The sequence below is a fragment of the Enterococcus sp. AZ095a genome (genome assembly GCF_050546735.1).
Lineage (GTDB): Bacteria > Bacillota > Bacilli > Lactobacillales > Enterococcaceae > Enterococcus_D > Enterococcus_D entomosocium.
In genome coordinates this window covers 518,157-633,499 of record NZ_CP172953.1, presented here as the reverse complement: position 1 = coordinate 633,499, position 115,343 = coordinate 518,157, and the positions used below count along the sequence as shown (strand labels likewise).

The 115,343-nt window shown below is 39.9% G+C and carries 100 protein-coding genes and 1 pseudogene (2 of these 101 cut by a window edge); 25 read left to right on the top strand and 76 right to left on the bottom strand.

Going from position 1 to position 115,343, the window contains the following annotated elements; translation table 11 throughout:
- From IGJ26_RS02935 to IGJ26_RS02900, 8 genes are all read right to left on the bottom strand, one after another.
- Positions 1 to 703, bottom strand: partial view of a helix-turn-helix domain-containing protein gene (locus IGJ26_RS02935; protein ID WP_194199920.1) — the 5' end (the start) only. 716 nt of this gene lie to the left of the window's left edge; the window shows 703 of its 1,419 coding nt (coding positions 1–703); the start codon lies at positions 701 to 703; its stop codon lies off the left edge, out of view.
- 81 nt (positions 704 to 784) lie between these two features.
- Entirely contained in the window at positions 785 to 3,805 is a 3,021-nt protein-coding gene (locus IGJ26_RS02930) for a WxL domain-containing protein (protein WP_194199919.1), read from the bottom strand.
- Position 3,806: 1 nt separating this feature from the next.
- Positions 3,807 to 4,871, bottom strand: a complete 1,065-nt coding sequence (locus IGJ26_RS02925; protein ID WP_194199918.1) for a DUF916 and DUF3324 domain-containing protein — start codon at positions 4,869 to 4,871, stop codon at positions 3,807 to 3,809.
- A 92-nt stretch (positions 4,872 to 4,963) separates the two neighbouring features.
- On the bottom strand, positions 4,964 to 5,887 hold the full coding sequence (locus tag IGJ26_RS02920) for a WxL domain-containing protein (protein WP_194199917.1): 924 nt from the start codon (positions 5,885 to 5,887) through the stop codon (positions 4,964 to 4,966).
- Between the two features lie 23 nt (positions 5,888 to 5,910).
- Positions 5,911 to 6,735, bottom strand: coding sequence for a WxL domain-containing protein (locus IGJ26_RS02915; RefSeq protein ID WP_194199916.1), 825 nt, complete (start codon positions 6,733 to 6,735; stop codon positions 5,911 to 5,913).
- A 12-nt stretch (positions 6,736 to 6,747) separates the two neighbouring features.
- Complete coding sequence (locus tag IGJ26_RS02910) at positions 6,748 to 7,116, bottom strand: LPXTG cell wall anchor domain-containing protein (RefSeq protein WP_008378002.1); 369 nt, start codon at positions 7,114 to 7,116, stop codon at positions 6,748 to 6,750.
- A 1,191-nt stretch (positions 7,117 to 8,307) separates the two neighbouring features.
- Positions 8,308 to 8,523, bottom strand: coding sequence for a hypothetical protein (locus tag IGJ26_RS02905; protein ID WP_228085392.1), 216 nt, complete (start codon positions 8,521 to 8,523; stop codon positions 8,308 to 8,310).
- A gap of 379 nt (positions 8,524 to 8,902) precedes the next feature.
- Positions 8,903 to 9,298 (bottom strand): DUF7006 family protein, encoded by a 396-nt coding sequence (locus IGJ26_RS02900; RefSeq protein WP_008377999.1) that lies wholly within the window; start codon positions 9,296 to 9,298, stop codon positions 8,903 to 8,905.
- Between the two features lie 487 nt (positions 9,299 to 9,785).
- Between IGJ26_RS02900 and IGJ26_RS02895 the strand changes: the two genes are divergently transcribed.
- Complete coding sequence (locus IGJ26_RS02895) at positions 9,786 to 11,273, top strand: helix-turn-helix domain-containing protein (protein ID WP_194199915.1); 1,488 nt, start codon at positions 9,786 to 9,788, stop codon at positions 11,271 to 11,273.
- 116 nt (positions 11,274 to 11,389) lie between these two features.
- Here IGJ26_RS02895 and IGJ26_RS02890 read toward each other — a convergent pair whose 3' ends face one another.
- The 13 genes from IGJ26_RS02890 to IGJ26_RS02830 all read right to left on the bottom strand — a co-directional run bounded on the left by IGJ26_RS02890 (position 11,390) and on the right by IGJ26_RS02830 (position 26,365).
- Positions 11,390 to 11,752, bottom strand: a complete 363-nt coding sequence (locus IGJ26_RS02890; protein WP_194199914.1) for a DUF7006 family protein — start codon at positions 11,750 to 11,752, stop codon at positions 11,390 to 11,392.
- A gap of 53 nt (positions 11,753 to 11,805) precedes the next feature.
- Entirely contained in the window at positions 11,806 to 13,266 is a 1,461-nt protein-coding gene (locus tag IGJ26_RS02885) for a helix-turn-helix domain-containing protein (protein ID WP_151196446.1), read from the bottom strand.
- A gap of 14 nt (positions 13,267 to 13,280) precedes the next feature.
- Complete coding sequence (gene wecB, locus IGJ26_RS02880) at positions 13,281 to 14,378, bottom strand: non-hydrolyzing UDP-N-acetylglucosamine 2-epimerase (RefSeq protein ID WP_194199913.1); 1,098 nt, start codon at positions 14,376 to 14,378, stop codon at positions 13,281 to 13,283.
- Between the two features lie 32 nt (positions 14,379 to 14,410).
- Positions 14,411 to 15,442 (bottom strand): glycosyltransferase family 4 protein, encoded by a 1,032-nt coding sequence (locus IGJ26_RS02875; RefSeq protein WP_194199912.1) that lies wholly within the window; start codon positions 15,440 to 15,442, stop codon positions 14,411 to 14,413.
- On the bottom strand, positions 15,439 to 16,854 hold the full coding sequence (locus IGJ26_RS02870) for an oligosaccharide flippase family protein (RefSeq protein ID WP_194199911.1): 1,416 nt from the start codon (positions 16,852 to 16,854) through the stop codon (positions 15,439 to 15,441). The genes IGJ26_RS02875 and IGJ26_RS02870 overlap by 4 nt, the downstream gene beginning before the upstream one ends.
- 8 nt (positions 16,855 to 16,862) lie before the next feature.
- On the bottom strand, positions 16,863 to 18,116 hold the full coding sequence (locus IGJ26_RS02865) for an O-antigen ligase family protein (RefSeq protein WP_429947383.1): 1,254 nt from the start codon (positions 18,114 to 18,116) through the stop codon (positions 16,863 to 16,865).
- A complete protein-coding gene (locus IGJ26_RS02860; protein ID WP_008377984.1) occupies positions 18,113 to 18,859 on the bottom strand; it encodes a WecB/TagA/CpsF family glycosyltransferase in 747 nt (248 codons plus the stop codon). Before IGJ26_RS02860 ends, IGJ26_RS02865 begins: the two co-directional genes overlap by 4 nt.
- Entirely contained in the window at positions 18,859 to 19,506 is a 648-nt protein-coding gene (locus IGJ26_RS02855; RefSeq protein ID WP_008377982.1) for a sugar transferase, read from the bottom strand. Before IGJ26_RS02855 ends, IGJ26_RS02860 begins: the two co-directional genes overlap by 1 nt.
- Before the next feature lie 13 nt (positions 19,507 to 19,519).
- The gene (locus IGJ26_RS02850; RefSeq protein WP_008377979.1) at positions 19,520 to 20,161 is read right to left on the bottom strand and encodes a CpsD/CapB family tyrosine-protein kinase; all 642 of its coding nucleotides are present in this window, start codon (positions 20,159 to 20,161) and stop codon (positions 19,520 to 19,522) included.
- On the bottom strand, positions 20,161 to 20,895 hold the full coding sequence (locus IGJ26_RS02845) for a YveK family protein (protein ID WP_061053764.1): 735 nt from the start codon (positions 20,893 to 20,895) through the stop codon (positions 20,161 to 20,163). The genes IGJ26_RS02850 and IGJ26_RS02845 overlap by 1 nt, the downstream gene beginning before the upstream one ends.
- Before the next feature lie 40 nt (positions 20,896 to 20,935).
- A complete protein-coding gene (locus IGJ26_RS02840; protein ID WP_061053763.1) occupies positions 20,936 to 22,189 on the bottom strand; it encodes a nucleotide sugar dehydrogenase in 1,254 nt (417 codons plus the stop codon).
- Positions 22,186 to 22,680, bottom strand: coding sequence for a hypothetical protein (locus IGJ26_RS02835; RefSeq protein ID WP_194199909.1), 495 nt, complete (start codon positions 22,678 to 22,680; stop codon positions 22,186 to 22,188). The genes IGJ26_RS02840 and IGJ26_RS02835 overlap by 4 nt, the downstream gene beginning before the upstream one ends.
- A 76-nt stretch (positions 22,681 to 22,756) precedes the next feature.
- On the bottom strand, positions 22,757 to 26,365 hold the full coding sequence (locus IGJ26_RS02830; protein ID WP_194199908.1) for an immunoglobulin-like domain-containing protein: 3,609 nt from the start codon (positions 26,363 to 26,365) through the stop codon (positions 22,757 to 22,759).
- Between the two features lie 661 nt (positions 26,366 to 27,026).
- On the opposite strand from IGJ26_RS02830, the gene IGJ26_RS02825 reads away from it, so the two are divergent.
- Entirely contained in the window at positions 27,027 to 27,230 is a 204-nt protein-coding gene (locus tag IGJ26_RS02825; protein ID WP_005232004.1) for a hypothetical protein, read from the top strand.
- Positions 27,231 to 27,426: 196 nt separating this feature from the next.
- Here the strand turns inward: IGJ26_RS02825 and IGJ26_RS02820 are convergent, their stop codons facing one another.
- Positions 27,427 to 28,917, bottom strand: a complete 1,491-nt coding sequence (locus IGJ26_RS02820) for a helix-turn-helix domain-containing protein (protein WP_194199907.1) — start codon at positions 28,915 to 28,917, stop codon at positions 27,427 to 27,429.
- A 180-nt stretch (positions 28,918 to 29,097) separates the two neighbouring features.
- On the opposite strand from IGJ26_RS02820, the gene IGJ26_RS02815 reads away from it, so the two are divergent.
- The gene (locus tag IGJ26_RS02815) at positions 29,098 to 29,673 is read left to right on the top strand and encodes a recombinase family protein (RefSeq protein WP_005232006.1); all 576 of its coding nucleotides are present in this window, start codon (positions 29,098 to 29,100) and stop codon (positions 29,671 to 29,673) included.
- A 226-nt stretch (positions 29,674 to 29,899) separates the two neighbouring features.
- Here IGJ26_RS02815 and IGJ26_RS02810 read toward each other — a convergent pair whose 3' ends face one another.
- Positions 29,900 to 31,297, bottom strand: a complete 1,398-nt coding sequence (locus tag IGJ26_RS02810) for a PTS mannitol transporter subunit IICB (protein WP_061053760.1) — start codon at positions 31,295 to 31,297, stop codon at positions 29,900 to 29,902.
- 17 nt (positions 31,298 to 31,314) lie between these two features.
- Entirely contained in the window at positions 31,315 to 32,940 is a 1,626-nt protein-coding gene (locus IGJ26_RS02805) for a glycoside hydrolase family 43 protein (protein WP_225869345.1), read from the bottom strand.
- Positions 32,941 to 33,062: 122 nt separating this feature from the next.
- Between IGJ26_RS02805 and IGJ26_RS02800 the strand changes: the two genes are divergently transcribed.
- Positions 33,063 to 33,953: an AraC family transcriptional regulator gene (locus tag IGJ26_RS02800; RefSeq protein WP_005232009.1), complete on the top strand. Its 891-nt coding sequence runs from the start codon at positions 33,063 to 33,065 to the stop codon at positions 33,951 to 33,953.
- Positions 33,954 to 34,210: 257 nt separating this feature from the next.
- On the opposite strand, the gene IGJ26_RS02795 is transcribed toward IGJ26_RS02800, so the two are convergent.
- Positions 34,211 to 37,312: a bacterial Ig-like domain-containing protein gene (locus IGJ26_RS02795; RefSeq protein ID WP_430599851.1), complete on the bottom strand. Its 3,102-nt coding sequence runs from the start codon at positions 37,310 to 37,312 to the stop codon at positions 34,211 to 34,213.
- A 297-nt stretch (positions 37,313 to 37,609) separates the two neighbouring features.
- Between IGJ26_RS02795 and IGJ26_RS02790 the strand changes: the two genes are divergently transcribed.
- The 3 genes from IGJ26_RS02790 (at position 37,610) to IGJ26_RS02780 (ending at position 41,096) form a co-directional block, all read left to right on the top strand.
- Positions 37,610 to 39,115, top strand: a complete 1,506-nt coding sequence (locus IGJ26_RS02790; protein WP_430599850.1) for a helix-turn-helix domain-containing protein — start codon at positions 37,610 to 37,612, stop codon at positions 39,113 to 39,115.
- 458 nt (positions 39,116 to 39,573) lie between these two features.
- Positions 39,574 to 40,440 carry a LysR family transcriptional regulator gene (locus IGJ26_RS02785; RefSeq protein WP_016611302.1) on the top strand — a complete coding sequence of 289 codons (867 nt, stop codon included), beginning with the start codon at positions 39,574 to 39,576 and terminating at the stop codon, positions 40,438 to 40,440.
- A 503-nt stretch (positions 40,441 to 40,943) separates the two neighbouring features.
- The gene (locus IGJ26_RS02780; protein WP_008377957.1) at positions 40,944 to 41,096 is read left to right on the top strand and encodes a hypothetical protein; all 153 of its coding nucleotides are present in this window, start codon (positions 40,944 to 40,946) and stop codon (positions 41,094 to 41,096) included.
- A 51-nt stretch (positions 41,097 to 41,147) separates the two neighbouring features.
- Here the strand turns inward: IGJ26_RS02780 and IGJ26_RS02775 are convergent, their stop codons facing one another.
- The 4 genes from IGJ26_RS02775 to IGJ26_RS02760 form a co-directional block, all read right to left on the bottom strand.
- The gene (locus IGJ26_RS02775; protein ID WP_005232014.1) at positions 41,148 to 41,681 is read right to left on the bottom strand and encodes an IbrB-like domain-containing protein; all 534 of its coding nucleotides are present in this window, start codon (positions 41,679 to 41,681) and stop codon (positions 41,148 to 41,150) included.
- The gene (locus tag IGJ26_RS02770) at positions 41,608 to 42,099 is read right to left on the bottom strand and encodes a hypothetical protein (RefSeq protein WP_050790962.1); all 492 of its coding nucleotides are present in this window, start codon (positions 42,097 to 42,099) and stop codon (positions 41,608 to 41,610) included. The genes IGJ26_RS02775 and IGJ26_RS02770 overlap by 74 nt, the downstream gene beginning before the upstream one ends.
- 36 nt (positions 42,100 to 42,135) lie before the next feature.
- Positions 42,136 to 43,443, bottom strand: a complete 1,308-nt coding sequence (locus IGJ26_RS02765; protein WP_008377955.1) for a DUF3440 domain-containing protein — start codon at positions 43,441 to 43,443, stop codon at positions 42,136 to 42,138.
- Between the two features lie 231 nt (positions 43,444 to 43,674).
- Positions 43,675 to 44,199, bottom strand: coding sequence for a hypothetical protein (locus IGJ26_RS02760; RefSeq protein ID WP_005232018.1), 525 nt, complete (start codon positions 44,197 to 44,199; stop codon positions 43,675 to 43,677).
- Positions 44,200 to 45,154: 955 nt separating this feature from the next.
- Between IGJ26_RS02760 and IGJ26_RS02755 the strand changes: the two genes are divergently transcribed.
- Positions 45,155 to 45,343 carry a hypothetical protein gene (locus IGJ26_RS02755; protein WP_005227564.1) on the top strand — a complete coding sequence of 63 codons (189 nt, stop codon included), beginning with the start codon at positions 45,155 to 45,157 and terminating at the stop codon, positions 45,341 to 45,343.
- A 414-nt stretch (positions 45,344 to 45,757) separates the two neighbouring features.
- Here IGJ26_RS02755 and IGJ26_RS02750 read toward each other — a convergent pair whose 3' ends face one another.
- The 5 genes from IGJ26_RS02750 to IGJ26_RS02730 all read right to left on the bottom strand — a co-directional run bounded on the left by IGJ26_RS02750 (position 45,758) and on the right by IGJ26_RS02730 (position 51,608).
- The gene (locus IGJ26_RS02750) at positions 45,758 to 46,684 is read right to left on the bottom strand and encodes a LacI family DNA-binding transcriptional regulator (protein ID WP_430599849.1); all 927 of its coding nucleotides are present in this window, start codon (positions 46,682 to 46,684) and stop codon (positions 45,758 to 45,760) included.
- 231 nt (positions 46,685 to 46,915) lie between these two features.
- Entirely contained in the window at positions 46,916 to 49,279 is a 2,364-nt protein-coding gene (locus IGJ26_RS02745) for an HAD-IC family P-type ATPase (protein ID WP_086372616.1), read from the bottom strand.
- Positions 49,280 to 49,645: 366 nt separating this feature from the next.
- On the bottom strand, positions 49,646 to 50,377 hold the full coding sequence (locus IGJ26_RS02740) for a class I SAM-dependent methyltransferase (RefSeq protein ID WP_218193224.1): 732 nt from the start codon (positions 50,375 to 50,377) through the stop codon (positions 49,646 to 49,648).
- A 274-nt stretch (positions 50,378 to 50,651) separates the two neighbouring features.
- Positions 50,652 to 51,164, bottom strand: coding sequence for a ClbS/DfsB family four-helix bundle protein (locus IGJ26_RS02735; protein WP_218193225.1), 513 nt, complete (start codon positions 51,162 to 51,164; stop codon positions 50,652 to 50,654).
- A 27-nt stretch (positions 51,165 to 51,191) separates the two neighbouring features.
- Complete coding sequence (locus tag IGJ26_RS02730; RefSeq protein WP_005232024.1) at positions 51,192 to 51,608, bottom strand: effector binding domain-containing protein; 417 nt, start codon at positions 51,606 to 51,608, stop codon at positions 51,192 to 51,194.
- Positions 51,609 to 51,701: 93 nt separating this feature from the next.
- On the opposite strand from IGJ26_RS02730, the gene IGJ26_RS02725 reads away from it, so the two are divergent.
- The 3 genes from IGJ26_RS02725 (at position 51,702) to IGJ26_RS02715 (ending at position 53,729) form a co-directional block, all read left to right on the top strand.
- Positions 51,702 to 52,610 (top strand): helix-turn-helix transcriptional regulator, encoded by a 909-nt coding sequence (locus IGJ26_RS02725; protein WP_034871895.1) that lies wholly within the window; start codon positions 51,702 to 51,704, stop codon positions 52,608 to 52,610.
- Positions 52,600 to 53,169 carry a hypothetical protein gene (locus IGJ26_RS02720; protein WP_016611318.1) on the top strand — a complete coding sequence of 190 codons (570 nt, stop codon included), beginning with the start codon at positions 52,600 to 52,602 and terminating at the stop codon, positions 53,167 to 53,169. The genes IGJ26_RS02725 and IGJ26_RS02720 overlap by 11 nt, the downstream gene beginning before the upstream one ends.
- Before the next feature lie 98 nt (positions 53,170 to 53,267).
- Positions 53,268 to 53,729: a GNAT family N-acetyltransferase gene (locus IGJ26_RS02715; protein ID WP_008377933.1), complete on the top strand. Its 462-nt coding sequence runs from the start codon at positions 53,268 to 53,270 to the stop codon at positions 53,727 to 53,729.
- A 114-nt stretch (positions 53,730 to 53,843) separates the two neighbouring features.
- On the opposite strand, the gene IGJ26_RS02710 is transcribed toward IGJ26_RS02715, so the two are convergent.
- The 4 genes from IGJ26_RS02710 to IGJ26_RS02695 form a co-directional block, all read right to left on the bottom strand.
- The gene (locus IGJ26_RS02710) at positions 53,844 to 54,689 is read right to left on the bottom strand and encodes a class I SAM-dependent methyltransferase (protein ID WP_016611319.1); all 846 of its coding nucleotides are present in this window, start codon (positions 54,687 to 54,689) and stop codon (positions 53,844 to 53,846) included.
- A 388-nt stretch (positions 54,690 to 55,077) separates the two neighbouring features.
- On the bottom strand, positions 55,078 to 55,911 hold the full coding sequence (locus IGJ26_RS02705) for a MerR family transcriptional regulator (protein WP_016611320.1): 834 nt from the start codon (positions 55,909 to 55,911) through the stop codon (positions 55,078 to 55,080).
- 21 nt (positions 55,912 to 55,932) lie between these two features.
- Positions 55,933 to 56,673 carry an ABC transporter permease gene (locus tag IGJ26_RS02700; RefSeq protein ID WP_016611321.1) on the bottom strand — a complete coding sequence of 247 codons (741 nt, stop codon included), beginning with the start codon at positions 56,671 to 56,673 and terminating at the stop codon, positions 55,933 to 55,935.
- A gap of 1 nt (position 56,674) precedes the next feature.
- On the bottom strand, positions 56,675 to 57,388 hold the full coding sequence (locus tag IGJ26_RS02695) for an ABC transporter ATP-binding protein (protein ID WP_034871898.1): 714 nt from the start codon (positions 57,386 to 57,388) through the stop codon (positions 56,675 to 56,677).
- 242 nt (positions 57,389 to 57,630) lie between these two features.
- Here IGJ26_RS02695 and IGJ26_RS02690 point away from each other — a divergent pair, with 242 nt between their 5' ends.
- Together IGJ26_RS02690 and IGJ26_RS02685 are read left to right on the top strand one after the other, a co-directional pair.
- Positions 57,631 to 58,131 (top strand): PH domain-containing protein, encoded by a 501-nt coding sequence (locus tag IGJ26_RS02690; protein WP_430599848.1) that lies wholly within the window; start codon positions 57,631 to 57,633, stop codon positions 58,129 to 58,131.
- Positions 58,121 to 59,590 carry a PH domain-containing protein gene (locus tag IGJ26_RS02685; RefSeq protein WP_016611324.1) on the top strand — a complete coding sequence of 490 codons (1,470 nt, stop codon included), beginning with the start codon at positions 58,121 to 58,123 and terminating at the stop codon, positions 59,588 to 59,590. Before IGJ26_RS02690 ends, IGJ26_RS02685 begins: the two co-directional genes overlap by 11 nt.
- A gap of 112 nt (positions 59,591 to 59,702) precedes the next feature.
- Here the strand turns inward: IGJ26_RS02685 and IGJ26_RS02680 are convergent, their stop codons facing one another.
- The 8 genes from IGJ26_RS02680 to IGJ26_RS02645 all read right to left on the bottom strand — a co-directional run bounded on the left by IGJ26_RS02680 (position 59,703) and on the right by IGJ26_RS02645 (position 68,941).
- Positions 59,703 to 60,665 (bottom strand): transketolase family protein, encoded by a 963-nt coding sequence (locus tag IGJ26_RS02680; RefSeq protein ID WP_016611325.1) that lies wholly within the window; start codon positions 60,663 to 60,665, stop codon positions 59,703 to 59,705.
- A 3-nt stretch (positions 60,666 to 60,668) separates the two neighbouring features.
- Positions 60,669 to 61,526, bottom strand: coding sequence for a transketolase (locus IGJ26_RS02675; protein WP_008377922.1), 858 nt, complete (start codon positions 61,524 to 61,526; stop codon positions 60,669 to 60,671).
- A 22-nt stretch (positions 61,527 to 61,548) separates the two neighbouring features.
- On the bottom strand, positions 61,549 to 62,913 hold the full coding sequence (locus IGJ26_RS02670) for a PTS ascorbate transporter subunit IIC (protein WP_008377920.1): 1,365 nt from the start codon (positions 62,911 to 62,913) through the stop codon (positions 61,549 to 61,551).
- A gap of 16 nt (positions 62,914 to 62,929) precedes the next feature.
- Entirely contained in the window at positions 62,930 to 63,211 is a 282-nt protein-coding gene (locus IGJ26_RS02665) for a PTS sugar transporter subunit IIB (RefSeq protein WP_005227537.1), read from the bottom strand.
- On the bottom strand, positions 63,208 to 65,247 hold the full coding sequence (locus IGJ26_RS02660; protein ID WP_016611326.1) for a BglG family transcription antiterminator: 2,040 nt from the start codon (positions 65,245 to 65,247) through the stop codon (positions 63,208 to 63,210). Before IGJ26_RS02660 ends, IGJ26_RS02665 begins: the two co-directional genes overlap by 4 nt.
- Before the next feature lie 363 nt (positions 65,248 to 65,610).
- On the bottom strand, positions 65,611 to 66,873 hold the full coding sequence (locus IGJ26_RS02655; RefSeq protein ID WP_016611331.1) for a PTS sugar transporter subunit IIC: 1,263 nt from the start codon (positions 66,871 to 66,873) through the stop codon (positions 65,611 to 65,613).
- 14 nt (positions 66,874 to 66,887) lie between these two features.
- Positions 66,888 to 67,613, bottom strand: a complete 726-nt coding sequence (locus tag IGJ26_RS02650) for a glucosamine-6-phosphate deaminase (RefSeq protein WP_034871903.1) — start codon at positions 67,611 to 67,613, stop codon at positions 66,888 to 66,890.
- Between the two features lie 2 nt (positions 67,614 to 67,615).
- Positions 67,616 to 68,941, bottom strand: a complete 1,326-nt coding sequence (locus IGJ26_RS02645) for a 6-phospho-beta-glucosidase (RefSeq protein ID WP_430599845.1) — start codon at positions 68,939 to 68,941, stop codon at positions 67,616 to 67,618.
- A gap of 145 nt (positions 68,942 to 69,086) precedes the next feature.
- On the opposite strand from IGJ26_RS02645, the gene IGJ26_RS02640 reads away from it, so the two are divergent.
- The gene (locus tag IGJ26_RS02640) at positions 69,087 to 69,839 is read left to right on the top strand and encodes a MurR/RpiR family transcriptional regulator (protein WP_016611334.1); all 753 of its coding nucleotides are present in this window, start codon (positions 69,087 to 69,089) and stop codon (positions 69,837 to 69,839) included.
- Between the two features lie 205 nt (positions 69,840 to 70,044).
- Here the strand turns inward: IGJ26_RS02640 and IGJ26_RS02635 are convergent, their stop codons facing one another.
- Positions 70,045 to 71,373 carry a PTS sugar transporter subunit IIC gene (locus IGJ26_RS02635; protein ID WP_430599844.1) on the bottom strand — a complete coding sequence of 443 codons (1,329 nt, stop codon included), beginning with the start codon at positions 71,371 to 71,373 and terminating at the stop codon, positions 70,045 to 70,047.
- Positions 71,374 to 71,518: 145 nt separating this feature from the next.
- Positions 71,519 to 72,232, bottom strand: a complete 714-nt coding sequence (locus IGJ26_RS02630; RefSeq protein ID WP_016611336.1) for a GntR family transcriptional regulator — start codon at positions 72,230 to 72,232, stop codon at positions 71,519 to 71,521.
- A 167-nt stretch (positions 72,233 to 72,399) separates the two neighbouring features.
- Here IGJ26_RS02630 and IGJ26_RS02625 point away from each other — a divergent pair, with 167 nt between their 5' ends.
- Positions 72,400 to 73,824, top strand: coding sequence for a glycoside hydrolase family 1 protein (locus IGJ26_RS02625; RefSeq protein WP_430599843.1), 1,425 nt, complete (start codon positions 72,400 to 72,402; stop codon positions 73,822 to 73,824).
- Between the two features lie 518 nt (positions 73,825 to 74,342).
- Here IGJ26_RS02625 and IGJ26_RS02620 read toward each other — a convergent pair.
- Positions 74,343 to 74,447 (bottom strand): putative holin-like toxin, encoded by a 105-nt coding sequence (locus tag IGJ26_RS02620; protein WP_017144486.1) that lies wholly within the window; start codon positions 74,445 to 74,447, stop codon positions 74,343 to 74,345.
- A 368-nt stretch (positions 74,448 to 74,815) separates the two neighbouring features.
- On the opposite strand from IGJ26_RS02620, the gene IGJ26_RS02615 reads away from it, so the two are divergent.
- Entirely contained in the window at positions 74,816 to 75,649 is an 834-nt protein-coding gene (locus IGJ26_RS02615; RefSeq protein WP_074934353.1) for a helix-turn-helix domain-containing protein, read from the top strand.
- Positions 75,642 to 76,061 carry a DUF2000 domain-containing protein gene (locus IGJ26_RS02610; RefSeq protein WP_005232083.1) on the top strand — a complete coding sequence of 140 codons (420 nt, stop codon included), beginning with the start codon at positions 75,642 to 75,644 and terminating at the stop codon, positions 76,059 to 76,061. Before IGJ26_RS02615 ends, IGJ26_RS02610 begins: the two co-directional genes overlap by 8 nt.
- Positions 76,062 to 76,254: 193 nt before the next feature.
- Here the strand turns inward: IGJ26_RS02610 and IGJ26_RS02605 are convergent, their stop codons facing one another.
- From IGJ26_RS02605 to IGJ26_RS02595, 3 genes are all read right to left on the bottom strand, one after another.
- Complete coding sequence (locus tag IGJ26_RS02605; protein ID WP_086299091.1) at positions 76,255 to 76,797, bottom strand: DUF3267 domain-containing protein; 543 nt, start codon at positions 76,795 to 76,797, stop codon at positions 76,255 to 76,257.
- A gap of 58 nt (positions 76,798 to 76,855) precedes the next feature.
- Entirely contained in the window at positions 76,856 to 77,173 is a 318-nt protein-coding gene (locus tag IGJ26_RS02600; protein WP_005232089.1) for a hypothetical protein, read from the bottom strand.
- 459 nt (positions 77,174 to 77,632) lie between these two features.
- Complete coding sequence (locus IGJ26_RS02595) at positions 77,633 to 78,757, bottom strand: GGDEF domain-containing protein (protein ID WP_223273077.1); 1,125 nt, start codon at positions 78,755 to 78,757, stop codon at positions 77,633 to 77,635.
- A 136-nt stretch (positions 78,758 to 78,893) separates the two neighbouring features.
- On the opposite strand from IGJ26_RS02595, the gene IGJ26_RS02590 reads away from it, so the two are divergent.
- Positions 78,894 to 79,637 (top strand): EAL domain-containing protein, encoded by a 744-nt coding sequence (locus tag IGJ26_RS02590; protein ID WP_005232094.1) that lies wholly within the window; start codon positions 78,894 to 78,896, stop codon positions 79,635 to 79,637.
- 373 nt (positions 79,638 to 80,010) lie between these two features.
- On the opposite strand, the gene IGJ26_RS02585 is transcribed toward IGJ26_RS02590, so the two are convergent.
- The 17 genes from IGJ26_RS02585 to IGJ26_RS02505 all read right to left on the bottom strand — a co-directional run bounded on the left by IGJ26_RS02585 (position 80,011) and on the right by IGJ26_RS02505 (position 100,241).
- The gene (locus tag IGJ26_RS02585) at positions 80,011 to 80,358 is read right to left on the bottom strand and encodes a DUF7006 family protein (protein WP_016611346.1); all 348 of its coding nucleotides are present in this window, start codon (positions 80,356 to 80,358) and stop codon (positions 80,011 to 80,013) included.
- A 125-nt stretch (positions 80,359 to 80,483) separates the two neighbouring features.
- Positions 80,484 to 80,879, bottom strand: a complete 396-nt coding sequence (locus IGJ26_RS02580; protein WP_430599842.1) for a hypothetical protein — start codon at positions 80,877 to 80,879, stop codon at positions 80,484 to 80,486.
- A 173-nt stretch (positions 80,880 to 81,052) separates the two neighbouring features.
- Positions 81,053 to 81,382: an LPXTG cell wall anchor domain-containing protein gene (locus IGJ26_RS02575; RefSeq protein WP_086332999.1), complete on the bottom strand. Its 330-nt coding sequence runs from the start codon at positions 81,380 to 81,382 to the stop codon at positions 81,053 to 81,055.
- Between the two features lie 34 nt (positions 81,383 to 81,416).
- On the bottom strand, positions 81,417 to 81,980 hold the full coding sequence (locus tag IGJ26_RS02570) for a hypothetical protein (protein WP_008377887.1): 564 nt from the start codon (positions 81,978 to 81,980) through the stop codon (positions 81,417 to 81,419).
- A 25-nt stretch (positions 81,981 to 82,005) separates the two neighbouring features.
- Positions 82,006 to 82,524: a hypothetical protein gene (locus tag IGJ26_RS02565; RefSeq protein WP_034871937.1), complete on the bottom strand. Its 519-nt coding sequence runs from the start codon at positions 82,522 to 82,524 to the stop codon at positions 82,006 to 82,008.
- Between the two features lie 40 nt (positions 82,525 to 82,564).
- Positions 82,565 to 87,142 carry a hypothetical protein gene (locus tag IGJ26_RS02560; protein WP_430599841.1) on the bottom strand — a complete coding sequence of 1,526 codons (4,578 nt, stop codon included), beginning with the start codon at positions 87,140 to 87,142 and terminating at the stop codon, positions 82,565 to 82,567.
- A gap of 373 nt (positions 87,143 to 87,515) precedes the next feature.
- A complete protein-coding gene (locus tag IGJ26_RS02555) occupies positions 87,516 to 88,991 on the bottom strand; it encodes a helix-turn-helix domain-containing protein (RefSeq protein WP_016620737.1) in 1,476 nt (491 codons plus the stop codon).
- A gap of 235 nt (positions 88,992 to 89,226) precedes the next feature.
- Positions 89,227 to 91,464: an ATP-binding cassette domain-containing protein gene (locus IGJ26_RS02550; protein ID WP_016612450.1), complete on the bottom strand. Its 2,238-nt coding sequence runs from the start codon at positions 91,462 to 91,464 to the stop codon at positions 89,227 to 89,229.
- 361 nt (positions 91,465 to 91,825) lie between these two features.
- Positions 91,826 to 92,407 carry a GNAT family N-acetyltransferase gene (locus IGJ26_RS02545; protein ID WP_061053737.1) on the bottom strand — a complete coding sequence of 194 codons (582 nt, stop codon included), beginning with the start codon at positions 92,405 to 92,407 and terminating at the stop codon, positions 91,826 to 91,828.
- Positions 92,408 to 92,572: 165 nt separating this feature from the next.
- Positions 92,573 to 93,049 (bottom strand): SAM-dependent methyltransferase, encoded by a 477-nt coding sequence (locus IGJ26_RS02540; protein ID WP_430599840.1) that lies wholly within the window; start codon positions 93,047 to 93,049, stop codon positions 92,573 to 92,575.
- Between the two features lie 86 nt (positions 93,050 to 93,135).
- Positions 93,136 to 93,954 (bottom strand): MerR family transcriptional regulator, encoded by an 819-nt coding sequence (locus IGJ26_RS02535; protein WP_430599839.1) that lies wholly within the window; start codon positions 93,952 to 93,954, stop codon positions 93,136 to 93,138.
- Positions 93,955 to 94,132: 178 nt separating this feature from the next.
- Positions 94,133 to 95,032 (bottom strand): haloacid dehalogenase-like hydrolase, encoded by a 900-nt coding sequence (locus IGJ26_RS02530; RefSeq protein WP_411415742.1) that lies wholly within the window; start codon positions 95,030 to 95,032, stop codon positions 94,133 to 94,135.
- 1 nt (position 95,033) lies between these two features.
- Positions 95,034 to 96,080 (bottom strand): PTS sugar transporter subunit IIC, encoded by a 1,047-nt coding sequence (locus IGJ26_RS02525; RefSeq protein WP_430599838.1) that lies wholly within the window; start codon positions 96,078 to 96,080, stop codon positions 95,034 to 95,036.
- Positions 96,081 to 96,107: 27 nt separating this feature from the next.
- Complete coding sequence (locus tag IGJ26_RS02520; protein ID WP_430599837.1) at positions 96,108 to 96,314, bottom strand: hypothetical protein; 207 nt, start codon at positions 96,312 to 96,314, stop codon at positions 96,108 to 96,110.
- Between the two features lie 707 nt (positions 96,315 to 97,021).
- Complete coding sequence (locus IGJ26_RS02515) at positions 97,022 to 97,765, bottom strand: hypothetical protein (protein WP_008377866.1); 744 nt, start codon at positions 97,763 to 97,765, stop codon at positions 97,022 to 97,024.
- A 483-nt stretch (positions 97,766 to 98,248) separates the two neighbouring features.
- The gene (locus tag IGJ26_RS02510; RefSeq protein ID WP_395997713.1) at positions 98,249 to 98,584 is read right to left on the bottom strand and encodes a nucleotide pyrophosphohydrolase; all 336 of its coding nucleotides are present in this window, start codon (positions 98,582 to 98,584) and stop codon (positions 98,249 to 98,251) included.
- Positions 98,547 to 100,241 (bottom strand): DUF2075 domain-containing protein, encoded by a 1,695-nt coding sequence (locus tag IGJ26_RS02505; protein WP_430599836.1) that lies wholly within the window; start codon positions 100,239 to 100,241, stop codon positions 98,547 to 98,549. The genes IGJ26_RS02510 and IGJ26_RS02505 overlap by 38 nt, the downstream gene beginning before the upstream one ends.
- Positions 100,242 to 101,132: 891 nt before the next feature.
- On the opposite strand from IGJ26_RS02505, the gene IGJ26_RS02500 reads away from it, so the two are divergent.
- From IGJ26_RS02500 to IGJ26_RS02470, 7 genes and pseudogenes are all read left to right on the top strand, one after another.
- Entirely contained in the window at positions 101,133 to 101,441 is a 309-nt protein-coding gene (locus tag IGJ26_RS02500) for a hypothetical protein (protein ID WP_128432470.1), read from the top strand.
- A 711-nt stretch (positions 101,442 to 102,152) separates the two neighbouring features.
- Complete coding sequence (locus tag IGJ26_RS02495; protein WP_128432472.1) at positions 102,153 to 102,731, top strand: hypothetical protein; 579 nt, start codon at positions 102,153 to 102,155, stop codon at positions 102,729 to 102,731.
- Between the two features lie 274 nt (positions 102,732 to 103,005).
- Entirely contained in the window at positions 103,006 to 103,506 is a 501-nt protein-coding gene (locus IGJ26_RS02490; protein WP_430599835.1) for an antirestriction protein ArdA, read from the top strand.
- A gap of 120 nt (positions 103,507 to 103,626) precedes the next feature.
- Entirely contained in the window at positions 103,627 to 104,253 is a 627-nt protein-coding gene (locus tag IGJ26_RS02485) for a hypothetical protein (RefSeq protein WP_375856886.1), read from the top strand.
- A gap of 117 nt (positions 104,254 to 104,370) precedes the next feature.
- The gene (locus IGJ26_RS02480; RefSeq protein ID WP_430599834.1) at positions 104,371 to 104,763 is read left to right on the top strand and encodes a conjugal transfer protein; all 393 of its coding nucleotides are present in this window, start codon (positions 104,371 to 104,373) and stop codon (positions 104,761 to 104,763) included.
- A pseudogene (locus IGJ26_RS02475) lies at positions 104,747 to 105,787 on the top strand (ATP-binding protein); the annotation flags it as partial. The gene IGJ26_RS02480 and the pseudogene IGJ26_RS02475, both read left to right, overlap by 17 nt.
- Positions 105,771 to 106,133 (top strand): conjugal transfer protein, encoded by a 363-nt coding sequence (locus IGJ26_RS02470; protein WP_430600004.1) that lies wholly within the window; start codon positions 105,771 to 105,773, stop codon positions 106,131 to 106,133. The pseudogene IGJ26_RS02475 and the gene IGJ26_RS02470, both read left to right, overlap by 17 nt.
- A gap of 177 nt (positions 106,134 to 106,310) precedes the next feature.
- On the opposite strand, the gene IGJ26_RS02465 is transcribed toward IGJ26_RS02470, so the two are convergent.
- From IGJ26_RS02465 to sufB, 7 genes are all read right to left on the bottom strand, one after another.
- Positions 106,311 to 107,513 carry a DUF4238 domain-containing protein gene (locus IGJ26_RS02465; protein ID WP_430599833.1) on the bottom strand — a complete coding sequence of 401 codons (1,203 nt, stop codon included), beginning with the start codon at positions 107,511 to 107,513 and terminating at the stop codon, positions 106,311 to 106,313.
- Between the two features lie 56 nt (positions 107,514 to 107,569).
- The gene (locus IGJ26_RS02460; protein WP_430599832.1) at positions 107,570 to 111,358 is read right to left on the bottom strand and encodes a hypothetical protein; all 3,789 of its coding nucleotides are present in this window, start codon (positions 111,356 to 111,358) and stop codon (positions 107,570 to 107,572) included.
- 26 nt (positions 111,359 to 111,384) lie between these two features.
- Positions 111,385 to 112,152, bottom strand: a complete 768-nt coding sequence (locus IGJ26_RS02455) for a hypothetical protein (RefSeq protein WP_430599831.1) — start codon at positions 112,150 to 112,152, stop codon at positions 111,385 to 111,387.
- Positions 112,153 to 112,222: 70 nt separating this feature from the next.
- Positions 112,223 to 112,948 carry a hypothetical protein gene (locus tag IGJ26_RS02450; protein WP_430599830.1) on the bottom strand — a complete coding sequence of 242 codons (726 nt, stop codon included), beginning with the start codon at positions 112,946 to 112,948 and terminating at the stop codon, positions 112,223 to 112,225.
- A 49-nt stretch (positions 112,949 to 112,997) separates the two neighbouring features.
- On the bottom strand, positions 112,998 to 114,485 hold the full coding sequence (locus tag IGJ26_RS02445) for a MucBP domain-containing protein (protein WP_430599829.1): 1,488 nt from the start codon (positions 114,483 to 114,485) through the stop codon (positions 112,998 to 113,000).
- 99 nt (positions 114,486 to 114,584) lie between these two features.
- A complete protein-coding gene (locus IGJ26_RS02440; RefSeq protein WP_375856893.1) occupies positions 114,585 to 114,812 on the bottom strand; it encodes an LPXTG cell wall anchor domain-containing protein in 228 nt (75 codons plus the stop codon).
- A gap of 278 nt (positions 114,813 to 115,090) precedes the next feature.
- Positions 115,091 to 115,343, bottom strand: the 3' portion of a protein-coding gene (sufB, locus tag IGJ26_RS02435; RefSeq protein ID WP_005232103.1) for a Fe-S cluster assembly protein SufB. It continues 1,139 nt past the right edge of the window; only the last 253 of its 1,392 coding nucleotides appear in the window; its start codon lies off the right edge, out of view; its stop codon occupies positions 115,091 to 115,093.

The following is a 115,343-nucleotide window of genomic DNA, read 5'->3' as shown; positions in this document are numbered from 1 at the left end:
CAAAGCCCGTTTTTTCTAGAAACAACCGACAAAAGTCAGCCATTTCCCAATTTTCCTCCAAGCGCCCACCTTGTTGCGCCCGTAAAAGAAAGACCTTCGTCCACTGCAACGAAACCACTGGATCGATCGGCAAGGACGGACGATACCGCAGTGTCAACGTTTCAGCCAGCTGCTCAAAGATTTGGTAGGGCTGTTCCTCTTCTTCAAAATAAAAGGCTTTATAGAAATACCGTATGTTTCCTTCTGCCCCTTCTAGGCACCACTGCTTTTTATTCAAAGTCAGCTCATAAGCAGCGAACAAGGTCTGAAGCTGACGGCATTGTTTCAAAAAAGTTTGATTGCCTAACCCGGTGATCGCAGCCAGTTTTTCCGGTATCACCGTTTCTTGCTGACACAAGAAATGCAGAAACAACAGATTTGGGTCATCCGCCAACAATGCTCGCTTTTTTTTCTGATACTCTGCCAGTTCTTGGATCACCAATTCATAGCCATTGCTGGCAGATGCGAGGATCGTCGAAGCCCCAAAGAGTTGGCGCAGTTCCTCAATGTCTGAAATAATCGTCCGCCGAGAAGCGCCGCAAGCATGTGCCAGCTGTTGCCCACTTAAAGGACCGCAACATTCCAACTGCCGCAAAATCGTCAATTGCCGCTTGCACGTCATTGAAAATAAACTGTTCATCAATAAAGACGGCTTGTTTCTCATCGTTTCACCTCCCCACACATTCGAAAGAAGAGAAGCTGCAGGCGACTTCCAGCAGCTTCTGCTTCCTTCTTATTCAAACTTTTATGACTCAGGTCTCGGAACAAAGCTTAATTCCCAATAAATCGTGCCGCGATAAGCAGTTGCTTGGGGGTTGGCACCAAGCGGGACTTCCAGTTCCACACTGTTTTCCATTGTTTCACTTGAGCCATAATGTTGGATCCACGTCCCTCCACCATGATTCTCTTGAGCCGAAGCCAAGGTTTTACTTTGACCTGCAATAAGTTCAATGGCTTCTTGATAGTCTGGCGTCTCCGACTCATTCGAACCAGTGGTTACCATATGGATATTTGACAAATAAACGCTTGCCCCTCTTAGTCGTTGCCTTTCATCATGCGTACCCACAAAACCCTCTTCAGATAAGCGAGCACTCAGTGTCCAACCAGTAGTAGCGACCCTCCGATCCGATACTTGGATATAATTGGGACGGTCCCCTTCATGCACATCCTCATAAACTTCCCACAACGCCTGCGGCTTTGCTGGATATCGAGTGGTACTTGAAAGAATTGGTACTTCTCCAAAATCGAATTGAGAAATAAAGTCGATGCTGACAAATCCCTGGTTTTCTGGCAAAACAGGAGGATTCACAGGATCGACCGTTTCATCCGGGCGAAAAGGATCCCGCGGGTCCACAATGTCGATTTTCTCTACAATCACCGAATCCTTTCCCCATCTCCCATTCAAAAACGCCTCGGCTGTCACTAGCTCTTCGTGACGAAAATGTTGGAAGTTTGGAAATTCGGATAAATCAAACTGAAAGTTTCCCTCTTCATCAGCTTGGACGTGAAAGAATTCTCTGCGTCCATCTGGATCCGTTACAGTACCAAGGGAAGGATTTGGTTCGGGCATAAATGCTTCCCGCTCAAAACGAATATAGCTATTGGGATTTGCTCTTCCAGAGATGATCCGAGAATTTGATAAGGTCGGATCTTCCGTTAATGGATTCAACTCTATTTCAACTTCAGAAACTTGCTCGAAAAGCAATCGTTGGCTATGAGTCGAAAAATGACTACGTACCCCTTGTTCCACTGTTGGATCCAAAGTTACGACACTGTTGATTGTTGGATTGATCCAAGTAAAGTTGGTACTCATATGAATCAAAGGCATCCACTCATGGGTAGGCTGCACCTCATCAAACTCACCGTATTGCCATTGTTTGATTCCTTGAAATTCGATTTCCAGTTCATTGGTTCCATTTAAGTTGATCAAACTTCCGTTATTAAAAGAAAGCGGCGCCGTTCGTTCTAAATTGACCTTTCGGGCCTCATTGAACGTCAACTTCGAAAGATTTCCAAAAAAGATCAAATTTTGAGAATCATTGCGACTGTCCGAACGAATATCTAAAATAGCATCTTTACCAACAGTGATACTGTTTTGAGGTTCCCAGAAGCCAACAACATGTGCCGATAAGTTGGGTTGATTTTCCGCATCAATTTTTAACATGCTACGTTCCTTTAGATTGATATGGGTGTTGCCTCCTTGAAATGAAAGAATATTCCAATTCCATCCATTCGTGTGGCTTCGATTCTCTAAGGATTGGATATGCACTTTGCTGTCTTCCAAGAGATCGATGGTATGGTTTCCATGAAGTGTGGAAATCGCAGAGGCGTTGATCTGAGTGTCAAGTTTTAATTCTGCTCCCTTGCCAACAGTCAGATTCCCACCACCATTTCCAAAATAGACATTCACACCATCGGCTTCCCCTCTACTCCCCTCAAAGTTTGCTTTCATGGAAACTTTGGCATTCTCTCCAATAATCAGTTCTGGATGATTAAAACCATGATAAAATAAATTTCCTGAACTGATGGTCGACAATTCTACTTCTGCATTAGGACTGATCCAAAGTCGATGGACTTCAAAATTTGCTTGATTCCAAGCATTGATCTGCCAATTTTCATTAAAAGTCGAACGGTAGCTTCGTGCTTGATGTGAGGTAACCTTTCCTGAAAGCACTGCGGTTGTACCCGGGGAATGTAAAAGCTGATTCCCAATGTTTTCAACATTATGGTACCGCATGGTGGATATGGCTTGATTGTTAGCACCCAAAGTAGTAACGTTCATAGGTCCGTAAAAATTCCCATGATAAAGGGTAATATTTTGATACGAAATATCCCAAGGAGATTCTGGTACCATCGTACTATCCAAGAAGCCAACAGCAACCGCACGAAAATCAATTTGGTATTTTCCTTGTCCATCAATAATAAGAGTTCTTGAGATTTCCGGTTGGCTGATATAGACATAAGATTCTCCACTCGTAATATTAATTGTACTTCCTGATACGCCTGAAGCTATACCTTCAATCGGATTATCACTAGATTCAAAGCTGTCGATCAACTTTATATGATTCACCTCTGGGTCCATGACAGCTTCTAAAAATTCTAGCCAAGAGCCTACTTCTTGTTCTCTTCGCCTATCTTCCAAAAGATCAAGATTGCCTTCATCCACCTCGATGTCATCAAAAAATGAACCATCTGATTTGACAGGATCCGCTGCTAAGTTAGTGCCACTCAGGTGGTCGTCCGTATCCATAGGGGATGTCTCCCCCTCTTCTCCGGATTTTCTTGCTTCCACGTTCAAGGTAAGCACTGCCTCTGCGACCGTTATTTCATAGGTACCTACGGATTCTATCGTCAGTGGTAGACTAAACGACGTCAACGGCACTTCGGAGTTCAGACGCCATTGCTCGGGATCCTCAGTTTGGGTGATCACTATTTCTTCCATTAAAAATGTTTCTTCTATGATCGTGGCTGCAGGCAGCTGGATGTCGATGCTTGTTAGTGGGCGGTTTGTTAAAAACATGATCGGAAACACTTCTCCAACATAGGCTTGCTGGATTTCTTCCAGAAAAGAAACCACCAACTCCTCTTGATCCTCTAAAGATTCTTCAAAAGAAGATCCAGTGAACACCTCGCCTAACGTACCTTCTCTTCCTTGCCATGCATGTAGTGGTTCAAAAAAGAACACACGAATAGACGGAAAAAACAAGTAAACACTAAATAGTCCTACCATAAGTGATAGTACTATCTTTAGTGTTTTCTTTTTCATTTTACTGATCCCCACCTTCCTTTGTCTTTTTTTTCTTGTTAATGATTAAAACAACAACGATGATCAATAACAAAACAAGTGCGGCGATTCCGCCAATCAGCCACCAATTGGTTTCTGGTTCCAATGTCACGTCTTCCTCATTTAAACGTCTCGCATCAGCAGCCGCAATCGTGAAGGGCTCTTCCCAATGCCATTCCTCTCCTTGTGAACGGGCCGTCAGAGTCAGGACATAGTCTCCCGGACGGAAACGCTCGCCATTTAGCGGGATCGGAAAATCCATCTGCGAATTTGGTGCCATCTGCATACTTGTGCGCTGTGTTTCATACAAGACGGTGTCGCTACCGCTGGCACGAATCTCGGCATCAATTTCTATGTGGTTGACGAAAGTCGGTGTATAATTTTGAATCTTGGCACTGATCACGTTCCGATAATTGACTTGACTGGCAAAAACGTCCAGCAATTCAAGTCCCGGATCCGTTGACGAGCGGTTATTGCTTACGACGACTCCTAAAATAAAGGCAAACTCATTACGAATCCCGATGCCTTCTGTTTCCGACTCTGCTGCCCCAGCATCGCGGACCTCTTCTACTCGGATCGCCCCTGCCAGTATCCCATCAAATTCTTCCTCAGGCATCGTCAGAGGCAGTGTAAGGATCCGTTCTTCTTGGGCTTCTAAGGTGATGACCCCTGGTGCTTCAATCAATTCGGCAATCGAGGCAGGCAATGTCGGGTCAGGAGCTTCGGCATCACGACCGTATTCTACTACTCCGTTGACGTTGGTGAAGGCAGTATGAGCCGATACTTCGACATCGATGGTTTCTTCCGATGTATTTTGGATGCGTAACTGCAATTCCTCTTGTTCCCCTGCGCCTAAATTCAGATCAAAATAACCGCTAGCACCGCCTTCGATCTGACTGTCAGGGAATATCGGGGTTACAAAAAAATTCAACTCTGATTCAATGTCATCATTTGCTCGTACTGGTGTCGGCCAAGCAATCAATGAGCATAGCACGATCATTGCAGTCAAAAGCCGCAGCCAGCGTTGGTTTGTTGGTTGTTCAATCACTGTTGTTTCTCCTTCCAAAAAAGGCAGGAATAACGGTCTACTCCTGCCAGTTGTTTCACATTATTGTTGCGTTGCTTTGAAGATTAATCGTTTTAGTTTGGCACTGTTTCGCCATTGGCATCCATCGCACTTGTTAAATGCCAAGTTAGTGTTGCCGTATATTCAGCAGCTTGTGGTGTAGCCGTTCCCGGGATATGCAGGCGAATAGCATGATTCAAAACTGGATCTGTTTCTGACTCGTGAGCAGCATTTAATTCTTCTTGATCCCCCCAGTAAATTGACGATACACCTTGCCCTTGTCCATCGGTAGCAGACATCACTGTAACGTTGGTCGAGTTTGCATGGATAATCAAACTCTCGTTTCCTAATTCGTTTGGTGTGGTAAAGGCATTAGGAAGTAACTGCAGTAAATAATCCCTATCCTCATGGTCATCAGGTAGTGCCTGCAGCTCTTCCTCAGTGTACTCATTGTGAACAATGGTTGGTTCAAGGAGTTCTAAATAAGCACCTCTCAAGTTTTCCCCACTTGATGTAGTAAACTCTGTTAAATCAAGATTCAGTTCCCACTGTGAATCAATCAATCCGCGAGTATCAACGATTTGTGCAAAGGATACAAATGGTACTCTTACCTCTTCGTCATTATCTCTTGAGATTTCCTCCTCATCATCACCGGTGACAAGCTTTTCTTGTTCAGCGATTATTGGATAAGATACATTAGCAGTTGAAATTCTTTGTACGCCAAAATCAAATTTTTTCGGTACATGGGCAATCGTTAACGGTCCGGTTGGTGGATCTGGATCAACGATTGTTACTGGTGGATACGGTACAGGAGGAACGACCTCTACGCTCTCCCCATCACCAGCTCGGAACTCAATATTGTTTTCTGTATTCTGACGACGTCTTTCTCCACTCGGCTCTTGGTTCGGTGTGGGTTCATCATTTGCTACTGCTTGTACACCGCCTGCGAAGATTGTAGAGGTCAGTGTTGCGACTGTTGCTAAGCGAATCCATTTCATTTTTATTCCTTCTTTCTTTTCTTTTAGTTTGTTTCATCGGCTTGCGCCGTTGGAACTGTTTCTCCTGATTGCGAGGTAGTGGTCGTCAATTGCCACGTCAAAGTCGCCACATACAAGGCTGCATCTTTAGCAGTCGCTCCCGGGACGAACAATTGGATCGCCTCATTGCGAACCACCGGCGCCTGGGCTTGGACCTGCGCATTCAATTCATCTTGATAGCCCCAAACGACGGATGATGTGCCTGCTCCTTTGCCGGCATCAGCAGTCAGAACAGCTTGTGCTGAACCATTGGCATCCAAATGCAAGCCTGCTTCATGTGCGGCCGGTGCGTTTTCTTGGTTGTGGCTATTGTAGTCAACTTCTCGTGAGGCAAAGATGATTTGTGCCCCTCGCAGTTCGTTGTGTTGCGTCCCTGATTCAAACGCACTTAGTGCTACAGTCAAACGCCAGCCAGCATTTGACCCACGGGTATCTTGTACTTGGGCGAAGGAAACATACGGTACTTGGTTTTCTTCCCCTTGGGTATCCGCTAATTGTTGCTTTTCTGCCACCATCGAATAGACGGCATCTCGGTTGGAGATTTCTTGGGTACCAAAATCCAAAGTCGGCGCATAAGCGATCGTCAATGGTCCTGTTTGTCCATCTGGTCCGATCGGCGGTATCTCCACATCGGGGCCATCGGGGCCTGGATCAGGCGGTAACACTTCCGTCGGGTCTCGATCATTGGGCACAAAACTGACTTGCCCATCGGTTTCAGCGACTCTTACTTCAGCGGCGGTCCCTTGGATCCCGCCAGTCAAAAGGGTTGCGGCAAGTACGGTGCTCGTTGCAAATCGCAAAAATCTCATAAGATCATTCCCTTATTCTCTATTACTCAACTTTTCTTGTGTTCTTGAGGTTGTTCGTTCTTTTTGGTACCTGCGTGTCTTCTTCACTGTTGAATAGCCAGCGATCAATAGCAGCAATGATCCGAGTGCCGTGGCACTGGAACTTTTTCGGGTATTTGTCTGCGGCAAACGTCCCCCATCCCCGCCAGGTTGTGTCGGTCCGGTCGGTGGTGAAGGTTCTGGTTTGTCTGGTTCATAGACACCCGTGAACTGGACTGAGCCTTCTGTATCGACGGAACGCTCTTCTTGTGCCGAAACTAAAATCGTCGAAGCACTGATCACTTGAAAAAAAGCAGCGAAGATCATCAGTTTGACCCAAAAATTCCCCCTCGCTCTTTTCATTCTCCCTCCCCCTTTTTGACATCATCAAGCCTAAAAACCACCCTTTTTTAGACACCTTTACTTAGACGGTAACCTTGAACAAAGTCGATTGGTCTTTGTTTCAGTTGGCTTCCAAAAACGCTGGGTTTTATCCTCGATATACTTCATTATAGCTATCTTTGTGATGCGGGAAAAATCAATAAATTCACTGGCTGATGAAATCTATGCCTAAATAAAAAAACAAACCCCCGTTTTAAATAAATTATTCAACATAGGATATGGCTAAAGTGAGAAATCCTTAACATATACCAAAGTGCTTGTTACCATAGAAAAATCATATATCAATCTCCAAAGCACCTGCAGTTCTCCATTCTATAAAAGCCACAATAAAATAACGGTAAAAAAAGGAGGGGGACTATCCTTATTAAGAACGTTCCTCTCTTTTCATCTGATCCCCCAAGCTACGTTTGTCGGGTATTCTTTCTTTTATGTTGTTTTTCTTAGAATCACTAAACTGATAAGAACATGAAGCATGCCTGTCAGTGGTCATCTCCTGCTCGTTTGGTATTTCTCTACGGAAAACAGTTGGGTGGTTCCTCGACGATTGGCGGATCATCAGCTATGGTTCTTCTTTCGGAGCGCCACCTTTCCCATTCATTTTCACTTATCCAGCCCTTTCCCGATACTCTGTTGTTGCCAATACAGATGTAGCCAAACCAACGCATACTCCAATAGCTATTGCAGCGCTAAAAACTTTGGCGTCTCTGTCCATTGCTTTATCTTCTCTATCTAATATCCTTCGGTACTCCCTTGAAATGCCGCTTGGCTAAATCAGCCATTCCTCCATGAAGCATTTTATTGACTCTCTCGTATGTAGTTCTTCGGCCATCCATTTTTTGATTACTATTTACAGAACGAATCGATTCTTCCAGCCTCCCCCTTAAGAATTTTTCATTTCCTTGAAAAAAGCTCTCCACGGGACATTTGAAAACAGGCCTATTTGTTAGCACAAAAAAACAGCAAACGATCCCTTCTTGGTTTCACCAAAAGAAGCAAACGTTTGCTGCAGATTTGTTTATGTTAAGTAAGAGCCCGCGAAAGGCTCGTCTCGGTCGTACTATTTATGTATACTTTTGCTTACAAACAAGCGATTTCTTCCTATGAAAAAACGCTTCTTTGCTGATCATTGCTGTTTAATTCTTGATCATTCTCCTAAAGATTGCTTCTCTTTCCTTGTTCTGCCACGCTGGACCCAAAAATACATAACCAGCAGAAAGAAATAGCCAAGCAAAAGAATGGTTTGCCCCAATTGAAGCCAGCTGCGAAGGATCGCAGATATGCTGGGAAGAAATCATACATGCCGTATTGTGCCACCGATATGCCTACCGACAAGGAGGCAAAAATAATAAAAAGTTTCATTCCGTTCATGTCCTACCTTCAAGCGCTTTTTGCTTTTTTTCACGTCTTACACAGTAATTATTTTAATGAAGAGAAAAAAACATTCGCCTTTGTCGTTGACTTTAGCGGTCAATCTGTTGTTTCTTAAAAACAACTCTTACTCAAGCAAGGAAGACCAACCAATTGCCTTCCCCACTGCGTTGTTTGAGTAGTCCATCTGCTCTCTGTCATTCTCAAGGGTACGTTCCACCTGAAAATCATCCTTTTAGCCCCACTACTACTCTCCATTTATTTCTCCAAAAAACTATCTATAAAACTTCCCCAATAGTCTATTGAACATCATCGTTTCCCATTTATCTCAATTTTTTTCCTAACTCTCAGGTCTACTCGACGTATTAGACATAAAACTTCAGGACTCCGCTAAGTGTTCACTCAAATAAATCAAGCCCATTTTGGGTTTTTGCGTTAACTTTGCCCCCGTGATCTCACGGTAAAAATACTTATGGTCATTTTCTATCATTTCAATGACTTCTTCCTCACTCATCCCAAGGTCATCTAGCAATCCCTCTTTGCGATTGTTGCTGATTTCCATCAATATTTGCAATTGTGCATCAATCGCCAATAAGTGGCCCCACTGAACAAACAGGTTTTCTTCCTTGCTATGAAAAATCGTTAAAAACTCTTTTGCTAACCGATGATAAAAGGCATTTATTTTAGGAAAAAAGCGTAACACCCCTTGTTTTTCTAGCTCTGTTTGAAAATGCGCCAAATATTCTTCTGCTCCCGCTATCTTTTCTGCCAGCATATTAGCCTCCTCGTAATCTATCTGCATGTTCGTTTCCAGTTTACACTTTCTGGTAACCGTAGATGTTCTTCAACCAATCAATGTCTTCTATTTTCTTTCTCTCTCATTCGTGGATACCCCTCAAGTACACTGCATTTCTAGGTATTGATGGCACATTCACTCATTTGCTAGTTACATTTACTGTTTATTTTCTCCCTTTTGATCCAACCAACAGTTCACAGGTTTCCTCTTGAGAAAAAACAAATACTCCTAAGCATCGGACTATGGTCTCACTATAGCGTCAAATATCCTTAAAAAAAAATAGCAATTTTCACCTGTCGGTGAAAAAACCTACATTGTATCAATTAGTTTCAAACGTTTACATCCACCAGAATAATAAAAATGGGATATTTAGTCAAATATAATAAAATTAAACATAAAAATTGAAGTTTTTTAACCAATTGTTTATAATGTGTTTAATTCTTTTTTAAATTCAACGGGGGCAACTATGAAAAATTTTCAGCTAAAATTTATCAAAAATCGTTCTTTAATCCGACGATTGCAATTATTAAATGAATTTGAGAAGAATCCATCTGCAACATTGGGCGATTTATCAGAAGTAACAAAAAGCAGTACCCGTACGATCATTGCGGATATTGCCATGATTCGCGACTATTTTAATGACGCGATCGAAATCTATTCCTCTAAGTTTGGGTATTTATTTGAAGAACTTGATCCCGAGGGGTATATCAAACAAAAACAAAATTTAGTTAAAGACGAGCCATTTTTTATGATTTTGGAGAGTATTTTTTTTGATGAATTACAATCTGCTCTGGATTGGAGCTTGACCCTTAATCTTTCGGAACAAGCATTGCTCAGTTACTTAAAAAAAATGAACGAATTATTAAAGCCCTTCAAACTTCGTCTATCAACAAACCCTGTCACATTGATAGGTTCCGAAATCGATATTCGCCGCTTTTTTTGTCTGTTTTATTATGAGTCAGATATCAATGTCAATACGATCTTCCCATCGCTGGATGTCCAAGATGCTGTCATTGAGATCACCAATCTTTTGCATTCAAAAAAGCAACCGGCTTCTACTTTTTCTTACTTTTCCTATATTCTCTACATTACACTGGAACGCAGCAAGAAAGGGTTACAAGTCGAACTTTCACCTGAACTAAAGGACATCTTTTATGCTTATCATTCATTGATTGCTCCAGATACGTTAAGAGAGATCCTTTATTCCTATTTTCATTACCATCTGCCAGAGGACGAAATCATTTATTTGTTACTTTGTCTCATCTGTCGCCGAAAAATCAATCATCCTTCGATCGAAGAATTTTGCCGAAAGTATAATCGCTGGCCTGAGATCCAACAAGTGACAAAAGATTTCTATGCCCTAAATCAAGGCAATTCCTATGATGAACAAAAAGATTTACACTGGTTAGAATCATTTTTTACGATTGTGAAAATACGCGATATGCTCTCGCCCATCATGAATGTCAATATTGACGATCTTACGCAATTCGTCAAAGAGAAGTTTTCCCACGAATATAAGAGAAACTATGCATTTTTGGCAAAACACAAGCTAGTCAAAAAGCTGTATTCATCCTCCTATCTTGACGATTTCTGTGCCAGCTTAACGATTCATATGGAAGCGATCAAAGAAGAAAATTGGGGATCACAACGGACGATCGCCGTGATTTTTGAAGGAAATGAATATGTTTGTGAATATGCCGAAAGTATCGTGCGAAAATATTTGGGTCGCTTCCATACATTGTATTATCCTAATGCCAGTGAACTCTCCCCTACCTATTTAAAAGAAAAGCAAATTGATCTATTAGTCACCAATTATTCGGAGTATACGACAGAATACTTACTGGAAGTAGAATGCGTTCTTCTAAAATCGTTTCCAGATGCGACAGATTGGAATCGATTACTTAATCAAATCAATCCACGGATCTTGCGTCTGGTTGTATTGGACAATGCGTAGGTCAGCTATCTTATGGAATCATCACGGTCACAAAGCATTTCGAAGTGTTATTTTATAAAAACCATTCTTACCCAACGAGTGGTTGACACTCTGATTTATCTCAGCGATCACAGTGTTCATTTCTCGCTGAGATAAATCAAGCCATGGGGCGCTTTCTGGTTTGTGCCGATCCCTGCCATTTGTCGGTAATAGACATTTTTGTCCTTTTTGATCATTTCGACGATCTCTTCTTCTGCTAATTCGATTTCTTTAAAAAAGTCGTGTCGGAAAAAATCTAAAAACATTTGCAGTTGGGCATCGATTTCTAGCAAATCCGCCATTTGTTGTAGCACATTATCGTACTCGGTATAGCAAATTTCTTTGAATCGTGTTTGCAACTCTGTACATACTTGTTTGATTAGGGGAAATTCCTGCAAGTAACAAAGTTCGTTGTAATTTTTTAAATAGGCTTCTGGTGTCATATGTCCTTTTTTCATCATGATTGCATCATTCCTATCTTTCATCTGAGAATTATTTTGCACCTGGACCATTGTTAAAGTTTAAAGTCGATCAATGACATGAGTCTGCGCCAATCGGTTGAGTTCGGGATTTTATTGAACAATAAATACACGCCAGAACAAGAAAAATTCGACATATGCTCATTATAATTTGTGACGACGATATCAAATTGGTTCGCCTCAAAATAGCCGGGATTGATATCTAATACATTCGGAAAAAAGAGTTTCTGATAACTGCCTAGATACTTACGAGCAGTGACCTGAATTCGTTGCGAGATAAATTGATTCCCTTCTAACAGGAACGCAATTTTTTTAGGCTTCCCCCAGTACAATTCTTTCACGCAGTCCATATGAATGGTAAACACTGCGCTGATATCTACGATCATGTCTAAAGACAGACACTTCAGTTGTTTGAATTGTTTTTGTAAGAACGCTGTGTTTTGTGCCATTTCCTCTGGAAAATGTTTTTTTACAAATGAGATCAAATCGGGAATCACTTTGTTCAAGACCGGTGAAAGTTTATTTTTTAGTAAGATCGTCGCAAAAAACGACTGGATCAAAACCGTACTATATTCCAGCGCATACGGCGGTACGCCTGCCTCCTTTAGATAACGTTGGGTTAGTTGCAGGATCTGCGAGTCTTTGCCTAACTTGTTGCAAAAGTCCCTTTCCATATCAATATCAAACACCGTTCGTTTTCCCATCGATAACGCATAAAAGTAGATGATTTCTTTTTCGGCGATCGTCGTTTGCAAATGGTTCGATAGCATCGTCTTTAATTTTTTCAGCTCAAGATAATACTCTTTACGAAACTGCTTGACGATGGTTGGATCGATCGTGACGTAATGGCCATGAGAGGTTCGCTCTAAAATGATATAAAGCATGTAACTGATTTCCTCAAAGGCAAGATTAGAGAAATTGCTATCGAATTCTTCTTTTTTCAAGTTTAAACCGATCTCATGAATGATCAACGGCGGAAATACGGTATGCGGCGTACTATCGGATTCATAATAAAAGTTCAGAAAAAAATGGCGAATATTGACTTCCTCACCAATAAGATCAACGGTGGTTTTGTTTAATGTCAGTTGGTACTGTGCTAAAATTGGGTCGATCTTTCGAAAATACCGCATCAACGTGGCAGGGGAAATAAACAAAATGTCTGACCACTCATTGATGGTCAATATTTCCCCTAAAAAAATGCTCTCAAAGATGCGAAACAACGGCTCGTTACTGATCAAATTCCGTTTTTTTTCTAAGTAGCTTTCTGTGTCGATGACTTGTAGCTGATAGCCACTATTTGACGTTTCCATTTCGATAGCATCTTCGAAATACTCTTTAATGTTTTGTAAATCTTCAATGATGGTTCGGCTAGAGCTTTTGATCACTTTTGACAACCCACGGATCGGTGTATGAGAAGCGTGCTCCATATGTTCTAGCAAATGTAGCCACCTTAGCGTCGTTTTACTAATGACAAAAGATGATTGGAATTGTCTCATAGATTCGCCTTCCTCTACTCGAAATAACTTTTTAATTCAGCCACGATTCGCTCACTGGCTTGTCCATCTCCATAGGGATTTTTGGCTTGCGCCATCTGTTTGTATGCTGCCTCATCAGACAATAAATGAACGATTTCTGAATACACATGCTCCTCATGGGTACCAATCAGTTTTAAAGTCCCTGCTGCCACCCCTTCTGGGCGTTCCGTCGTTTCACGTACGATCAAGACAGGAATCCCCAAGGAGGGTGCTTCTTCTTGAATCCCTCCTGAATCGGTCAAAACAAGGTAGCTGCCTGCCAGTAACTGATAGAATGCAGGGGCATCCAATGGTTCGATCAGCTCAATATTTTGCTGCCCTTCTAAATAGCGCTTGGCTAGTGTACGGACACGAGGGTTTTTATGCATCGGAAAGACCATCGTCAGTGCGGGATAAGCAACAGCGATCCGTTTTAGTGCACGAAACACTTGTTCCATGGGTTGCCCAATGTTTTCTCGCCGGTGCATTGTAACTAAAAGGATTTTTTTTTCACTAATTGGTTTTCGGTCTTTTTTTTGTGCCAAGGTGTGGTACAAAGCATCAATAGACGTATTGCCAGTAACGACGATGCGGTCTTGTGGATGATTTTCTTTTAGCAGATTTGCCTGACTTTGATCTGTAGGGGCAAAGAGAAAATCTGCTAGTTGATCAATCAACCGGCGATTCATTTCTTCTGGAAACGGATCATTCTTGTTACCTGTTCGTAGCCCAGCCTCCACATGACCAATCAAGATCTGCTGATAAAAAGCGGCCAGCGCAGCTGCCACTGCCGTCGTCGTATCGCCATGGACCAACACTACGTCTGGTTCTTCTGATTGAAAAATACCTTCGAGTCCTTCTAAAATACGACTGGTGATACTAGACAAGGTTTGATTTTCTCGCATGATAGCCAAGTCGTAATCAGGGGTCAGCTCAAACGCCGCTAATGTTTGCTCAAGCATTTCTCGATGCTGCCCTGTCACGACGATCTTTGATAGGAAGCGTGGATCATTTGCTAGTTTTTTTATGACCGGTGCCATCTTGATGGCTTCTGGTCGTGTACCAAAAATAGATAATACCTTTATTTTTTGCATCGTACTTCTCCTTTTTTTCAGCAATTTGAGCATTAATCAAGTTGCTTTTTGTAAATCTTCTGCCAGCGCTTCATATACGACGTTAAGGCATACTGTTGCTCAATCGTTGCTCTGGCTTGTTGGCTGCTTTTGATTCGTTCTTCCTCGTTAGCTAACAGACCGCTCAACGTCTCGATCATTGCTTGAATATCACCGGCAGCTACTAGGTAGCCGTTTTCACCCGATTGGATCAACTCTGGGATTCCCCCAACCTTCGTCGTTACATTGGGGATACCTGCCGCCATGGTTTCTAAGATCGCCATCGGCAAGCCTTCGTGATAAGAAGGGAGAAAATGGATGGCTGCCTTACGAAAAACAGCTGGTAACGCATCGGTTGCTACCCACTCATTTAAGAACACATTGGTGAGAGCCTCTTCTTGGAGCTGTTGGGCAACCTGTTGATTTTCTTGATCGCCAAATAACATAAAGCGAATCTCGGGAAAGGAAACAGCCATTGCTTTTGCAACTGCCAACAGATCAAAACTGCCTTTTCTTTGCCCGATCCTGCCAAGAGTGATGATCCATTTTGCGGTGGGGTCATAAAAGGATTCCTCCGACACCGCTACGGCATTTGGCAAGACCTCGATTGAGGTATCGGTAATCGTTTGGTAAAATGCTGACCAGCTACTACTTAGCACTACGAGCTGATCCACCCGAGCTAAGGTAAAACGGACCCACCACTTTGCCCACGAAGGACTGTTTTGATAAAACTGGTCAAATTGCGAAGCATGCATATGAAAAATCGTCTTGCAATGTTTTGGTGCTAGCAACAACAGCAAACTCTTGCGATAGAAACTGCCCTTTTGCGCAACGTGGAAATGAAGGATCTGGCACCTTTCTTTTTTGATGTGCCGACGAAACGTAAGAAACGCTTTGAGCTGCGTCCAATATTTTCCTTTTTCCGACCAAGTCTTATGGACGACGAAACGCACGTCCTCTGGCGCTTTTGCTTTTTGGAAATTATGAATGACCGTTGCGATCCCCCCTTTTGCTGCTGGATCTGGACCGATAAGTAAGATATTCATGCTTTGTTGATTTTCCTTTCTTGTACAAATCTAGTTACCTGCTTTAGTTCCTTGCGATAAAGAACAACGACGAAGAGCATCAGCAGCAAAACGAGGCTCTTTTCCAGCCAAAGAATGCGATTGAATGCCGTAAACAGCGCAAAGCAATACAGCACGATCGAAAGGCTGACTTGCCGTTTGACTGAAAATCCCTGCCAATACCTCATTGAAAAATATGTACGGGCAAAAAAGAAGACCAAGTACCCTAATGCCGTAGCACAAGCCGCTCCTGTGGCGCCAATTGTCGGTACGAGTAGGAGATGACCAAGGGATGCGGCTAAGACCGCCAGCAAAGAGGCAGCAATATTCAAATGACTTTTCTTATAAAAAACGATCCCGAGATTGGTCGTTTCACTGATCGTCATCATCAAGGGATAAAAACATAACAAGGGAAACAAGTACTGGGCCTCTAAGTAGTCTTGCGACAATAAGATGACGATCGTTTCTTTGAAAAAGACCATCAGTAAAAAGAAAATCGACAAGACGAACATGATAAAGTGACTGACTCGTTCGTAATAAATCAATGGTTTGCCTTTTTTGAACCATTCATAGGAGGTGGGAATCCAAAAATTGGCAAAACTAACTTGTAGAATCATCAAGGCACTTGCCACTTTGAATGCAGCCGTGTAGATACCCAAAGCGGCAAAATCAGCAAAATAGCGCAGCATCATTTTGTCGATAATCATTAACAGGCTATAGAGGAACGTTCCCACCACCGTCGGCAAGCCAAAACGACTCAGCTTTTTGATCAGGTTGCGATCGATTTGGCGAATGAGCGGCACAAAAAGCGCCAGGTTTGCCAGAATCAACAGACAATCACCGATAATCTGACCGAAGAGCATGCCATAGACCACCGTAATAAACGTCGGCGGACCAAAAAAGAGAAACAGCAACGTGATGAACAAGACCATGAATTTCACCAAAATACTGTAAACGGAGAACTGGATCGCTTTGTTTTGCATTCGAACCGTTAACAAAAGAAACCGTTCAAAAATCAGCAGTCCCGACGAAAGAGCAAATAAATAAATCGCACGGGTGTACTGTGGAGACTCAAATAAAAGCTGCGAGAAATCTGCTGCAAAAACCACTAGGATCAGCTGAAAGAAAAATGAACCGAGCAACGGGACGAGCATCGCTTGTTGCAATAACTCGCGTTTGTTTTCGTGGTCATGGTATTCCCTCGTAAAGGCTTGGTCGAAGCCGAGATAGATCACGTATATCAAAAAGGTCTGTGCAAGGAAAAACATACTGGTCTTCCCATATTCTTCGGGTGTCAAAAAGCTGGTCGTTACGGGCAAAAGCACCAAGTTTAAGACCGCCGAACCTAACGAACCGAGGGAGAAAAAGCCCAGCCTCAAAAGTAATTTTTTCAATCAGTTGTTCACTCTTTCTCTGTTAAAATAATGCCTCCACAAATCAATCCTAAAAAGGTGGAAGACAATGCCGAATACAAAACATGCCCGGCAAAAAAACTATAAAAAAGCACCACGATCAAGGCAAAACTATAAACCGATCGTTTTCGTGGCTGAAAGGCCAAATAGACAAAATAGGCGAGCATTAGCAGCAATAACGCTATTCCCAGTAGGCCTTGCCCGAAAAGGGTGTCGAAGAAGTCCATTTCAATTAAGCCAAGACGACCAAAGTGTGCCAAACGGTATTCAAAGCCTTGGCCAAAGATCATGGTAAAGTGTCGGGCCTCATCATTTAAGAAGGCGTTCATCCCACCAATCAAAAAATCACTTCTTGAACTAGAAAGTAACCGGATCAAGTCCCCGTCGAAAAGATGATAAAAATACACTATGCGAAGATAGGTTCCTTCGACGGCTTGGATCAGCAATGGTAGTCCTTGAATAAGCAGCCAAGCAATCGTAATAAAACTCATAAACCAGATAAACAATTGTTGCAGAAATGCTTTACGTTCAATGCCTAGCACCAATCGGATTAAAAGATAGAACAACACACCGACACCATAAAACACGCCGGTTTTCGTACCGACCAAGACCAAACAGACGAAATTTCCAGCGAATAAACTAGCCAAAAACAGTGAAAACTTATGGGTCTGTTCTTTGATCGAAACAATTAGTGCCTGGACTGTAAAGGTGATTGAAACAATAAAGGCAAAGCTCGTATCATTATTGGCAAAGAAATAGCCTTTATACCCAGCATCAGAATTGTCATAAGTTTGGTAGCCTAGCCCTAAAAAATAAGGAATCAGTAGCCCCAAGGTGAAGCAGACACTGATAACAATAAACAAGCTGTCGTAGTGCAGTTTGGAGAAGTCGTTTTTTCGTTGATAGACATAATAAGGAATCAGTACCCATAAGAGGTATTTGATATACACCGATAGATCCTCGATCACCCACTGCCAGCTGTACCCTAGAAAAAGTGCTTGTAACAGAAAAATCGTAAGCGTCACAGCGATAAACCCATACGTTAAATATGTATAGTAGCTATGGGGAATCTTTTCTGTCACGATCATAATCACTAAGAACAAAAAGAACAGCAAACGGTAGAACACGCCAATGGGAAAAGGAATGCCCAGACTTAGAAATAAGCCGTTTAAGACGTCGATTATCGGAAAAATGGCCACAATCCCCAGGAAGAAGCGGTGATGGCTTTGCTGTTTTGATTTCATGCGTTTCTTCTTTTTTCTCCCCACACATACTGTAAAAAGCGTAAATTTCCTATGATATAGCGATCAAACATCCTGACTGGCTCTTGCGCAAAGCGATAAAACCATTCCAAACCTGCCCGCTGCATCCACAAAGGCGCTCGTTTGGTTTTGCCTGCGACGATATCAAAGCTGCCGCCAACGCCCATCGCAAATGGCACTTGCAACACTTCGCTGAATGTATCGAGCCAAATCTCTTTTTGCGGGCTAGAAAAAGCGACAAACAGCAAGTCTGGTTGCGTCCGTGCAATCTCTTTTGCCACGTCCAATGATTCGACTTCGGAAAAATAGCCATGGTGAAAACCCGCTATGTTCAGGTCGGGATAGAGCTGTTGGTCATGTTTGACGACGGCTTCTACGACTTCGGCAGTTGCTCCTAAATAATAAGGACGCCAGCCTTTTTCTGCTGCCAATTTGACCAGCTCGCGAAAAAGATCGATGCCTGTTACCCTTTCTGGTACCGGGCACCCTAAATATTTCGCTGCCCAGACAATCGACTGCCCATCAGCCGTGATCAAAGCTGCCCGATTGACGATCGATCGCAACGAGGGATCTTTTCGCATCAAGTTTATTTTTCCCGCGTTAATTGAAACATGCTGTGCGGGCATCCCCTGTTCGATCATTGCCTCGATCTTAGTAATGGTTTCCTGAAAGTTTAAGGAATCGAGATTGCTGCCTAAAAGTGATACACGTACTTGTTGCTCCATTAGAATGCTCCTTTGGGTAAGAAAACAACGCCAATCGTTTTCATAATTATTTTCAAGTCCAATAACCAGCTCAGGTTATTGATGTAATAGAGATCCAATGCGACCATCTCTTGAAAGCTCAATTCGTTTCGTCCACTGACTTGCCACAACCCTGTGCACCCGGGTGTGACACACAATCGTTGCTTGTCTTTTTCTGAATAACTGACGACTTCTCTTTCTAAAGGAGGACGGGGGCCGACCAGTGCCATCTCCCCTTTCAAGACATTGATCAATTGGGGCAGTTCATCAAGACTCGTTTTTCTTAAAAAACGGCCTAAGCGCGTCACTCGCGGATCTTTCTTCAGCTTGAACATGGCCCCTTCAATTTCGTTTTTATCAAGGTATCGCCCTAATAATTGATCGGCATCAGGCACCATCGTTCGAAATTTGTACATCACAAACGTGGCCTCATTTTTGCCAACACGAACTTGCTTAAAAATAATCGGTGCCTGCCAGTTAGAAAATTTGATCCCTATACAAATCAGCAGTAACAGCGGGCTAAGGACGACTAATAAGCCCAAGCTAAAGATAGTTTCTATCGTGCGTTTCCAACGTAAATAGCTAGTCGCTTGAACCCTTGACTGCTTGTCTAAAGCGGGTCTTTCCACAAAGTTCCCCTCCTTAATAATAGTAATTTTCACCCGTGTCCGTGCCATTCGCCACGACACCTAAGATGTTTGCGTTAACTAGGCGTAGCTTTTTGACGGCATTTTTTGCGGATTGTTTGTTCGTTTTATCCGCATGAACGACTAAAAGTACACCGTCGACTTTCTTGGCTAGGATCAAGGCATCCGAAACGACATTGACTGGTGGCGTATCAATAATGACCACATCGTATAGTTGTTTGACCTCTTGCAAGGCTGCGGTCATTTTCGAAGAAGCGAGCAGATCATTAGGGTTTGACATAATGGCTCCACTAGTGATGATTGAAAATTCGCAATCTTCTAAAATCACTTGTTGGACACAGCTTTCGATCGAGATGTCCCGTCGGATATAGTTGGACAAGCCCACGTGCATTTCTTGTGAAAACAAATAATGTTGGGTGGGTTTACGCAGATCCGCATCGATCAATAAGGTTCGGTTCCCTTTTTGGGCATAGGCGACCGCCAAATTTGCCGAGACCGTGGATTTTCCCGTACCGCTTTCTCCTGAAGTAATCAAAATCGTTTGAGCATCTTGTTGTTGGCATAAATAGTCGACATTTTCGCGAATCAACTTGACTTGTTCGCTGATGATGGAATAATTTTCCTTCATGCTACGCATCACACACGCTTCCTTCCTCTAAAGCTTCTCGACTGGATGGTTTTAAACGAAGCAACTCGTTTTTCTTTGCTTATCTCTCCGATGACCTTTACCCCTAAGACCTCTTCGATTTCCGTATTCGAAGCAAAACTGCGCTCAAAAACCAACAGGAGGAACACATACGTAAAAGCGAAAAGAAGACTTAAAAAAGTGGTCAAACTGTACAACAAAAACTTGTTTGGACGAGCAGGCGTTTCTTGTGGCAAAACGGTTCCTTCTGCTAAGATCGTGACATTATCAATGTTCATGATTTTAGGGATCTCTTCACTAAAAACGCTGGCGGTCGTATTGGCGATTTCGGCTGCGATCTTCGGACTTTGATGGTAAGCGTTGATTTCGATGATCTGCGAGTTGGTGGCATTGGTAACACTCAAAATCTCCGACAATTCAGACACATCGTAGCTTCCCTCTAGCGCCTCACTGACTTCATTTAAGATGCGAGGACTCATGATGATGGTGCTATAGGTACTGACGAGTTGAAGGTCTGCCTGAATCGTCTGGTTTTCCAGACGATTGCCAGCTATCGTTTCTGACTGACTAATCAGCAACTGTGCACTTTTTTGATAAATGGGTTCAGCAAACAGGGTTAGATAAAGCAACATCGCTAGTAAGGGAATACTAATGATCATGAGGATCCAGCCTATTCGTTGCTGAAGGACTTGCTTCAATTTTTTCATATTTATTTCTTTATTCATTGGTTTTCCCTTTCAATAACAGAAATAGCAATCAAACCATTTACTGGGCGCTTGGTAATGACCCAAGAGAATAGGCAGCCTCGAACCTCGTTTTACCTGTCACAATATTTTTCGTGTCAAAAACGATTTTTTGTTTCATCGCTTGAATGGCTGCCGGCGCTATGTCTTTAAAGGCATCATGGTCACAGAGGATCAATGCCAGATCACTGTCTGTTAGTGCTGCTTCAATTTGTGCAACATCAGAAGTGGCGACATAAGGATCATAGGTAGTGACTTGCAGAGCTTTCTTTTGTTTCAATCTTTTGGCGATCTCAACAGCCGGACTTTCTCTGGCATCGTCAATGTTGCCCTTATACGCCAACCCTAGGACCGCGATTTTGTTTCCACCATGAATCGCTAAGATCTCTTCGACTTTTTTTATAATGAATTCAGGCATCTCTGTATTGATCATCCGCCCCAATTGAATTAACTTCGCGTCATCAGGTGCTGCCGCGACAACAAAATACGGATCGACTGCTAAGCAATGACCGCCGACACCAGGTCCCGGTTGATGGATATTGACCCGTGGATGCTGATTGGCTAACTCAATCACTTGGAGTGCATCAATGTTTAGGCGATCCCCAATTTGGACCAATTCATTGGCTAGTGCAATGTTCAAGTCGCGATAGGTGTTTTCCATCAATTTCGATAGCTCAGCGATACTTGCAGAAGTCTCCAGCACGTTTCCTTTGACGAAGGTCTGATAAATGCGTTTGCCTTGTTGGGTGCAAGCGCTCGTCATGCCACCAATGATTCGATTGTTCATCACCAGCTCTTCAAAGATTTTCCCTGGCAAAACTCGCTCTGGGCAATGCAACAAATAGAGATCTTCTCCAATGGTATAACTTGCTTTTTCAAAAAAGGGTCCAACGATGTCTTCCATCGTGCGGGGTTGAATGGTCGATTCAACAATGACTGTGTTGCCTTTTTCAAGATAGGGTAAGATAGCAGCCATCGCCGCTTTCACGTAGGACAAGTCGCAACTACCAAATTGATCGGCGATATTTGGCGTTGGTACGGCAATAATAAAGACATCCGCTTTTTCTGGTACCAACTGTGCATTGAATGTCTTTTTCGCTAAAGCTTGTGCTAGATAGCGATCAATGTCGGGTTCTTCGATTGGTGCCTGACCTGCTTGAAGTGATTGAACGACTGTTTCTGACACATCAACCCCAACGACTTCAATCCCATGGTTTGCAAAAGTAAGTGCTGTGGGCAGCCCGATATACCCCAATCCAATAACGTTTACCTTCATTCGCTCTTAACATCCCATTCTGCTAATTGTTCTTCACCGGGTTTATAAATCAGTTTTTTCGCCACTTGTCCTTCTTCTAAAGCAAAGGAAACTTGTCCAGTGATGGTTTCACCTACAGCGATCTCATTGCCAAACATCGCCATGGTATGATCAAGTTCAAGAAATTCTCCCTCTTCAGTTTCTAAAAGAAAATCAATCGAACCTAATCCAGCGGCAACTGACCCCATATTTTCTGCTGTGATGGTAAATGTATGTAATACTTGTTCCCCATCTTCTGTTTTCTTTTGATTGATTTCTTGTTTGTCGATGATGATCTTTAATCCACCAATGATCGATTGCGGCTCGGCATTGCTTTGATCCGTGATTTGTTCGATTGGTTCGCTGCCTTGGGTAGTATCCGTCTTTGCTTGGTCATCCGCCGAGCAAGCCGCTAAAAAACTCCCCATGAGGGCAAGGCTAAAGAGGCTAACGATTTTTTTCTTCATGTTCATTTGCTTTCTCTCTTTCTATCAATGAAGAGCCCCTTGCAACAGGCAAGGTCCAAGGGGCTCTCGTAGTTTCTGTTTCTTATTCTGTGATTGAAACGGTTGCTTGTGCAATCTCTCGTGTACTTAAGTCAGCAAAGCGATGCAATGCATAGATCGTCATCTGGCTGTCTTTTGTCACACTGTTGGCTTGTTCTTGGTTCAAGTAGGCGGTAAAGGTACCATCCGCAAAACCGCTCACCCACAGGATCATGCCATCAATTTCAAGTCGAGCAAAGTTGATGTCATCGCCTGTATAGGTCCCCGTAATGGTTCTGTCTCCCAGCTTGTATGGATTTGGCGTAATCGTTCCAGTAAATTCTTTATCGATAGTGACTACACTGCGATCCAATTCGGTGTCTACCGGACGGCCACTAACAACCTCCCGATGGTAAGCAACCAATTCAACTGTTTCCGCATCGCGAATCAAGTCGCGGGTCGTTTGATTGACAAAGTAAGTAAACGTCTGGTTTGCGGTGTTAAAGGTGCCTCCCCATGAAATTGAACGTCCATCAACGATCAAGTTGGCGAAATTCACATCGCCTGTAAAGGTTCCGGTAATTTCACTCTCTGTCACTTTGAAGGCTGCTGGTTGAATCGTGCCTGCTGCTTTGACGATTTCTACCGGCTGCAACACCAGCTTATGATCAATCGTTTGTCCATCGACTGTTTCACGATGGTAGGTTTGCAATTCTACTTTCGTTGCCGTTCTGATCTGGTCTCTAAATTGTGCGTGAACAAAGAATTCAAAGCGGCCAGTTTCTTTATTGAATGTGCCACCCCAGTTCCCTACAGACTGTCCATCAATCACTAAGTTGGCAAAATTGATATCTCCCGTAAAGGTTCCCGTAATCATGGTATCGGTGTAACTGTATTGATCCGGTGTGATCGTCCCTTGAAGTTGATCAATCACTGTTACTTCTTTGGTTTCTAGCACTTCGATTGCTTCCGTGTTACCGTTAATTTGGCGGTTCAACGCTTGGATCTCAACTTTATCGCCCGCTTTGATTCCAAGATTCGCTACATAAAACGAGAAGGTGCCATCGGCATTGAAGGTACCACCCCATGCATTAGAAGGCGTGCCATTGATCACTAAACGTGCAAAATTGACATCACCCGTAAAGGTCCCTGTAATCATTGTTTCGCCAACACGATATTGATCCGGTGTGATCGAACCAGCCAAATCTCTAGTTAATTCAACGGTTGTCCGATCAAGTACTTTGCCATATTGATCCAAGGCTTCGATTTCTACGACATCATCTACGGATTGGATGCGATTGCCGATAAAGAATTCAAACGAACCATCAGCAAAATTCCCACCACGAACGGATGATCCATTTACATACACACGGGCAGATACAACATCACCGGTATACGACCCTCTCAGGAACTGATCGGCCGAAGAAACATTGTAGCTTGCTGGTGTAATCGTGCCTTCGGTGTTTGCTGGATCAGTGACAACGATCGTTGAAGCAATATTTGATTGCAATCCATCGATGCTTGCTTGAGCAGTAATAATTGTTCCCGCTGCTTGCGGATCAATCTCTACTTCAAAATTGCCATCACTGTCAACAGTGGCATTTTTCGTTTCAGAATCGCCTATAGTAATTTCCACATGTGCATCTGGTTCGGCTGTTCCGCTAACGGTAGTGGATGTGGTTGTCACCTCATTCAATGTTGTTTCGGCGATCGTTGCTCGATCAACCATGGTTTCTGCAATATTTGATGAAATGCCATTTAAGGTTGCTTGGGCGGTAACTACCGTACCAGCTTGTTGTTTCTCAATCGTCAATGCATAGATGCCATCACTACCCACTCGTCCATTCGCAATGATCGTGTCACCGGCTTTGATCGTAATCTCAGCATTCGGCTCAGCCGTTCCCGTCACACTTGTGGAGTCAGTATTTAGCTCGGAAATCGTTGTTTCGGCAATCGTTTCTTTTTCACTATCCTCTACAACTGTTTCTGCAACCGATTGAATACCATTGGACGTTGCGGTAACAGTCACTTTTGTTCCAACTGCTAATGGTGCGTTCGGAATCGCAAATTGATAAGTTCCATCACTTGCAACGCGTCCCGTTAAACTTCCTTGTCCTTCAATAGTGACTGCTAAATCGGCATTTGGCTCAGCTCGCCCCGTAATGTGCGTTGAGCTTGTGGTTAAGTCGTCAATGGTCGTTTGTTGAATCGTTGCGGTATCCACAAAGTCACCAAAAGCGATTTTTCCGATTTGAGAACTATTGAATGTTGCGTTGAAGATTGAGTCATTGGATTCAATCCGCGAAGTAACTTGTTTGTTCGTATAAGTATTTAGTGAGAAAGAACCTTGTCTAAACTCTGGATAATTAAAGCTGGGCTCTCCTGAAAAATCAGCTGATCTTCTCCAAGTTTGCATTCCTGTCGATGAGTGGATCGTGTAGTTCGTTGTTCCTGGATAGGACCCAATTGCGGTTCCATTCGTATGATTGTTTTGGATTCGAACATTTGATCCTTCGTGGAAAGTGCTTGATTGTCCAACGTTTACCGTTGAATACGTGCTTCTTCCCACGACATCCAGTGTTCCCCCAGATAATACGGTCAAAGCACCTCGCAACCCCAATGCTTCTTGTGTTTTTTGCGTATTTGGCGCACTTGTGATCTTAAACGTTGCATTCGAATTAACTACTACGCTTGAGGCACTTCCTTCGATCAAGACTGCTTTTGCTGTATTTGAAGGATTGTTTTGAGTAACGTCTAATAAACTGCCTTCACCTAAATCAATTCGACCACCACTTGCAAGATAAATCGCACGAGCTGTTCCATTGTTATTTGCAACTACAGAAGCACCACTGCCGATATTCATTCGGACATTCGAAGTAGCCCAAATCAAGGAACCTGCATTTAATCGGTTTTCGCCAAAGAAATTAGCTGAAGAATTGCTAGCGGCTAAATAGAGTAAGCGCCCCGTTGCATGACTATTTTCATGAGTAACGTTTGTGAAGGAAACACTGGACGTTCTATTTTGATAGATCGTATTTGTTGCATGAGCCACGATTCTCACATTTCTGATACTTAATCCTTGATTTACCGTATTTCCATACAACCGAACATTATTCCCGAAGGTTAACGTATGACCATTACCTTCAATCGTTTTGGTCGTCCCTGTCCATGTCACACTACTGGTCATCGTGATGTTATTGGCTAAGCTGATTTGTGTAACCGTCGCATTGGCTAACGCTGTCCGTAATTCAGCATCAGATGTTACTTGGACACTTGCCCTTGTTGAACGGGTTTCAGCAGCGTCTTCTGATGATTCGTTAGAATTACTTTCTGAGGTTTCTTCATTTGGTGCATCCGCTTGTTCATCATTTTCTGCGACTTCATTATTTTCTGAAGAGTTCTCAGTAGAAACTTCTGTTTGAGCTTCTTCACTTTCAGTAGGAGAACCCTCTGTTTCCTGAACTGCTTGCTCATTGGTTGCTGTATGGTCATTTTCTGTGCTTTGAGTTGCTTCACTATCTGATAATAAATTTGGAGCTTCTATTCTCTCTTGTGTCACTCCTGAAGAATTATCAGTTTTTTCTGTCGCCATCGCATTTATTGGCAACGCCGATAAAGTTAAATGACTAATCAACAATAAACCTGTGACTTTTTTACTAAATTTGTTATTCATAAGTAACTCCTTTTTCTCTATTCTTTCTCTTGTACTTTAAAGATTCATTTCACGTTTTTATCAGTCACCCTTTCTTACTCCCTCGAAAAAAATCAGTTATAGCTCTTATCGGAACAACCTATTCGATACAAACTCTCTAAAAACCTAAATTAGAGCTATAAAATAATGCTTTTTTGACGAAATTTTATCGTTTTTAACGAGATTAAATTTACCATGGTTGATCATCAATCGATAAATCAAGATTTGCAAACCTGTATGAATAAATTGATTTTCATTTTCTTTTTAAATAAGGCATTTTAAAAGTTTGTGCAAAAAAAAGTGTTATAAAAAAAAGACGATTCCTTATCATTTAAAAAGGATCGTCCATTTTTGTTATTACCTGTAACCACTTGACTCAATACGATGGATACAAGGTTTCTGCCTACTAATTCTTAGTATTATCACAAACATTTTTAACAACAGTTCCTTTCAACAGAACGCTTCTTTTCTTCAAAAAAGGTCCCAAAAAAAGCAAAATAAAAGAAATTGTATGTAATTTTACACATCTTCTAAAAAAATTCATTTTTCTTTGGTATACTAAACATAGATCTGCATATCATTAGATTTACGTTGCCCGTTAGTGAAGTTTCAGGCAACGTTTCTTTATGGGGGATAGATAAAAATGGAAGAGAAAAAGATTTTTGAGAAGCGGTGGTTATTAGCTACCAGTGAACAACGAGAGAAATACCATGCCTTGATTGCCTCTTACCCTTCGATCGAATGGACATTCAAAGAAAAAAGCTACCTTTTATGGCTTTGTCAGTTAGATAGTGATACGTTCAAAACCTTTGAAGCAATTTTTGATAAACTAGTAAATGCCAACTAACTGTTTCAACGTAGGCTGTTCTTTCACCAAAATAACCCAATCTTTTGGTATTCAGGAACAGTGGGCCTATTTTCAGATAACTCCCTTTTTTATTAGATGAACGAATAAAAGCCGCAACCGTCGATCGCAACGGTTGCGGCTTTTCTCTTTGATTTATCCACACATGTCCTCGTCATGCTCTTTTTCAACACGTATATTAGGCTGTGGGAGCGTTTAACGCTTGCCCTAACTGAGGATCGATTTTTTCAATCACTCTTTGCCAATCTTGATAATCGGGGATTGCTTTGAGCAAAAGATAATCTGTCGATAAGATGAACTCTGATAAATATTCGCTATAATTTGTAACCACAAGATCAATGGCATTTCCCTTCAAATAATCGGTCGTCAATTCATTGATTTTTGGAAAAAATACCAGATGATCATTGCCGACATAACGCAAAAAGCGCGCACGAATCGTGTGACAGGCATAGAGATCGCCTTCTATTATCAATGCGATCCGTCTGACTTTTTGAGCATAGAGCTCCCTGATTGCTTCACTGTAAAGGGTCAGTGCCGCACAAATATCTACCAGATACTCCTGCTTGATCCCAAGAATCGCTTGGTGCTGCTTCATAAATGCCAGATTCCTTTGATAAGCGGCAGAACGATGCTTCTGCGCTTCATTTTTTACTTCTGTTAGCAAGTGATTTAAAACGGGCGCCAGTTGCTCATTGATTTTCTTTGACAGGAAAAAGGCGTGGATCATCGTCTTGACCCGTTGGGGCTCTTGAAAGGAAATGCCCCATTCTTGAACGAAGCGCTGACTCAGTTCTTCGAGTTCAGGATACAGTCCAAACGATGCAACGAATTGCTGCTCTTTTTCAGGCTCGGTCAAAGTCCGTTTCATCACGGTCACTAAATAAAGCCACATAATTTCTTGTTGCGGCAGTCTTACTCGGTATAGCGCTTCGATTTTAGGTGCTAAGTCATTCATTACGGCAAATGCCTCATGGGTTTCGATGATTTTTGCCAACGATTGAGGAATCTGAACCGTCTCTCCCAATTGGTAACGCTTGATCGCAATATACAAGCTATAATAAAAATCACTCGGAGAAACGCCTGTATTCACCAGCTCTGCGGGAATTTCTGAGAAGACATCACTGACTAGTGCAATCAGTTCTTTGGGGGGCAAGAGCGTATGAGGGGTGACATCTGATTCATAATAAAAATCTTTAAAGAACTTGCGAATATTGGCTTCGGAGCCACTCAAATTAACCGGTTGCAAGATCCACTCCACATGATACTTTCGCAACGTCACAGAAGCAGTATTCAAATAACGACGCATCGTACTTTCTGATACATACAAGCGCTGCGCCCACTCTTCAACCGAACAGAATTCACCGTGGAAAATGGCTTCCACGATTTGATACATTCCTTCTTCTGCAACAAGCTCCTTTTTTTGGGACAAGTATTTTTTCGGATTCGTTTCCCTAAAATGATAGCCATTGGCTACAAGCGAAAATTCGGCTGCCTCTTGTAGATAGGTTTTCAATTCTTTGATATCCGAGCTGATCGTCCGTTGGGTCACATCAAGTTTGTTTGCTAAACTTGCGATGGAACAAGTCCGTTCTCGCTCAAAAGTATTTAACATTTGAAGCCAGCGAACGGTCGTCTTATTTAGCATAAAATTTAACTGCAATTCTCTCATTTTCCCCTCCGTGTTTCTTCCTCACCGACTAGTGTCTTTACTATAGTACAATATTTAGGTGCATAAAAAAACCTTCCTATTTCCCAAATTCACATTAAGAAGCTTCTTGAATGTGTACTTAAGTGAACAAACAAGGTATTCTCTATGTAGACTTATTTTTGTGCAACTGGAGGAATTCGTATGACAAATATGGTTTATGGGTACGCACGTGTCTCCACAAGACAACAGGATCTCTCGCGTCAGTTAGATTTACTTGACCGGTATGAGTGCAATAAAATTTATACGGAAAAGATCAGTGGTGTTCGTGCGAATCGTCCTGAATTAAATAAATTAAAAAAACGAGTGAAAGAAAACGATAAAATCATCATTGAAAGTTTCTCGCGACTAGGAAGAAGTACCAAAGATCTCATTGATCTTGTCTACTTTTTTGAAAAAAAAGGAGTAAAGCTTATCAGTATTAAAGAAAATTTTGATACGCAAACCCCACAAGGGAAATTGATGATGACTGTTTTCCAAGCCTTTAGCCAATTCGAACGAGACATCATCGTCGAACGGACCAAAGAAGGCTTAGAATCCGCTCGTGCTAGAGGAAATATCGGTGGTCGCCCACGAATCGATCCTGGACTGATTCAACACGCATTGAACCTTTATCAAAAAGAAGGAAAAGCTGTTGTGGATATCTGTGCCCAAACAGGGTTAAAACGATCAACTTTTTATCGTTATCTTAGTCTGGAAAAAGAGGAGATCGTTTCTTGAACGAATAGGTTCTTCTAGATTTTTAGTTCAAATCAGGGTAGATCAGGAAAATTATGTAAATACGAGTAGCAAAAAATCACAGGAAGAGAACTATCTCCTAACTCTTCCTGTAATTTTTTCGATTATTTATTGTTCTTTCCTTTATTTGGAATGAAAATTGTTAAATGATCGTACTCTTTATCGTTATGATCATAGGCTTTCACATTAGTTAGTCCAAAGGTGATGATTATCTCAAATCAGCGAGAATCTCATCGTATCGCTCACTATTCAAAAACTCATCTACTGACTGAAAATGCGCAGACGGTGCAGCTTTTTTTGCTCTTTCTTGAAGCTCTTTTTGAGTAATCACTAATGACGTTTCATCTGCTGATAAATCACGAATAGCAACATTTGTAACCTCAATATCATAACCGAGTTCTTGAACTTTTTTTCTAACGATCGTTGCCCCCATTGCAGAAGAGCCCATTCCTGCATCACAAGCGAATATGATTTTTTTGATTGAAAAATCTTTGCTAATTTTCCCTTTTTGCTTCATTTCCTTGGTCTTTTCTTCTGCTAGGAGAAATTCTTCATTGTTCTTATCCGACGTTCGATTTGTTAATTTATGAACAACGGAAGCACCAATAAATGTGACCGCAGTTGCAACAGTGATTGCCAATAAAATACCAAAATGGCTCCCCCGAGGAGTCACAGCCATGAAGGCAAAGATAGAGCCGGGCGAAGCTGGGGAAATCATTCCTGCTCCCGTAATCATTAGTGTTGCAACGCCACTCATTCCTCCTAATATAGCTGGAATCAGCAATAATGGATTCATCAGTACATAAGGAAAGAAAATTTCTGCTATTCCTCCAAAAAAATGGATAACGATGGCCCCAGGAGCGGTTTTCTTAGCTGTTCCTTTTCCAAAAACCATATATGATAACAAAATACCTAGCCCAACACCTGGATTATCAATTGCAAACATCATGGAACGACCATTTTCAGCTACTTGCTCTAAACCGATTGGTGCAAAAACACCAAAGTTAATGGCATTGTTCAAAAACAAGACTTTTGCTGGCTCCATAAAGATGCTTACTAAGGGCAAAAGATGGTTTTCAACGAGTACATTGACTGCATCAGTCATCATATAGTTCAATGTATTGAATATTGGACCTACTAATACATAGCCAATAACTGTCAAAATAGCAGCATAAATGCCCCCACTAAAGTTTTTAACAAGCATTTCAAACCCAGTTTTTACCTTTTCTTCATAAAGGGAATCGATTTTTTTCATCCCCCAGGCAGCACTCGGTCCTACTATCATTGCGCCTAAAAACATCGTAACATCAGCACCTACGATCAACCCCATAGTCACCATTGAGGCTACTACTGCCCCTCGAGTACCATACACTTGTTTCCCACCTGTATATGCTACTAGCAATGGTAGCAAATAGTTTAGCGTAGGTGGCACGATTTCATTAAATTTTTCATTAGGAAGCCAACCCGTGGGAATAAATAATGCCGCTAATAGTCCCCAAGCTATAAAAGCTAATATGTTCGGCATGATCATACCGCTTAAAAATGAGCCCATTTTTTGAAGTTTTACCCGGATCCCAGCACTTGACACCATATTTGTCCTATTCATCTTCTTCTCCTCTATCCTTAATTTTTAGTGACTTCGTCTTCCTCTATATCTTGATAACTAAAATATTCAAAAGCAGCTTCTTGCCTCATCCCTGTTAAATCATTGCAGTGAACGCCTACAAAAGCACCCGTAAACGCACTTCCTGTAGGTCCCAAGAATGGTTTTGTAATGTAATCATCTGAAAGTTTGTAAGTATCAAAAATGAAAGAAAGTTCTTTCCAATTCTTCCCATCCAATGAATAAAAAAACTGATAAAAACGAGCATTGACCTTAACTCTCAGATACACATTCCCTTCTTCAGTGAGAACGATCGGATCTCTCAAGGGCCAACTAAGTTTTGCTCCTTCACATTTTAAAATTGTCAAAACTTTCCCTAATTGCTCGTTAGCCGTAACCTGTAGCGAGGTCCAATTCTTACTGTTGTAGTAACAGACCAAACCAGCACTTTGTTGAAAATACGAAGGGGAAAAATCAACCGCCGTTTCAGCTATAAAATTTACAGATTCAAATCTACGGGCAAGTAAGGATTGTTCGAAAACTGAATACAAGGATTCCTGTCCGTATAAAATCAATCCTTTCTTTGTTATCTGCCCCATTTTTTGGCTAAACGGAATTCTTAGGGTTTGAAACTCAGAAGGAATCCCCGAAGCGAAATAATTCTTTTTAGGTTTGCTGGACCAAGGGCACTCTGGTAAGTTTGGTTTGGGTACATACTTTTGCGCAACTTTTCCACCAGTCACGATCGGCCAATCGTCTGGTGTCCATTCAATTTTTGCTAATGCCGATTCACGCCCTAAGGTACAAAATCCTCTTTCTTCAAATAAGCCTTTTCCTTTTCGTTTAATTGGACGGCTTGCTAAGTATGCGATATACCATTCCTCACTATCCGTTTTAATTAATGACGCATGTCCCGTTTTTTGCAAATCATTTTCGGGAGAATACCAAGCGGTCAGGATAGGATTATCAGGGTGTACTTCATACGGTCCATACAATGATTTCGAGCGGGCCACAGTAACTGAATGCCCCCACTGGGATCCTCCCTCCGCTGTGAAAAGATAATAATAACCATTGATAAAATAAATATGTGGCCCCTCTGTTTTCTCTAAATGGGTTCCTTTAAAAATAATTTCTGGTTTTCCTACCACTTGTTCTTTCCCCTCATCAAATTCCTGAATAGCGATTCCGTAATTCCAAGGATGATCATTTCTAAAATCATAGATCATATTCAATAGATACTTTTTCCCGTCATCATCGTGGAAAAGCGACGGATCAAAACCACTCGCATTTAGAAAGATTGGTTCACTCCATGGACCTTCTATATCATCAGCGGTTACTAAATAGTTGCGGACATCTTTAAAGGCACGATGTTCACGCATAATTGAATACACCAACCAAAATTTTCCGTCTTCGTATGTCAAACAAGGAGCCCAGACGCCACCACTATCTGGAACACCAACCATATCCAGCTGACTTATTCTATTTAACGGACGAACAAGTAAACGCCAGTTCTTTAAATCTTTCGACTCGTATATCTGTACACCGGGAAACCACTCGAATGTCGATGTGGCAATATAATAAGTATCCCCCCTTTTACAAATTGATGGATCTGGGTTAAAGCCTTTTAATATTGGATTTTGAATCATAAAATCATCCCCTTTTTTTGAAACCACTTTCATTCAGTTCCTATCTAAAGTATACTTTTATTAATAAATTTAGAAATGGTTTTTACCACGTTAAACTTACCAAAAACCACGGAGATCAAACTATGAAAAAGAGCTTATATAATCATCTAGCGTTTCTACCGAATTTAGATACTAGTGTCCGTTTCTTTTCTGCACATACACAAAAAGTTCCTTATGGCTGGACTAGCTACTTAGACTCTCATAATGCTTTTGAAATCCTACTTATTTTATCTGGGAAGCAGAAAACCACGATCAACCAAAAGGAGTATTTATTGGATGCAGGAGATATCTTGATTATCCCTCCGGGTATGCTCCACTTAAATGCCTGTTACTCAGAAAATGGCTTACGCTACTTTACCGCACATTTCGATATCGATGAACCCGTTTTACGCTATGTACTAATGAAGAATATTCCCTTGATCTTCGAAAAAAACACAGCTGAGAACACTACACTCCAAGTAATCATCAATGAATGGATTGATCTCTATGATAAAGCACCTAGTTTTTCACTTTCTGATAAAATCTTAACCATTCAAATTTTAACAAAACTGATTTTTGAACTTATAAGATTCACTGAACTGGATCCTAAAAAAAATGCCAACATTCAAACGCTTAGTATCGCTAGAAGTATTGCAGAAGTTATCAATCACAATTTTCATCACTTTTTTGAAAGAAAAAATACTGAAAAGATCGATATCTTGATTAAAAAAATTTATGCTGAAGCGAATGTGTCTCCAAGTTATGGTCTTGAAGCTTTTAAAAAAATTTACGGTATTTCACCAAAAAATTATTTGGACTCACTTAAATTAAAAGAAGCCAAACGACTGTTAACTATCCCTGATATTACGATAGAAAGTATCTCGGAAAGACTTGGCTATTCGCACCCCGCACACTTTAGTCGACAATTCAAAAATTGGGTAGGCGTTTCACCAAACAGCTATCGCAAAACGAATATTGCCAATTTTGTATCCTGAATCATTTGTTACTAACAAATAAGGAATAGCGTAACAGCACCTTTATCTGCTGTCACTCTATTCCTTTAATATGCTTTACTATCGAAGTTGTCATTCCTCTAAACTATCTACCCAAATGCGTGTTGAAAATACTTTTCAACAATTCCTTTATTAGAAAACTATCATAGCAGATAAATGAACAAGTTAAAATTCAGTAGCCATTTGGATTACACTTTTATCTAGTTCTAATTTAGCAAGTTGTTTTGTTGATCCAACTGCTATTTTTTCTGTGATTTTTTTCGATAAAAAAGGATCACCCCACCGATTAAGAATACAATCCCGGTAACGCTTAGGAAGACACTACTTATTTCTCCTGTTTTCGGCAGTTGCTTAGCTGTTGAGTACTTTCTTTCTTTCAGTGGTGGTTTGCGGCCGGTAGCTGAGAATTCATTTGATTGTTCTGATGGATCATTTTCATTTTTTCCCACACCCGCTGTTTCTGATTCCCCGGTCTCAGGTCCCAACTGTATTGGCTCTTCAGTCGCTGAATTAGATTCTTCCGTCTCAGGTATTTCTGTCTCAGGACACTCCTCTTCTGGAAGATCCGTTTCTGGTGCTTCGGTTGGTGGTGTTTCGTTAGGCGCTTGGCTGACTTTTGCTTGTACAGTAATGACAGCACGGGCGGTCACTGCTCCGTAATGGTAGGAAACCATGTATTGACCAATTTTATCGGTGTTCACTTTGCCCTGAACTTCTACTTCTGAGTACGCTACTTCTTCGCCATCACGATCAGTGGCAGAATCAAAGTTTGTTTCTGGCTGCCATTCATCACCTTGATCCATCGTTGAATCGTGAACGTTCAGGGACGTTTGATCCGCCTTGACGGTAATAAGGGCTTTGCTTTCTATTCCGTGATAGCTGTAAGTGACCTCGTACTTGCCAGCTTTCGTTGTATCGACTGTTCCCGTGGCAGTGATATCCTCAAAAGCAACAGGTTTACCATCCCGATCTGTTGCGCTATCGAAGTTGTCTTTGGCTGTCCAGTTTTCCCCTGTGTACAACTCGCTATCGTGGACTTTGACTGTAGTTTGATCGGCTTTGACGGTGATAAGGGCTTTACTTTCTACGCCGTGATAGCCGTAAATGACTTCATATTTGCCTGCTTGCGTTGTATCTGCTTTGCCTGTAACGATGACTTCCCCAAAATCAACAGGTTTACCATCCCGATCCGTTGCGCTGTCAAAGTTGTCTTTGGCTGTCCAGTTATCCCCTGTGTACAACTCGCTATCGTGGACTTTGACTGTAGTTTGATCGGCTTTGACGGTGATAAGGGCTTTACTTTCTACGCCGTGATAGCTGTAAATGACTTCATATTTGCCTGCTTGCGTTGTATCTGCTTTTCCTGTAACGGTGATATCTTCAAAATCAACAGGTTTACCATCCCGATCTGTTGCGCTATCGAAGTTGTCTTTGGCTGTCCAGTTTTCCCCTGTGTACAACTCGCTATCGTGGGCTTTGACTGTAGTTTGATCGGCTTTGACGGTGATAAGGGCTTTGCTTTCTAAGTCATGATAGCTGTATATAACTTCATACTCGCCTACTTTCGTTGTATCGACAATCCCCGCGACAGTGATATCCCCAAAATCAACAGATGAACCGTCTCTATCTGTTGCATTATCGAAATTATCCTTAGCTGTCCAGTTATCCCCTGTGTACAACTCACTATCGTGGACTTTGACTGCCGTTTGGTTGACTTTGACGGTGATAGTGGCTTTGCTTTCTACGCCGTGATAGCTGTAAGTGACCTCGTACTTGCCTGCTTGCGTTGTATCGACAGTCCCCGTGACAGTGATATCCCCAAAATCAACAGATGAACCATCTCTATCTGTTGCACTATCGAAATTATCCTTAGCTTTCCAGTTGTCCCCTGTGTACAACTCGCTGTCATGGGCAGTCACCTTGGTTTGGTCGGCTTTGACGGTGATCACAGCTTTTGATGCTACTCCATCATAACGATAAACTACCTCATAGGACCCCGTTTTTTTAGTATCTACGCTTCCTTCAACGTTCACATCCGCAAACGAAACTGGGTTGTTATCCCGATCTACGGCTTGATCAAAGTTATCTTCTGCGGCCCAGTCATCGCCGACGTATATCGAAGAATCATGAACCTTAATCGCAGTGAATCGTGGTTTTACGAGTATCGTTGCTTCTTTACTAACATGATTCAATTGATAACTGATTTTATACGTAGCGGCTTTGTTAGTATCTACTTGTCCGGAAACACGACCACCCTCAGCAATAAATTCCTCATAAGTCAAAGTTTTGCCTTCTTTTGAAATAGCTTGCTCAAAATTATCCGCCGCTGTCCATGAATCCTGTTCATAAATCGTGGTATCTTTCACGGTCAGATCGGTATAGTCAGTCGGTGCTTTTTGATAGACGTACGTCACCGTTACTTCGCCACGAGGAAGAACACCTTTTGCATTCGTTGGCAGTTGACTGGTATCAAGGATGTACCCCGGAATTTGTGGAATAAACGCACTTGTAGAGACATCATAAGGCTCATTGGTACTATCATTGATCGTTTGGGAAGGATAGATCTCCATACCAGTCTCATCCACATATTTAATGGTCAGATGGCTATTTGTAAAGCGAATATTATATGTTGCTGTAAACAAAAGGTTACCGTTAGCGTCGGTATATTCTAAAACCGCTGTTAAACCGTAATAGTTGATCGTAAAACCTGTGAAGCTTGTCCAAGATATATTTAATTGATTGGTACCAGTCACTTCACTTGTATACCATAGTCCCACCAGCATGTATACCTTATCCGTTTTGTAGACATAAAAATCTTCTGTCAGCTGCGGGTCTTGGTATAGTGTTTGGTGTGCGTATTTTTCCGGGATTGGCAAATCCAAAACCAGTGCTTTATACTTGATCGGATCATATTCTACAGTCAGATCGTAGTTGAAACTCTCGATACTCTTCGTTGATTCTGCAGCGAGAGGTTGACTATCCGTAGATTCTACATTGGTTTCAGCAGATGGGGCAGTAACTGAAATTTGAGTTTTTTCTGCAGCATCAGCTGCGTTAGATTGATTTGTTTCTGAGTTTGAAGTGGTGGTCACCACTTCACTTTCGGTTGTTTCAGAAGATATGACGTCAGCATTTCCTTCTTGGGTATCTGTCTTTTCTCCTGTGTTCATGCTTCCTGTTGAATCTGCCAGCAAGGGAACCGATGAGTCTATGAATGGTGTTTGCTGCTCTGTTTGTTGTGTTTCTGTTGCCTGAGCGATCGGCCATGTGCTTGGAAAGGTTGTCCCTAAAATCAGCATCCCTATTAAACCGCTCTTAATTATAACTACGCGTTTTTTCATTTTTACTTTTTCTCCTTTTTCTTTTTCCAAACTTTATTCACACTTACTTCCGTTCCAATCTGTCCAAATTTTGGTTGACTGCAACTGGCAGGGGTGTTTTCTATAAAATAACTCCCTTAAATGACTGTCCTTCGCAAAAATATGTGGGCGCCGCATCTTTAACATGAATTCCTTCAATTTTCAAGGGATAAGACTTCTTGAATGGCCCAGAGTATTATATAATTTACTTAAAACGAATGGTTTTTATATTCGATCGCTGATCGCTCCCACAGGGTCTTGAAAGAGGTGGTGACATCAATGTTAGAAAATTTATCCATCAACTTACATCGAGATAAGGCATTTTCTCGTCAAGTAAAAATTCTGCAAGTGCTAAATGCAGCACCCGCAGGGTATCACCCGCAAGAGTTGGCGACATTATTGGGACTTTCCTTGCCTACAGTCTCTAAAGAATTAAGTATTTTAAGCGACAGTTTGCCGAAAGATCTGGTCAAGATCAAACTTTCTGGATCCAACATCGTTTCGATTGAGTATGCACCAAATGCTTCAATCAATTCTGCCATTCAGCTTTTGGGCATGGAAACGTTGGAGTTTAAAATCATGTCTAGTATCATTGATAATAAAAAATACTCTATTCACCGAGCAACGATCGAATTTGGCTATTCCCGCAGTCATCTGTTGCGAACGATCAGTTATATGAACAAATCTTTACAAACCTATTCTGTGACCATCGCAACGAATCATCTTGATTTTATCGGTACCGAAGCCGATATTCGCTTTTGTCTGTTTGTCTTTTTCTCCGCTTATGGCGATAGCACGATCTTAGATAAAGACAGCCCTGCAGATGCGCGTCTTCTGGTCCAAAAAGCAAAAGAAGCCAACAAAAAAGATTTGCATTACAGTCATTATCGACTTGCCCTATGGCTAAGTATTGCCAAGCGTAGGTGGCGCTATTCTTACTTTTTGACATTGCCACCGTCTTTAGAACGCAATCTATTAGAGAAAGAACGCTTCGCTGTTTTCTCAAAAATATTAAACGAGTATTATTTGAAAAAATACCGGATCATCCACTTGCCGCAACAAGAACTCCTTTGGATCTTCCTCAATGCTCTCCACTGCATTTCGTATAGTACGATGGATATTAATGGGGAAAGCGAAGCGGATTACATTTTTCATCATACAGAGAAACCAGAAATTCTCGCAGAAGTTGCTGCCTTTTTAAAGAAACCTGGAATAGCTATCCTTCCTGCAGCATCACACAAAATCATCGCATATCTCGTAAATCTCCGCTTGTTAACGATGATTTCTGCGAATTACGAATTTGCCGATCCCCAGATCAAAACCTTTGTTGAAGCGACATTCAAGACGGACTACCTTGCTTGGAATAAATGGTTGAAACAGTTTAATGAACAAAGTCGTTTCTTTTCGTTTACTCACTTAGAGCATGTCGCAGTTACGTTGACCTTGTTAAGCGAACTTTCTTCTAGCAATCAGTTGAAAAAACATCTCAAAGTGGCCTTTGCTTTTCAAGGTGGTGCTGGATTAGATGCCTTTTTAGCCGCATCAACAGAGCTATTCAAAAATGACCATACAGAAATCAGTTATTTTTTTGAAGTGGCTCCTGATGAACAAGAATTGATCCATCGAGAAATTGATTTGATCGTTAGCAATTTTGACTTGCATCTGAAAAGTAACCCCAAATTTCAGCAACTACGAATTTCCAATGTTCCTACCCTTTCGGACTGGACGATCATCCACAAAACGATTGAACAGCTGATTCAGCCAAGAATCACACCGATTCATTGACCTAAGGCAACTGTCGGCCTTCTTGAAGGAAGCGCCGTCAGTTTTTTCATTGCATGGTTTGCTATTTTAGTCCTTTCCTAAGTATCCATTTTTCTTTTCTCTTAGCGTGTCTATTTTTTTCACATCCGAAAAAAATCAGACCTTTTTTCAAGATTCCTCTCCTAACAAACGCTTTTCTTTTCAAGCGCAGCGTAAAAATTCATTGTCTTGTTTTCGTGTGCTGCTCGTAATCCCTGAAAAGTTGGGATGTTTGGTGTATTTTTTATGATAGAAATTTTAGCAGCTACTCTTAGCCCCAAATGTGAAAAGCGTTATTTTAAAAGCAAAGAAACATACGATCAAAACAGACTGCATGTTTTAAATAACTTTTGTATCTATTTTTTTTATTTACTAGAAAAAAAAGAAATCTTCTCCCCGCTCCTTTTTTGTATAATAGGTAAAAAGAGAGGGGGACCAATGTGGATTTTATCAAAGAGCTGCACTCCTTTAAAACGATCGTTGAAGAAGGTACGTTTACGAAAGCTGCTGCTAAATTAAACTATGCCCAATCGACGGTTACGAACCATATCAAAAAGTTAGAAGAAGAGTTAGAAGTAGCGTTATTTTTGGAAGGAAAAAGCAATGTACTCACGTTGGAAGGTGAATTGTTGAAACAGGCGGTTCCTGGTCTGATCGCTCAGTGGGAGGAGGTCAAAGAACAGTTGCTCAATGCTTCGAACACAGTCGAATATTCTTTACGGATGGGCATCGTCCCCCCTTATGACATGTTGATTTTACCGGAGCTTCTCCATGTATTTTCCCACCAATACCCAAAAATAAAATTCGAGATCATGGTGGGATCCACGCTGGCATTAGCCGATGCATTAAAAGAAAATCGTATTGATTTTGCGTTATGCTCACTTCCTCACGAAGATTCCTTTGTCTATGAAGAACTTTTCCAAGAAGAAATCTGCTGCATCACTTCGATCACGAACCCATTGATCATTAAGGAATTAGCCGACCTTACAGGAATCCATCTATACAGTTCCGGCGGTGACTGTCCTGCACTTAGAAATATCGAGGGCTACCTTGACCAGTGTGTACCTTCGCTCCAATGGGAATATGTCAGCAGCAGCACGACGATTCCTTATTTGATTGAACAAACAGGCTTCTGCGGTCTAGTCCCGCGTTCGATCATTGATCAAACATGCGCTCAAGTAAAAATTTTATCACTGCCTTTACCGAATCTCCGCATGACGATTGGCTTACTGTCAAAGCAACCATTGACACTTTTCCCGAATATTACAAAAAAGTTTGTCTTTGAGTTAAAAATGCGCTTACTGTAATTGTTATAAAACCAGTTTGATCACGATCGATTTTTATGCAGTTATTCTTCAAAAAAAAAATGATAGTATTTATTCTAGCAGCAAAGAAGCAGCGTGAAAACAAATAGCCGCACAACCTCTTTCTGTTCTACAGACGTTGTGCAGCATAGCTTTTCATTTCGCTTATTATTATTCAATCAGATGATTACCTCTTGTTTCGCCACTCACTTTTTGTTATCATTTTACTTTTTTTATGCAAACTGGTACGATTATTCATGCTATCCGCAGGAGATAAAAAAGCCACTGTTGTTCTTTACATTTCAGAATTTTTTACCGATTATAAAAAATAGAAACGTTCTTTCATCCTTTCCAATGTATACTCTACTTTGGAAAAGAACAATCACCAAAAAAGGCTGGACTTGAAAACCGTTCGATCATGTTTTTAGTAGCAGGCAGTTATTGCTCAAGGAGCCTATTTTTGCAATTGTCAGAAAAAATAGACGATGAGAAAAGGAGGAAAAACTATGTTTATCATTGAAGCGATCTTCAGCTTTCTAAGAGACACATTAGGTGTGATCCTGGCCATTCTCTTAGGGACGCTTTGTTTGTCGATGGTGATCAATCTGATCGTTATCGTTGTAAAAAACACCTATTCAAAATTTAAAAAGAATTATTAACGAATCGCTGTCTTCTAATAGATAGCTTTTTTAGATAGTTTTTTCAACCTCTCAGGTCTCTTTTTTGCCTTTATAGTATCTTTTTTCAAACTCAATCCAAGATTTGCTGAATTCATGGTTGGAAAAGGCACTTTTTAAGCCTGAGCGCTGCTTAAAGCGAAAGACCTCTTCGCGGTCCATCCCCAATTCCTTGGCAATTCGTTCATCCGACCACTCGTTAGCGACCAACTGCTGCACGATGTTTCCCATCTTCTCGATGCCATGGGTACCACGTGCTCGATTGTGGCGAATCGTTGAAGCGATGCGATTCTCAAAAGGCTTATCGATCACTGTGACCGGAACGCTTGGCAATTCTAAGCGATCTTTTGCTACGACATACCGATGAAACCCATCGATCAAAATATACTTGTCCTGCTCCTTATCGTGGTAACAAACCAGTGGCTGCGTAAAGCCATCTTCCCGAATCGACAGTTCCAGCAAATCCATCTCTGGAGCAGCCACGGTGTTGGGATTATACGTATTCGCGTGAATCTTGCTGACTGGGATCAGCTTCGCCGCTAACACTGGAAAATCGATATCGCTCATGAGGTACTACACTCCTTTTTAGAAATGAATAATTTTTTGTTTGTCGATAGACCGCAAACCCTTTTGACTCCAAAAGTGCAATTTCACTAGGCTGGTTACTAGAAGCGAGAATCTCTGCTTCTGGGTAGTTGCGGCTGATATCCACCAACATTTTCCGTAAAAGAAACTTTTTAAATTGAGCAGTTGGATCTTTTTCATAAAATTCCCCTAGCTCCACTTTATTGACGCCTTTTTCATAATAAGAAAAAGCGGTCACCCGTTTTTCGTCATCAAGAATCACATACCAGTAGCAGTTCTCATCATTGACTAAGTACGGAAATTGCTGCTGATACACCCGTTCCGCAAAAAATGCCCCCATCAATTGATAGAATTGGCTTTTCTTATACGGTGGAAAAAATAAAACCAATCGTTCGTTCACAAAACCCTTCCTCTCTAGGGACACATTCGTCCATCGTTAGGTGATTTTTTTCGTTAAATACTCATATTTGGCATTCAATTTTTTTAACTGATACTTGGGTAAATGCTCGATTCCCAACGCCGCCCCAAAATCGACCGCCAACTCATACAATTCCGTCTCATCTTTTTTCGTCAGACTGTATTGTCGCGTGCTCAAAGAAAAATCATTTTTTTCTAACGCACGAGCGATCCCTTTCCAGTCATGCCAGAGTACTTCGTTTTTCAGCCACTCCTTACGTTTGGTCACATCGGGAATGTCTTCCACTTCGATACCGTGCTTTTCTCGATAATGATCAATCAAGATTGTGATTTTGCGGTAATAATGGTCCTGTAATTTCTTTGAATAAAGTCCAATTGATTCCAGTAAAAAGACCGCATACTCTTGCCAAGTCATATGACTTGGCTTTCTCGTATTGTAATGCGCCAATAATCCCGTCTGGGCATACAATCGACCAAAATTGGCTCCTGACACGCGGTTGACGACGCGTTCCCACGTTTCCGGTTCCACCAGAGCATATTGGTATAAGCCTTTTCGTTGTTGCATACCATAAGGCTGACAGATTCGCATTTGATGAATCGGAACGCCATGATCATATAATTTTTCATAAAAGCCATTGATCGGCCAGTCAAAATGGGCATAGGCGCCCCAGACATCTTCTGTCTTCCAATCATAGATGGGGTAAAAATTGACGACCATGGAATCTGCTACTTGCCGTTTGATCCAGCATTGCTTCCGAAAGTTATACTTTGGCGAAGTTATCGACCGATATCGGTATAGACTTTCCTGTGTTCGGATGCCAACGCCACAAGCAACGGGTTCACACTGATGATAGTTTGCGTACCAGTGAGCAAAGTTTCGTAAGAACTTATCTGGATTCATATTTGCACTCTGATAGATTTCCATCAATGATTCATCTAAATCAGCAAGTGAAATTGCATCTTTTGGCATCATCTGTACCCACTTCTCACGTTCTTGTTCATCCCACATCAGCCATTGTGGCTGAAATACGCTAGTGTTGTTGTCCTCGTAAAAGGGCAAACAGAAGTGAAAGGTTTGATTGATAGTTGGTAACGCTTTGATTTTTTCCATGAACGTTCTCGTAGCATCATAATTTGCCTCGATATCTAAAATCAGCAGATCAAAAGTTTTCTTTTTTTGTCGGGCGACTTGGTCAGCCAACTGAATCATGGCACCGCTATCTTTTCCACCACTGAAAGAGAAATAAACATGGGGAAAGGTATCAAAAATATATTCCAGGCGCGTCATCGCCGCTTCCAGCACATTATCCTTACAATATTTCTTCATAAAAGCTCATGTCCTCATTTTATTTGTCCTTTTTTTGAATAAGTATTACATTCTAGTATAAAGTTTCACTTAGCTTCTTACAAGGACTTAAGGGAGATTTTGCATTCGATACATGCAAATAATTGTTAGCTATCATTGCAATGTGTTCCCCATTGCTCACTACTATTCCTAGTAATCAAGAAAAATAGTAGAAAAATTCCTTCTGAAACAAGTTTTATTGCTTTTCTTGATTCATTCAGCCAAAAGGGTTTGAAGGACTTTTTCAATACGCTTCACTTGTTTTTCATTGAAGTGGGACAGCCATTCTTGATCCGCAAGTAAACGCTGAATCTCTTGCTGAAGGTCTTTGTATCGACTGGCTTCCTTGATGTTTTCAGTCATCTTCAAGAAATTACTAATTTTTTCTCCTTTAGGCAGCAGTACATACTCTTGCTTGATCCCTTCAAACTTGTCTTCATGATCAATCACCAAAAGTTGACTGATCAAATCATGAGCGATCCACCGATGATAGGAGTTTTTATGGGTATGCAATGCCCAGATCCGTTCCCATTCATCATAAATCAGCTCAGGGTTTTTAACGGCTACTTCTTTAATGATCAAATAACTATTAAAATACTCATTGATATGATTTTGACCATCAACGACATTCTCCACTAGTCTATCTCTTACCTTTCGATCATCGATCGCCGTTTGCACAAACGGTTGGGGATCAAAGGATGTTGTCTGGAAATGACCTGCGATTTCTAGGTAGTCCATGCTTTCACCTTCTTTAAAAATTATAAGATTATTTTACAGGTTTGAACCTCTATGTTTATTTTAACAGAATCTATGTGCGAAAAAAGTGGCTTTTATATTCCCCTTCTTTTATCAATCATCCATTCTGATCACGTAGGTAGACTAACGCCACTTTGAATATCCTACTTTTTGGAAAACTCAATTTAAAATTGAAAACAGCTGGAAAGAATCCTTTCGATCCTTTATCCACTAACACTGCTATCTATTGATTTCTTCCGTTCGTCTATTGAGCGCTAGGAAAAGTGCAAGCTTCCTTTTATATCCTTTTCTGAAAGGAGCCCTTCACAAGAGAACCTGCTGGCAACTACTTTCTCGTTAAATTCCCAATGTCACTGACACAAAAAAGGAAGTCCCGCGTTCGGGACTTCCTAACGTTCTTTTCTCTTCAAATACTATTTCACGCATAGCTGCGAGATGCTGGATCACGCGTCCTTTCTCCGAATACCTCGGTCGATAGGCATTTTGATCCATTGTTCTGGTGGACGCTTTCTGATCTTTTTTGGTGCAAACATCAGTTGAATAGTTCTTTTGACAAAGTTATTTCGGTATACGTTTTCCATAACTTCCACGCCCTTTTCAATTGATTTAGGAAGCGGTGACGTCGATCCTTCTTCCTATTTTTATTATAAGCCCCAATCCGGTACAAAACAAACAATTCAGCTGCTGTTTTCTCCCATTCGTTTAGATGAAATCTGTGATTGCTGCTTAAAAAAAGCAGCATATATTCTTGAATAAAGTTCAATAAGCCACCGCATATTTATTGAAAAACATAATGAAAAATTGCAGAAAAAGATCGAAATTACTCGAGACAAACGCCAAAGGGCTGTGTTTTTGAATGAAAAATCGTTTCACTTTACTTTTTCTTAAATTTTAATTATTATTCTTTTGAAATAAGAATAATGAAGGAGATAAAAACATGGAAAAATACCAAGTGTTCCCTGGTCAAAACTATCAGGCAAATGTTATTGGCTTTACCGGTTTACAAGAAGTTAGTGTGATTCATGTTTACGAGAATACTGCAACTGTTCTAATCAAAGAAACAGCTGAAACAGGTGTTGCTAAGCTATGTAATTTTCTAGTTGGTGCCACACAATTAGTTAGTTGATCCTCTTTTATTAACCAAAACATGAGGAGCCATTTGCCATCCAACATGTTGTAGGAAAACGATTTGAAAGTAGTCCTTTGTGAGCTTGCTCTTTTCCTATTCATCAATTACAGCAGTATTTTTATTTATCTACTCAATATCTCTCTACTTTATATATAAATAGTGTTAGAATGAACAAAAGGAAACGTATCAGGCTTCCCCCAAGAGAATCTTCCCCAAGTACTCTTGTCTGATACGTTTCCTATTTTTGTGGCGAAAAAGCCACAGACCAATGGTAGCCCTTTACTCTGTGAAAAGCAAGCATTCAAAATTGATTTTTTCTTTATTTTTTTATTTTATCTCCTCAAATTCCCTTTAAAAATCAGGCAAAAACACACCTCTCGTAATAAGGTGTGTTCTTTTTTTTGACAATGATTATTCACGAATAATAAGTTCATAAGGCAGAATGATCTGTTCTTGTTTTCTTTCTTGAAACAAGCGAAAGGCTTCTTTGCCGCACTGATTCAGATGAAACTCAACGGAAGAAAAATGCAGCATTTGACTGATGAGCAGGTTTTCTTGTCCAATCACGATGGGTGCTGTCCCGTGGAAGTATTGATTCAAAATCATTGCTGCGATTTCGTCTCCATTTGTGATCACCCCATCGATTCCTCGTTCTTTAAAAAAGGCTGCTGCGGAAATCCCGTCTTGTGCTTTGATACAATCCCAATAAATATCGGCTTCCGAAAAAGCAGGAAACAGCTCCTTGGCTTTTGCGATGGTATTGACTGAATTGCAGCTAAGCCGTTTGCTGCGCCCGAGCGTCAGTCCCAAACGTTTTACGCCTTGTTCTTTTAAATAATTGATACTAGCTGTCACAGAGCCGACCAAGTCGATCGCAACGAAAGGAACAGCAGTACCGGTCGAATTTTCACAAAAAACGATCGGTCCTTTTTCCATGTAGGGATAAAACGTCTCGATATGATTTGCGCGGGTAATGACGATCAATCCATCAAACCCTTTTGCAGCGAATTCTTCTAGATATTCTAGTTCCAATTTCCGATCAAAATTGGTCGGCAATAACGTCACTTTGTATTTTTTAGCAAAGGCTTCTTCCATAATGCCATTTAGAATCCCATCAAAAAAGGCGTGATTGACAAACGGCACGATGACCCCAATATTATAGGTTTTCCCCGAGCTGAGCTTTTGGGCGATCTTATTCGGTTTGTAATCCAGTTCTTCCATCACCGCCAAAATCGCTGCTCGCTTTTGCTCATCGACATAAGGATGGCCATTGATCACACGAGAGACTGTCGTGATCGAAAAACCAGTGATTTTTGCTATATCGCGTATCGTTGCCATTTCCTTCATTCCTATCTGTTTGTTTTACGATTGACCTAAGTCTACCATAGAAAATTTACTGATTCACTTTCGACAAATTTTCTGAAAAGGTCCCTCGGTTGATTGTACGGTATGAAACGAGTTTCATAGCAAGACTTAGACTCCTTGAAAATAAAAGAAATTTATTTATAAACAAAAACTGATTGCTTAGCAAGCTACAAGCGCTACTTAAGCAATCAGTTTTTCTACCATTTACTGAATCATTTCTTTTGACAAGCTTTTACGTTTCTTCGTATACCTTCGCATCAGTAACTCGATGCCCTTATCCGCAAAGCGTTGCATATAGGCGGAAAAATTCAACAAGGCAATCAAGAGAATGAGGTTGAGATAGCTGGTATTGCCTAGGTTAAAGAGGTCACGACCGACGATCAAGGCAGCAAAGTACAAGATCTGGGTGCTGAAAAAAATCATCGTTCGATAGCTGTTGATAGCTGGATAGACTTTTTTCTGGATCAAGCGATAGTTCCAAGCGGTAAAAATAATGCTCATGATCGATAGAGCTTTGCTGCTACTGTTGAACCAATAGCCAAAGTTGATGATCAGCAGAGTTCCTACCGTAATCGTCAATGCTGTTGGAAAAGCATTTTTGAAAATCGTTGTCATAAATTCCCCTTTGATCCGATTGAAGTCTGGTTCAAAGTTTAAAAAGAAGGTCGGAATGCCGACAAAGCAGGCATTGATGATCGTTAATTGGATCGGCTCAAAAGGATATGTCGTTCCTGATAACAACGTCCCCATAGTGATCATGATGGAGAATAAGACTTGCACTAGCACCAATGAACCTGAGCGAGTAATGTTATTGATTACTCGGCGGCCTTCATCCATGACCGATGGCAAAGCATCGAATTGATTTTCCAAAAGCACCAAATTTGATACTTGACGCGCAGCATCGACACCGGAAGCCATCGCGATGGAACAGTCGGCTTCTTTCAGCGCCAAAACATCGTTGACGCCATCGCCAGTCATCGCGACAGTATGCCCTTGTTCTTTCAAGTAGAGTACCATTTCTTTCTTTTGTTGCGGCGTCACTCGACCAAAAATCTGATAGTTGCTGACAGCTTCTTTTAATTCGGCTGCAGTTAATTTTGATACATCGATAAAATCAGCAGCCCCTGGTAGATTGACTTTTTTCGCGATTTGACTGACTGTCACTGGATCATCGCCAGAGATGATCTTGCATTGGATTGCTTGTGAACGAAAATACTCCAAGGTCTCTTTGGCATCTTCACGGATCGTGTCTGACAGTAAATAAAATCCTAACGGTTCAATATCCGTCGGCAGTCCTGCCTCCTCATAGCCTTGCGCACTGTGCGCCAAAACGATCACCCGATAGCCTTCTTCTGCCAGCTGTCTTTCCTGTTTTAAGACAGCTTCATGGTTGGTTCCCAGTAAAATCGACGCAGCTCCGATGAAATAAGTGCCTTGCCCTTCAAACGTGACACAACTGAATTTGCGGTCAGATGAAAAGGGGACGACTTGCTGCATCTGGTAAGTCGTTTTTTCTGAAAAAAAGGTTCGTAGCGCCATTGCCGTTGGGTTCTGATCGGGTAGCTGAGCCATTAAGTTGCCGGTGATTTCTGCCAACGGTGTTTCCGATTGTAAGGAAATCGTCTTTTCCACCGTCATCTTGCCTTCGGTGATCGTGCCGGTTTTGTCTAAGCAAAGAACATCGACCCGTGCCAAAGCATCAATGCAGTTCAATTCCTGCACCATCACTTTTTTGCGCGCCAGATAGACGGCACTGATGGTCAATGTGACACTGGTCAATAAAAACAAACCTTCGGGGAACATCCCTACAGCTGCCGCCACCGTCCGTAAGATGGCGGTGTTGAAAGCCGCATGAGAGAAATAGAACTGTTTGACAAACAAGAGGGTACATAACGGTACCAAAATCAAGCTGATCCAACGAATGATTTTATTCAAACTGCCTTGGATCAAGTATTTTTGTCGTTTGATGGTCTTGGCTTCTTTGTTGATTTTTGCGATATAGTTATCAGCGCCTACGTGGATCACTTGGCACAACGCTTCACCAGCAGTGATAAAACTGCCAGAAAACAACTCGTCTGCCGGCTGTTTGTGGATCGTATCCATTTCACCAGTCAGCAAGGATTCATTGACTTCTAAAGATCCTTGAATGACTTTGGCATCCGTCGGCACTTGATCCCCGCTTTTCAGTCGTAACACATCATCCATTACGAGTTTGTGGATCGGCAAATTCTCCAGCTTACCATCCCGATAAACATCGGCTTTGGCAACTTTTAGCAGTGCCAGCTTATCTAGCGTTCGTTTGGAACGAACTTCTTGAAAGAGATTGATGATCACATTGCTGAAGACAACAAAGACGAACAAACCGTTTTGATAAGAACCCGTCAAACAGACGAGAAAGAATAGGACACAGTTGATTAAATTGAAAAAGGTAAAGATATTGGTAAACAGGATTTTCGGGTACGTATTCGTCGTATCCTTTTTTGTCTTATTGACTTGACCGCGCTGCACCCGCGCCTTGACTTCCCCTGACGTTAAGCCAATGGTTTGGTTGTTTTCGATGATCCTCACCCTTTCTAATCATAGTCATTTACTTTTCGTTTGCTGAATATTCAGCAAACGTGCATTGGACTTGGGAATGGTTTTGCGTTTTTTCTATAAAACCAATTGGCGGCGATTGCGTAAGTTACGCCATCATCTATCGGCTTTTTTCCGTAAAAAAACAAGTACTGTCTAAAATATAGCATACCCTTTTAAGTAATGGCGTTTCATTTTTGTCACCTTCGCGTCACTTTAGCAATTAAAATAACAGTTTATTTTGTTAACTCAACCCACTACACATCAAGCGATCACAGGCTTCATCGGTTGTTTCTTACGATGACACAAAACAAAAAAACAGCTGATCTTCACAGATCAACTGTTTAACAATTCTTTAAGTCAGCTTTTTCTAGCAGCTATTAGCAGCATCATTGGTCGGCGCATTTCGTCTTTCATTCCCGGTACTTCCAGTAATTCTTCTGGCGGCTGCGGCTCAATCACTTTTTCTAAAATGAAGCCGTTTTGCAATAAGGTCATTAAATAGGTTGTCAGGGTACGATGGTATTTGGTCACCGTTTCATTTAAAAATTGCGCTTCCCGCTTGCCTTCATAATAGTAATGATCGACTGGGAAATGCTGGATTTCCCCCTGCCTATCATACTGCCAATCTTGCGATCCTTCCGCAGTATAAACCGGATGCTCCACCGAAAATACGAGTACACCACCAGGTTTCAGCCAGACCGATATGCTTTTGATCAATGTTTCGAACGTTGCCACATAGTGAAACGCCAATGAACTTAAAACAACATCTATTGTGGCTGGAGGAAGTGTCACTTCTTCCATTGCGACACATTGATACGTTATTTTCGGATCAGGGTTCCTTTTCTTGGCCTCCTCAAGCATCCGTTGAGAAATGTCCGTTCCTAGTACTGCTGCCGCTCCATGGTCTACAGCATATTGGCAATGCCATCCATACCCACAACCTAGGTCAAGCACCTGCTTCTTTTTAAAATCCGGCAACATTTGTTTTAGCGTCTGCCATTCTCCAGCTCCTTGCAGGCCTTTTTGTGAACGAGTCATTTCACTGTATTTAGTAAAAAACGTTTGGTCATCATATTTGTTTTCTTTCATCATTTGTTCCTCCCATGTAAATCGTTTTTTGCTGGTCTTGATCTACATGGGCTTAGGCAATTTTTTGGGAAATAATGCCACCACACATCAGCTTTTTCCTCCTTGCTCTGATTAACGCCATCATAGCACGATTTTCAGTCTCTCACAATTGATAGCAAGTCGCTGGCGCTTCTTTGCCATTGTTTCTCAATGAACCGTTTTTTTATGTACAGCAAAAAATCACACTATGAAAAGGGTGTGATTTTCCTGTTCGATTCATTCATTTCTCTATTGATCAATGCAGTGCTTCCTTTTTCCATTTTCGGATTTTCGTTCGGAAATTGGTAAAGGGTGCTACTGTATTGATATGGATCCATTTATAGACTGGCCACTGTGCTTTGGTGGTTGCCCAATCCCGCTGCCCTGCTTCAAACAATTCCTGATCGGATAAGCCTTCGATCCACTGGCAAAGGGCCGTCACTTTTTGGTCTAAGAGCTCTTGCTGCTGTGCTAAGGTCAAACTGCCATATGTCTGATAAAAGGATTGATACAATCCGCCAAGGTTGTTCCATTTATACCCTTCAGCAGGTGTGTGAACGCTCATCCCTTGTTGTTCCTGTGCTTCCCATGACAATAACAAACTGACCCAGCCGATTTGGTAAGACAAGTTTTCTGAAGGCGTCTTATCGACCCCAACTGTTCGCTGATTTCGTAACGCTTCGGGAATTTCAACAAATTCTTGGCGAAATTTTTGGTAACGTTCTGTGATCTCTTGGATCAAGTCTGCTTTGCTTTCGTACTGTCTCATTGACTGTCCTCCTATTCAGGAAAATGGTTACTCTTTGTCGCTTTCTTCAATGGCGATAAAAATCGTTACTTCGCCGTCTGGCGCATACTGTTCGAAATCAAAGGAATACCTGCGCTGCAACTGCTGGTTTTCTTCCTCTGACCAGACTTGACGCCAAGTAGTCAGAATGCCCTGCGCATCGCGCCGATCGACCGGATACTTTTTCCAAGTATATTTTTCTGTATCAAAGTCTGCTTGCTCCGTTTCTTCGAAACAAAGCGAAACGGCATAGTCTCCTTGATAGTTTGACTCATACTCGTGGTAAACGCAAGCGATGACCGTTCCTTTTTCTGCGGCTTTCTTGACCGCCTCGCTGTTTTTCTCCCATAAGCCAGTGATTTTTGCTTGAATCGCTGGATCAGTAAAATTATTGGTTCTTTCCGTTGCCATTATCGAAAATTTCATTAGAGTTCCTCCTTCTTTGTCTTTATGATACGATAAAAACCTAGACACCTTCTGTCAGTGTTTTATCATCTTTTTATAAAAGGAGTAAACCAAGTGAGCACGACACGCCTGTTCGGCCTTATCTACCACCTGTTGAATCATGAAAAAGCAACGACATCTGAATTAGCCAAACAATTTGAAGTCTCGACTCGCACCATCACAAGAGACATCAATACCCTAAGCAGTATTGGCGTGCCCATCTATACCGAAACGGGTCGAAATGGCGGCGTTTATCTGTTAAGCAGTTTTGTGTTGGATAAAGTGTTATTATCAGAGGAAGAACGAAAAAACCTACTTTTGGCGTTGAAAGGGATTCGCCAGCTAACGCCACAGATCAGCGGAGAATCATTGGCAAAACTGCAATCCTTATTCCAGCAAAACGATGCAGACTGGCTAGAAGTTGATTTTTCCACTTGGCATCGGCGAGAAAACGGCAACGACACGTTTGATTTATTAAAAAAGAGTATTTTAACGAACCACGTGATCACCTTTGACTATATCAGTAAACAGGGACCGCAAAAACGCGTCTGTCAGCCTTACAAACTGCTTTTTCGTTCGCAAGCATGGTATCTGCAAGCCTTCGACCAGCAAAAGAATGCCTTTCGGACATTTAAAATCAGCCGCATGAGTCAGGTCCACGTCACTGAACAGCATTTTTTTCCGGTCACTGCGCCTGATTCTGCCATTGAATTGACTGTTACCACCTATCCTGCGCGTCTATTCTTTCAAGCCGACGTTCTTTATCGGGTATATGATGAGTTCGATCATCAGGATATTACTTTGACGGAGGAAGGCACTGCTGTGGTTACCGTTGATTTGCCCGAGGAAAGCTGGGTAGTGCCCTATTTGTTCTCTTTTGGAAAAAGCCTACGCATTTTAAGTCCCCCTCGATTAAAGAATCGTTACCAAGAAGAAGTTGCTGCGATTTATGCCAATTTGACTGAGAACGAGGGTGCGAACTGATTTTTCAAGAAATGGATCCCTATTGAAAGGAGTGTTTGATTTGAAAGAAGTGATCGTAGACTATGGCGGGGTTTCGCTAGCCCGCCTTTGCCAGCAGTTGGAAGAACAGCAGATTCACTTAAACGCGTATGCCAACCAGCTCTTGCGCCATCCCCACCTCTCCCTCAGTGCCGATAAACAGCGTACTACTTGTGTGATTGTTCCCCTTAAAGAACTGGGACTCCCCCAAGGCGGCTCGTTGACGGAGATTTTTGCAGCTGCACCTTCTTATGGACTGACCGATTGTACATTGGAAATGGCCTTACACTTTCGCCTCAGCTATCATCAACTGGCAAATAGCACCGGACTGAAATCCCAAGGAAAAGCGCCAGCTGCCGCAATCACGATCGCTTCTATGCCTTTGGAGAAAACCGACGATTTCCCCAAAGGATTCTACGTTCGCCGCATCGATGGTTGTGACTGGTTGCGGGGCTATACTTGCGATGCACGCCACCAGTTTGCACCGGATGACCTGTTTTTGTTTCAACGACGAGACCCGTTGTCAGAGACCTTCAACTGAAGGGGGAACAAATAGTTACCAATCAAACGTCCCCATTTACCCTTACTGCAATCATTCTGCAAGATAGGGAGAATCCAAAAGGACGAAAGGAGAAATAGATGAACTTAATACCAATGAAAGACAGCGACTACGCTGCCTACTTAGCCAATGCTGTTTTCGAATACGCCAATGACAAAATCCAAGCAGGCACATGGGCCAAAGACGAGGCCCTCTCCCTCGCCAAAGAAAGCTTTGCTTCTTTACTTCCTCAAGGGACTGCCACTGAAAACAATCACTTGTTTTCTTTATTTGCAGCTGATTTTAGTGAACCGATCGGGGTGATTTGGATCAACACAGCTGCCCAGAAAGCCTTCATCTATGACTTTATCATCGAGGAAGACCAGCGAGGAAAAGGCTATGGAACCAAAGCGTTACAAGCTTTGGAAAAGTGGGCGATCCAGCAAGGCATCACTGAGATCGGCTTGCACGTTTTTGCCCATAATCAATCTGCGTATCAGCTATACAAAAAAATGGGCTATTTGGAAACAGATATTACGATGGTTCGACGTTTCGCTGAATGAGTAGTGTTGAATAGGCCCGATCATTAGTACGAAAAAATTGATCGATCAGTTCCGAGCCAAACAAAAAGAAACGACGAAAAATCATCGTTTCTTTTTGTTTCTATTTACAGAAAACTACTCTTTCAGTTGTGGCTTCTTCAAAAGTATCGCCATTGTTGAATCTTCTTCGCTATAAGGACTGCCTTTAGCATCGCCAAATACCTCACAGATATCAAAGCCTGCAGCCTGAACTTCCCTCAGCAATGCATCTTTTGTAAAATAGGTCGTCCATAAGTAATAATTTGTGGTCTCACCTTCTGCTAAAATCGTTGTTTGCTCCAGCAAGACGTGATCAGGATATTTCCATCGTTGATATAGCACAAGATGGGGCTCCCCCCGCCAAAACCCTTCTGATTCGTGACTTTCCCAGGTCTGCTCTTCATTAAGCGTTAAAAACTGTTCAATCGTAAATACATCGAACAAAAATTTGCCACCCGGTTTTAGATGCGCCAGCACATTTTTTAGCAGTAGTTTGCGTTCCTCTGGATTTAAGGCACCATAGTCGCAATAAATCAAGGTAATAAAATCAAATTGCTGAGGCAATGCCATCTCCAAATAGTTATCAAATAGATAGGTAATATTTAGTTCCCGCTTATTCGCAGAATCTCTCGCATAGGTAAGGGATCTTCTGGAGTAATCAACGCCTGTCACTTCATAGCCCAGCGCTGCAAATTTTTCCGCGTAGATCCCTGGTCCGCAGCCGATATCAAGAAGTTGCGTCTGTTTTTCTGGCGGAACAAGGCGACTGATCCATCGAACGGATTCGTTGATAAAGTCAACCTTTCTACTAGCTCCCTCAAAATCAGGATCCAAATGAGCCTTTAACATTTGCTTGGAAATATACGCATCGTCCCAAAACGCCTCTGCCATTTTTTTATAGAGCGGTGGCCGCTCGATTGCCTTTCTCAATTCTTGGTACATCTTATTTTCCCCTTTCAAAATAATTGAAAAACAAAAAAGACCGCAGATTTCACTCTGCGGTCAACCTTCAAACGATGAAGATCAAAAAGCGAAGAGTAAAATAAAATCAATGATAGGCACTTCAAATAAAACTGCATGCAGTCAATTTTTTGCCTATGAAATTGATTTTATTTACTCTTTTCCAGTCCTACCCCTGTTAACGAAGGAATAACAGCAGATAGACCGGAGCCATCACCTTTTTCTCTTGTTTTTCTGCCTTTAGTTTAGAAGGCGCCAGTCGATTTGTCAATGGGAATTGACTGTAGACACTCGATTAAAAGATGGTCTTGCCGAAATTCACGCCTTACGGAGTAGAAATTTTGCAAGAACGCTGATTTTTTGCTTCCCTTCACCTGCTGATTTTTTCAACAGGAAGCTGGATCTCAGTCAGCCATTCCTCTTCACTTTCTTTATTCCAAATACCATCAATATAGCTTTCACGAAAAGGCCCTGTGATTCGATAGCCGTTATTTTCAGCAAACTGGATCACCGCAGCATAGGCTTTCGGAAACTCAGTGTAGGCTCCTTTATGGACCGTGCAAACTGCCTCTGGTACTTCTTCTATCTGCTTGAAGGTCAAATTCCCTTGATTATCTTTCATTTCTGTGACCGCTTCGCAAACTTCCACATCAATGTTTTCTTCTTTGTACTCGTTGTCATGATAGATAGTAAAGCAATATTCGGGCAATGCGCAGACGCAACCAGCTGTTTCCATCTGCAGCCCCATTTCTGGGATGATAGAAAACAACCGATCGAAGCTTGGCACGACCATTCTCATTGAAGCGACGATAACCGCTGGCAAACGTTTAACGATCATTTGGTAATTGGCTTCTTCCTGTTGCAAATACCCTTCGATCTGCGTGAGCATCGCCATCCGTTCCGTGATCTCTCTCATCAGTTGCTGTCTCTTGCGATGCAGTATTCGCCTTTCGCTTTCTCCTGCTTGCACTTGTTTGATTTCATCGATGTTATACCCCATTCTGCGTAAAGCTAATAACCGATGCAATGGTGCCAACTGACTAGAGATATAATAGCGATACCCATTATCTGGATCGATAAAATGGGGCTTAAGCAGCCCCACCTCATCATAATAACGCAGTGTTTTTATCGTCACTTGATTCATTTTAGAAAACATGCCGATTCGATACAGCTTATCTGGTGTTTTTTCACATTCTTGTGTCATAACTCTTTCCTCCGTTTCCTGTTATTCCCAACGGAAAAGCTTAACTGCCAAACCAAATCCCACGATCGTCACCACTGTCAATAGAAAAAGAATGAATCGAGGGTCACCGATTGGTTGATCGAGACTCACACTCTTTAACAATTTAACACCTTGTGTCAATGGCAGAACACTAGCGACTTTTTGCACACCTTCTGGAAATAGCTCAAAGGGAATCACTGCCCCAGAAAGAAACAACATCGGAAAATAAACCACTGTGCAAACGAGATTGGCAATCTTGATATTTTTACACAAACTAGCAATCAATAGTCCTAGGCTATACATGGCAATCATAACGAAAAAATAGCTAGCTATCAATCCTATCCAGCTGCCTTTCATTTGATAGTCGAGAAATACCACCGACACGAATGCGACACCTATCGCTGAGAGTAGTGCAGTCGCTGCAGCTACTACCACTTGAGCTGCAATCAGATGAACTGGAGAAGCTGGGGTAACAAAAAAGTGTTTCAAAATCTTTTTGTCTCGATAATCACAGATAGTTAACGGAATCCCCATAAAGGCTGTTGCGCAAATCCCCACCACCAGCAGCGAAGCAAAACTGCCCTCTTGAAATGTATAAGAAGCAGCACCAATCACTTTCTCTCCACCGATCATATTCGTCAAAAGCAGGACGACCAGCGGCATGCCAATACCAAAGACGATCCCATCAATTCCTCGTAACGCTATCTTTCCTTCAATTTTTGCTAGTCTCATTACTTTGCTCATTCTATCTCCTCCCTACAAACCAAAGATATGCCTCTTCGAGTTTTTGCTGACCGCTTCGTTTTAACAGCTCCTTCGTACTGCCTTCAACTACCTTGCCCCCATGAGCGATGATGCATAGCCGATCACAAAGAATCTCCGCCTCCTCCATATAGTGGGTCGTCAATAGAATCGTCATTTGCGCTTCTTTTAGTTTGAGGAGCGTTTGCCAGACACTTCTCCGTGCTTTTGTATCCAGTCCCGTTGTTAATTCATCCAAAAAAATCACCTCGGGATTCGGGATCAAGGCGAGTACAATTGAAAGCTTTTGTTTTTCCCCACCAGAAAGTTTGTCGATGAATTGCGATTCGAATGGTTCCAGCTGAAACAAACGCAAAAGCTCTTGATAGTCTTGAGGCTGTCGATACAAGAGCGTCATCTCTTTGCACAATTCTCCGACGCGAATATTGTTCTGATAACTTGAAGATTGAAGCTGTACCCCCACTTTTTCAAATACCTCACGTCGCTTTTTTTGAGGATCTGATCCGAGAATTTTGACAGAACCTTCCTCTGGTGTTTTGATACCTAAAATTGTTTCAATCGTTGTTGTTTTTCCTGCTCCATTTGGTCCTAATAAGCCGAACACCTCGCCTTTTTTTACGGTGAAGGTAAGTTGATCAATAATTTTCCGACCGTTGATTTTCTTAGATAGCTCGGCAACCTCAATCATTTTTTTCACAGCAATCGCCCCTTTCTACTAAAGCATACTGTCTCCTCTTGAGGGAGAGTCAATAGCCTACTTGCCTTTTTTCATGACGAACAACCCCATACTCATTGGTTAGCTAAAAGCGGCTTTTTCTTTTTGTTCGATAGAGCTACACTATTTAAATCACAATTAACTATTTTTAATTTCTAAGCTTGTTTTTTTCTTCTATCTCCACTATATTTGTGGGTAACCCTATTTATTTCTATGTAGAGAGGATGTTTCCCTTGAATTATCCCTTATTAAATGAACAAATGCCTCAAACCATCATTCGTGTTTGGCGGTTGCGAAGGATTACGTCACTGATTATTTTCAGCCTGATTTTCGCTGCTTCTTTTTGGTTTCTAGCCACGCAAAACTGGCTGCATTTCTGGGTGATCGCCCTTTGGTCAAGCTTATTGGCGCTGACTTTGATCAGCCATCTGCTTTCTTTTGTGCTGATGAGCTACCGTTACACATTCCATCGCTACGAGATTCAAGAAAATGATATCGCCATTCAACACGGCTATCTATTTCGCAGCACCACGTATATTCCGATCCGCCGAATTCAGCATATCGAAACAGACCAAGGGATCTTTTTGCGAAAATACTCCTTAGTCTCCTTACAGATTCATACGGCTACCACCAACCACACCATTGAAGGCCTACCAGTGGCGCAAGCCGAACGCTTGCGAGAAACCATTATGACTTTAGTCGAGGTGGTCAAAGATGATCTATGAAAAACAACGACTGCCGTTGCTGTGCATTGGCCTTTACTGGTTCAAAAATTGCAAAAATTTTCTGGTACTAGCGTTTCTGCTTGTATTCAAATTATTCAACGACGTCCCTTCTTTGCCGATGATTCTGGGCGGCATTCTGCTATTTTTACTGGTGTGTCTGATTTTTGCGGTACTGTCTTACGCCCGCTTTACCTTTCAAATCGATCAAACGAGTGTACTAGTCAACAAAGGACTCTTTATCCAAAAACAAACGATTTTGCCATTTGAACGCATCCAAACCATTCAAGAGAATCATTACTTTTATTTACGTCCATTTAAATTAGCTGAAGTGAAATTGGAAAGCGCCGCAAGTTCGAGTGGCGAAGCCGAAATTCTTTTCCCAGCGTTGCCGCTGGCTCTCATTGCCTCCATCGAAGCGTCAAAAAAAGCGGCTGCGACACCACAAGAGCCGACTGCCCAAGCAGCTAGTGGAGAAGAACCAACCAATAATTACGCTACTGTTTTTTCGGGTGAGGAAACAGCAAATCCGCCGTTAGAAACATTCACTTTGAAATTCAAGGAGATTTTCTTGTTTTCTATCACTGATTTTTCTGTTTTCACCTTGGTTCTAGTCATCGGCTACAACGTGATCGACAACATTCCCAATCTCTTTACCTATGCATCGGAATTGCAACAACTCGGCCTTTTATTTGGTGCTGCGCTTTTGCTGGGGCTGTTAATTTTGTTTTTCTTTCTTGCGATTGCTAGAAATCTTTTCCGCTATTATGGCTTTACGGTGGAAACGAACCAACAACAGCTGCTGATCACGCAAGGCTTGTTTTCTAAACGACACCAAACGATTCCCCTCGCTAGGATCCAAGGGCTAAGTGTCGAACAAAATCTTTATCGCCGAATCTTTCATCTAAGCTCCGTCAAGTTACTGCTGGCTGCTGGCAGTTCTTCAGAAAGCGATGATACGGTCTATCTGTTCCCCATTTTGAAAGAGGCGCAGCTGACCGAAACATTGGCCCGCTTTTTACCTGAATGGTCGTTTCAACAAACCGCTCTAGTGAAAAATCCGCGACCCAACTTTTGGTACTTTTGCCGTTGGCCACTGCTTATCGGGCTGCTTGTTGTAGGAATCTCCGCCTTCTTTTTCTGGTGGTTAGCGCTGATTTTCTTCGTGTTCTTTGGCTCCTTCGTGTTATCAAGCATCTGGCGGGGCAAAATACAAGGGTATCAATTTTTAGATAACCATGTATTGTTGTGTCAAACGATTCGCGGCTTAACAAAGGTGACCGCTTATCTGAAGAAAAATAAAATCCAAGATTTCACCGTCACCACTACCTATTGGCAGCACAAAAAAGGTCTGGGCAAGTCACAGTTGACCATCAAAACCGAAGATACCTTCACCGAAAGTAAGCTGTTCTACTTCCCATTAACCGAAGCAGAAAAGTTACGGCGCTGGTTTTTGTCGTAGTTCATAAAAAAACGTCAAACAGCAGAACTGACGCGTTGTTTGACGTTTTTTGCAAGTCCTGAAATAAATGAGAAGGAAGCACCAACCATTGATTCGTTGATGCTTCTTTTTTCTATCCCCTGACCTTCCCCTCGACGATTTGCTGCTTGATTGAAGCAGCATCTAAGCCATATTCTTTTTGCAGGAAGTCGGGTGTGCCGACTTGGCCAAATCGTTCATTGACACCAATGCGCTTTAAAGGGACAGTACTGCCAGTTTCAGCAAGCACTTCGGCGACGGCACTCCCTAGTCCACCGGTGATAGAATGATTTTCGATGGTGATGACTTGCCGTTTCCCCTGAACTTCACGGATGATCATTTCTTTATCGATCGGTTTGATGGTAAACATATCGATCACTTCACAGCTGATTCCTACTTCTGCTAATTCTTCTGCCACTTGCAGTGTTTCAGAAACCAATTGGCCGCAGGCAATCAACAACAGTTCATCGCCTGGTCTTAAAACATTGCCTTTTCCTAGTTCAAAGGTCGAGCCTTTTTCATAAATCGTCGGAACCGCTTTCCGATTGCCTCGTACGTAATGAATGCCGGATAATTGGCTAAAGGTGTTTATGATCCATGCCATTTGGACTTCATCCGCTGCATCGCAGACGATCGACTGGGGAATCATTCGCATCAAAGCCACATCTTCCCATGTCGTATGGGTGCCGCCGTTGTGCCCGACTGCAAACCCTGGATCAGAACCGTAAATATTGATCGTATTGCCGCCATAGCCGCCAGAAATAAACAACTGATCGAATACCCGACGCGTCGCAAATGGCCCAAAGGTGTGGATAAAAGGTGTATAGCCAGTTAAACTCAAGCCAGCCGCAACGCCAACCATATTGGCTTCCGCGATCCCCATGTTGATAAAGCGTTGGGGATGTTTGTTGGCAATCGCTGTCCAGCCGCTGGCAGAGCCAAGGTCGGCATCCAACGCAACTAGCTGGTTATTTTCATCCATGAGTTCCACCAATGTGTCAACGACACATGTTCGCAGCTCTTTACCAGCAGCAGTGGTTTTGCTTAATGTAAACATGCCTTAGCGTCCTCCTTCGATTTTTATCGTCAACTCTTTGATTGCCGCTTCTGCCGCTTGATTGATTTCATCCGTGGTAAACTTCACGGAGTGATTGGCATCTAATTCTTCAAAGAAAGGAACGCCTTGTCCTTTCACGCTGTCCAAGACAATGCAAACCGCTTGGTCTTCGATCGCTTTGCAGCGCTCGATTGCCTCATCAATGGCTTGCATGTCTGCTCCTGGAACTTTTTCTGTATAAAAGCCAAATGCAGTCATCTTCTGCTGGATGTCAAAGGGATCAAGAATGTCTTTGGTTGGCCCATCTAGCTGTTTTTTATTGTCATCAATAATGACGATACAGTGATTCAGTTTGAAGTGGGCAATGTATTGGAAGGCTTCCCAGCACTGTCCTTCATTTAGTTCGCCGTCCCCGACGATCAAATAAACAAAATTGTCCTTCCCTGCCAAGCGCAGACCCGTCGCGATCCCGGCAGCCATGGAAGTCCCCTGCCCCAGTGAACCTGTGGTGGCATCAACCCCCGGCGTTTTCCAGCGATCCGGATGGGAAGGCAGTCTCGTGCCGCCCTCATTGATCGTCCATAACCACGACCGATCAAAATAGCCCGTATTTGCTAATGCACTGTACAGTGCGGCGCCAGCATGTCCTTTTGATAAAACGAGTCGGTCACGATCCGCCCACTGTGGATCTTGTGGATTGACCCGCAGCTGTTTGCCGTACAAAACGGCTAATAATTCAACAATTGAAAAGGAACCGCCCAGATGACCTTGCCCCATTTTCTTGATGCTGCAAAGGGTATCTAAACGAATCTTTGCCGCTAATCTTTCGAGTTCGTGGTATTCTTGTTCACTGATTGCCACTATTTATCCCTCCATCCTCTATTTATTCAGAAACAGATTTTGCCCGGCTGTTTTTCTTGAAAATCGTCAATCCGATCAAGACCGCGACTACCGCAATTATCCCTGAGAAGATGGCGATTTGACCGCCCATATTGGCTAAGTTTCCTAGGAAGATCCCTGCAACTCCATAGTCGGTATCAGAGAAAGTTGATCCTTGGAACCCAAGATCCCCCATGACTGGCATCAACAAGATCGGCATGAAGCTGATAATGATCCCATGAATAAAGGAACCAATGACGGCGCCTCGCACACCACCCGTTGCATTGCCGTAAACACCTGCCGTTGCGCCACAGAAGAAATGGGGCACGACACCTGGAATAATAACGGTTGTTCCTGTGAAGACCATGATGATCAAACTAACGATTCCACCGACAAAGCTGGTTAGAAAACCAATCAGAACAGCATTTGGCGCATAAGGAAAGACAATCGGACAATCCAATGCAGGAATCGCATTAGGAACAAGCTTTTCGGAAATTCCTTTAAAGGCTGGTACGATTTCTGCCAAAATCAGACGGACACCAGCTAAAATCACAAAGACACCAGCGGCAAACGAACCGGCTTGCTGCAACGAATAAATGATCGAGTTCGTGCCATTGCTAAGATTTTCTGTAATAAATTCACTCCCAGCAAAAATTGCTACGATCACGTATACAACAGCCATCGTAATCGTGATACTAACAGTAGAGTCCCGCAAGAAAGACAGGCCTTTCGGAAAATTGATGTCTTCGGTAGATTTTTCCTTATTGCCGACGTATTTCCCAATCAACCCGCTCAATGCGTAGCCGAAGTTCCCCGTATGCCCCAATGCGACGGAATCATTTTTAGTAATTTCTCGAGTAAACGGTTGTGCGATCGCTGGGAAAATCGTGTTACAGATCCCTAACGCTAAGCCGCCAAATAAAACTAGATTAAAAGTATCCATTCCAGTAACGCTCAAAATCACCGCAATCATGCAAGCCATATACAACGTGGCATGCCCAGTCAAATAAATGTATTTAAAGCGAGTGATACGGGCAATCAAAATATTGAAGGCCATTCCGGCTAACATAATAAGTGCGGTATAGGTGCCGTAAGTCGTCAAAGCCAGCGCAACGATCGCTTCGTTATTTGGGACGACCCCTTGCATGTTAAAGGCTGCTTGGAACATCTCCCCAAATGGCGCCAGAGAGCTTTCGATCACCCCAGCCCCGGCAGTGACCACGAGAAACCCAACAAAGGTTTTGATGCCCCCTTTGACGATCGTGGCAATGTCTTTTTTCTGCAGTACATTCCCCAAAACAGCGATCAGCGCAACTAAGATCGCTGGGGTACTCGCGATATCAACAAGAATATCTAAAAATTCGTTCATGACTGTCTACTCCTTTTTATAGTAATCCTTTTTCCTGACAAACGGCTTGAACCTTTTGCTTCAATTCATCGAGATCGATAATACTGTCTAACACCACGATCTCACCTAGATGCTGCGCACTATCGGCTAAATCGCCACCAACAAAGAAAACATCCGCCATATCGGGTGCAGCACTTCCTAAATCATAATGGGACACTTCCACACCTGAGACACCCAATTCATTTAAAACAGAATTGATATTCATCTCCACCATAAAACTTGATCCTAATCCTGACCCACACACTGCTGCAAATTTCATTTTTCATCTTCTCCTTCTCTGATCACTTCAATTATTTGATCCGCATTGGTTGCGGAAAGTAACGCAGTTAGTTTTTCATTATTCGACAAAATTTTTGTTAAACTCGCTAACGCTTTTAGATGGAGCTCATTGTCAACCGCCGCCAAACATATAAACACGTGAATAGGGTGTTGCGGATCATCATTCAAAAGCACTGGTTCTTTGACTTTTAATAACGACATCCCGATCGCATTGACCCCATCTTCTGGACGCGCATGGGGCAAAGCGATGCCTTTTCCAATATGGATAAAGGGACCGTGATCCACCACTTTATTGATCATGGCGGTTATATACTGTTCCTCAATCTTATTAGTCTTTTTTAATGGCGCAGCAGCTTCTCGAATGGCTTCTTGCCAAGTCAGCGGCACCTCGGTAAATTGGATGGTTTCTGCTGTTAATAAATCTGATAACATCGGACGTTGGTCTTCCCTTCTATTCAATTCTCGATTGATTTTTCTTTGCAAAATTTTTCTCAGCTTTTGCTTACTGATTCCTGCTTTTAAATCAACATAGGGCAAAATCACTTCTAACACATCGTCAATGGAATGCAAACCAGTTTTTGAAGGAAAGAATGCCGCTTGTACGTTTCTAAGCAGTTCATCCTTCTCAATGGGCGTCATAATCGGATTGATCACATAACATGGTCGTTTGGTTTTGATCGGGGCACTGGAAAAAATCAGATCAATCTCTTCATTGAAACGAACATTTTCATACTCTTCGATCGAACGAGCCGGCAAAAAATGGATCTGGGGAAACAGTTCCTTTAATTCTGATTCCAAAATCAAGGATGAACTGATGCCGCTTGGGCAGACAACTAATGCATTCAATTGGAAGTAATCGCGTTTGGCCTTTTGTTTACTGATTTCCCCACCAAACAAAATCGTAAAATAACCGATTTCTTCATCAGGGATCGTACCGACTAGGTCTTCTAAAGAACCCAGTGCTCGTCTCGTCAGTTCAAACAACTCATTGTATTGCAGCTTGATTTCTTCAATCAGTACATTCTCCAGTGGAAAACCGTAGCGGATTCGAAAATACGCCGGGACAAGATGATAGAATGTGTTCATCAAAAGGGTGCGATAGTCCACAAACTCGATAGCTGCCAGCCGTTCCATTTCATGAATGATCTTACTGGCACATTCCAATAAAAACTCTAATGAAGTATCTTCGATATCTCCTTGCAGAATCGTTTTCAACAGGATCGTTACATAAAGTTCTTCTGTTTTCCGATCTTTGATGGCAGGAAATTCTGCTAAAAACTGCTGACTAACTTGATGGACATGCAGCGACTGTAGCAGCGATGTTTCTGTCTCCGCTAAAGAAACAGCCGTTTCTGCCATCCGAAAGGATAAATAATTAAGAAAATAAAGCATTTCTTCGAAGCGGCTCGGTACGATCACCAGATTGAAGGCAGTCAATGTTGCGGACAAACGATCTCTTATTTGAATATATATCGTTTTATTCTGCTCATAGATTCCCTCAAATAAAAGCAAATTCCCATTTTTCGTATTGGATAATGCACTGACTTTTCGAAAAGCAAGAGCGCGAATCTGATATTCCTCTCCCTCTAGATAAAAGCCATATTTTCGAGAGTACAATAGTTGAATCTTGAAAGCTGCAAGTTCCTCTCTGATCCCCTTTAAATCCTTCAAAATCGTATTTTTACTGACATAGAACAGCTCTTGAAACTGGTAGACGGATAAGTCTTTCACTGCTGAAAAAGTCAGAAGATAAATCATGGACCGCCGCTCTTCTTCCGAAAAAAACAACGTGTTCTTCTGGACATCGAAAAGAATTTCCGGCCATTTTCGTTGAATCAGCGAAGGAATCAAAACTTCTCCCTCATGCATCGTTATTCGTTGATTCAACCGCTGTTCAGTGATTTGATTGATCTTGGCAATCTCCGCCAGAAATTCCTCATCCCTCCACTTCGTCAACTGAAGAAACGCCTCAATATTTGGTTCTGAAAACAGATACGTCAATTTGAAATGAATCATATTTACTACCCCCACCTAAACTATAGCTTGCACAAAATGAAATCGCCATCATTTCTCGGCACAACTGAAACTCCGTTTTTTTTAAACGATGGACCGAAGAGGAGATTTCAAGAATTACCATAACATCCAATAAAATATTCGAGAAGGTTTTATTGATAGAAGCAAATGATAAAAAATACAACATTAAAAAAAGCGAATCATTTACTGATTCGCTTAGATAATGATGCTATTTGTTGTTTTATTATTGAAACTAACAGAATCATGAAGGACAATCGTCTTTTTTCCAATATACTTTTTTAAAGTTATTTTCTGATACCTAAAAATACTTATCTTAATGAATGATGGAAAATAGGCTTCTTCTATCTACTCACTTATACTCACAGGAATCGTTGTTTCCGTTTCTTGCGCCTCTGCGGTTTCATTTTTCACTTGCTGCTTTTCCAATATTTTGAAAAATGGCATATAAATAAAATATGAAATGAAAATCGATACAAAAGACCAAACGGCTGCTCCAATACTACCATTAGTAGCTAAATAAGGACCAATAATAGGAGGAATAGTCCATGGAACTTGAATAACAATCGGTCCCACTATACCAATATTCATTAAGATATACGTACCGATACATAGGACCATAGGCGTTGCTATAAACGGAATAAGCATTACAGGATTCATCACAATAGGCAAACCAAAAATAACCGGTTCATTGATACAAAAAATAGCTGACGGCAAAGATAATCGTCCAATCGACTTATACATCTTACTTCTGGAATGGAGCATATTTAACACTAGACCGAGTGTTGCTCCAGTTCCGCCTAAACACATAAAGACAATCCAAAATCCATCGGCAAAAACATGAGGTACTTCTGCACCACTTTGAAAAGCTGCCGTATTATCAGCAAGATAACTTAGGAAAACAGGGGTCGCAATCCCAGATAAAACATTGTCTCCGTGGATTCCACATATCCATAGCAAACAAACGAGAAGTGTGTATAACAGCATGCCAGGGAGTGTTCCCATCCCTTGCATTAAAGGTTGGAAAACAATAGTAATGATTTCATTGATATCAACCCCTAATAAAGTTCTGACGATCCATATAACGGTCAGAATAAATGCCCCTGGGATTAACGTTGCAAAAGAGGTTGCTACAGTGGGCGGCACACCCTCTGGCATTTTTATTACAATATTGTGAGTGACAAACCATTTAAAAGCATGAGTAACAAAGACCCCAACAATGATCGCGGTAAACATACCACTAGCACCAAAATTAGCCAAATTTATCGTCCAGTCATCGTTTAATGTTGCTAGAAGAAAGCCGATAGTTGTGAGCATCGAATTAGAAATAGCATCAACACCAAACTCTTTTCCTAAATGATAGCCTATACCAATGGCTGATATCAGTCCAAGGATTCCGAACGTAACATTGACTGGTGCATTCAACTGGGGCCCCCAATTTGACACAAAATCCATCCATGACTGTATTGGAAAGTTACCAATGATTAGGAAGATACTTCCAACAATAGTAAAAGGAATCGTCATGGAAATCCCATTTCTTATAGCAACTAAGTGTTTACTATTGCCTATTTTCAGCAATATAGGCAATACCTTGTTCTCAATGACCTGCATCTTTTTTCCTCCTTTTAGTTCACGACTTCCTTATCAACCACCAATACAGGATCTTTGTGCAACCATAGAGAAGTAACTGGACACTCTTTTGTAATCGTACCGCATAGAAACTGTTGTATCGCAGATTTCTTTTTTGCTCCACTAGCTTGTACGATCATTGTTCCAGATTGTAATAATTGTCCTATCCCTAACGTAATTCCTTTCGTACGATCAACTTTCTCGTCTGAAAAATATTTTTTCCCAACACTTTGGGTTGATTCGTCTAAGTTCACTATATGAGCTTTATCTTCGAAGGACGAACCAGGCTCATTAAAACCTAAGTGACCATTTACTCCAACCCCAAGCAAACTCAGTGTTAATCCTCCATTCTCCTCGATAAATTTATCAGCTTTTTTGCATTCCTCATTTAAATCATCGGCTAAAGGATCAAATGTGTGAAGTTGCTTTAGGTCAATAGGAACCCGATTGAATAAGTTTCTTTTTAAATAGGATAGACAACTGCCTTCATTTTTCGGATCGATTCCAACCCATTCATCTAGTTCAATAAACTTTGCCTGGGATAAATCTATTTCTTTGTTGATTGCTGCTTCTGCAATGATGTTAAGCGTTCCTACGGGTGTATCACCACCTGCAAAGCAATATAACCCATTTGGCTTTTCTTTTAAGACATCTAAAATGAGTTTTGCACAGATCCTACTGACTTCTTGGTAATTTGTCTCAACATAGTATTTTACTTTCATTGTCATTCTCCTTTAAAAAAATTCGGCAGATATTCTTTGTGTGCTAAAAGCATTTCATCAAGTAGTTGCTTTGCTGTCCTATCACTTGGAACTAAGGGATTGATCGTCATCGCTAATAAAGCAGTGTTATAGTCTCCCGTAACAGCTGCTTGGGCCGCTATACGTTCAAAAGACTTAATTTGTTGAACTAGTCCTTTGATAGGAATAGGTAATTCACCTGTAGTCAAAGGGATCGGTCCTTGTTTTGTAATCAAACAATTTACTTCAACCGCTGAATCACAATCGATATCACTGATGGCACCATTATTTCTTGTATTGACCGTTTGAATATCACGTTTGTCATTATAGATGGAATTAATTAAATTACATGCTGCTTCACTATAATAAGCGCCCCCACGTTCTGACAATTGAGGTGGTTTGATTGCTAGATGTTCATCTTTATAAAGTTCAAACAACTCATGTTCGATTTTCTGCACAACTTCTGCACGAGTTCCTTCTTTCTCTGCTGATCGTTTTTGCTCAGACAACATAGTAGCTGTTTGATAGTAATACCTTAAATAGCCGATGGGAATCATGCCAAGTGTTCGGAAAAAATTTGGTTCCCATTCTAAATCAGCAATGTTTTTCAGACCAACTGTATCGCCAGTATCTTGCGTCATCAATGTAAGTACTTTTTGGGTCACATCAATCCCTCTATGATAAATCTTTTTCGCAAAAACCATATGATTTAGCCCAGTAAATTCAACATATAATTCTTGTTTGGGTACTTTTAATGTTTCTGCAATGCCACGTTCTATTCCAATTGGTCCATTACACAAACCTACTACTCTACGCATATTGCTATGGCGTAAGACAGCTTCTGTCACCATGCCAGCTGGATTAGTGAAGTTGATCAGCCATGCTTCTGGGCAAAGGCGCTCCATATCTTTCACTATTTCTAAGATAACAGGAATCGTGCGTAATCCTTTAAAAAGCCCTCCTGGACCATTCGTTTCTTGTCCAATCGTGTCATATGTTAAAGGAATTCTCTCGTCTTTCGCTCGCGCTTCCAAAAGACCTACACGAAATTGCGTCGTAACGAAGTCCGCATCCTTTAATGCCGCTTCACGATCAAGAGTCATATAAATTTTCATTGGAAGGTTCGCTTTTTTTACCATACGTTTAGCAAGTTCCCCAACTATTTCTAATTTCTCTCTTCCTTGTTCAATATCCACAAGCCATAATTCTGAAATCGGTAATTCAGCATATCGTTTAATAAATCCTTCTATCAATTCTGGTGTATAACTTGATCCACCGCCAATTGTTGCAATTTTTATTCCTTTATCCATCCTGAAACACTCCTTTAACTTAACTACATGGTCAGTATAGATTATTTTTATCCCCTTAAATACCGCTTTTAAGTAAACGGTTACAAAAACAGACGATTGACACCGGTTACAATCCTGTTACAATTTGTAACAGGAGGGGATTACTATGTTGTTTCTTGACTATCAACCAGACTTAAATGAAACGGATATTGAGGTATATAAAGCAATTATTTCAGAGGTAAATGCAGTTGCTTCCATGAGTATTCGAGAATTAGCTGAGAAAAGTCATACGAGTACTGCCAGCGTATTACGCTTTTGTAAAAAATTTCGCTGTACCGGTTTTTCTGAATTTAAAATTTACCTTAGTGCGTATCTCGAATCTCTTAAAGAAGAAAAAGAGGTAAAAACACTTGATTTTGAGAGTGAACTCTTGAATTTTTTAGCACGGACACAAGACAAATTCTTTGAAGATAAATTTGATGAGGCAGTTCACTTATTGATGGAAAAAGAGCTGATTATTTTTATTGGCGTAGGCTCCTCAAATGTTGTTGCTGAATATGGTTCTCTTTATTTCTCGTCACTATTTAACATGGCGATTCGCATTGAAGATCCTAGTAATTATCCTATTAATTACCTATCCACTGAGTTAGCAAAAAAAATGTGTATCGTCGCTTTATCCGTTTCCGGCGAGACCACAGAAATCATTCAATATTTAAATCATTTGAATCTATCAGAAAGCTCAGTAATAGGAATTACCAGCAGCTCTAATTCAACACTTTCTAAATTAGCTGATATTTCAATAACCTATAATATTTCGCTAGAAAAAATTAATGAAGCTGATATTACAACCCAGATACCGGCAATGTATATTATTGAAAAGTTAGCCAAAACCGTGAGAAAAAGAATGGAAACTCAATAGATTTGTATAAAAAAATTCTTGCTAATAAATTCTTCAGGTAATTCTTTCCGTCTAAACACAAGTTCACCGACCGATATTTCCACAAAAAAAGAGACTCACATACATCTATGTGGTCTCTTTTTGTTATATAGATTTGTTCAGTTTATTTGTTTCACTTCCCTTTGGTTTGAGACGACTTCAAAAAATCTTGTGAAGTTTCCTCTTCTCAATCATTTGACTCTTCATTTCCTATTGTTGAGGTAACTTTTTCATCGATACGTAAAAATGGTAAGTAGATAAAAACACTCACAGCAATGATCGCAATTTGTAAGACTGATGCTCGCCAATCGCCACCAGTTGCTAAAAATCCAGATATGACGGGAGGAGTGGTCCAAGGTATCTGCACGACTACATGATTGATCAAACCAACAGTTGTCGCAAAATATGCAACTGTTAGGGAAAAAATCGGCGCCAATACAAATGGAATAATCAAACTAATATTGAAAACAATTGGTAAACCAAAAATGATTGGTTCACTGATATTAAAAAGTGCTGGAGTTACGGATAATTTTGCAAAGTCTTTGTAATCTTTACGACGACTAAAGATAAAAATAGCAATTAGCAAAGCAATAGTATTTCCTGACCCTCCCATAACAGCAAACGTATCTTTAAATGCCATGTTTATGATATGTGGAATATCTTCCCTATTCGCATAAGCAGCCATATTCTCTTGCATATTTTGAATCAAGAACGGATCGAGAAGTGAACCTGATATCACTGCTTGATGAATTCCAAACCCAAAAAAGAGATTTGCAATTGAGGTAATTAAGAGGAACCCTGGTAAACCTGTCGTTACCCTACTTAAAGGCCCAGTGATTAGAGTAGTAATCAACGAATTAACATCCATATTGAATAATTGATTGACAGCAAATGAACCAATTGCGAAGGTAGTCACGGTAATCATGATTGGAATAAGGACGTTAAAAGACTTCAACACAGCTGGAGGGATATTTCCTGACAATTGAATTTGTAACTTTTTATTATTAGATAACTTAATAAAGAGTTCCGTAGCAGCTAAGCCCACAAAAATTCCAACGAACATTCCTGACGCACCAGTATGAGTGACAGGAATAACCCCACCTACTTCCAGCGCTTCTTGACTTCCTTCTGGTGTAAACATCGTCATCATAGGGGTGAGAACAATAAACGTTGAAATAGCGACTAGAACAGCAGCAATATGATTTGTATAATTTCTGCTAACACACATATGATAAGAAACTGCCGCAACAACTAATAGTGTCGTTATACTTAGCGTTCCATTACTGATGGAAGTCCCGATCTCTTGAATCGTCGTTAATGTTGCTGGATCAATAATATTTCCCATAAATCCTGTTGGCTCTAAAATAACATAGTTGATCAATGTAACAAATCCCGCCAACATCATAAAAGGCATAAAAGTGGCGAAAGCATCCCTTAGTGTTCGAAGATGAATCTGGTTCCCTAACCTTGTGGCTATTATTCCGAACTTTTCAAAAATAGCATCTTTTTTACTCATAATTCCAATCAGTCTCCTTTTTTAGTTGTAAGCGATTGCTTATGGGATGATCATACACCAGCTCCCCTAAAAAGTAAATATCTTTATTCAAAATTATATATCTTTTTTGAAAGTCAAAAAAAAGACCAACGAAATTCGTTAGTCTTCACTTCTCAACAAAAACTGCTTCAAAAATAAAATCTTTGTATAAATGTCTCGAAAGAGAATATTCAAACGGTATACCAGAAGACAATGACACCACTTTGTCTACCTCTATCATAAACTCGCCTGGTTTTACAGAAAGAATTTCCGCATCGAAATCATTTGCCACATCCCCTTTGATCCAAATATGGGAAGATTTAATCTCTAGACCAAGCTCATTTGTAATGTAGCCATATACAGAACGTTTCAAATGCTTTGGTTCTAACCCCGGTATAACAGAAAGTGGCATAAACGTTTGCTCAATAGAATAAGGCTGTTCATCAATAAAACGACTTCTAATAATATTATAGACATACTCTTTTTGATTTATTTCTAAAATTTCTGCAACTTCATTCGATGGCAATTCAATTGAGAACGTATGGATTTCAGAAGTCACATGTTCTTCCCCTACTAAATCAAAAAGACCTTCATTTGGTCCAAACACTTTCGAATTATCAATTGGTCTGCGTAGAACTTCCGTTCCAAATCCACTACGTGTTCGTAAAACTCCCTCTGATACTAGCATATCAATACCTTTCTTCACAGTGAGCTTACTTGTTTGATACTCATGCGCAAGTTCATCGCCCGTAGGTAATTTTTCACCGATTTGATAGGTTCCATTGGCAATTTTTTTCTTTACCTCCGTATAAACCTCCATATATTTTGGCTGTTTCTTCATAACTTACTCCCTCATACTCATCTCTATTACTTATACTTTAACATAAAAATTGTCTTTTTACAGCTAAAACCATACCCACCATAAAAAGATATATATTTTTAATAAAAAGTATTTATTTATATCAAAAGCAATGTTACACTGTTAAAAACGAACAGGAGGAAACGATAATGTCAATACATACTCAGTTAACATTTCCAGCTGACTTTTGGTGGGGATCCGCTTGGTCAGCAGAACAATCTGAAGGGCGTGGAGAAACAGGAAAAGCAGAGACCGTATGGGATCGGTGGTTTCACGAAGAACCTCATCGTTTTTATAAACGAATTGGACCTAGTATTACGACAGACCATATCCATCGTTACCACGAAGATATTCAATTGATGAAACAAACCGGGCACAATTCATTTCGGGTGTCTATCTCATGGGCACGAATGTTTCCAAATGATGGGGTTGGTAAAGCGAACGAGAAAGCGATAGCCTATTATCGAGATCTTTTTACCGAAATGAAAAATAATAATATCAAAGTTTTTGCGAATCTATATCATTTTGACATGCCAGCAAAATTACAAGATAAAGGGGGATGGGAATCACGTGAAGTTGTTGAAGCTTATGTAAATTTTGCTGATACCTGTTTTCTAGCGTTTGGCGACTTAGTTTATCATTGGTTCACCTTTAACGAACCTTTGGGGCCAATCTTGGGCTCTTATTTAGAAGATTTTCACTATCCAAATCTCATTGATTTTAAACGTGGTGCTCAAGCAGCGTTCTTTACCATATTAGCCCATGCAAAAGCCATTCAAACTTTTAAAAAATACCAGCTATCTAGCAAAATCGGAGTAATTCTCAATTTGAGTCCGACTTTCCCAAGAAGCCAAAATTCAGCAGATAAAAAAGCAGCAGAAATTGCGGATCTTTTTTATACTCGTAGTTTCTTAGATCCCATGGTCAAAGGAGTATTTCCAGAAAAACTAGTCTCTTTGCTGGAGGAATATGACCAATTACCCGTTGATTTCAATGACACAGACCTAAAAATTATTGAAGAGAATACCGCGCAGATACTTGGTCTAAACTACTATGAACCACGCCGTGTCAAAGCAAGAACTTCTGCCATTAATTTAGAAAGTCCATTCTTACCAGAATGGTTCTTTGAACCGCATATTATGCCTGGTCGTCGAATGAATGAATATCGTGGATGGGAAATCTATGAAAAAGGAATTTATGATTTATGTATGGACATCAAAAATAACTATGGAAATATTGAATCCTTTATCTCAGAAAACGGTATGGGTGTTGCTAATGAAGAACGGTTCATGGATGAAAATGGTCAGGTGATTGATGACTATCGCATTGAATTTATCCAAGATCATCTCGCCTATTTATGGAAAGCAATTCAAGATGGCTGTAATATAAAAGGGTATCATCTATGGACATTCATTGATTGTTGGTCATGGATCAATGCATATAAAAACCGCTACGGCTTAGTTTCTTTAGATTTAGCCACACAGAAACGTACAATAAAGAAAAGTGGCTTGTTTTACAAGGAACTAAGTAAGCAAAACGGTTTTTCCTACGATCTCGAGCGATTGGTAGATTAGCATTCACGAATATGATCGATAGTGATCTGTATAGAAGAAACCTGTTGCCACAACTCCTCTCTAGCACCTTTTAAGAAGGCGACAGGGTTTTATTAGTAATAAAATAACCGTTTCCTTGCTAAAGTTGACGGTTATTTTTTTGTTATTTTTCACTGTGGCTAGGATATGAAAGAGCAGCACGGCAATAAATGTACCAGAATTTATCTGGAACTTATTAGCCGCTAGTTTCGATAATAATGCTTCCCTTTTCTTTAAACATTGCATTCGTTTTTAGATGTTCGAACACTTTTCAAAAATGACTACATCGAACACCTTATTCCAATTGAGAATAAGGTTTTGCCTATGTCGCTTATCGATTTTGTTTGAAAATATCCTTGTTAAAGTTGAAAAATCACTCTCTTCTTGCTATACTAACTATGTAAAGAGGAGTTGTTGCCACAACCCCTCTGCAGCGCCATTTAAGACGGCGACAGGTTTTTTAACTTAAAAGATAACCGTTTCCCTGTTAAAGTCGACGGTTATTTTTTTTTGTCATTTTTCACTGCGGCTAGGATACCAAAGATCAGCATGGCGGTAAATGTACCAAAACTGATCATTAGCCCGATTGCTTCCGCTGTGGACAAAAAGGCTTCTCCTTTCTGAAGAGTTAGTACTTACATTCATAAGCACCACCACCTTTCAAAGATAGCTACCGTCACAAACTTTACTGCAGTCAAATGGTACCATACTTCCATCAATAAAACTTTCAAATACCAAGGATTTATCGTTATTTTTTTCACGGTGCATGGTCTATTTGCTTTGATTCATTCCATAGAATCGTCAAAATAACCTGCTGTTCTTTCTTCAAGGCTGATCCGCTCTTTCCCGACATTCTCCAGTCCCTTTTCTCAGTCCCAATCAAGGGCCTTCCATCAAGAAAAATAGTCAAAAGTCAATATCATTCTATTCACCAAAAACCACTTTTGTTATAGTAACAAAAAGGAGAATGCAGATGAGAAATGAACGAAAAATCATTCAAGATAGCACCCTTGGTGTAGAGGCTTTATTATTTAACGGCATCCAGCAGGAGTTTCCCAACCATTGGCACGAATATTATGTGATTGGCTTGATGGAAGCTGGGACGCGTCAATTCACCTGTCAAAATACCTGCTATATCGTTGAAGCAGGCGACTTGATTTTGATTCCGCCAAAGGCTGCCCACCGCTGCCAGCAACTCACAGAGGAAAAGCTGGTTTACCGCAATATCCACTTAACCCCGGAGAACATGGCGGTACAAGTACAAAAAATTTTTAACACTCAATTGACGCCGCACTTTCCTGAACCGGTCATTCGCCAAGTGAAAGAAAAAGAGGAATTTCATGCAGTGCACCAGCTGTTGCTGTCGGATCGCGGCGATGAGTTTGAAAAACAAGAACGCTTTACTTGTCTCCTTCACGACCTGCTTGTTCAGTATGCGGATTTCACCCACGAACAAACAGATCCGGTTTCAAATAAAGCCGCAGCGGCAAAAGCCTATATCGATCAACATTATGCCGAAAAATTGTCCTTGAGTGAATTAAGTGACGTTCTTGGAATGAATCAGTACGTCTTGATTCGACAATTTACCAAAGCGTATGGGCTGTCGCCGTTTCAATATTTAAGTACGGTGCGCATCAGTGCTGCCAAGAAAAGACTAGAATCACAAGAAGCAATTGCAGAAGTCGCTTTTCTGACAGGGTTTAGTGACCAAAGTCATTTTACCCGTATCTTTAAAAGCTTGATTGGGGTCACCCCGAAAGCTTACCAAACAATTTACCAAGAAGATGGAGTGAGAACGTATGAATAACCAAGAAAAATGTGTCATGATTATCGATGAACAATTACCGATTGGCTTAGTTGCAAATACTGCTGCAATTTTAGGCGCAACCTTGGGCAAATTGTTTCCCGAAGGAATCGGAGAAGATATTTACGATTCGACAGGCAGAAAACACCTTGGCATTGTCAACTTTCCCATTCCTATCTTAAAAACGAACAAGGAGCAGTTGCAGACCATTCGTGAATCGATCAGTCAGCAAGCAGATCCAGAAGTAACCATCATTGATTTTTCCGACGTTGCTCAGACCACCAATTCTTACGAGCAATACCGTCAGACGCTTGAGACGATTCCCACAGAAACACTGGCTTATTTTGGTCTTTGTTTAAAAGGCAAGAAAAAGAGTATCAATAAAGTCGCTGGTAGTTTGCCGTTGTATCGGTAAAGCGCTAGTAAGAAAACGGTCGTTTAAAACAAATTTTCTTTTTGTCGGCCGAACAGTCTTCTTGCTATATACGTTATTTATAAACAGTCTTACAAAAAAACAAACACTTTTGAGGTGTTTGTTTTTTTGTAAGAGATTTTCTAGCATACATTTTCTTGCTCTTTGATTTTGCCAAGATCAATTGAAAAATAAACTACTCTCCTTGATAAATATTCAACCCCACTTCAGTATCTTCTACACAACTGTTCGCTGGTGCTTTAACAATCAGAAAAAGAAAGTAAAAGTCTCCCACACAAGAAGCGGCATGTGCGGTAGCAATCAAGGTAAAAAGAGATGCCGTCAACCAGCCAAATAAATATAATAGAAAGAGGCCCACAGAAATGCCAATGAATGGCGCCAATAAAATGATGGCAAATTTCCCTTTTGAATAAAAGGAATGGGGACTCGTGGCATATGCTACCCCATTTTTGAACCCAAACTTTACCTTCCCTTTAGGGTCAAAAAGCTTGAAGAAGGCACCATGAATCAATTCATGAACAATGATGAGAATAAAATACGCAACCATTAAGAGCAAAAGATCGAAAATAAACGAAGTTTCAGCATTTGACCCATGACCACCTAAGACAAAGAGTGTAAAGAACACATAGAAAAAAATAAAACTAGGGATCGCCGCGAGATTCAATCTCTTTATTGTTTTTTTATCATCCATTAAATTAATTTGTTTGAGTAATTTCATCGCTGTTCTCCTTTTCTTTTCGACATTCTTCTTAGTACTTAATTTCTATGAATTCCCTTTACCCAACCAACAAGAGCAGCAAACACAAAACCAGTGCCGTTAAAACGAAGAGGAAATTGATCGTTTCTGGCGCACCTTCGATCCTTCTCTTTAATGGCGGAGGACGAAAACTTGGATTCATGCTTTTCGTTTGGTAGTCCACGCTGCTTGATAAAAAGCTGTCGGAAGGGATCATAAACACCAAGAGAACGCCATAAATAATGGATGCAGGAATCAGGAGTGAGCATTTGGCTAAGTAGCCAATCAGTAGACTCACGATCAAAGGAATAGCTACGTATAAAGCACTTTGGTACAGTGATCGCCGAATTGGTTTCATAGGGAAGTCTCCTTAGTCAGTCTTCGTTACACACAGGAAAAAAATAATTTTATTTACTTATCAAATAAATATACCATTGCTTTCTAAGGGTGTAAACACGCAGAAAACCAATTCGATGCTGCCAAGTGCGGCTACCCAATGCTTGGTGCAAAAAAAGAAGTGGTTTCTTCCCACTTCTTAAAAAGCACTCTCCTTGCCTTTCTATCCTCGCTTAACCTCTCAAGATAATCGGAAACCGTTTAGTAAACCATTATACTTACCAGATTGCTTCCCCTCTTCCTTTTGAAAAAGCTACGACGCTGGACAAAGAAGCCTGCGAACATTGTCTCTTTATTAAAACTTCTTCTGAAAAGCATTCGTCTAAAAAAATCATACGGCCTTGTCTTTCCTTTTGGTTTCCTACAACACCCAATCTACTTGAGAAAAGACTGCGGAACCTTCTTTAGAAAAGCAAGCGTCTCAAGAAAATATAATCGTGCGGTTTCTGCCCTTCCTTTTGGCTTCGTACAATGCTTGATCCGCTTGATAAAAGATTTCTGAAATGTCTAACGTAGGACCTGCTTCTGAAATCCCTGCTGAAAAGTAAAGGGTCAGTTGTGTTCCCTCTAGTTTCAACTGTTCATTACTTAAGAACAAATGAAATTCTTCAATAATTTTTTTCACTGACACGGAAGTATTCTCTTTAAATAGGACTAAAAATTCTTCGCCACCATACCGATAGACTTCGATTAAATGGGAAGGACTTTTTTGATAGAGAAATGTCGTCAGTTTATCCGAAAAGAAGGTTAAGGCTTGATTGCCGATTTGATGTCCATGGTGATCATTGATCTGCTTAAAATGATCTAAATCCATCATCACCACGACCAGCTGATCCTTCTCGTTTATCACCAATTTTGAAATATCTTCGTTCAAACTACGGAAATTTTTTACCTTCGTCAACTCATCATAATTGCGCTCAATGATCTTCGTATTGATTTTTTCGAGAAAGTTTTTTTGATTCTGCAGATAATACTTCCATAAAGAAACGATTGCCACTGATCCAATCCCTAAAGTGACAGCATCCCAAAGACCAACTTCACGGCGATGAAAAAGCAATGCATTGACCATCGGCGAGACAACCGTAACCACAATCGAAAATAGATAAAAGACAGTATGATTTGTCTGTCCGTAAAATCTTTTCTTTAATAAGCAAGTAATGATTAAAATGATGTAATTTAATCCGATAATAAAGAGCATGGCTCCCCATTCGAATTTATTGATCAATGCAAAAAAAGTTAGCAAGATGACGGGGACCAGCCCAATCAGATATATTTTTTCTTTGAGGATACCAAAATAATAAATAAAGATTGGAATCGTATATTCATACGCAACATAACCGATACTGTTCAAAGAAAATGATATAATAAAGTAGACTTGCGAAATGAACAGAACGACACCGATAAGAATTTTAAATGACAAGCGTAAATTCAATTCTTTGAAGTTCTTGATAAACAGATCATACGAAATGAGCAAGCTTACAACTAAAACAGAATAGATCGCAGCATAAATCAGATGGACAAACACACTATTCCTTCTTTCTTTCATAGATTTTTCTTTAAAATCCTTCGCCCATGATTTTGAAAGGCTCGATTCTTTAACAATGCAGGTAAAGAACTCGATCTTCCTTTCCTGCACTTCATGAAACCAAAAATAAAACTACCCCAGAAAGGAGCAGAAACCAATGTCTGAGAAAATAGAACAAGAACTCTTATCGATATTTCCTCAATTATATTTTGATGCCCAGCCTATCTTTCAAATGAAAGCAGATAGTCAGAAAGTGATTGGCTACGAATTATTATTGAGAAGTACCGAAAGAAATAGGTTTCCCCTTTCCTTCTTCCAGCAAGTGATCAAATACAAAAAGCTACACACTCGCTTACTGCAATGGTACCGAAATGAAATTTTCAGCTTACTTCACCCGAATGAAGAAACAAAAATCAGTCTTAATATCCACCCGCAACAACTCAGCTACCCAGAAACCTTTCTGATGTTAGCTGACTTAGCACCCTACCATGATCGTATTTTGATTGAGATCACCGAAGACGATACGGAACCTTCTATCGCCTGTGATCCCAAGTCTTTTCTTATGAACAAAATCAACCAAATAAAAAAGATGCGCTTTTCTGTCGCATTGGATGATGTAGGGACAGGCATTCATTCACTGACAAATATTGCACCGATGCTGGATAAAATCGATGTGATCAAATTTTCGCCTATCTCGTTGCGAGTGCTGTCCCAAAAGGAGATTTTCTTTTTGATCGACTTCTGGCGAAATATCGCCAGCAATCGTAAAATCCAATTTATTGTCGAAGGGGTCGAAACCTCGGATATCCATGAGTACTTGCTTGAAGAAGAGATTTTTCTTCAACAAGGGTTTTATTTGGACAAACCTTCCCCAGCTAATCAATTAAAGCGAAAAAAATAGCCATCGCGTCGTTTATTTTTCTCACTATACGCGATTAAAAATAAACGAATATTAAAAAAATGAACAGACGCCCTTCAAATATAACACAAATAATTTTATTTGCAGAATTTTTACTGATTCGGCATCGTTTTAACGGTGATTTTACATGAGAGGGAGTAGAAACCAAAGCAAAGACCTTTTTCAGATAGATGAATAGACAAAAAGCATTCAAGAAACCAATTCCTGAATGCTTTTTGTCTATTCACCCTTTTTTTCGATACAAACCTTCTATTTCAATCGCTCACCTTTACTAATTGCAGAAACATTAAAAATACTCATCACTTCTTACCAAATCGTTTTGCTAGAAGTGATTCCGGCTATTCCCCTCCTTGATTTATCTCACGTTGAAAACCAGAGAATGCTTCGTTTCCATTCCTAGATTGTAACCGCACAATTCTTTCAGATAAAAGCGATAATCTTTTTCGACGATTCGGATGATCTCGTCATCGGAAAAATCGTCAAATCGCATCATTTCTGTGACTAAAACCAGTTTGGCATCGATTCCCAGAATATCTGGGGTGATCGCCCAAAATGTTTCTGGAGAAATCCCTGCTACCAATTGATCAAGTAACGTTAATTGCTTTTCTACATAAGAGGCTAAGGCACCATTTTCACGATTGGAATCCGTAAATTTCTTTTGAAATCCATCAAGATATTCTATCTTTGAAGTAAATACAGTCAAGCTTCTTTGCTCCTTTCTTTGAGGGGAACAAGCCCCCTTATTTTCTTCCTAAGTCTCAGCCTATTCTTTCTCGTTATCTATTCACTACTTTTTCTAGCTACTGAAAAAACACCAAGGTCCAGTAGTCAATGAAGAATATCCAGCAACCCTCTGACCAGCTGCTTGTAATGCTCTTTTTGATCCTTCGCCTCATCTTCTGCCTTGATTGAAAGACTTTGCTCAATTGCTTCTTGAGGCATCAACAAATGGGTGTTCAAATTTGAGATGTACGAGACGCATTCTTCCAACAACTGATACTCTTTTTGTAGGACACTAGGTACTTTATACGTACGAAAAATGAACAAATAGCGAGCATTCGCTTTTATTTCTTCTATGTGATTATTTTCTAATAAGTAACGCATCTTATCTGTTTGTTCCCCTTGGGGATAGGGGCTAGAATCTGCAGTCAGCAGATGATAGTAGTAGCCAATATATTCACTATTTATGATGGTTCTTTCAAACGCTTCTTTCTTGATCTTCATCTTCTGTATCCTTTCAAAACTATCACTGACCTCACTTATACAGCGTTTGTGGTATCACTAAGGACTGCTTACCTTTATGATTCATTTTTTATCCGCTCTACTCTTTCATTAAAAAAGAGAAACTGTAAGTTTTCCTCACAGTTTCTCCTTTACGCTTCTAGCGATGACGATAGTTAAGGAGCGACGCTTTCACCGTGCTTCTTTTTTCTTGTCGCTGCAATGACAAACAGTACTAAGAGTGCATACCCAAGGATGATCAAACGAGTGGTGTTTGAAGAACCTGTTTGCGGTAATTTCCCTTGTCCGATTTGAGAAGCATCTGCGACGATCGTTTTCTTATTGTCATCGTCTGCTTCTTCCTCTTCCTTCGCTGTTTCACCAATTCGACCAGTCACAGTGACCTGCCCTGTTGTCGCCTCTGCGACAACGGTTTCTGATAGCTCCCAGACAGTCAGAGCCAGTAATGCAGCGATGAAAAAAATGATTCTTTTTCGTTTTTTCATACGATAGATCCCTTCTTTACTGGGATTTCAGTTTTTAGTCTTCCTCTACATCCGGCGCAAAACTCAAGACCAATTTGAAACTTGGGTTTGATTCTTCTGATGCATTGACAGGTGTTGCTTCACCAGTGAACGCAAACGTCCCTTCATTCGTTCCTTGGTTGCCTTCAAGGGTAAACAATTCTGTTTCTGTTACAGTTGGTGTGCCGTTTTCAAACAACTCAATCCCGTTTACGTTTAACAAGTCTACTTCAGACATATTCAATGGTGTATCAACACCTGCAACAGAAGCGATCACACCAACTGCTGAGTTATTTGTCACTGTGTACGTAGGCGAAACGATCTCTGTATGACTTGACGCTTCTGTCGTATAGAACAAAGCAGTCGTTGGAATCGTTACATTGATCCATTGGTTCAAATCATCGGGATTTGGTCCAGGTGTTGTATTATCGAATTCACCGATGATCCCGTTTACTTGGACATCTCCTGACGTATCGCCTTCACGTCCGTCAATAGTTTGTGTCGCAAAAGCGGTGGTGCCGCTTGCGATTACTCCTGCGATCGTTGCTGTACTTAGAATAGCTGCTACAAATTTTTTCATTTTTATTTCCTCACTTTTCCTTTTTTTAATTCTTAACGATAATCGTTAATTCAGCTTCAGTGACCCCTTGTTTTTCTTTGCTTTCAGGGTCGTAAATATTGATGGTGGCTTTGGCAGGATACTCACCTTTTGCCAATGGTGTCGCCAAGGCGACATTTTCAACAAATTGATTTGGATAGATCGCACCGGAAGAATAGATGACTTCCCCGCTCGACAGTAAAGAGATATCCACGGCGATTGGGTACACATTGGTGCCTGGATTAACGATTTCGATGGATCCCGTGCTTTGACCATCTTCAAAAATGGCTTCTGGATTGATTTGCAGGGTGAAATAATTCGCATCTGCAATTTCCTGCGCCCGTTCAGATAATCGTTGATCGGTGGCATCGCCAGATTCAGGCAAAAGGTCTGCACTGATCAACGGAACTGCTTCTTTTGATTGATAGAAATAGTACCCGAGTCCACCGGCAAGTACGGCCAATAGCAACAACCACCAGAGCCATTTCCGTCGTTTTTTATTTTCGGTTTGATTCGTTTGCTCCAATGGATTCACCTCCTTCCCATTTGGTACGATCTTTTTTTTCTTAGTCTCGTGGAACAAAGCGTAAGACGATGCGATAATTCGGTACGAGCAAGTCTTCATAATATCCGCCTTGATCGGCTTCTGAATCAACGACCCATTGCGGGTAATCCCCATAGAAATCCCCTGTTAAGGAAATCGGCACGCGACTTCTTTCTTCTAAGCGAACCAAGTGTTGTTCTTCCATCGCTTCATAGAGTTGAATCTGGGTTTCTTCCGTTTTTAGGTTCAATCGCAACAGCGGGGTTGAGATATCGTCATAAGTAAGGGTTGGGTCTTCCTCTTCGCTTTCACTTTCAGCGTAATCGAGGGGATCTTCTCCCTCTTCTAACAAGACGATTCCGGCAGGATCATCGATCGCCAATTGATTGATATAGGTATCCACAGCAAGTGGCGATTGATTGCGGATCTCATACGCTTGGCTTTCAAAATTACGATTCGATTCCGCCGTATTGTACAAGGATTCAAAGACCATTTTGGTCGGGATCGTCACCCGCATATGCTCAAGTTTCGATGTCACATCGATACCGATGGTCATCTGGTAGGCTTTATTCCCCACCTCAAGAACAGCGAAGTAACTGCCGTCTTCGTCCACTTCTCGTGTAAGATCCGTTTCTACGATGCGAAAGTCATCCGTCATATCCGCTTCCGTCAACACATTTACGGCTTGCGCGCGACTTTCTTGAAGGATCAAAGCATCTAATTCTTCTTGCGTGCTTAATTCATTAATTTTATAGCGATCTAAAGTGATATTGTATGCTTCAAAATTCAAACCTTTAATCACGGTTTGACGAGCGGTCACATCGACATAGGTCTCAATCGAAGGTTTCGATAAGAAAATCGACACTTCTGTCTCTGTTTCCAATCGCTCATTTTCTCTTAAGGGAATGCGGAAATAGCGATACAGCTGATTTTCATCCCGATAGTCGCCCCATTCGATTCGTTCAGAGTTTTTGTCCAATTCGACGATTTCTCCATCGGTATTTGTATAAGAGATCAAGGTGACATCGGTATCCTCGTACATGGAACCAGTGATTTCAGTCGACTGATCACTCAATGCATCAATTCTGGCAATGAGGCCTTCTGGTTCTGAAAAACGAATCTTATTGAAGTTATTCTTAGCAATCACTTGGTAAATATCCGTTTGTTTTTCCAGACTTTCCAAAGAACCCTCTAATTGCTCGCCACTCAGTAATCTGGAACGCGCTTCGCCATTTCCTGTGCCGCCATAAGGGAATGTATTCCCCCCATTTCGATTGATTCGCATCGTTCCGGAAATATTGATAAATTCTTCTGTTGGTTCATCTAAAGAAGCATTTTCCCAAACTGCTAGTTTTTGACTCGCAACATTGATTCTCAAACCGTTCGCAACCGTATTTTGTGCAGATCGGATCAAACGCTGCAATTGCGCATTGGCTTGACCAGTTCTTGTCGTAGGATGACTAATTTCAAACAAATTCACATTGTTTATATTCAATCGTGCATTGGCAAGTCTGAAATAAAGAACTTCAGATTTATTTCTTATGGTTTCCAATACAACCGTAGAATCTTCTCCTGCCGAAAATGAATTCCGCACATTGACTAACGGGCGATTGATAAATTCCGCCGATGTTCCCATGCCTGTCCGATTATCGGTCATGGAAAAATTAGCTCTGGCCCCTACTGTGATATTCGCAAATGAATTCGAATGATTGCTTGAGGCATTGCCTCCCGCCTGAGTATTTAAACCTCTCGCAACACCTTTAAATGTTGCCTCATCATTGAGAATGAAATTAGAGGAAGTCGTTACTCTAAAGATTCCTCCAGATTGATCCACGTCGAGGGTAGCCCCTTTACCAATCCGAACAAATGAATTACTAGCAGTCAACCAAATAAATCGGGAATCTGAAGTCGTTCGATCTCTTCTTGACGTCATGGTAGCATTGTCTTGCAACTCCACTCTTTGTGATACTCGGATTCTGGAATAATTTTGACTTGTTGCTGAATTTTGAATCGCCGTCGTTGTTGGCTCTGTCAAATGCACTTCAGCATGTTGCGCAAGCGTAACTGAACGAACAGTGGTGTTTCCTGTCATTCCTCTAGCAGCGTTTATTCTCGTATAGGAATTTTCGCCGAATAACAGATCTGTTGTTCCGACTCCCTGTAGAAATCGTCCACCAGTATCAACTTCGACTTTACTTCCTTCTTCCATCGTAAATTTCGAATTCGCCAAGGTTAAACGAAAAACGGCTCGTGCAGCTTGTCGCGTTGTATGATTGACCGTTACTTCCGCTTCACGACCTAGTTTGATTTCTTCTCTAAACCGGAAAAAATCAACATTTGCATTGCTTCGTCCAGAAACGGTGATTTCAGAGTGATCGCCCACATGCAACCGGCGAATGGTTGAAGAAGCAGCAGATGAGGTACCACCGGTAAAGCCTTGTGCGGTTTGTAGGCTGATCGTATTTGCTTCACCAATATAGATATCTGTTGTGCTGCGACCAGTCACCAATGGTCCTACTTGATTGAGGGTGATGGTTGCATTTGCTTCTGACAAAAATTGTGAAGCCGTCGACGTTGAACCCAGTGCAATGAAAGGATTGGCTGCTGATGATGTGCGAGAATAATTGATCGCTGCTTTTTCTCCTAGGAAGAAACGTCGTTGCACGGAAAAAGAATTGGCTGCTGTGCTCGTTGAATGCTCAGCAACATTGATTTCAGCCCCTTCAAGCAGCTCAAATTGATCGACCATCGTTCCAGCGGTAAAGCCATTCCCTAATACGCCCGTTAGTTTTGAGTATTTCCCTAAAGTGACATGGGACAAACTTGCGTTGACAAACGCCCCTCGCTGGTTCACGGCTATTTCAGAATAGTCACCAATGGTGATTTTCCCGTTGCTTGATGCTAAGCCGATGACAACATTCGATGTACTTGCTGAAGAGGTCGTTCGCGTTCTCGGCACGTCAATTGTTGTATGACTTCCGATTTGAACCGAAGACGTTGCGAAAAAGGTTCGATACGCTTGACCAACAGTGGCATTACTAGGTTCACTTATGGTTATATCCACCTGATCACCAATCGCAATACTGTTGACTGCTACGTTGCCATTAAACCCGTTGCTATGCTGATTGTTCATTTTCACGTGGTCTTGAATCACTATCGTGGTACTAGCCACACCCGTAAACATCGGTCCATGCTGCGATATTCGCGTTTGTGTATTCTCCCCAAAATCGATGGAGGAATTTGCACTTTGGAGCTGGATAAAAGCTCCGGTCGTTGTGCCCGTCCGCGTTCCTTCAATAATGGTAGGTTGGTCCGCGGTACTATTTTCAACGATGAAGCGGTGTCCGACATTGATGGCGGGCGTCCCGCTGACCGTCCCGTACTCAGATAGTTTTAACTGACTCCCTGCTTGTAACCTTACTTCGCCTAGCGTGCTGGTGGAATTACCAGAAAGCCCCTGTCCCGTGCCAACATCTAGTGTTGCCCCGGTTGCTAGCGTCAACCGACTATCTTGATTGGCATTTGGTAGAGAAACCATTGCGCCAGATTGGCGAATCGTGGTCATACTTCCTTGACCAAAATCAAGGCTTGCTGCGGTACCTGTCATGTGAAAGACAGTGCCAGTATTGCTGTTGGTACTTCGGGTGACAGAAATTTCAGCTTGGCTAGCCACTGCTACTTGATTCATTTCAAAGATTGGTGTGGCATTTGATGAGCGATGATTGATCGTCAATTGGCCTTCGACCAAGAGTCCTTCAGCCGTGAATAACGTTGGAATGGAAGACGTCGCTGTCGTCACCACATTGGTTCCTTTGAAATGAAGATGTGCTTGGTTGTTATTCACCACGCGTCCTGCGGTAGTGGTCAGCTCCAGTTGGGTATCTTCAAAGGTAATCGTTGAAGCCCCAGTTGTTTGAGCCAGCCCTTGCGCCGACTGAATGCCTTGTTGTTGCACCCCTTGCCAAGTCAGTTGAACAGGTGCCGCAAACTGCATCAGGTTCTCTGCCGCCGTCTGCGAAACGATCACAGGTGTATCATGACTACGAAAAGTGACGTCTGCCCGTTGGATACCACTGATTGGCTCAGTTAATGCCAAGTTGTTGGCAAAAGTAAGCACCAAGGATTGATCATTGGCGATTTCTTCGTAATGATACTCCGTGCCATCTTCATCGGTGAAGGATTCCCCAAGTAAAATTGCCCGCAATTGCGCCTCACTTGCTACAGTCAATGCGACCGCTGAAGCTTCAGCATCAAACCTTTCGATTTGCTCATTCTCAGCTTCTGTTTCCGCTTCGTCTTCTGAGCTATCTGGCGTTTCTGCTTCGGGCAGTGCTTCATTTTCCTCTGCTTCTTCTTGGCTAGCTGTCGTGGAATCATCCGTGGCTTCCGAAGAAGATTGTTCTTCACTGCTTTCTTCGGTTGTTTCTTGGTCTTCCGATCGATCAGCAGAATTAGTGGTTTCCTCAGTTGAGGAGTGTTGCGTCTCTTCAGAAAGTGACTCTGTTTCTGCATAAGCAACTTGCTGGAACGCCAGCGTCGTGTTGACCGCCGTGCTGCTTAGTAGGAATACTGCAGAAAACAATGTAAGTAGTTTCATCATATCCTCCTTTCTTCAAGTCTTTGGTGCGTCAAGAAGGTTGAAGCTAAGAAACAGCCTCCTCCTTTTCACACAAAGTTGTCTCAATATTCTTCGTTTTTGGGGGAACGACAAAAAAAGACATTTGGACGAATCAAATGTCTGAAGAAAGTTGTTAGATTGGGTTTTTGTAAAATAATATCTACATACGAGTTCCGTTTTCTTAAAAACGAAGGTTATTGAGACGAAAAAAACTGTAAGTGTATCACGCGTGGTCCTTACTAAACTAAGAATAGCGTGGTGCTTTAGCAAAAGAAAATCATTATTTTCATAAACACCTGAAATAGATGAATAAATAACCTACCTCTTTCACTGTGTGAAAGGTACGGGAATGGGTTTAAAAAAGCGGTTTTTGATACGGGTTTATTTTCCGTTCAAGATGTTCCCAATCTCGATCATCTGGAAGAGATTTTAATAATAAATAATCTGTTTTGACTTTGTAATCGACGAGATAGCGATTGTAATTGGTCACGATCAAATCAATATGTGATCCATTTAGCGTCTTCTTTGTTAAATATTGCAGCTGCACAAAGGTCAACTCGTGCTTGCTGCCAAACCGCTGGATTGCTCGAGTTTGAATGTGCTGGCACACAAAATGATCTCCTTCTAGGAGAAAATAAATGGTTTTTGCTGGTGCGTAATAATCGAAAATCAACTCGCTATAAATTGTTAAACTGACACAGATGTCTTCTAAGTAAGCACTAGACAAAGAGAGTTTTTTGCTCTGCTCCTTAAGAAATTGTAAGTTCTTTTGATAATTCTCGCTGTTGGAACGCATGATCACTTCTTTGATATCATCCATTTCCTTGTTCAAAACCGGCGCAATCGCATGGTTTATTTTCCTCGATAAAAAGAAAGAACGTAAAAACGTCGCCACCGTAATGGCTTGCTCTTTGGGCACATCATGGTTCTGCAGAAACAATTCGGCCACGTTTGCAATCGCTGTACCTTGATGAAACTGACGGTAAAATTTTTGCTCTCGTTCTTCTTGATCCAAGGTTCGCTTACACAGGGTGACCAAGTAAATCCAAGCAAATTCTTCTTTGGGCAACTGGGTCTGATAGATTTCTTCAATGCCTTTTTTCAAGGAATAAAGTTTGGCGAAACTATTCCCTTTATACGCTTGCCTGACCAGTTCTTTGGGCACAGTGATATGATAGCCAAGGCTCGCGCGTTTGATGGCAATATAAAACGTATAGTAAAACGCTGCGGGGGTCGCCCCAGATCCGATTTCATAATAGCCGAACTTGTCATCCAATTGCCCTAAAATCAAGTCATGCAATGCTTGGTCTGGGACCAATGTATAGATCGTTTCGACCCCTTCATAGTAAAAATCTTTGAAAAACTTACGTAAGTTGGCTTCGCTTCCTTCAATCGTTAAAGGATTGGAGGTCCATTGTAAGCCATAGCTTTTCAAAATAGGGTTGCGCTGATTAAGTAAGCGCCGAAATGTACTCTCTGAAAAATGGTAATGATGTGCTAGCTCATCCACCTTAGCTAACTTGCCATGAAAGATATTCCCGATAATTTCAAATAAGCATTCATTTTTTAACAAACTTTGTTTTCTTTTTTGATATTCTGTAGGCTTTTTCTCTTCGAAAACAAACCCGCTATTGCCGGAAACAAGAACTATACTGTCCCCAAAATATTCTTTCATGTATTTGATATCATTGGCAATCGTCCGCTGAGTTACCTGATTGCGCTCAGCTAAGTCGCCAATCGTAAACACCCGATCTCGCTCAATCGTACTCAACAGCCGAAACAACCGCGCGGTTGTGCGGTTGCTGATGAAGGCCAATTGCAGCTCTCTCATCCACTCCACTCCTTTTTCAAGAGATTCTTTTCTATACTATTACATAAATAGACCACTATTTGGTAATTATATACTCAAATTTACAGTATTTTTATCAAAAAACCTACTAATAATGAAAAAAATAGCGTTCTGAATTTTATTTTCTAACTTGTAATCGCTTCTTCGATGGAATGAAAAAAAGCCGCAAGCAACACTCGATGAAAAGAGCTACTTACGGCTAGTCTTGGCTTTTTCGTTAAAATAAATACTGCGCAGTAATCGACGATTGACAATTGATCAGTTGGTCTGGGGTTCCTTCGTACAAGATTTCACCACCGCGAATCCCACCATCAACACCGACATCGATCAGCCAATCCGCTGCTTTCATGACCTCAAGGTTGTGTTCGATAACGATCACCGTGTTGCCTTTTTCTACTAATCGTTCGATGATCGCCAAGATGCTTTTGATGTCGGCCATGTGCAATCCGGTCGTTGGTTCATCCATAATGTAGATATTGCCTTTTTTGCTTAATTCTTTTGCTAACTTCAGTCGTTGGCATTCACCGCCAGACAAGGTATTTAATGGCTGTCCGAGGGTCATGTATCCTAGACCTACAGCCAAAATCTGTTTTAGTTTTCTTTGAATCGCTTTTTCCTCAAAAAACTCCACCGCTTCCGTGATACTCATGGCAAGGACTTCATCGATCGACTTGCCTTTCAAGCGATACTGGTAGACTTCTTCTTTAAACCGTTTGCCGCCGCATGCCTGACACAAAACCTCGACGGAATCCATAAAGGACAGCTCCATCTTGATGGTCCCGTGGCCCTTACACGTTTCACAAGCACCTTCGGAATTGTAGGAAAAAAGACCTGCTGAAACCTTGTTTTCTTGCGAAAACAACTTGCGAATGTCATTCATGATTCCTGAATAGGTTGCAGGATTAGAGCGAATATTCCCCGCCACCGCTGATTGATCGATCGTAATGGCTTCAGGGTATTCTTTGGCAAAAACACCATTTACCAAACTGCTCTTTCCAGAACCAGCGACACCGGTCACCACCGTAAATACCCCTAATGGCACCCGCAGTGCTGTATTTTTCAAGTTATGCAGCGTCGATTTTTTCGTTTCGATAAACTGTTGGCTTCTGCGAGGGGCTTCTTTGAAATCCACCATCTGTCCAAAGGCTTTGCCAGTCAGTGTATCTGAGCGCAGCAATCCTTCAAAGGTTCCTTCGTAAGTAATATAGCCGCCATTTTTTCCAGCTTTAGGACCAACATCGATAATATGGTCGGCTGCTTTAATGACATCTGGATCATGCTCCACTACGATGACGGTGTTCCCTTTGTCCCGTAGTTTGACTAACAATTCATTCAATCGGTGGACATCCCTTGGATGCAGCCCAATACTCGGTTCATCAAAAATGTAGATCACATCGTTCAAGCTAGAAGACAAGTGTTTGACCATTTTTACCCGCTGACTTTCCCCACCAGAAAGCGTCGTTGTTTCACGGTCTAAGGAAACATAATCCAACCCGATATTGATCAGATCAGTGATTCTCGCTTGGATGTTTTGAAGCAGGGGTTGGACACTCTCCTCCGAGATTTCTTGAAGAACCGTCAATAGTTCATCCACTTGCATCGCCAAAACGTCCGCAATCGAATAGCCCGCGATTTTACACGCGAGTACTTGTGGATTGAATCGTTTTCCCTGACAGTCAGGACACTTCTGCTCATTCATGAAAGAAGCGATTTTCTTCTGCGTAGCAGCGGAGCTTTCATTGCCACCTTTGATATTGGAGCGATTAAAACGAGCGACTAAGCCTTCATAGGTGGAACTCATGCCTTCCATATACAAGGAATCGATTTTTTCTCCTTGGGCATACAAAAAGCGGTTCATTTCCTCTTCGCTATATTCTTTCAACGGCTTGTCATTGTCAAAAAAGCCCGTATTGGTGAAGGACTTCAGTAGCCAAGAGCCGACTTTGTAGCCAGGAAGCAGGATTGCCCCTTCGTTCAAGGACTTTTCAAGATCCAGTGCCTTTTCTAAATCTAACCCGACGATCCGCCCAATCCCTTCGCAAGTGGGACACATCCCATGAGGGTCATTGAAGGAGAAATTCCATGCAGGACCTAAATACGGTTGACCAAGACGAGAAAAGAGCAAGCGGATCAAGGGGTTGATATCCGTGATCGTCCCTAATGTGGAGCGGGAATTGCCGCCTAAACGGCTTTGATCAACTACTACCGCCATCGAAAGATTGTCGATGGCATCGGCATCGGGCTGGCTGTATTTTGGCAAAAAGTTGCGGACAAATTTCGAAAAGTTCTCATTCAGCTGTCGACCAGCTTCTTGTGCGATCGTGTCAAAGACGATCGATGACTTGCCAGAACCAGAGACACCCGTGAAAATCGTGATTTTTCTTTTGGGAATCTTCAAGTCAAAGCCCTTCAAATTGTTCTGCCTGGCGTTGTGGATCGTAATGTATTCCTGCATGCTATACCCTCCCAGATTCTATTGAATTTTTACAGTGAGCGACCATTATAGCACAAACATTCTCGCTGTTTCTCGGAATTTTGCAAAAAAACTATGTTTATTTTATGTTTTGTTCTCAATGTTGGAATAGCAAGGATAGAGGGCTTATGCAATTTTTCGATAACTATTGTATAGGAAGGAATTTAGCGTGCGAACGAAGTTAGAAGATAGAGCGAAGAAGGAGTATTTTGAATGACCTTAAATTGCTAAAAGGTAAAAAACAGTCCATTTCCCCTTGCTTGCAAAGTGAAATGGACTGTTTTCATGAAATAACCTTTAATCGTTTGAAGCCGAATGTTAGAGATTGGCCAGATCAGCCAGATCAGCTCACTACAGTTGATGGAAACGTTTTGATCAATGTCACCGTTTCTTCTGCCCCATAATCCCCTTCGGCATATAAAGCAAGATACTCTTCCAACAAATAGTCAGCAAGGTCTTGGGTAGATTGCGTAAAACCAGCCTTTTCGTAAGATCTGACTGCAGGGATATTTTTTCTCGATGGTCGCATCATCAATTTTTGAATGTCGAATGTTTCATGTAAATGATCACCGAGGGTGACGATCGCATCGGTACCAAATCCTTTACCACAATGAACTTCTCGATTCAACCAGATATCCAATTCTGCTATGCCGTCTTTTAGATGAAACGAGGAGTAACTAATAAAGCCAATAGGTTCACCTGCATGTAGAATCAAAAAGCCTCTGCCATCTTGCGGTTGGGCACCAGTAAAGTAATACTCTTGATAGTCCTCAAAAAACTCTGCTTCAGTGGCGATCGGTGCATTAGGATAAGAAGGTGGTCCGGAATGATATTTTGTGGTTTCAGAGTGAAAACACCATTGATAGACCGCTTCTTTATCTTTGATTTCCGCAGGGGTTAAAGTGACTTTGTTGCCTGTTAGCATGTGGTGTACTCCTTTCGCTCTTCCTAATGTTCCCCCCAATTATAGCGGAGGATGTCCCTTAAAAACAAACCGCGTTTTTTCTTTACTTGAATCGAACATCGACATTTCTTAAATTTTCATTGTTGCGCCAACAATCTACCGATTGATTCCTCTATTTTTTATCCTCTAAAAATTAAATTCATTTTCCCAATTAAAATCAGCAGATTCTTCTAAACTGTTCGGCCAATGATGGCACCAGGAAGGAACTCTGGGCACTTCTACTCGATCCAAACTTGGTGTGTACGGTTTGATATCTATTAGTGGCGTTTGGTCGTTTGCATCAATATAAGGAATAGAAAGAATTCCTTTCTCAACATCGACTGATAATACTTGAACAACACTTAATGCAATTGGATTTGGTCGGATGGGTGATCTCGTAGCAAATATCCCCATTTTTTCAGGCGCATGTTTATAGGGTTGCTCAGCATCCAAAATCATTCGATACTTTGCATCCGCAAAATCACTGAACCACCATACTAATTGAAGGTGACTAAATCCTTCAATCCCTGCCAAAGCTGGAACATATTCTTTCTTAAGCTTGAGCAAGCATCCTTCCTCATTGTTTTGAATGATCCCAATCGGTTGTAGTTTATATTCTGTCATTTTCTTTCCTCCATTTCCTCTTTGTGCTCTCAGAATAGTGCCTGACACAATGTGAGAGTCAAGAGAAAATAGAAAAAATCTGCTACTCATCGTTTTATGAGTGGTATTTGTATTTCAGTCAAATAATTGCTTTCCTCCTGCTCATTCCAAGGACCGCGATGCACGATTTGCCTGTCTGGTCCGTCCATTTGGTAATAAGGATGTTCTTGTAGCCACTCAGCCAAGGACAAATAGACGTTGGCTATGTTGGAGAATGCACCGTACACCATCGTGCACGCCATAATTGGCACTGCCTCCGTTTCGTAGATAGAAAATACTTTGGAATCTACTTGCAGGCCTGCTTTCACTTGCACACACAATTCAACATCGACATTTTTTTCTTTAAACTCTTGGTCGTGATAAATCGAAAATGATTGTCCGAAATTCTTTATTTTATGAAGCTCCATAAAAGTGGCTAGTTCTCTCCACAGTTCCTCTTCAGCAAAATAATTTGGTATGACTTTGCGAAGGGAGAGCACATGATAACTCGGGACTGCTTTCATTGTGACCTGATAATGGCGCTCTGTTCGTTCCTTCGTCAATTCTAATTTAGCTACTTCTAGTTTGATTAATTTTTGTTTTTCCGCCTCTATAGTTGTCTCAATTTCATCTTTTTTTCTTTCTAATTGTTCTGCAAGGAAGTCCTGCTCTTGGTTTTTCAGCAACACCGCAATTTCTGCTACACGAAAGCCGCTATCACGCAAATAGAGTATTTTATTGAGTTCAGGCAATTGAACAGCCGAATACAGTCGATAACCAGTAAACGTATCAATCCTATCGGGCTTTAATAGACCCATCTCATCATAGTAACGCAACATTCTGATACTCACTTGAGAGAGCTTTGAAAATTCACCTATCTTAAACATACGCACCTCCGATAGATTTATTATAAAAACACTTTATCCACACTTCAATACTACTCACTATAAAAAACCGAAACAAAGAACTCACTCTCTGTTTCGGTCTTGCTTCATTATTCAACATTCAACGAAAAATTCTTCTAACACTTCTTGCCTTTCATAGGCATGTGACCATTTGTTCCACCTAACGGTTCACTGAGACGGCCATTCGGTGATAGGTATGGCGCTTGCCTCTGATGGCGATGGATAGTTGCAAGATGTTCTCGGGATCAGCGGTCCCAGAAAAACCTGCATCTCCGATATGATGAAGGTCGCAGCCGGCACGTTTGCTAGTCAATGCCAAGGCACGGATCGTACCTGTATCTGCACCTTCCTGTGTAGTACCGATGGTGCCCATGACCAACTTCTCTTTTTGGTGGATAAAGGCCACTAGATCACTCATGTGTTGTTCACTCAGCCCAGGAATCGTGCCCGCAATGGGTACAAGAATAACATCGGCTCCAGCTTGAATGAACGCAGACGCAATTTCTTCATCTAACACGGGTTCATTGACACCAGCTCCGTGCATTTTTCCAGCAATAATGATCCCAGAGAAAATGGCTCTTGCTTGTTGGATTGCCGCTGTGATTTCCTTATTTGAAACGCCAGTGGAAGGATTTCCTGTCAGACAGATAAAATCAAATCCAAGTGCTTCTGCGCGTGCCATGTTTTTCTTTGTTGCCAAACGCCCAGTAGCGATAGTTGTCAACTGTTCCATCTGTTCTGCACAATCGTCGACAGGTTCAAGATTGACCCCAACAGGCCGCCCCGTTAAGCATTGCAAAAAGCGAATGGGGTCATCCGTTGTCGGTAATCCTTTGATAGCGCCGTTTTCGCAATCAAATAGGTTCAGCAAAATCAAATCCGCCCCAAATGCAGCGACGAATTCAGCATTGGTGATTCCTCTAGACATCGGATCGATTTGGACATCATTTTCTGCTACGATCGTCCGACCGGCACTTCCTCGGATACTTTCCAATAGTTGGTCTTTATCAAATGATTTAAAATCAGCTGCCGTGCAATTCAATAATCGTTTTGTCTTCATTTTATGCCCCACTTTCTGAACCGAGTTCACTGGCTAATGTCCGATTATCTAGCATTTTGAAGAATGGATAATAGATGGCGATAGAAACCGTCAGATTCACCAGCTGTAAGATTGCCCCCGAAATATGTCCGCCTGTGGCTAGATAACCGCCGATGATTGGCGGCATCGACCAGGGAACCAAAACGACGGCAGGTTGGACGATCCCCATGGCAACTGTCGTATAAGAGATGACATAGCACACGACCGGCGTCAGAATATATGGGAACAAAATCAATGGATTCATGACAACAGGCAACCCAAACATGATGGGTTCATTGACATTAAAAACCGTTGATGGAAATCCGAGTTTCCCCAACTCTTTTAAATACTTACTTTTACTTCTGACTAATAGCAAGATCGCCAAGCCCAAAATCACCCCACTACCGCCAATCCAGACAAAGGTATTCATAAAGGTATAATTGATGATATGCGGAATCGTTTCGCCGTTTTGAAAAGCGATCCGATTTTCATCGATCATTTGAATCCATGTCGGCTGCAGGACGCTCAAGACCAAGTCCCAACCGTGGATGCCCACTGACCAAAACAATGACGTAAACATAATGGCAAATAGACCACCTATAAAGCCTCCGCCAATGATCGATAAAGGTTGTCCCACAAGGCTGTACAGCAGATCATGAACATTCGTGTTGCCGAATGATTCCACTAATAAACGAATCACCCAGAAAAGCGAGAGGCAAAAGAATGAGGGGATCAATGCAATAAAGGAGCGACTGACCGCCGGGGGAACGTTTTCTGGCATGCGAATCACGATATTCTTTTGTACGAATAATCGGAAAATCTCCGCCGTGATTAGACTAGTGATGATTGCTACGATCAGCCCGCGGCTACCAAGATAAGACATTTGAATGCCGCCATCTTCAATCGGAGTGACTAAAAGAAAAACCGACGCTGCCAATACACCGGCAGATAAACCGCTGACGCGGTAAGTGGTTGCTAAACTATACGCAATAGCAAAGGAATTGAACAGCGCCATCACACCAAAGGTCACTTGGACGACAAAGTCTAATTTGCTGCGTCATTCCCCGCCAAAAATACTCGTAACAAATAGGTTAAAGCCTTCCCATGGAACGTTGGATAAAATAACAAAAATGGAACCGATAATAATCAAAGGCATCGTGGTGACAAGTCCATCACGGATAGCAACTAGATGCTTTTCACCGCCAATTTTCATTCCCCATGGCAGCATCTTTTCTTCCATAAATTTCTTTAACGAATCCTTCATAAGCTTCCTCCTTAACCTTAAAAGATCGCTGAAAGAGTGCGTTCAGGTATCTTTTCGAAGTGTGAATAGAAACCAAGGCTTGCCACCTTCAAGAACCTAGGATTGAAGTGCTGATCGCCAAAACGCTATTGCTATGAACACAGTAAGAACGCAAGGCTTTGGATTTCTCAACTATGACTGCCTATTTTCCATGCAACTGTTCTCAACTGATCTTCACACCTTTTATTTGCCGCAAACGATCCTGCGCATGAACCGTTTCAAACGACAAAAAAGGCATTGGACAAGATTGTCCAATGCCTTTGGCATAGCAAAATAAGCGTCCAGCATCCCACGGTTTTTGCCCAAAAACCTGCCTGAATCTACTAGAAATCGACAAGGAAATCGGGTACAATAAACACGTTGATGCCTTTGGCGATCAACTATGGCAACTTGATTGGTCATCCTGTTTAGAGAAGTGACTGATCAGGGCCTCGTAAGTCTGCGCCAACAGAATTACGGGGTGCCTATTTTTTTGGTTTCTATTCGCTTACATTCTATAGAATGTTTTCCAGAAAAGCAAGCGAACATGACAATAAAATCGCAAATAATGGTCATAAAATATAAAATCTGTTGTGATTCGTTGGATTTAAGTAGAAAATATTGGTTTTTTTGCGTATTTATCAAAAAAGGAGGACCGAATCATCCATGATTCAGTCCTCCTTTTCGCGCTAGACAAATACAAATAAAATTCCGGAGCAGATCGTGCCTACCAATAGTCCACGAATACTGCCTTCTCCTTCATTGGGTAACTCAAATTTGATGATATTCACCAGCAAAGCGCCGGTGATCAAGGCTTCAATGATGACCACCAAATAGTAGGGCAATGAAACAAAGAGGGAGAACGCAGCTCCCGCGAAAATACTGAAGGAAAGCACAAAACGACCATATTTGTTATAAAGGGCACCATGATGGTGATAGAGCAGCCAATCGTTCATAAGAAAATGCAAACCAAAAGCAATAAAGTAGGTCAAAATGTAAAAACGCTCCGATAACGTATTGGCAATCACAATATAGCCGATCATAATATTGTAGATCACATGAAAAGCGATATCCGACCAAAAAAAGGCATTTTTGGCACTGGTGATGTCTTTCTTTTCTAACACCATAAACGTCCGCTCATCGATTTTGTAGATCACGTAACTGAAGACTAAGCCAAACAAAACGATGCCATAGACCCCATGACTATAAAAAATCCCCGAATCCCAGCCAAATTCATCGATCAACACCGTTTGAAAATACGCCAAATGGGGCAATAGATGAACAATCGCATAGGAGATTCCTACCCCAGCGGCAAAGGAGCTCATGTATTGCACGTTTAGTTTTCTGGATGAGATAACATTTGAAAATAGATGGATGAAGATAAACCCTAAAGTGATCATGCAATTCACAAAATTGTTTGTTAAATACGTCATTGTTTTCTCCTTCTTACATTCCGTTTACAGCATCGTTTAATCGCAATTTTCAATAACAAAGTCTTTTTAATTAGTTATTTTTGGTTATTTTCATGAAATATTCTTGTTTACTATACAGTAAGTGGGCTTGGGGGGCAATAGGTTTTTTAGGTTTTTGGGGGAGAAATATTTTTGATAGAAAACGGCCTTCATTGTTGCCGATTTTTTACCGATGATCTTGTCTTCATTTTCGGATAGGATAATCTTGTTTTTGCTCTAGCAGATACTAGGTCTAACTTCATTTTTTATCAAAAATTGCGCTTATTTGAAGTTAACTTCAAATTTCCGAAAAATTGTAACCAATTTGAAGTTATCTTCAACTTTCTCAATTATGACAGATTTTTGGCGTTCGTAACCAATCGAGATGAATTCAGAAAGCCGTTGCTGCTCCTATTCCATCAAAAAAAAGAAGCAAGAACTTGCAGCGTCCTTGCTTCTTTTTTGTTAGAATTCATTATACTTCTTTTTCGAATCTTTACTTTCTTTCACCGGATACTTCATGTTGTTTTTTTCCAGCTTTTCTTTGATGATCTCATCAATATCAAGGCCCAAATTGTCTGCCAGCATATAGGAATAAATCAGAACATCGGCAATTTCTTCTTTTAGATGTTCGAAATCTTGAGTGGCTTCTTCAGATGTTTTCCATTGAAAAATCTCCAACAATTCGGCGGCTTCGATGGAGATAGAAATAGCTAGATCTTTTTCATTATGAAATTGTCGCCAATTGCGATCATCTCGGAATTTATTGATCCGTTCCATTGAAGAGGGGTGGTTTTGCATGGTAGGACTGGCTCCTTTCGTTTTGTAGGGTTATGAGTTTTTGACGCAGATTGGGATTGATTGCATAGATGTAAAGCCCTTTGATTGCTCGCTTCATTAATACATTCAATGAATTAAGGATGATCGTTTCTTTGGCTTTCTTCGTCAATTCTTGGTTCATATCGTCACGTCCCGTAAACGCCCCTTTGTCCTCATATTTATCGATATCGATGACAAGCTGGTCGGTCTCTGGATCGTAATCAACGGAAGGACCAATGACGACTCCTACATTGTTTAAATCAAACCCTTGAACGGTGTAGATTGATCCGACTTCACTGATTGTATCTGGTCGCTCCGCCCATGTTCGCTTAGTGTCGGTCGTATTCCATGGCAGGTTGATCCCACCAGGATCTACAAGATAAGAAGCTCCGTCTTTTTTATGAACATAATCGAATGTTGAGATGATCCGTGACAGACCTTCCTTTTTATCGAGAGAAAAGATTTTATTCTTCAACGCATCATGGGTTTCCATAATCTGAAGCTCAAAAGATGCTGTTGATTCTGGAATCGGTGTTACACGTTTTTCTACGATATCATCGATCCATTGAATTATTTGTGGACTACTTTTCATTCTTAATTGATCTTTTAGCTTAAAGCGAGAAGCATTGTACCTTTTCTGAAACTGATCCAGTTTGTCCTGATCCCAGTAACTTTTGATTTTCAATACTTGCTTCGGATCAAAAATGCAAATCGTGATTTTTGCTCGCTTGATAATCTCTTCTAGTTGGTTTTCATAGTGAAAACTGTTATAACTGTCTTTCTTCGTTAAAAGCAAATGGGCTTCATCCACAATAACGATGTCTGGGTGCAACTTCTGATTATCTGTTTTATTAATAAAAGAAGTTGGCTTTAACATATGATTCTTTTTTAAATTTGGCAAACTTTCTGCCATTGTATGATAGGTTTTTAACATCTCTGAATGGTTGACCAGCAAATAGTTATCGGTGCCTCTTAATACAGACTCTGACTTTGTATAGTCTTGAAGGGTGTTATAGAGAGATGCCAATAGGACGCTCTTTCCCGTTCCAGCTTCTCCTTCAATCATTAAGACTTTTTGTGTTTCATCCTGCTGAATCGCTTGTTTACAGTACTCAATGATTTCAAGTTTTATATCTAACTGTTCTGGCGTCAGTTCTTTAAAAGGGGACAATTTATATACATCTTTGTTGCGAATCGTATCGATTGAGTGCTTCGCCAACTGACGTCTTTGCAATTCTTCCCATAACTCTTGGAAGACCACTTCATCATAATACTCTTTTTCATAATACTGATGCATCTGCACCTGTCTTGTTTGACTGACGTTTTGTAACTGAAACTGCTCATCCCCAATGAAGTGATTGATCAAATTGGTTTCGATATTGTAGGTCGCTGATTGATTGAATTTTTCATGTCCAATCAGCAAGACTTTTTTAATTTCTCTGCGCTTAGAGTTATTCAAGTGCTGCTTCAATCGTTTGTTCACTTGAACCGTTTGACCAATGTACGCAACAGGTCTTTTCTTTTCATTTCGGTTGTAGAGTATGTAAACGACTGGGTACTGATCGATATAAGCCGTCGTTATGCTAGATAGCTCACCTTTCTTGAAATGATGATCTTCTATGATTAGTTGGTTGGTCATATTTTAGAGTCTCCGTTTAGTGTCTATTCCATTAAGGTTATTTATTTTAGTATATCATTGCATATTTTGCTCTTAAAGCATTAAAGACAAATTGGTAATTTTTTGTTTTAGCAAAATAACCATTATCTAAAAAAATCACTGTTGATTAATCTACTAATTTTGTCCAACGTGCATACTTTGCTAATGATTTAATAGACTAACCTATTATCCTGAAACTCTTTTCAAACGAATCCTCTCTAAAACGTTCTAAAATAAATAGCTGAAAATCCCATTTGCTAATTCATCAAACATCCTCTGTTTAGGATATTTATAAATTGTTTATTAAATTAAAAGAATTTATTTTTCAACATTAAAATAAATAAATATTTTATAATTTTAATTTGATCAAATCATTCAATATGAGATAATCATTTACGAAAGGATGATTTGATGAACTATACAGTTACCAACCTAAGACATCTGCGGATCGCTCAAATTTCTTTGTTAACATACTATATTTATTTAGCCTTCCATGACAATATTTTCAAAGCTATTCCATTACTTTTTATCAGTGGCTTTTTAGATTCCGTATACCCGCCAGACTACGCAAGCCAGTCATTTTGGTTCCCTTATAAAAAGAAAACAATATTTTTAAAAAGCAACAATTTGTTTCTAGAAAGAGCATTGGAAATCTTAATCATAATTGTTCTTGGTGTTTTTTTATCGCTTGTTTTTTAAATTAAAGGAACAACTTGTGATTGCTGGTTCCCTTTTAGCCAACGACTGAATCCTTTTTCTATTGCTCACTACTTTTTATCCATTTGCTTATTAAATTAGATTTACCAAATAAATAACGAATCCTTCACTGTTGAGATGACGCTAGTATCTAGTCGAAAGGAAAGGTGATTTTTTATGAAAAGAATTTGTTTTGTCTTAGTTTTGAGCAATGGATTATCTTACACACCATTAACTCCAGGTGTTCTTTATCAAAGAGACACAAGCCTCAAAGACTATTTTTCACCGTTTTACGATGTTTCAATCAATTATCTGAGAGATAAAGATACTGTTGATTACTTGGTACTTCCTGAGCCATTCGCTCCTTTTGATAATGAAAATAACCTCCCCATCATAAAAGTCCCTTCTAAATTTTTTCTGACTAAAGACTTTGAAAAAATTAAGGATTACATTGATGACTACTTTAAAGAAAACGCGGAGAAGTAATACTGATTCAAGAATATTAAATTGATACTAATGAAATTCATCCTAAAAAAAGCCGTAGTATTTGAACCATTCCCTGTCCACTTGATGGCGATGGCTAATCAAATACTGCGGCTTTGTCTTTTCTCTTAGTTATATTAACTTTTTTTCCACAAAAATATTTATACTAATCGGGACTCAATAGAAGATCATTAATCCAAGTTAGATAGAGAAAAGTATCTACCCAATTTCAAAATGAGTATTTTTTCATACCTTCCATCATTATGCACGATATCTAACGTTTAACTATATAAGTTGAAGCATTCCGTGGATTATCTATTAAAAATAAGAGAGGAAATCGACCCTTTACCAGTAAATTTCGCTTATATGAAAATTTTAGATTATGAATAAATTCATAAAAAATAAAATAAAATAAAATAAAATCAGGTTCATATATAAACAAAATATAACGGCAGACTTCCTGATATGAAGCGTATCTTCATCAAGCAATTAAATAAAAACACCCACCATACAGCTTATTTTCCTACTGTCAGTTGGTTACACTTTCGACTTGTAAAAGTTTTAGATGTAATCAATATTTTTGTGTCCTCTTCATCGTTAAAGCAATCAAATAATCTAATACTATTAACATAAAATATTATTGTTATATTTTTATTTATGTGTTACTATTTTTTCGTTGTCTAACTAACAAAAAAACAAGAAAGAAGGTTCAATATGTCGTTTCTGAAAAAATCAAAGATCGCTTGTTTTATCGCTTCACTTTTCATAGTAATTTCGCCCTTTTTTGGAACATTACAAATTGTAGCTGCAAACGAGATCAATACTTCTGTGGACACAGAAGCAATCGAACAAGAACTTATTAATCAATACGCAGAGGATTTAGAATTTATATATGAACACGCTGCTGTGACGGACCGTGAAGGAAATATTGTTCAGATCAACTTGACTGTGATGAGAGAAAAATATGGTAATAATGAATTCTATGATATGTTAGAAAGAGATTTTGGTCAGCAACAACCTCAATTAAGAAAAGCAAACTTTGTCGATTGTATGAAAAAAGAATTTGAAAAAATTGTAGGTTTAGATATTGCAAAACAAATTTTCACGCCTCAGGTAAAAAATTTAATAGCTAGTAAAGCATGGAAGAAAGCGTCTGAAGTAATCATTAAGACCTTAGGAAAAAAATTAGGAACAGCTGCTTTGAAAAAAATATTAGGAAAATTAGTCCCTGGTGGAATTCCAGCTCAAATTATTTTCAGTGCTGGAAAATGTGGGATAAAAGCGGTAATATAGATTTATGAAAAAAATAATTGGTTTTATACTTATATGTGTTGTTATAGCGGCAATTCTTCCAATCGGATATTTTTTAATCTCAACTATATTCTTGAGAACACCACTAAACGAAGCGTTCAGGGACTTCTTGCTTACCTTCGGACTAATGTTCATAGTGACTGTAGTAGGAATGTTTTTCAAAAAAGACTGAGTCTTTAGAATTGCTATCCAAAAAATTCAAAGCCTTAACATTTTGATTTTCTAGGTATTCCTTGATCTAGGAGGAATTCATACAATGGAAATGCAAGTTTATATTGCCAATCTTGGCAAGTACAATGAGGGCGAACTGGTCGGCGACTGGTTCACTCCTCCTATTGATTTTGATATAGTCAAAGAACAAATTGGATTAAACGATGAATATGAGGAATACGCCATCCACGATTATGAGCTTCCATTTGAGGTTGGTGAATATACACCAATATCAGAAATTAATCGGAAATGCGCATTAATTGAAGAGCTAGAAGGAACAGATTTTTATGACAACATCTCAGAATTTATGAATTACTGGTTTAATGATATTGAAGAATTAATAGAAAATAAAGATGATATCATTTGTTATCCAGATTGCGAAAGTATGGAGGATGTAGCTCGCTATTATGTAGAAGAAACTGGAAGCCTTGGTGAGATTCCCAGTAATTTACAGAACTATAATGATTATCAAGCACTAGGACGAGATATGGAAATAGAAGGAAGCTTCTTAGTTACATCTAATGGAATATTTGAATTTTTAGGCTAAATTTCAAATATTTTCATGCTATAATTAAGATGATATGTAGCGGAAAAAGATATTTTCGCGTCTAATGTTCTCATCAATTTAAAACTATGGAAATATGACAAGCATCAAGGAGTAATACAAATGATAACTATTTTTGAATATCCCAAACATGAACCTGAGTGTCCATCAGGTCAAATAGAATTTCTTGTTTTTTATGACAAAGTAAAAAATTTGGTAGATTTTTACAATTTCTCTCTAAAAAACTACAATGCTTTAATGAAAGAAAAACAATCTGAATTAGATAATATAGAAAATACGATTAAAGAGATCGATGGTATAGAGGGATATGAATACGAATATAAAATGTTTTTTGAAGAAGATATACTCGGAAAACAAGAATATTATTTAGAGTTTCAGAAAATGAATTTGATTGTTTTTTTATATTCTGAAATCGAGAAACTTATTGATAACCTATTTGACATATTGGACGATAATTCATCTAAACAGAAGATAAATAGACTTGATAAAAAGCTTCGTCTATTGGTAAATAATGAGATAGCAAAAGAGATAGTACAAAATATTAATGAACTAAGAAAATTAAGAAACGAGCTAGTCCATGCCTACGATTACTGGTATTCTTTAGATAAAACATTAAAACTTGGTGGAGATGAATATGAAAATCTCAATCAAATTGATGACTCTCTTTTAGGACAGTATATTGAAAAAGTCTTATACGCTATTGAAATTTTAGAAGAACATACAACGTAAAATTAAATGTAGAGACCCTCAGAGGGGTACAATTTTTACAAATTAATATATTTCATACTTTGAAGTAACTAATAAATATTGGTTACTTTTTTATTTTCGTGGAAAGGATCTCACCCAATGAAAAAAATTAAAAGCTACACCAGCATCTGGAATGTTGAGAAAGTCATCTATGCTATCAATGACTTACAACTCCCATTCCCTATTACCTTTACCCAAATGACATGGTTCGTGGTCTCGATTCTTTTTGTCATTCTATTTAGTCATATGCCACCTTTGTACTTCATTGATGGGGCGTTCCTAAAATATCTTGGCTTACCCGTCGCCACTACTTGGTTTATGAGTCAAAAGACATTTGATGGAAAGAAACCCTATGGATTCTTAAAATCCATCCTCTCTTATTTTTTCCGTTCTAAACTAACGTATGCCTACAAACCCATAAAATTAAACACTCAAAAACTAAATGAATCCATTACAATTGTAAGGAGTGAACTTTATGAAGTATCCGATTAAATATATTGAAAATAACCTAGTATTCAATCATGATGGAGAATGCTTTGCCTACTATGAATTAATCCCTTATAACTACAGTTTCCTGAGCCCAGAAGAAAAGTTTCAAGTTCATAACAGCTTCCGTCAATTGATTGCTCAAAATCGAGATGGAAAAATTCATGCCTTGCAACTTAGTACCGAATCGAGTATTCGAGCCACACAGGAACGATCTAAAAATGAAATCACTGGTAAATTACAAGAAGTCGCAGCTAAAAAAATAGACGAACAAACTGAAGCGTTAGTTGAAATGATTGGAGACAATCAAGTTGACTATCGCTTTTTTATTGGCTTTAAATTATCTCTAAATGATCAAGAAGTTTCTCTTAAGAATGTGTCCAACGAGTTTTGGATTTTTTTACAAGACTTTTTTCACGATGTGAATCATAAGCTTATGGGAGATTTTGTCTCTATGAGTAATGACGAAATCGATCGTTTTTCAAAAATGGAACACCTTCTTGAAAATAAAATCTTAAAACGCTTTAAGATTCGTCGCGCATCTAAAGATGATTTTGGCTATATCATTGAACACATTTATGGACAAACAGGAACACCATATGAAGAATACTCTTATCACCTACCAACTAAAAAACTAAAAAAAGAAACCTTGGTAAAGCGGTATGGCCTTTTAAAACCAACTCGCTGTTTAACCGAAGAAAATCAACGTTATTTGAAAATTGAAAATGAAGATGAAACAACCTACGCTGCTTATTTTACAATCAATTCTGTTATTGGTGAACTAGGTTTTCCAAACAGCGAAATCTTTTATTACTAGCAACAACAATTCTCCTTCCCTATTGACACTTCTATGAATGTAGAGATCGTCACCAATAAAAAAGCTCTTTCTACTGTTCGTAACAAAAAGAAAGAACTCAAAGATTTAGACAATCATGCGTTTGAAAGTAATAATGAGACGAGCTCAAACGTCGTAAATGCATTAGATTCTGTAGACGAACTTGAAAGTACCTTAGATCAAACAAAAGAGTCGTAGTATACCTACTAAATCAAAGTACAAGCCAAAAGTTAGCGATATAGACGGAACCATAGATGCCAAAACTACAGAGGAAATTGATTCATTCTTAAAAACATTTTTTAAACTTTACCCCAAATCCAATGAAAAAGAACTATCTTACTACGTTAATAATCAAGCTTTAAAACCTATTAATAGAGAATATCAATTTTTGGAACTAGCTTCTTCCAATTATTCATTAAAAAATGATCAAGTCATTGCACAAGTATCGGTGACATACCTTGATCCAATAACTAAAGCTAATCAAACTTCTCAATATAATTTAACTCTACAAAAAGAAGATAACTGGATGATTTTAAACTAATACAATAAAAGAAATCTAACGAGAATTATTCGTTAGATTTCTTTTATTGTTGCTGTATTTATTTGTAAAAATTCCAGATTTTTTTACTCACTAATTTTCATCTTCTTAAATATATAACTTGAACTATTTAACATGAGCATCTGCCCTTATACTTGCTCATATTCAAGTATATAAAATTCATCTCATAGGTCCTAAATTTTCTTTCTTTAATAATTCAAATATTTCACGATCTTTAGATGTCGGAATTTCTTCTTGAGGACCTCTAAATACTTCAATTTCCCGTTCAACTGTATATTTAGGTGAAATAGAATACAAGTCATTTTTTTGATTGTGAATTTCATGGTAAATACTAATACATCTTTCATGTATTTCTAGACAACATTTTTTGTATTTTTTTTCGCTTCCACAAAGACATAAATCATTTCGTTTAACTTTTCCTTCATACAAGCTTCTATACTCACTAAAAATAGACAAATATTCTTTACTAAATTTTTCTTCTGATTTATAAAATTCTATTTCCTTTTTAATTGTATTTATAGATACGTCTCCACCCTGATATACCATAATGCTCCGTTCAGGACTTTTCATGCCTTGACCTTCAGATTTATTTTGTTTCAAAGGAACTTCTTTCATACAAACTGACTTGGAATACGAATTTTTTAGAATAGCTACATTTATTTCATTTGTTTGCTCTTCTGTAAGAAAACAATATGATTTAAATTTAACATACTTAGGTTTATTACCATGGTAAAAACATAAATAAAATTTTGAAGATATTGGTATTAAAATCATCGTGTCCTTAAAACCAATCTGACGATTAGACATATTGGAAAACTTATTCTTAAACTTTAAAGATACTGTGCTAAAAAATTGATCACTCATACAAAACATTTCAGCTTCATCAACAAGAATTGATAATTCATACCCCTTTAGAATGGTATTTGCAAGCTTAGCTGGATATACGTTACCAACGATATTTTCTAAAAGCCGTTCGACTCTTTCATTTTTTGGATTATCACTATATGTTGCGTACTCTTCCAGTAATGCACCACTGCGTAAATATAGCAATACATAAAACATCATTAACTTATTAATTTCCTCTTCTGGTAATTCTTGACTGATTAAGTAATTCTCTTCCAATAATTTGACTAATTTATCATGATAAGGAATAAATGCACTCTCAATACGTGCAAAAGAATTCTCAATAGTATTTGGGGGTAATTTTTCATGCTCATAAACAAAGTTCTGACACATAGTATCTCTAATTTCTTTTTTACTTAGATAAGAGTTATTGTACAGTTCAAAAACTTTTTTTCTATTATCAGAAAAATGTTTCAATACACCTTGTGGGATGTAGTGTTGTTTTTTTGTTACTTGCATTTTTTCCACCTTCCTGATAATTTTAAATACTCTTTACCAATCATATTTATCACATATTAATCAAAGTACCTCTCATCAATACTACTTACAGCCTTAGAACTCCATTCATAGCTATCACTTAAGCGCTTCAGAATCGAAGAAGTTTCTGGATAATCAATTTTTATTATTTTAGCATCATTCTTGTATTTTTCTGCCATATGTTTTTCATGATTACTACTACTCCCCCAAAATACTTTAGCCCTCTCATGATTACTTTTTCCTACAACAAAGTTAGGGATAAGGTATTCTGAAACATAAGATTCATAAGCATTTTCTTCAAAAAAATCTCTTATAATTTCATGAGGGAAAATACCATCTCCACCATTGGGTGAGTGGCTTAAAAAAGTTCCTAAAGACAATGATACTGCTTTTTCGTATCCATATTCCTTAGCGATAGTTCTAACATTAGTAATCCATGAATCAAAAGCTTCTTTGTCTGCGATATATTTATTGCAGCCAGGAATAATAGTTATTCTATCTAGTATTTTATAGAAGGAAATGGAGTTACCATTATTTTTACTTTCTCCAGAATCGTCCAAAAATGAATTTGATACTAATTGAACATAAATTTCTGGCTGTTTAGCTATCAATTCACTTATAGATTGTGGATAAAAATCAAAAGGTAGAATTCCAATGAAACATAGTTCCAAAATAGCGATTTTTTCAATATCCTTATTTTTTTCTTGGTAAATTTTTTCAAAAACATTTTGAATATTCTTAGGATCAAGTTTATCTGAATTGTTCATATTATTCCCATCATTTATATACTCTCGTAATGAATACAATAAAAATTGTAAAACTTTGTAATCATTATAGTCGGAATAAGCAGTTGAATTAATCGCTTCTATTACTCGGCCATGCTCGACCAGTTTACGTAGATAATACTCAATCTCATCTTTATTTAAACGAACCACAGAAATGCATGGCGAATTCTTCCAAAAGTAACTTTGAAACAAAGAATCATGCTTTTCTACTTCTTTCCACAAAGTCATACTGTGTTCAGTTTGACAAAATATATCCGCTTTTTGTTTCCAACATAAACTTGAATCGTTCTCTAGTGTTTTAAACATAGTTTCTAAACCGTCTCTATTCAAGAAGAAAAGAAGTGAACTAAATAAAACAGAATTGATTTTTTTAACTTTTAATAAAAACTCAACATCAAACTGTCCCTCTAAAACTTCTTCAACAATTATTTTTGCAAAATCAGAAGTATCTTCGATAAATTTACAATAGTCAATCATCTCATCTATTCCATAAACTTTCATAATCTCACTTATTGCTTTTTTTCGCTCAATATAAACTAATGTGTCTTCTTGATTTATATCATATTGAATCGAATCAGAATAAGGGACAGGATTGTTGATTGGTGGATTATATTTACACAAATAAACAAATTTCATAATATTATTAGGCTCTATCAAAGGCAATAGATCTTCCAAAAACTTAATAGTTTTTTCTGGTAGATTGCTTTCACTATCGATATATTTTTTATTGTTAAAAATAGTTTTTCTTATATTTATTGATATCGAAAATTTTTTCTCTTCATTGAAATTCTCAATATTATTTTCAATTAATTTTTTTATTTTCTGTTCATTTCCATAATAAAAGTAATCAATATTTTTAAAGATAATTTCGTATACACGAATATCTGTTTCATTAATATTCTCAAAATAAACGTCTACAATCTTATTTCTAAATGATTGCAAATCCCTATATGTTAAAGATCTTTTTTCATATGGATCCGTGAAATCAACCCATTCAGGTTTACTTATTGATATTAGTATACGATTATTATTATTTCCACTCATCTCATCGATAATTTTTAAACCCACATCAGGATAGTCACGAATAATTTTCCCTAATAACTTGGCTAATTCATCTTTAGATAATATAGTTTGAGGAAACATCATGTTAAAAACTTGATTCAAACTTGATTCTGGCGTATTTCCATTTGGAAGAGTGAACTGCTTTTGCGCTATTCTAACCAATAATAGTATCGCATCTACAGCGTAATCTTCCATCCAAAGCAACCTCTCAATCGCCCACAATAAATGGTGATATACATTTCCTGAAAATAAACTATTCCCTTCTCCTACATTAAATATCTCCCAGAACATACTCTCTGGATTTCTGAGTTCTTTTTTTAATTTATCAATCACAACCTGAGGACAAGCTTCAGAAATTAATGGAAGAAATTCTGCAATTGAAAGCCATTGTTTTTCTGAATTTATTTCGCTCAATATCTCTTTCAATAAAACATTTACGACCGTTTTGGTTGAACCAATAAATGTACTAGAGAACATCTCATCTCTTTCTTTTAAAAAAATCAATGAAATTAACAACCCTTCAATAAGCTGTTTTGAATACTTATCGTTTTTTCCTAAAATTGCTGCCATACTTCTTTCTTCAGTCGGTAAATCATATTTAGGAGTTGTTTCTGAAAAAATTAAACTTATTACTTTTTCCAGGTTTTCAATATCATTTTTTTTAATTTTATCGGCCAAAAATAACCACATGTCTTGAACTGAAACTACTCGATACACATTGCCAATATTTATAATTGGAAAATCTTCCATTTTTGTCCATTCTTCAAGTTTTGATAAAAATTCACTTGAATCTTTAGTCAATATTTTAAGTACTTCAATATCACCTTTCGACTCTGTATCTATATAACTGACTAACATAATGGAAATTAAATTTGCAGTTTCTTTGTTCAATAATGAAAGCCAGCCCGGTCTCTTTACCAAAGGATTGGTTGATAATTTTCTGTACAAAGGAAGAAAACATCTTTTTGTATCTTTTTCAAGTTCCGAAATTTTATCGTGTGAAATATCTAATTCCAATAAATTTTTTTGAAACTGATCATGTTTAAATCTACTAATTTCCATACCTTTAAAATTTTCCGATATTTTAGCAAGTGGTGTAAATTTACTAATAGGTAAGATTGCACTAATATAGTCTGGGCAAGAGATATCATCATCAATTGGAAATATCGGCACCAAAATAATATTTTTATTTTCTAGTGATATAACCTTATTCCATGTGTCTCTGTCTTTTATAAGAATAACTTTGTGAGCTATCTCAATATCAATATTTTTCATTGCAGCAATTAAAAATAAAGTTGCTTCTATTGAAGACTCTGCTTTTATAAAATAGTACCCTTCACTTTTTATAAGCCACTCTTTAATTTCATCTACTTTTTCTTCTCTATTATTAATGAAAAATTTATCTGTCAATTTAGGATTCGTTGTTTCAGTTTTTTCATCCCAATATTTTTCAACAGTCGAAATACCTGAAATGCTTCCGTTTATTATTTCCGATAACCAAATAGATACAGCAGGGGTTTCCTCAAGCCATAAACACAATGCTTGAGCATCAAGTATTTTAATATCTTTCCAAGTATATTTTTTTTTGGTCTCAATAATTTTATCAGGTACAGATACTCTATGACTCCAAATTTTTGATGATACAAAAATAAAATTCGTAATCTCTTTTGTTATATTCAGCGGATTTTCAGATCTTTTTCTTACATCATCATCAAACTTATTCAATATGTTCCCATTTGTTCCAAATTCAAATACAGAGACTCCTTGAGGAATATAATTTGTACTTTCATCAACATTCAAATAACCATCATAACCTGGAAACTGAATACCTTTTCCATAAGGAAAATTAAAATCCTTAATCTGATTAAAACTACTTAATACTAATCTTGCAACAATTTCTGGTAAAATTTCTTGTGCGCGTCTGCTGTTTTCACTACTCCAACTATCTAATCTTTCTGGAGTAATTTTTTCAAATATCATTTTTTCACCTCCATAAATAAATCAACTTATTTCAAAATTTTAAATTGTTTTGCACTATTTATTTCTGTAAGAAATGCTTTTCTTTCTTTAGAGTAAGACCAATTACCAGCTACTATAACAGTTGCATCTCTATTGGAATAATAGGAATTTTTTAACTTTGTAAATAGAGATGCATTTTCAAATTGTAAGATCAATTTAAATCTATGAATATCTTTCGAAGCCACTAGAAACAGTTCCTTCTTTTCGTTATTATAAAAATTGGGTTTTTGTCTAGTACATTCAACAATCTTAAATCCATAGATACCTTTAGAGTATAGATTTTCACTCCTTTTATCCAATAACATATAACCTATTAAGGTACCATTGTACGTATCTTTTATGTGATTTAACTTACACATTTCATATATTTGATGAATTGTGCGTAATGGTTTTAATTTAGAATCACCAGTACCATGAGTTTTACCTTCTTGTCTTTCCCTATCTTTTTTACTTGTGGATATTGGTTTCATCAAATTAGTCAGGGCATCTTCAAATTCAAATAATTCTTCTGTATATTCATTAAGTTTTATTTTACTATTTTTGGAAGCACCCCAGCCTCCATCAACATGTTTAATTGAAGAATTTGCTGAAAAATAGGCTTCTTTTTCTCCATCCAAACTGCAAATGTTTAATTCTGCAGGACAATCAAAATTGGGACAATAATATCGAACTTTTCTATGTTTTTCTTGAGCGTCCTTTGCAAAAATGACGCTACTTTCATTTCTATCTTCATCTTTGTACGCATAAGTTCCCACTCTGTATCTTCCTAATAACAAATGATTTAAGTTATATTAGTTAATCATACAAAAAAGATAATTAATTTTTTTAAACTTTAAACACATTCATAACTTGCTCACTCAAATGCCAATATTTTTTGGAAAGTTGGTACAAAATTTCTTCAGTATTCCATTCAGAATCAATAAAAGTTAATTTATTAGCTGATTCAAACTTACAGAATTCTTTTATTGCTGTGTGCTCTTCTTGTGGGGCAATTACCGCAACTATATGGTTATAATCAAAATGATAATCACCTTTCATTCGCCACTCTCTTTGCCATTGAAAATCATTTTCTGAACTTACATGATTCACTAAACAGCCAAAAGTTGGAAAGCTCGCATTTTCATTGGGACTATCTTTCCAATTGTTAAATTGATCCCAAAATGATTTCGTCAAACTCGTATTTTTTTGCCTAATATAAATAACTGGGTTAATTCCAAAACCACTTTCTAAACACTGAGTATCTTTCATAAATATTAATCCATAAGGTTCAAACCTTCTGTTGTTATGTTCTAAAGTCTTAACAACAACCTTTAAACGATCTAACGGCGTCTCTGTAAAACATGTCACACTAAATTCCTTTTGGTATTCTTCTGATAACTTAGATAGTTCTTTGTTAAACATACAGCAATAACTTGATGCATTTATCCTTTTATCATTTAAAATGGAAATCAAATTTTCCTTTGCTGTAGCATCTCTAGTGTTTCTGGTTAAATGAGTTAAAAATTTAGAAATATCTGTACGATCTCTTAAATCAATGATGCTTTCTTTCATAAAATCAACTCCATATTCATTGTGTTTACCTACTTATATGATAACATTTTTAAAACCTTATAAGAAGAATCATTCTTGGTAAAACTGATGGTTTAGAAGAAGAAATACTATTATCTTTATCAATATTTGTTGGTGGAACGATTGGTTGATCGCTGTTCATTTTTTTGTATACATACGTCACCGTTTGGGCTTTATCCGTAAATGTTCCATTGGCATTCACTGGCGTCTCTTTCAACGTCCAGCCAGTTATACTTTTTGCAGTTGATTGATACGGCAAGCCTATTTTTCCATTTAATGTTTCTGATACGACTAGTTCATTATTTTTTTCATCTACATATTTCACCGTCACTGGTGCCGCTTCAGCTCTCTCATACACATAGGTCACAATTTGGGCTTCTTCTTTGAATTTTCCGGTTGCATTCCCTTTAACTTCTTTAAATGTATAACCTGCTATCTTTTTTTCTTCTGTAAAATACTCTTCACCAATATTGCCTGATTTGATTACATCATCTGATATTTTATTCTCATCAATATCTATATACTTAGCAGTCACTTCACCTGCTTTCGCAGGCGTATCTTCCTTTACTGTAATTGTTGCTATGGCTGAATATTCCCCCTGATTTTCAGAAGGACTAAAGAAAGAAGAGATAATTCGTGTGTAAGTTACTTTATAAGTTCCTACTTTTGAAGTATCTACACTTCCTTCAACATCAATTTCTGAAAAGTCTACTGAATTTCCGTTAATGTCAGTTGCACTATCAAAATTATCTTGTGGCATCCAACTATCAACTACTGTTAGTTCTGAATCATGAACAATAACTGAGCTTTTGTCCTCTATAACTGTAATAGTTGCTTTGCTAGTGACACCCTCGTAAGTATAACTTACTTCATAATTACCTGCTTTAGAAGTATCCACTTGCGAATCATCAACAGTTATTTGGCTAAAATCCACAGCGTTACCATTTTTGTCAGTTGCACTGTCAAAATTATCTTCTGCTGTCCAATTATCACCCACAAAAATTTCAGAATCATGAACTTTTATGTTTGCTTGTGTTTCTCTGACAATCACTTCACTTGATAACTTTTGCGATAATTGTGGAGCTCCTACTGGGAGAGTTGCAGGTATAATAAACCAATTCAATTTATCACCTGAAACAAATGATTTATTATCTGGTAGAGTGAAAGTAAAAGTATAATAATCATCATTAAGTGGTGTAACGGAGTAGTTAAACATTTGATTACCACTAATAGTATCTTGATTGTATATTTGATTGTTAAGAGAAAGCATAGCTGCTGAAGAATAAATTAATTTTATTTTCTCTCCCAGATCTGTTGTTCCATAGGCTGGAAGTATTCCAGTAATTACCTTATCTTCTGAAATAATAGGATTTATTACTGCAGCTTCTACACTTGTTTGAGAAACCGCATTGCTTTCATTATAAGATGGTTCCGTCTCTAAAGCATTTACTACTGTAGAAGTATTCACACTCATTATTAGCAATAATCCGACTGCTCCGATTTTTAACATTCGTTGCATAAAAAAACTCCATTCCTTAGATTTATAGTTGTTTCATTCAAATTTAACCAATAACACCAGAATATTCTTTTCTTACTGAAAACCAATCGAAAATCATTTTTATTTTTGATATTTTCTACGTCTACCTATAACTACTACCGAACTTCCAAATAATAACATGCCCAGAATTTCCCAAATTTTAGAGGTTTGTTGTTCACCCGCTTGAGGTAATGAAGAATTACTTCTATTGACTATTAATTTAGATGAAGAAACACTATCTCCTTTATCAATATTGCTTGGTGGAATGATCGGGTGATTGCTCTTTGCTTTTTTGTATACATACGTCACCGTTTGATATAACTACTATAGTTTAAGCGAGAAAAATCTAAATATTTTTTTTATGTACTTCTTATGATTTTTATGGTTGGATTAAAAATTAGACTATCTAGATACTGAGCTTATTACACTTACGCCCCTATTGGTTTCTTTTTATAAGAATCCAACAGAGGCGCTTTATTATTGACTTTAGTCAGTTTCGTTCGCGTAGCGTACGAAACTGACTAAAGTCAATAAAAAGAAGCGCTAGAAACATTGATAAATCAACGTTTCTAGCGCTAAAAAAAGTTTTACCCCACAGACCCTTCCATCTCATAACTAATCAACCGGTTCAATTCGACTGCGTATTCCATCGGTAATTCTTTGGTGAATGGTTCGACGAATCCCATGACGATCATTTCGGTTGCTTCGCTTTCGGAGAGGCCGCGACTCATTAGGTAGTATAGTTGTTCTTCTGAGATTTTGGAGACTTTGGCTTCGTGTTCTAGGGACACTTGGCTGTTGTGGATCTCATTGAATGGGATGGTATCGGATTTCGATAGG

Bases quoted from the DNA above. Each gene is read 5' to 3' on its own strand.
- IGJ26_RS02575 (WP_086332999.1), bottom strand. From the start codon at position 81,382: ATGAAAAAACGAAAAAGAATCATTTTTTTCATCGCTGCATTACTGGCT.
- IGJ26_RS02590 (WP_005232094.1), top strand. From the start codon at position 78,894: ATGTCTGAGAAAATAGAACAAGAACTCTTATCGATATTTCCTCAATTA.
- IGJ26_RS02920 (WP_194199917.1), bottom strand. From the start codon at position 5,887: ATGAAATGGATTCGCTTAGCAACAGTCGCAACACTGACCTCTACAATC.
- IGJ26_RS02860 (WP_008377984.1), bottom strand. From the start codon at position 18,859: ATGGAGCAACAAGTACGTGTATCACTTTTAGGCAGCAATCTCGATTCC.
- IGJ26_RS02625 (WP_430599843.1), top strand. From the start codon at position 72,400: ATGTCAATACATACTCAGTTAACATTTCCAGCTGACTTTTGGTGGGGA.
- IGJ26_RS02580 (WP_430599842.1), bottom strand. From the start codon at position 80,879: ATGAAGATCAAGAAAGAAGCGTTTGAAAGAACCATCATAAATAGTGAA.
- IGJ26_RS02875 (WP_194199912.1), bottom strand. From the start codon at position 15,442: ATGAATATCTTACTTATCGGTCCAGATCCAGCAGCAAAAGGGGGGATC.
- IGJ26_RS02700 (WP_016611321.1), bottom strand. From the start codon at position 56,673: ATGAGCAAAGTAATGAGACTAGCAAAAATTGAAGGAAAGATAGCGTTA.
- IGJ26_RS02510 (WP_395997713.1), bottom strand. From the start codon at position 98,584: ATGCAAAACCACCCCTCTTCAATGGAACGGATCAATAAATTCCGAGAT.
- IGJ26_RS02805 (WP_225869345.1), bottom strand. From the start codon at position 32,940: ATGATTCAAAATCCAATATTAAAAGGCTTTAACCCAGATCCATCAATT.
- IGJ26_RS02780 (WP_008377957.1), top strand. From the start codon at position 40,944: ATGTTTATCATTGAAGCGATCTTCAGCTTTCTAAGAGACACATTAGGT.
- IGJ26_RS02680 (WP_016611325.1), bottom strand. From the start codon at position 60,665: ATGTTTACATTAAGCAAAACCACTGCTGCTGGTAAAGAGCTGCGAACA.
- IGJ26_RS02500 (WP_128432470.1), top strand. From the start codon at position 101,133: ATGAAAAGAATTTGTTTTGTCTTAGTTTTGAGCAATGGATTATCTTAC.
- IGJ26_RS02895 (WP_194199915.1), top strand. From the start codon at position 9,786: ATGAAAAATTTTCAGCTAAAATTTATCAAAAATCGTTCTTTAATCCGA.
- IGJ26_RS02610 (WP_005232083.1), top strand. From the start codon at position 75,642: ATGAATAACCAAGAAAAATGTGTCATGATTATCGATGAACAATTACCG.
- IGJ26_RS02710 (WP_016611319.1), bottom strand. From the start codon at position 54,689: ATGTACCAAGAATTGAGAAAGGCAATCGAGCGGCCACCGCTCTATAAA.
- IGJ26_RS02820 (WP_194199907.1), bottom strand. From the start codon at position 28,917: ATGAGAGAATTGCAGTTAAATTTTATGCTAAATAAGACGACCGTTCGC.
- IGJ26_RS02615 (WP_074934353.1), top strand. From the start codon at position 74,816: ATGAGAAATGAACGAAAAATCATTCAAGATAGCACCCTTGGTGTAGAG.
- IGJ26_RS02685 (WP_016611324.1), top strand. From the start codon at position 58,121: ATGATCTATGAAAAACAACGACTGCCGTTGCTGTGCATTGGCCTTTAC.
- IGJ26_RS02465 (WP_430599833.1), bottom strand. From the start codon at position 107,513: ATGCAAGTAACAAAAAAACAACACTACATCCCACAAGGTGTATTGAAA.
- IGJ26_RS02665 (WP_005227537.1), bottom strand. From the start codon at position 63,211: ATGAAATTTGCAGCAGTGTGTGGGTCAGGATTAGGATCAAGTTTTATG.
- IGJ26_RS02570 (WP_008377887.1), bottom strand. From the start codon at position 81,980: ATGAAAAAATTTGTAGCAGCTATTCTAAGTACAGCAACGATCGCAGGA.
- IGJ26_RS02915 (WP_194199916.1), bottom strand. From the start codon at position 6,735: ATGAGATTTTTGCGATTTGCAACGAGCACCGTACTTGCCGCAACCCTT.
- IGJ26_RS02840 (WP_061053763.1), bottom strand. From the start codon at position 22,189: ATGAAGGTAAACGTTATTGGATTGGGGTATATCGGGCTGCCCACAGCA.
- IGJ26_RS02845 (WP_061053764.1), bottom strand. From the start codon at position 20,895: ATGAATAAAGAAATAAATATGAAAAAATTGAAGCAAGTCCTTCAGCAA.
- IGJ26_RS02480 (WP_430599834.1), top strand. From the start codon at position 104,371: ATGAAAAAAATTAAAAGCTACACCAGCATCTGGAATGTTGAGAAAGTC.
- IGJ26_RS02760 (WP_005232018.1), bottom strand. From the start codon at position 44,199: ATGGACTACCTAGAAATCGCAGGTCATTTCCAGACAACATCCTTTGAT.
- IGJ26_RS02810 (WP_061053760.1), bottom strand. From the start codon at position 31,297: ATGAATAGGACAAATATGGTGTCAAGTGCTGGGATCCGGGTAAAACTT.
- IGJ26_RS02735 (WP_218193225.1), bottom strand. From the start codon at position 51,164: ATGAGACAGTACGAAAGCAAAGCAGACTTGATCCAAGAGATCACAGAA.
- IGJ26_RS02930 (WP_194199919.1), bottom strand. From the start codon at position 3,805: ATGAAAAAGAAAACACTAAAGATAGTACTATCACTTATGGTAGGACTA.
- IGJ26_RS02450 (WP_430599830.1), bottom strand. From the start codon at position 112,948: ATGAAAGAAAGCATCATTGATTTAAGAGATCGTACAGATATTTCTAAA.
- IGJ26_RS02485 (WP_375856886.1), top strand. From the start codon at position 103,627: ATGATAACTATTTTTGAATATCCCAAACATGAACCTGAGTGTCCATCA.
- IGJ26_RS02545 (WP_061053737.1), bottom strand. From the start codon at position 92,407: ATGCTAACAGGCAACAAAGTCACTTTAACCCCTGCGGAAATCAAAGAT.
- IGJ26_RS02650 (WP_034871903.1), bottom strand. From the start codon at position 67,613: ATGAAAGTAAAATACTATGTTGAGACAAATTACCAAGAAGTCAGTAGG.
- IGJ26_RS02645 (WP_430599845.1), bottom strand. From the start codon at position 68,941: ATGGATAAAGGAATAAAAATTGCAACAATTGGCGGTGGATCAAGTTAT.
- IGJ26_RS02705 (WP_016611320.1), bottom strand. From the start codon at position 55,911: ATGACACAAGAATGTGAAAAAACACCAGATAAGCTGTATCGAATCGGC.
- IGJ26_RS02830 (WP_194199908.1), bottom strand. From the start codon at position 26,365: ATGAATAACAAATTTAGTAAAAAAGTCACAGGTTTATTGTTGATTAGT.
- IGJ26_RS02640 (WP_016611334.1), top strand. From the start codon at position 69,087: ATGTTGTTTCTTGACTATCAACCAGACTTAAATGAAACGGATATTGAG.
- IGJ26_RS02540 (WP_430599840.1), bottom strand. From the start codon at position 93,049: ATGACAGAATATAAACTACAACCGATTGGGATCATTCAAAACAATGAG.
- IGJ26_RS02910 (WP_008378002.1), bottom strand. From the start codon at position 7,116: ATGAAAAGAGCGAGGGGGAATTTTTGGGTCAAACTGATGATCTTCGCT.
- IGJ26_RS02835 (WP_194199909.1), bottom strand. From the start codon at position 22,680: ATGAACATGAAGAAAAAAATCGTTAGCCTCTTTAGCCTTGCCCTCATG.
- IGJ26_RS02740 (WP_218193224.1), bottom strand. From the start codon at position 50,377: ATGAAAGAAAACAAATATGATGACCAAACGTTTTTTACTAAATACAGT.
- IGJ26_RS02490 (WP_430599835.1), top strand. From the start codon at position 103,006: ATGGAAATGCAAGTTTATATTGCCAATCTTGGCAAGTACAATGAGGGC.
- IGJ26_RS02850 (WP_008377979.1), bottom strand. From the start codon at position 20,161: ATGCGTAGCATGAAGGAAAATTATTCCATCATCAGCGAACAAGTCAAG.
- IGJ26_RS02530 (WP_411415742.1), bottom strand. From the start codon at position 95,032: ATGAAGACAAAACGATTATTGAATTGCACGGCAGCTGATTTTAAATCA.
- IGJ26_RS02460 (WP_430599832.1), bottom strand. From the start codon at position 111,358: ATGATATTTGAAAAAATTACTCCAGAAAGATTAGATAGTTGGAGTAGT.
- IGJ26_RS02660 (WP_016611326.1), bottom strand. From the start codon at position 65,247: ATGATTCATTTCAAATTGACGTATCTGTTTTCAGAACCAAATATTGAG.
- IGJ26_RS02900 (WP_008377999.1), bottom strand. From the start codon at position 9,298: ATGCTGGCAGAAAAGATAGCGGGAGCAGAAGAATATTTGGCGCATTTT.
- IGJ26_RS02445 (WP_430599829.1), bottom strand. From the start codon at position 114,485: ATGCAACGAATGTTAAAAATCGGAGCAGTCGGATTATTGCTAATAATG.
- IGJ26_RS02750 (WP_430599849.1), bottom strand. From the start codon at position 46,684: ATGGCAACGATACGCGATATAGCAAAAATCACTGGTTTTTCGATCACG.
- IGJ26_RS02600 (WP_005232089.1), bottom strand. From the start codon at position 77,173: ATGAAACCAATTCGGCGATCACTGTACCAAAGTGCTTTATACGTAGCT.
- IGJ26_RS02825 (WP_005232004.1), top strand. From the start codon at position 27,027: ATGGAAGAGAAAAAGATTTTTGAGAAGCGGTGGTTATTAGCTACCAGT.
- IGJ26_RS02865 (WP_429947383.1), bottom strand. From the start codon at position 18,116: ATGAAATCAAAACAGCAAAGCCATCACCGCTTCTTCCTGGGGATTGTG.
- IGJ26_RS02715 (WP_008377933.1), top strand. From the start codon at position 53,268: ATGAACTTAATACCAATGAAAGACAGCGACTACGCTGCCTACTTAGCC.
- IGJ26_RS02790 (WP_430599850.1), top strand. From the start codon at position 37,610: ATGTTAGAAAATTTATCCATCAACTTACATCGAGATAAGGCATTTTCT.
- IGJ26_RS02655 (WP_016611331.1), bottom strand. From the start codon at position 66,873: ATGCAGGTCATTGAGAACAAGGTATTGCCTATATTGCTGAAAATAGGC.
- IGJ26_RS02495 (WP_128432472.1), top strand. From the start codon at position 102,153: ATGTCGTTTCTGAAAAAATCAAAGATCGCTTGTTTTATCGCTTCACTT.
- IGJ26_RS02505 (WP_430599836.1), bottom strand. From the start codon at position 100,241: ATGACCAACCAACTAATCATAGAAGATCATCATTTCAAGAAAGGTGAG.
- IGJ26_RS02795 (WP_430599851.1), bottom strand. From the start codon at position 37,312: ATGAAAAAACGCGTAGTTATAATTAAGAGCGGTTTAATAGGGATGCTG.
- IGJ26_RS02765 (WP_008377955.1), bottom strand. From the start codon at position 43,443: ATGAAGAAATATTGTAAGGATAATGTGCTGGAAGCGGCGATGACGCGC.
- IGJ26_RS02555 (WP_016620737.1), bottom strand. From the start codon at position 88,991: ATGAGAGAGCTGCAATTGGCCTTCATCAGCAACCGCACAACCGCGCGG.
- IGJ26_RS02605 (WP_086299091.1), bottom strand. From the start codon at position 76,797: ATGAAATTACTCAAACAAATTAATTTAATGGATGATAAAAAAACAATA.
- IGJ26_RS02535 (WP_430599839.1), bottom strand. From the start codon at position 93,954: ATGTTTAAGATAGGTGAATTTTCAAAGCTCTCTCAAGTGAGTATCAGA.
- IGJ26_RS02755 (WP_005227564.1), top strand. From the start codon at position 45,155: ATGGAAAAATACCAAGTGTTCCCTGGTCAAAACTATCAGGCAAATGTT.
- IGJ26_RS02635 (WP_430599844.1), bottom strand. From the start codon at position 71,373: ATGAGTAAAAAAGATGCTATTTTTGAAAAGTTCGGAATAATAGCCACA.
- IGJ26_RS02670 (WP_008377920.1), bottom strand. From the start codon at position 62,913: ATGAACGAATTTTTAGATATTCTTGTTGATATCGCGAGTACCCCAGCG.
- IGJ26_RS02550 (WP_016612450.1), bottom strand. From the start codon at position 91,464: ATGCAGGAATACATTACGATCCACAACGCCAGGCAGAACAATTTGAAG.
- IGJ26_RS02560 (WP_430599841.1), bottom strand. From the start codon at position 87,142: ATGATGAAACTACTTACATTGTTTTCTGCAGTATTCCTACTAAGCAGC.
- IGJ26_RS02730 (WP_005232024.1), bottom strand. From the start codon at position 51,608: ATGAAATTTTCGATAATGGCAACGGAAAGAACCAATAATTTTACTGAT.
- IGJ26_RS02595 (WP_223273077.1), bottom strand. From the start codon at position 78,757: ATGAAAGAAAGAAGGAATAGTGTGTTTGTCCATCTGATTTATGCTGCG.
- IGJ26_RS02815 (WP_005232006.1), top strand. From the start codon at position 29,098: ATGACAAATATGGTTTATGGGTACGCACGTGTCTCCACAAGACAACAG.
- wecB (WP_194199913.1), bottom strand. From the start codon at position 14,378: ATGCAAAAAATAAAGGTATTATCTATTTTTGGTACACGACCAGAAGCC.
- IGJ26_RS02890 (WP_194199914.1), bottom strand. From the start codon at position 11,752: ATGATGAAAAAAGGACATATGACACCAGAAGCCTATTTAAAAAATTAC.
- IGJ26_RS02520 (WP_430599837.1), bottom strand. From the start codon at position 96,314: ATGAAGGATTCGTTAAAGAAATTTATGGAAGAAAAGATGCTGCCATGG.
- IGJ26_RS02885 (WP_151196446.1), bottom strand. From the start codon at position 13,266: ATGAGACAATTCCAATCATCTTTTGTCATTAGTAAAACGACGCTAAGG.
- IGJ26_RS02905 (WP_228085392.1), bottom strand. From the start codon at position 8,523: ATGAACGGAATGAAACTTTTTATTATTTTTGCCTCCTTGTCGGTAGGC.
- IGJ26_RS02630 (WP_016611336.1), bottom strand. From the start codon at position 72,232: ATGAAGAAACAGCCAAAATATATGGAGGTTTATACGGAGGTAAAGAAA.
- IGJ26_RS02800 (WP_005232009.1), top strand. From the start codon at position 33,063: ATGAAAAAGAGCTTATATAATCATCTAGCGTTTCTACCGAATTTAGAT.
- IGJ26_RS02515 (WP_008377866.1), bottom strand. From the start codon at position 97,765: ATGACGTATTTAACAAACAATTTTGTGAATTGCATGATCACTTTAGGG.
- IGJ26_RS02775 (WP_005232014.1), bottom strand. From the start codon at position 41,681: ATGAGCGATATCGATTTTCCAGTGTTAGCGGCGAAGCTGATCCCAGTC.
- IGJ26_RS02690 (WP_430599848.1), top strand. From the start codon at position 57,631: ATGTTTCCCTTGAATTATCCCTTATTAAATGAACAAATGCCTCAAACC.